The following is a 115,343-nucleotide window of genomic DNA, read 5'->3' as shown; positions in this document are numbered from 1 at the left end:
CACACTGTGAAAATCGTACAGCCCTTTTTTGTCTGAAACCCATTTGGCGGCCAGGATCGCACCCTCGGCAAATCCCTGCCTGCTTCGGACCCGGTGTTCCAGCAGGATCGTATCCGCCTCACTGTCGAAACCCACCTGGTGGTTGCCGGGAATGAATCCTGACCGTGTGCAGGCTACGGCAAGAGTGCGATTCGGGAAGTGCGCCGCCAGAATTGCCTGCAGCTTGAGCGCGGTTCCGGAGGGAGAATCCTTCTTGGCCTGATGATGCTGCTCGGCCAGAAACGGGTCGTATTGAGGAAGGGTGCCTATAAGCTGGGCCGCGCGCGCGACAATCTCGAAAAACAGGTTCATTCCGACCGAAAAATTCGAGCCATAGACCATGCCGATGCCGGCTTCCCGGATCAGACCCTCGACCTTTTCCAAATCGCTCAGCCATCCGGTAGTCCCGACCACCAGGTTGATTCCCAGGCGCGCCGCGGCTTCCACATTGGGCAAGACTGCGTCAGGTTGCGAAAAATCAATGGCGACATTCACTTTCTCCATGGCCGCCTTTGTGATTCCTCTTCCCCCCGCATTGTTGTGGATGTCCAGTCTGGGCCCGATTTCCCAGCCTTCCTGCCTGGCCAGCGTCTCCACGAGCTTACCCATCTTGCCGTAGCCGAGGAGCGCAATCTTCATACCGGCCTCCAGTTTAAAAAGCGGACAATGCAGCACGTCCTCTTTTGTTTACACAGAATCCTCCAGATATCCCTGGGCCTTGAGCAATTCGGCATTCAGGACAGATGCGCCTGCTGCCCCTCGGACGGTGTTATGTCCCAACAAGGTAAACTTGAAACCCAGAACCGGGCAAGGACGGATTCGGCCCACCACGGCGGCCATGCCGCACGCCAGGCCGGCATCAATCCGAGGTTGCGGGCGGTCCGGTGCGTCCATCACCAGAATGGGCCGTTCAGGCGCGCTGGGAAGGCCCAGCTGTTGCGGCAGGCTGGAGAAGCCGCGCAGCAGTTCCGCGATCTCCTCTGCCGAAGTCCTGGCCGCCAGCTTCACCGAAACAGACTCGGTGTGCCCATCCTCGACAGGGACCCGGTTGCACTGGGCGCTCACAAGGAAATCAGCAAGATCGACGGTCTTGCCGTTGAATCGCCCCAGGATCTTGCGCGTTTCGATCTCCATTTTCTCTTCTTCACCGCCGATATAGGGGATTACGTTGCCGAGGATGTCCAGGGCGGGAACGCCGGGGTAGCCGGCGCCGGAGATCGCCTGCATTGTCACCACCATCACCTGCTCGACGGTGAACGCCCGGTGGAGAGGGCCGAGAGCCAGCGCGAGAAACATGGTTGAGCAGTTCGAGTTGGTGACGATGTAGCCGTGCGACTTGCGGTTTTGACGTTGTTCCGGGATCAGCCCGAGATGCCCGGCGTTCACTTCGGGAATGATCAGCGGCACGTCCGGGTCGAGCCGGTGGTTTCTGGAGTTGCTCAGCACGACATAGCCGGCCTGAGCAAAGCTGTCCTCGATCGGACCGGCAATCCCGGCGTCCAGCCCGGAAAAAACGAGGCGACACTCGAGATCCGCAAGGCAGGGGCGCAGTTCGAGATGCCGCACGGCATCCGGAATCGGCGTCGATTGCTTCCAGGCCACCACTTCTTCATAGGGCCGTCCGGCCGAGCGCTCGGAGGCCGCTAACTCGGCAACCTCGAACCAGGGATGATTCTCCAGCAACCTGATGAACTTCTGGCCGACTGTTCCCGTGGCCCCAAGGACGCCCACCGGTATTCTTGCAGCCATCGCATTTCCTCACCACCCAATATCCAGATGGAATTCTCGCACACGCTCAGAGAGGCAACAAGGCCGTCCGAATTTTGATTCTGAACTCTTACCTGAATGCCGAATCGGGCCTTTCAATCCAAAATCGCAAAGGTCTATCCAAAAAAGAACAGGGACTATCGCCCTCGGAGGGCGGGTAGTCCCTGTTCCAAGCGCTGGAGCTGCTGGAAAACCTAAAAGGTTTTGTCCGGATGCAGAACTTTCGCTTTCGACAGAAGCTGATCCTTGGACTCGGTGTGATTCGGGTCCGCGACACAGGCATCCACGGGGCACACGGACACGCACTGCTTTTCGTCGTGAAAGCCCACGCACTCGGTGCACTTGTCAGCAACGATATAGTAGTACTCTTCGGAAAGGGCCGGATGCATCTGGCCGTTCAATTCGTACTCCTCACCGCCGGCGTAGATCGCTTTGTTGGGGCACTCGGGTTCGCAAGCGCCGCAGTTGATGCACTCCTCGTTAATGTTGTACGACATGTTCTTGGGTCCTCCGCAAATTGATTACGTTTCCTTGCTTCTATATGGGCACTCTCTCGGTGGCACTCTTGATTTCCGCCCGGCGATTCGGACAGACGAGCCTTAACCGCGATTGGTCCTGAAGATTCGCACGATAATTTAGTGGTTTCCCAGCCAAATGCAAGCGCGAAATATAATCTTAGACTATCCTGGCGGGAAATCAATCCCCGAGACGCACGCGGCCTGCGTTTTTCCCACGGCCGCTCTCCCCGGCAGCGGGACGGAGCAGCCAAACTCTGAACCCGGTGCACACGAATCTGTTTGCCCCCGGTCGCAGCAGCCGTTGAGTTTGCGAAGGCCCGGGGCCTAGCGACGCTGCCGGACTATGACATTGTGGAGTTCCTTGAAGCGCCAATTGACGGCGTGGAGAATGATCCCGAGAAATGCCAGGATCGAGGCCAGCAAGACCAGCCCCACCGCCAGGATCGCCAGGGGAAATCGCCTGACCTCGGTGTAGCCGCTCTGCACAAAACCATAGATCGGCGGAATGCCGGCCAGAATTCCCAGGGCTAAAACGAGAAGCCCGAGACCGCCGAAAAAGGTCAAGGGTTTGAAGTTACGAAAAAGACTGAAGAGCTTCCAAAGCACACGCAAACCGTCCGGCAGAGTGCGCAGTTTGGAAACACTCCCCTCGGGTCGGCCTCGGTACAGGATCGTGACTTCCATCAACTTCAGCCGGTAATAGAGCATTTGGACCGTCAGTTCGGTCTCGACTTCGAAGCCGGACGAATCCACGGGAATGCGCTGGACGACCTTGCGATTGAAAGCACGGTACCCGCTCATGATATCGGTCAAGTCGGCATGAAAGATCCTGTTGATCAGGTTGCATACCAGGCGGTTGCCGAACATGTGCAGAGGCCGGAAGCTCCCACCGGCGAACTGCGTGAGCCGGGCGCCGACTACCATGTCGGCTTTTCCGGATCGAACCGGGTTGAGGAGATCGTGGACGCTCTCGGCAGGATAGGTATCGTCCCCGTCTACCAGAACATAGAGATCCGCGTCTACGGTGTCGAGCATTGAGTCCACCACGTAACCTTTGCCCTGCCGCGCTTCCGAGATTACACGGGCCCCGTGCTCGCGCGCGACCTCAGCACTGCGATCGGTGCAGCAGTTGTCGAATACATAGATGGCCGCGCCAGGCAGCTGAGCGCGGAAGTCCTCGATGACCTTGCCGACAGTAATTTCCTCGTTGTAGCAGGGAATCAGGATCGCGAGTTCAGGCTTGTCTTTCACGGCAGCCGCAATACTACTTATTATCCCGCTTGATGCCAAGCCCAGAATGGGTCGCCGGCATCGGGTCCGTCCCCGTGCCGGACATTCTGTCGCGGAGCCTGGCCTCCGGCGGACGGTCATGTTTCGTTTGTCAGGTTAGTGGCTGATGGGCTATATTCCCCTCGCTCCGCAGAGTCGGATCAATAGGCTGGGCAAGTGTGACCGCGAGATGAAAACGAATCGATTTTTTTGTGGTGCGCGCAGGCTATTGCTGCTCGCGGAAGCCGATGCGCCAGAAGAAAAGCAAGCGACCGGCTCATACTGGCCCGTTTTGTTGCTCTCGATGGCCGCGTCGGCAGGTATCGCCGTCGCGCTCGGGCAGGACGCGAGCTGGGATGTTCTGAATTACCACTTTTACGGCGGCTATGCCTTTCTCCATAAGCCCCTCAATTACGATTTTGCCCCGGCCCAGGTGCAGAGTTTCTTCAACCCTCTTCAGCACGTCCTCAGCTACCTCATGCTCGAACATCTGCCCGGCAAGGTTGCGGTTGCGCTCCTGGGCGCCATCCAGGGGCTCAACTGTTATCTCGTGTTCCAGATCGCGCAGGTGCTGTTCCGGAGCTGGAAGAACCCGCTTCGATTGCTGCTCAGTCTGAGCTGTGCCGCGGCCGGGTTCTATGGCGCTGTCGGCATCGCCGAGCTCGGCACCACGTTCGGCGACAACCTGGGCAGCCTGTTGATCCTGGCCGGACTGCTCTTGATCATCCGCCATCTCATGCTGCGCAGGGCTTTGGCTCCGGTTTCGATCGTTCAGCTTGCAATCGCAGGCGTAAGCATCGGATTTGCGTTCGGGCTCAAGCTTACGGTTGCCACTTATGTCGCTGCCATCCTCAGCTCCTTGACCGCGTGCCTGCTCACCTCGCGACACCGCGTACGAATGCTGGCGGCCTTCGGCTGCGGCCTGGCCATCGGATTCATAGCCGCGTATGGAATTTGGGGGATCAGCCTCTATCGCGAATACGGGAATCCCGTTTTCCCTTACGCAAACGCCATCTTCCGGTCTCCCTATTATGATCTGGAAAATGTATCGGACACTCGTTTCCTGCCGCAGACCTGGCAGCAGACACTCCTCTATCCTTTTTATTTTGCCAGGAAGAACCACCTGGTCAGCGAAATGGACTTCCGCGATGTCAGGCTTGCCTTCTGCTATGTTGCGCTTGTCCTGCTGGCGGGAGCCGGCCTGTTTGGTTTATTCAGACGAGGCGGCAACACCATCAATCGGGACCTCCCCCGGCAGCGTTACGTGTGCCTGCTGTTTCTTGCCCTCGTCTTTGCCATTTCGTATGTGATCTGGGAGCATCTCTTCTCCATCTATCGCTACCTGATTGTCCTGGAGTTGCTCGCACCGACCTTCCTGGCACTTGTCCTGGCCCACTTCCTCCGGAGAAAGTCGCTGGTTTTTGTGTTTTCCCTGTTTCTGAACCTGATCCTCTGTAAGAGCATGATTCCCCCAGATTATGGGCGGCAGAAGTTCGACGACAACTTTCTGAAGGTCGAAATTCCGCCGTTCCATGCCCTGGACAAGTGCATTGTGTTGATGGCCGGAGAAGAAGCGACATCCTATATCGTGCCGCATTTCCCATCGGGCACACGCTTCGTGAGGGTTTCGTCCAACTTCCTTTTCGTGGGCCGGAACCCGAATCTTGGCGAGAAAATCCGCAAGATGCTGGCACAATACGATTCCGCGCGCACCCTGGTTTATGTCGCCAACGCCGGGGAAATGGATGTTGTGCGTAACGCGGTCTTCTATTACGGGGTGACACTTGACACAGAGTCATGCCGGGAAGTGCGCTCGCGAGCAGAAAATCGCGGCTATCTCTGCGGGGTAAGGTCCGTATACAAGCCCGACGCTGTGAAACCGATGCCCGGAGCCGGGACCGGGCCGGTGTTTCGGAAACTCGCTCATGTGGGATTAGAGGTCACCCCGTCGCGGGCAACCGCAGGCAAAGATACCATCCAGTTTCGCGTAGTCGGCCTGAAAGCCAGAGCAATAGACATGCTTTACACTATCGATGGCGAGTCGATGCCCCCTTTGAGAAACTGGCCCCTCGATGCCAGGAGGACTTCTCAAATCCCGGTTGACACAGCCACCAAAAAGGGATGGTATCACATCATAGGAATCCGCGATTCCGTTGCCCCGAACCCGGACAGCTGGATCGAAGTCAACGTGCGCGTGGTGATCAAATAATCGTCGTTCGGCGCCTTGTTGTCCCTCGCCAAAGCTTTTTCCAGAACGGCATTTTTGGCGGGGAGTGCTGCGCTCCGGGGCTGAGGGTTTCCACCACCTTCTGCAGCTTCGCCGCCCAAGCACTCCGGGTTTCAAACTCCCGTTCCAGGAAGACCAGGCGCATATATTCCCGAAGGAAAACCGGACACCAATCTCCAAGCCTGCGGATGTGCGCGATGTTCTCCGGATGCGGATAGGCCGGCTGTCCATCCGCGGGCGACAGGATTACCTCGTATTTGCGATCGCCGAGGAATTCCGCGTTGCGACCGATCGAGGTTGCCAGATGCGCAAGACTCTTGAGAGAGTAAATGCTGATGTGACCACGCCGCAGCGGATCAATGTAATCCCGCTCGGGATCATACTTGTCGAGATATTCGCGCGTGCTGGTGTTGATGAGTATCTTTCCTTGGGGTTTCAACAGCGCGCCGAGCAACGAAAGGATCCGCCCGGGATGCTCGAGATGCTCAAAAACTTCAATCGTGTATATCGCGTCGAAATGTCCCGGCGGGTACTTGCCCGACAACGTCTCTAGATCACAGCGGTGCAGGTAATCGGTTTCCACAAAATCGGCAGACAGATCGACGCCCACAGCGTTTAAACCCAGCTTCTCCCGCAGCAGTTGGACCGTGAGGCCCAGACCGCATCCGAAGTCCAGAATGTTCTCGACCCTGATCGTCGAGAGGTAAAGGAGTTCAAGCGCACGGATGAAGCTGTCTTCGCTTTCCCGCCGCAGGGCTTCGGCACGCTCCATCTCCCAGTATCCGTGGTCATAAAAACTCCGGTTCGAAGCGCCTGGGCGATCATGCTCCGGCCGGTGAAAGAGGAATTCGCACTGGCTGCATTGAAAATAGGGGCAGCCGTCTTTTGTGAGGGCAAGCGAAGAGCCCGACCGGCAGATTGGACACAGTATGGCGGTTGGCACTCTGTCGCCCCCTATGTTGGTTTTTCAGGACTCCGGATCCGGAAATCTATTGCCAATTCTCAATTACTTTCTAACATATAGTTGGCGTAGAGGTAACCATATTAGGACATTCCCATTAAGGCGGTGGCCGTTTTGGTTCCGGCGGCCAACGGGCGTGGTGGTGCGTGAGAGATCGTTTGCGTGAGAAACAGTTGCTGTTCCCGGACGGCGGTGTGCAGTCGTTTCGGGCAATCCCAATGGCTGAGATGATGCTCCTGGCTCTGCTCCTATCGGCCGAGCTGTGGATTTTCTCGGGTTCGTTTCACAAATTCTTCACTCACGACAGCCTTTTTTACATGACCCATATCGCGCACTCATGGGAACAGTTCCGGCCGTTCCTGCTCGCCCCTTCCGAGGAGATGTCGTATCGGCCCCTCAACCTGGCGGTCGTCGCCGTCCTCAGCCCGTTCCTCGGTAACAATCCGCACCCCTGGCATTGGGTCCCGATCTTCTTTCACCTGGCAAACACGCTGCTGTTTTACCTTCTGGCAAGAAGAATTCTGACGAATTCGACCGCCGTGCTTGCGGCCACGGGATTCTGGGGTCTCCATTCCGTTGCCGGCTGGATCACCTATGACATCACCTACCTTTCGGACTTCTTGCTCGCGTTTCTTCTCCTGCTCTCGATTGTCCTCGCAGTAGAGGGGAGCTTGCGCAAGTCCCGCCTGCTGGCCGCCGCTTCGTTGATCGTTTTCACCCTCTCCCTCTTGACCAAAGAGGCCGCAGTCACTTTCCCCTTGGCCATTTGGATCTCACTGGCTCTTGCACACCTGCGCACGTCGGAGGAGACCGCTACCCTGAAGCATGCGTTGAACGCCTTCAAGAAGGCCGTTCCGCTGATGTCATTTTTCATATTGATCACCATCGCCTTCGCTGCGCTGTTCGGATACTGGTTGATCACAGGGCGCACTTATGCGCAAGGCGCACAATCTGCCTATCACATCAACCTTCTTTCAAACCTGGTCGCCAAGACAAAATACCTCTATTGGGCTCTGAATTTCCCGGACGCTCTGAGCATTCCCAACGCCGCAAGAAACCGTGCGCTGGCACTCGGCGGGATGGGCTGCCTGTTGCTGCTATGGGGTCTGGATGTCCTGAGGCGTCGGGGAAGACTCGCAGTCATTGAAGGGGCTGGACTCCTTTGGTTTGCCGGATTGAATGTGCCGGCATTGCTTTTGTCGCACCGTCTCGCCAAATGGTATTTGTATCTGCCGCTGTTCGGCCTGGCCCTGGCATTTGGTGTTCTGGCCGGGAATTTGCGCTCCTTTGCCCCCGCCCGGCTTCAAAGGATCGCCGGTCTTTTTATCCCGGTGTTCCTGGTTGCGCCGATCTTGTTTTCATCCCGTGTTCAGACCATGAGTTACGTAGCCAAGTCGGATTCCGTATATCAATCCGACCTGCTGCAAGCCTGTCTGGCCGATTTTCAGGAAGCGCATCCTTCCCTGCCTCCTCGCGCCACCCTGTTTTTTCTGCCGGCCTTTGAAGAAGGAGTCTCCGACCTGCTCTCCGTTGCCCCGATCAGTCGCGGGGAGCTCTTCCAGATGTATTACCCGCACACGCAGATACAGGCGATGTTCGCCCATAAGGGCGACCGGCTGCCGCAGAACATCGGCGCTCGTTCCGACATGATCGTGCTCCAATATCTCGATCGTCACCTCTACGATGTAACCGGTTTCTTCACAAGCACCGGAAAGATGGTGCTCTATCTGCTGCCGACCTACGAAGGCCAGGTTGCTCCCCTCCTGAAGAAGGAGCCGGCCGGCGGAAGAATGCTCCAGCAGGAATACGTCCGGATGATGTTTGGAGATGAAGGGGCACGGCTGCCGGAAGATTACCCCGCACGGCGTGACATCTGGATCCTGCAGTACATGGCGGGACGCTTCACCGATGTAACGGACTACTACAAGGGGAGGCATACGGATCGTTCCCGGCGAGTGATTAAGGGACTCGAAGACATCCGCTCCAGTGTCGACCGGGCAGAGTACTACCCCAATTATGAACACTTCGGAACTCCGACCGGGGCTCCGGTCTTTTTCCCGACCCCGGAAAAGGAAATCCTTACCCAGATCGGAGGCTCGGAAGCAATCATTCCGCTTCATGGTATTCCCGGTGGTTCGCGACTGCGGTTCGATGTTTCGTGGATGTTCGAACAGGGAGACGGCGGGTGGGCCGAAGCCGCCTTACGCCTGGCGGGGAAAGAAACCGTCCTCTACCGTGAACATATGCAGCCCGATCCCAGGAGAAGAAGCTTGCTTTGGAAGGAAGTCCGCATCGATTTGCGGCGCTTCGAAGATCAGGAGGCGGATCTCGTCCTGAAATGTTACAACGACCGGGGAAAAAACACAGTTGCCGACTGGTTAAACTGGAGAGACATTGTCATTGAAAGCATAGGAAATCCCGGACAAAATCCTTGAAAACGCAAGATTCAGCCATGTCCTGACTTATGCTTGCCGGTAAGCCGCAACCGCTTCCTCCAATACCTCCAGCAGAGCGGATGTGTAGTTCGCCATATTAAACGTTCGCCTCGACCAGTCCTTTGCATTCTCCCCCATTTCACCTAAAAGAAGCCGATTACGATAGAGCGCTTCGATCTTCGCGCCCAGGTCCTCCCCATCACCAGGCTTATAGAGAAATCCGGTGACGCCATCCCGGATCAATTCGCTGGTGGCGGCGCCGTCGGCACCCACCACGGGTTTCCCCAGCTTCATGGCTTCTATCGTCACCCGTCCGAATGCCTCGCTTCTCGAACACACCAGGGCGACATGCGATCGGGCGAAGTGGACAGAAGGATTCTCCGTGAAAGCGACAAATTCAATCTGTTCCCCGACGCCAAGCTCTTTCGCCAGGCAGCGCAGAAAACGGCCGTAGTCCAGGTTCTCGTTCCCGACGAGAGAAAGGCGCACTTTGAGCCCTCTCTGCGCCAGCCAGGACACTGCCCTTACTGCATCCTCCTGCCGCTTCCCGGGGCAGATTCGCCCCACGAGGCTCAAACGGAAAGGATCCTTGCCTGCTTCCACCTGCTCCAGCGGCCCCGCGATCTCGGCCGCATAATAGATCAACCGAAGCTTGGATTCAGGGATGCGGGGTCGAAATTTGGCAAAAACAGCGCGGGAATTGACAATTACCCTGTTTGAGAGCCTGTTGATGCAGGAGAGACTCAGGAAATTGCCGAAATCGAACGCCAGCCCGTGATCCTCGAGGCCGAACTCGTGGATGTGCCAGACGTGAGGAATGCCGGCCCACCGTGCAGCGAAAGCCCCAATGGGAACTGCAAGAGTGTTCGTTATCACGACATCAGGTCGGAGCTGCCGGAGCAGGCGCGCGAGCCTGCGCGCTGCCGGCACGTTCCGGCAAAGCCGTCGGAAGGGCAGCCGGAAGCGCGCGTGCATCCACCAGCGGTAGGGGATGACTGTCACGGCTACATTCACGCTTTGCAGGCGCTCGGCAAGCCGTCCGGGCGCAGGCACAACGACACGAACTTCGTGGCCCTCTGCAGCCAGACCTCTGGCCCCCTCCCATAAGCAGAGTTCGGCCCCGGCACTCAGGCTCTCGCTGTGGGAAATCCAGACGACTCTCATGTATCCAGGTCCACCCGGCGATCTTGATCACCAAATCTCTGCCAAGCGATTCGTGCACGGCCATACTACGAACAGTCCGGTTAATTGGCAAGCAAGAGGGATCGTGCCGACTATGAGGATAAACGCCGATAATCGCTTGCGCGCGTCTGCAGTCATCCGCAGTCCCGTTTTTGAGGCTTGCCCCTTTCACGCCTGTTGTATACTGAGCCACCATTACTTGGGACTCAACAAACCGTGCGGAGCCGACATGAAACTCTCCGTTGTCGTACCGGTCTACAACGAGAAAAAAACCGTTCTGCAGATTTTGGACAGAATCCGGAGAGTGGATCTTCCCAAGGAGATCATCATCGTTGATGACTTCTCTACGGATGGCACGCGTGTGATTCTCCAGGGATTGCCCCCTTCTGATGATTTGAAGATCATCTTCCAACCTGAAAACCGGGGGAAGGGTGCGGCATTGCGCCGCGGATTTGAAGCGGTCTCGGGCGACATCGTCGTGATCCAGGATGCCGACCTCGAATATGATCCGGCCGAATATCACGCGTTAATTCAGCCGATCCTCGCGAATAAGGCGGATGTTGTCTATGGTTCCCGCTTCCTGAGCGGCCCCCACCGTGTGCTGTTATTCTGGCATTCGGTAGGAAACCGTTTCCTGACAACGCTATCCAACATGCTGACCGATCTGAACCTCACGGATATGGAAACCTGCTACAAAGTCTTTCGCGCAGATGTACTGCGCAAGTTGAGGTTTCGGGAAGACCGGTTTGGATTCGAGCCGGAATTCACCGCCAAGGTTGCCAGAAGCCGATGCAGGATTTATGAGGTCCCGATTTCCTACAGCGGCCGTGATTACTCGGAAGGCAAGAAGATCGGCTGGAAGGACGGAATCGCCGCCGTCTATTTCATCATCAAGTACCGATTCATGGATTGATTCGGCATGCCGGGATCATCAGGAGCGGAAGATCGAACGGGCTCTTTCGAACAGCACCTTGGGTGACCGCGCAGTATTCCTTTTCATCCGGAGACTACATTTTGAAAAACCGGCGCACGATTTGGATCGTGTACTGCAACTCCTCATCCGTGAGCTCCGGGTAAAGCGGGAGCGAGAAGATCTCGCGTGCGGCTTTCTCCGCGACGGGAAATTCCTGGCCCGCGAGCACAAACTGCTTCAGCGCAGGTTGCTGTGGAAGCGGGGCAGGATAGTGCACGAGCGTCTCTATCCCGTGGTCCATCAGGAAGCGGCGCAGGGTGTCACGCCGCGGAGTCCGCACTGGGTAGAGGTGGCGGTTGGGCAGGAAGCCCGCCGCCACGGGCAGGACGGTGAGATCCAGATCTGCAAACGCTTCATCGTAACGGGCCGCCCGCCGCCTCCGCACCTCGTTCCGCGTTTCTAATCCTTCCAGCTTGAGCCTGAGCACGGCAGCCTGCATTTCGTCCAGACGCGAGTTGTAGCCGAGCAGTTCATGGTGATAAGCGCGGCTCTGTCCGCCGTGCCTGAGTTTCTTGACCCGAGTTGAGACAGCTTCATCCGCTGTGACTACCATTCCCGCATCGCCCAGAGCCCCCAGGTTCTTGGTGGGATAGAAACTGAATCCGGCCGCCAGGCTCAGGGTACCAAGAGATGCCCCCTTCCATCGAGAGCCATGTGCCTGGCATGCATCCTCCACTATGGTCAGATGATATTTGCGCGCCAGTTCCGCGATCCCATGGAGGTCGCCGACGTGTCCGTACAAATGGACAGGAAGTATCGCCCGAGTACGCCCGCCGATCAACGGCTCGATCCGGCCTGGATCGATCTGAAGGGTGGCCGGATCAACATCCGCAAAACGAGGAACGGCCCCGGCCCGGCAGATCGCCAGGGCGCTGAAAGCCGCTGACAGAGCAGAGGTAATAACCTCGTCGTTTTTGCCGGGCTGAATGATCCCCGCGGCCTCGAGCGCGAGAGTGAGGGCGTCCGTGCCGGATGCGACCCCCACGGCGAAGGGAACCTTCAGGTACCGGGCAAACTCGGTTTCCAGCGCCTCCAACTCGGGGCCGAGTATGTACCGGCCGCTCTTCAAGACGCGCGCGATCGTCTGCTCTATCTCCGCGCGACAGCGCTCGGACTCACGCTTGAGTTCAAGGAAGGGGACAAGCATCATGCCTCATTGCGAAAGAAAGGGGCGTTCCGCTGATTTTCGGCAGGCGCGCATGGCGCAACGAATATGCGCATCTGTGCGCGATTCAACGGGGAAGGCCGGAATCCCGGATGACCGCTCCCAGATCCCGCAAGGGGTCACTGCGCAGGCGCTCGCGGCGCACCACGAGCTTCCACCAGGCGGTAAAGAGTTGAATGAAAACTCTGCGGAGATGCCTGAATCTGAAGAACTGGCTGCTCCCGGAAGAGCGGTGGTAATGATGCACAGGAACTTCGACGATCCGGCATCCTTCGTCCTGAAACCTCTTCACCATCTCGATGCAGATCACGCCGCTGTCGCATGTAAGTTGGGTGCGCGCCAGAAGACTCCGCCTGAACAACCGAAAGTCACAGTCCACGTCCCTGACGTTCAACCGGAACAACAATCGCATAAGATGACGATAAATCAGGCCGGCAAGGATTCGGTGTCTGGGATCGGATCGGGAGATTTTGTAACCATTGACCACATCCACACCATCGCGGAAGGCATTCAGGAGCTGCGGCAACTCTTCTACGTCGTACTGGCCATCTCCATCGGTGTAGAAAATCAGATCCTTGGAACAATTTGCGAAGCCTGTGATCAGGGCGGCACCGTAACCTCGGTTGACTCCGTGGTGGATCACCTTGAGGAACGGATATTCCCGTGCCAGGACGTGCAGCAAGTCTGCGGTCCCATCCATCGAGCCATCATCCACGACCACGATTTCGTAGTCGTCCGTCAGCTTCGGCAGCAGCCAGGCCATCGTATGAATGATTTTGCCGATGGAGCCTACGTCATTGCAGGCAGGAAAGAAGGCCGAGATGGAATGCGGCCGCTCGTTCATTTTTTAAACCCCGCTATTCAAGTTTCGTTTCAAGCTCGCATCATTTTTTAGCACATCCTCCGCCTAAAGGTAATTAAATTAATCTTAAGAAAGCCATGTCCGTTTTGAGAGCCGGACGCGACGGGGTGCAGCCTTGCCGCGGAAATGGTTCCCCTTTCGGCGCAGGGATTCTCTAAGGGTGATGAGTTCGCTCAGTTCTATCCCGGGCAACATAAAGCGGGAATCGTCCCGGGCAAGAGCTGGCACCTGGCGGATGCCGAAGCAAGGCGCTCACCGCTCGCAACCACGGAATCGCAAAAAATGGCTTCCCACGCCGGATGTTTGTTCAGTCGTCGGTCGTCATCATTGCCTGATCGCCAGATCGCTGCGCAGCACGAAGCTGAAGCGCTCTTCGGGCTGAAACTTCACTTCCTTGCCCTTGGTGGCCAGAACGGTTGCGGTACCGGCTCCGCCGCCGACGGCGGCCCCGATGGCCGCGCCTTTTCCCCCTCCGGCAATTGCGCCGATGATCGCGCCCAGACCTGCACCGATGCCGATTTTGGTGGCGTCCTGCTTTGTGGTTTTCTCGGCTTCGAAAGAGAGCGTGTTGGTCTGGATGGGATAGGATGCTTCACCGACAGTGATTTTGGTCAAGGTCATTGACAGAGCGGCGCGACCTTCCACGCGTCCGGACTGCTTCACTTCGATCAGTTTGCCTGCAACCGTGCTGCCTTTGGGCACGATTACCTTCCCATCAGCCTCCAGGTCCTGGTTGAGGGTCGCCTTGAATGTGTCGCCTGATTTATTCTCTGCGGAATTGATGGGGTCAACCAGGCTGATTTCGAATCGTGTGCCGGAAGGAATCACTATCGGCTTCGGCGGTGGTGGCGGCGGGACAACTGCTGCAGGCGCCTCACTGACCTGTTTGGGTGCCGCCGGCGCCGCGGCAGGGGGAATAGATTCCGGATTGGCGCCCACAGCAGGCGCTGCCTTCTTGGTTGCAGCACCACGCGTAGTTGAGCGCTGTCCGGCCGGGGGACGGGTAGCCGACTTTTCGGCTCCCGCCTGTGCCGCCGGGGCTTCCGGCTTAGGTGCAGGCTCTGCCGGCTGGATCTGCGTGGAAGGCTGTTGGGCAGCGGGCTGTTGCGCCGGCGCCGGATTTTGCGTTTGGGTTTCGTCTTTTTTTGCTCCACTGCAGGCGTAAAGAGTTACAAGCAACAGAATGGGCAGAAGAAATGCACCCCGTCGAAACATGGCATCCTCCTTGCGAGCTGATGTCGCAGCAAATGATATCCGCCAGGCTAAACTTTGTCCTCTCTAATATTATCCGACCATGCCTTCGATAGTTAGTGCCAGAATTCACAAATCATGACGAATCCAAACGCCCCGTTTCATGGCCGAGATTTTTAATTGCAACTGCCGGATGAAACACCTATCTTTGAACCACGTCATCGGCACACCGACATGCTTGATCCTGCAAAGGAGGAAGGACTATGACCCGCATCTCGCGCCGCACGTTTGTTGCCAATACCGCCGCTCTTGCAGGCGCCGGGCTGCTAGGGCAGCGACGGCCGCTCCCGCCGGACTCCGCGCCGGAAATCCCTCGCAGGCCATTCGGAAATACCGGAGTTGAGGTTACCATGGTGGGCCTCGGCGGCGGCAGCCGTTTTTTCATCCCCGTGCCGGATGATGAGCACGGCGCAGAGCTTGTGCGCCGGGCCATCGATCGCGGCATCCGATTCATCGAGACAGGTGCAAATTACGGTGACAAAAATGAGAGCGAGGTGCGCATCGGCATGGCCATGAAGACGCGCCGGTCTCAGGTCTTCCTGGAAACCAAGGTGGACGCGCGCGATTACGATGGAGCCATGCGCGAAATGGAGCGCAGCCTGAAGCTCCTGCAGACCGACAAGCTCGACCTGGTGCTGCACCACAACCTCAGCCGGGCGGCCGAGATCGACCGGCTGCTGGCGGAAAACGGCGCCGATCGCGCCATTCGCAAAATGGTCGATCAAAAGGCGGTCCGCTTCCGCGGCTTCTCATGTCATGCTCCGCAGTTGCTCCTGGACGGCATAAAAAGAATCGAGCCCCAGGCAATCCAGGTCATCGCGAACGCTACGCGTGTCCCTGATGTTGAGTCGGAGGTCCTGCCGCTGGCAAAGGCGCGCGGCATCGCCGTCGTCGTCATGAAATCCTGCGGCAAGGGCTATTTTCTGCCGCACAACTTTACCAAGCCGGACCGCATTGATCAGTACGGCCCGCCGGCAGGCGTTTTCGAGCGCACAGACCTGCCCACGGCGCGGGAGTACCTCCATTACGCGCTCACGCTGCCGGTGGCGACCGTGGTCATCGGCATCGACTCGCTCGAGACCCTCGATGCCGTGACCAGAGACATTTCCGGGTTCAAACCATTGACCGCGGCGACCATGGCGTCGATCGCCGACAGGGCGCAGGTTTTCAGGACGACCGGCTTCTGGATTCCAGGTCGCGGTTGAAAAGGGGGTGAAAGATGAGATTCGCATCGTGGCCTCTCTGCAGCCTTGTCATGGCAGCTTCCCTGTATGCAGCTCAGGACAAGCCGGTCGTGATTCAGGCCGATACCATGCTGGATGGCAAAGGCGGCGTGGTTCGTAACACCGGCATTCAAATCGAAGGCGCGCGCATTGTCAAAGTCGGGCCGGGTGCGCCCGCAGGCTCCACCATCTACGACCTGCGGGGCTTGACCGTGCTCCCCGGCTGGATCGACACCCACGTTCACCTCGACTGGCATTTCGGCCTCGACGGGCGGTATGCAACGAGGGATTCGGCTTCGCTGACAATGGCCTGCGAAGCGGAGAACGCATACGCTACCCTGATGGCCGGCTTCACTACCGTGCAATGCGTGGGCGCAAATATCGACAAGGACCTGCGCGACGTCATTGCGCGCGGTGTCCTGCCCGGGCCGAGGGTGTTGACCTCCCTGGCAGCATTGACCAGTCCCAATATGACTCCGGACCAGATCCGGGAATATGTCAAGAAGACCGCGGCCAATGGAGCCGACCTGATCAAGATCTTCGCCTCCAGGAGCATCCGTGACGGCGGTGGCCAGACCCTGAGCGCCGAGCAGATCCAGGCAGCCTGCGGAGAGGCCACCAGGCGGGGTCTGCGCACGTTGGTGCACGCGTATGGCGACGATGCCATCAAGGCCTCCGTCCTGGCGGGATGCACCAGCATCGAACACGGCACGCTCGTCAGCGAGGAGATGCTCAGGCTGATGGCGGAACATGGCACCTATTTCGACCCGAACATCGGCCTGGTCAAGCAGAACTACCTGGAGAACAGATCCCACTACCAGGGTATCGGCAACTACAACGATGAGGGCTTCGCAGCGATGGAGAAAGCCATTCCGGTCGACCTCGCCATGTTCAAGAAAGCGTTGGCCATCAAGGGTCTCAAAATCGTTTTCGGGACCGATGCTGTGGCCGGCGCGCACGGCCGCAATGTGGAGGAGCTGATCTACCGGGTCCAGAAGGGAGGCCAGGATCCGATGGCAGCGATCATCGCCATGACCTCGCTGGCGGCCCAATCGCTGAAAGATCGGCACGATCGCGCCGAACATGGAGGCTGATATCGTCGCCGTCGAAGGGAATCCGCTTCAGGACATCACCGCGCTGCGCCGGGTCGCATTCGTGATGAAAGGCGGCAGGATCTACAAAAACACGCGTCTTAAATAGCGGCGCGGCCAAAGCTCCTGCACGCCGACCAAGACCGAACGGTCAGCGCCGGTCAGCGTTTTCCCGCGTCCAAAACTGCATTTTGGTCGCACATTCACGAATAATCCGCGCTAGACGGTGAGGACCGAGCGGCCGGCCTTGCGCAGGTAAAGGATTTCTGCAATGAAGGCTGCAGTCAGCGCGATGACTGCCGTCTCCGCGCCGGGGGCGTGCATGAGAGCCGCTGCCGCCACGATAATTGCCGTCACTCCCAGATTGAGCCCCATTCCCCAATAGATCGTTTTGGTGGAGTGGGCCGCCATGAGCAGACCGCGCAGCCAGCTGTGGATCGAATTGATGAAGGGGAGCGCCAAGGCAAGCACGATGGCGGGAATCACAAAGCGTGACAGGTTCGCCGGGAGGCCGGCAACGTAGTAGATGTAGATCCTCGACAGCGGTGTTGCCACTACCAGCAGCATGGCTGCCGAGCATGCGATGCCGATCCTGCGGCAGAACGTCCACACCGCCCCCTTGAGGCGGCGCTCGGTAACCAGGGCGATGACCGCCTCCGGCAGTGCGAAGGTCGGGCTGCGGAACAGAAACACAATTCCCCACACAACGGGCCAGGCTGCAAGGTTCTCCTCGGGGTGCGGCATGCGCGCCAATCCGGCGCCAATCAGCGGCTGGGCAAGGAGGGTCAGCAGGGATGTCGCCGCCAGCGGCGCGTGGTAGCGCAGGACATCCCACATGCCGAAGACATCGGTGCTCCGCTCCGGCCCGCCCGCCAGGACCCGTTTTACAGTCGGCCGCACCACGCACGCAACGAACGTGGCCTCCGTCGACACGCCGGCCATGAGCGCGATGCTGCCCACGCAGGCGCCGGGTAAATGAGTGACCAGCGCGAGCAGGATGCCCGTCCCCGCCGACCCTGCAAGACGGGCGGCGGTCCCATATCCGATCGAGCGGGTTTGCCCGTGGCGGATCATGACGCCCTGGTAGAACCGGCGCACGCCGATGGCCGCAGTCCAGAGCGTCATGATCCTCATGCCTGGCTGTGCGGCGTCGGCGATGTCCGGCGGGATGCCCATGAGCGAGCGCACGACCAAGTCAAATACCGGAGTGAAGGCCACCAGTACTGCAGTCGCCGTGGCGAGTACGTTGATCCAGATCATGAAGCGACGGAGGGTGAGATAATTGCGGGCACTCGTGGAGAGCGCGGTGCTGGTGGCAAGCAGCATGATAACCGGGCTCTCGATCGCGATCTCCAGGCTCATGACTATGCCGAAAGCAGCGAGTTGTGTCTGCATGTCCGGCAGGCGGGCGATCGCTGCCTGAAGCACCGGCACCTCCGCACCCATCAGCAACCAGCTGGCAGCGAGCGGGACCCAGAACAGGAAGATCTGCCGCTGCGTTGATACCGACGCCGGTAAGGTCACAGCTCCTCCATTTCCGAACGCAAGACATTCTCACAAATCCCGGCCTTCTCCAAACAACTTTCTTGAGGTTTTCAAGTCTCGGAGTCTCCACCGGACATGAAAAAAAAAGGCCCTGACACGGATTATTCGTGAATGTGCAGCCAAGGTGCAGTTTAGGAGGCAGGAAAACGCCGACCGAAGCCGACCGATCGGTCCTGGTCGGCGTGGAGGAGCTTTTGCCGCGCCGCAGCGGCCAGGGATCCAGGCGGTCCGGCCTGCGTCTGCTCTTTTTGATTGCGCTGACCTGGTTTCAGGATGATCATTACAAGTTTATTTCCGCCGACGGCTTCGGCTGCAGTCGGCCTTGTTGGTAGAATTCAGGTATCCTAAAAACCTTTTTCGAAGCAGAGGAGACAAGACCGTGACGGCGAGTAATCTTAACAAGACCCCGTTAAACCAATGGCACCGCGATCATGGGGCGAAAATGGTGGATTTCGGCGGATGGGACATGCCGGTGCAATACGAAACCGGCATCATCCAGGAGCATATGGCCACGCGCAAGTTCGGCGGCTTGTTTGATGTCAGCCATATGGGCCGGTTCCGTTTCAAAGGCGCAGACCGGATCCCATTTCTGCAGCACGTCCTGTCCAACAACGCGGAGGCGCTCGAGCCGTGGCAGGCCCAGTACACACTGGTCCCGAATGAGAACGGAGGCCTGGTCGACGACGCGTATCTCTACCGTTTTGGTGAAGATGATTACCTGCTCGTGGTAAATGCATCCAATGCGGAAAAAGACTGGCACCATTTTCAGGAACAAGCCCGCAACTTTCCCGGCCTGGTGATGGAAAACCACAGCGAGAAACTGGCGATGATTGCCTTCCAGGGTCCACTCGCAGGGCTGATCCTGGAGGAGCTGATCGAAGGAGGCTCGCTGCCGAAGCCGTTCCGCAATGCACTGTCGCGGGCGGCGATCTCCGGCACGGAAATTCTTATCGGGCGCACGGGCTACACGGCAGAACCCATTTGCCTCGAGCTGTTCGTGCCCGCGGATCAGGCCGTGAAGATCTGGTCAAAGCTCTGTGCAGCAGGCAAGGACCGGGGCGTACTCCCCATCGGGCTCGGCGGCAGGGACACGCTTCGCCTTGAAGGCGGACTGCCGCTCTATGGCCATGAATTCGGCATCGACACGGAAGGCAAGGAAATACCGGCTTTCGCTTTTCCGCTCACCAGCATCGCCGTCAGCTTTTCCGACCGCAAAGGCAGTTTCATCGGCCGCGAGGCTTTGGCGCGCCAGTTCGAGGAAGTGAAAAGGCTCATGGAGGGCATCTATGAATCCTCCGATGTCCTTCCGCGCCGGATCCGGCCGGTGGCCATCGTGGACAAAGGCGTGGCGCGCCAGGGAGATCAGGTGTTCATGGGGGACAAAAAAGTGGGGATGATAACCAGCGGCACCGTAGCCCCCTACTGGAAATTCGAGGGCGAAGGTTCCACCATGAGGATCACCGACGAAACGGAGCGGCGGGCGGTGGCCATGGCTCTGATGGACGCAACCTTGATGCCCGAGCAGGAGGTCGAAGTGCTGGTCCGCGGGCGCCGCATGAAGGCCCGCATCGTCCAATGGCACGGAAGGTCGGAGGCACCGCCGTACTTTCGCCCGATTCCGGCGAGCTGGCACAAGCCGGAGCGCGCGCCGGCGGTGGGCGAAGGTCTCGAGAAGGCCCGGCGGCTGCTCCGAAAGGCGCTCGAGAACCACGAGTGGCGCCAGCGCCGCTGCATCAACCTGATTCCGTCCGAGATGACACCCTCCCCGCTCGTGCGCATGCTTCAGGTGTCGGACCCGGTAGGGCGCTACGCCGAGCACAGGGAATTCGCGGCTTTTCTTGACCAGGAAGTCTTCTACTATCAGGGCACAGATTTCATTGCCTGGGTTGAAGACCGGCTGATGGCCGAAATGGCGCAATTCTTGGGCTGCCCGCAGGTGGAGGCCCGCGCCATCAGCGGCCAGATGGCTAACATGACCGTGTTCAGCGCCATGGTGGATTACAGAAACCGGATCGACCGCCGCCGCGAGCCGGGGCGCATTCGCCTCGCCATGAACAATCACATCACCTACGGCGGGCATTTGAGCGCTCAACCGATGGGCGCGCTCCGCGACTACATTGCCAAGGACCCGGTCACCGAGCGCTTCGCCGTGATCAACTTCCCCGTGTGCGCGGACAATCCCTTCAAGATCGATGTGGCCGAAACGGCGAAGATCCTGGACCAGGTCAACCCGGAAATCATCATCTTCGGCAAGAGCATGGTAATCCATAAGGAACCCGTCGCTGAAATCAGGAAGCTGGTCAAGGACCGAAAAGAACCGCCGATCGTCATGTACGACATGGCGCATGTCCTTGGATTGATCGGGCCTCATTTCCAGGAACCGTTCAAGGAAGGCGCCGATGTCGTAACCGGCTCCACCCACAAGACGTTCTTCGGGTCGCAGCGCGGGGTGATCGGAATGAATGTCTCGGAGAACACCCCGGAGTTCGAGCTGTGGAATGCGGTCCGGCGGCGGGCGTTCCCGGGCATGACCAGCAATCATCATCTGGGCACGTTGCTGGGGCTCCTCATGGCGGCAATCGAAATGAACGCGTTCAAGAGTGAGTACCAGCCTCAGGTGATCGCCAATGCCAAGGCTCTGGCGTGTGCCCTCAAGGAACAGGGCCTCGATGTGGCCGGCGATCCGGCCATCCGCTATACCGACACCCACCAGGTCATCGTCAAAGTCGGCTACGCTCACGGGTGCGATGTAGCCCGGAACCTCGAGCGCAACAACATCATCGTAAACTACCAGGCTGTTCCGAGTGACGAAAGCTTCACGGCCAGCTCCGGACTTCGTCTGGGAGTTTCCGAGATGACCCGATTCGGAATGAAGGAGAAAGATTTCCGCGCGTTTGCAGCGCTCTTTGCAGACGCCGTCAGAGGCAAGAACGTAGCGGAGGAAGTGGCCAGGTTCCGGCAGGGCTTCCTGAAGATGCGCTACTGTTTCGACGGAAAGGATATGGAGCAGCAACGGACCAAGCTGCTGGCGACTTTCTAGCCTGATTTATTCGTGAAGCAGAACCGCACACCCGTGAAAAGCAGCAGAATTGGACGCGGGTAAACGGAGGCAGGAGCATTTGCCGTCCTGCTTGCCCGGAAAAAGCTCCTGCACGTCGACGAAGACCGAACGGTCGGCGCCGGTCAGTGTTTTTCCGCGTCCAAAACTGCATTTTGGTCGCACATTCATAAATATTCCGGACTAGAAAGCACGCTGAAGAAGGCAGATTGGAATCTGCGTCCGTCAGCGTGCGTCTGTGGTTTGCCGGCTAGAACAGGTCGCCGAGGGCAAAGTGGACCGAGCCGCGCGGGTCCACGAGGCGCAGCAGCGAGCCTTTGTTCTGAATGAGTTGGTTGAGCCGCAGGGGATTCCAGGAAAAAATCAGGCGCGCAGGCTGACGAATCACCGGAAGCTGCAGGCGGAACTCCCCGCCGACCGAAGCGCGCAGGACCCGGCTGGATTTGTCAATCAGGTTCGAACTCGTATCCGGATCCACATTTCTCTTCGACAGGCCGCTCCACCCGAGGTCCACAAAGGCAGCGGCGCTCAGCGGCCCCTGAATCGGGACGCGATACTCCATGGAGAATCCCAGGACGGTATCGGCGCCCACCGGGCTCGGGGAGACCTCCGTTCCGGTTGGCAGAGCCCAGGCGGTCATAGCGCCGCGCGCAAACCCGCGCACGATCTCATCGCCTGGATAGAAGCGCCGATCCAGCGTCAGGGGCACACCGTTTTGCGGACGCGTCATCGCGGCCTGGAAACGGAAGGCAAAGGAATTCCTTCCCTGCGTAATGGGATCGTTCACGTACTGGGAAAAACGGTAGGACTGCGCGGTCGAATCGACCGTCCGGAGCAGAGTAGTACCCGCCCAGGAATTCGTGAATGCGAATCGAGTGCCGCGCGCCGCGGGCCCTGTTCCCTTGGTTGAGTCGAAGACAAAGGTAGGCGAAAGTTCCGTTCTTCCCTGTACAATGTTTTGCGCAGCAGCACCGGCTGAAGCGTCTTGCGACAGCGAAAGCCGTTCGAACTGCGCTCCCAGACCGACCTGAACCTTTGAAGTTACCGGATAGGCACCGGACAAGGCCATGCCGGTGGAACGACGCCGGAGGACCTGAATCAGATCCGTAGCGTTCGGCACGACACTCGCCACGTTGAAATTGGTCAGCCGATGGAAGACCGACAGACCCAAGGTAAAAGGAAGGCCGAGAAAACGACTGCCGATGATGTCGAGCACCATGTTGGATTGCGCTGCGCCGCCGTCCAGCTGCAGGGAAAGCGATTCGCCCAGCCCCAGCAGATCGAATGCGCTGTATAGTATTCCCAGATACCCTCCCCCGATACCGCCGGTCCCGCCTGTCCCGTAAATCCCCTGCCGCTCCTTCTCCTTGATCTTGAATGTAACGTCCAGCTCGTCGGTTTTCTCGTTCATATCCAGGGCTACGTCAGCGCGCCTGACCTCCTGAATCATCCCGCTCCGGTTGAGACGCTTGATGCTCTGATCCAGCTTTGCCGAATCGAAGATCTCCCCTTCGCGCACCACCACTTCGCGGCGCAGAAATCTTTCCCGCAGTCGTGTGTTGCCGCTGAATTGGATTCTGCCGATCACGATCGGATCTCCCGCATAGATCCGGTACAGGGCGCCGACCGTGAGCTCCGCGTCGCCGATGTTTTGTTCGAGCATCACCTGTGCCAGCGCGTAGCCTTCGTGGCCCAGGGCATCCACAATCTTCTGGCGCGTCGCTTCGAGCAGCGACGAGTCATAGGGGCCGGGCACCTTGACGGCGGCGAGGATCTCAGCCACCTTTGCAGCAGCAGATTTCGCGCTCCCGTCGCTGCCGACCGACACCAGCCGGTAGCCCGGCCCCTCGACAATCGGGATCAAAAGCGCCAGTTTCTGTTTCGATCCGCCTATTTTCGGCAGAGGCACCAAATATCGCCGCGGGAAATCCCGGGCAACCATCTCCGGCGTGCCGATGCTTGCGGCGGCAAAACCTTGCGACTGGTAATAGCGACGGAGGCTGTCCAGATCCGCGTTGACGTCCTCGGCCACATACGCCCCCCGCAGCCAGGGCGCAAAAAATGGAGCGGGACGCGTGTACTGCAGCTGCTTCAGCAAATCGCCGGATGGGATGGATCGGTTACCACTGAAGCGGACTTCCCCGACATCCAGATTAGGGCCCGCATTGATGCTCAGCTTGAGCCGCGCGGTGCCTTCTCTCTCCTCCTCCGTAAGCACGCGCACCTGCGCAAACGGATACTTGTGCATCCGCAGGTAGCTGCGCACGAAATTCGCCGCCTTGTTCGCCGCTCCGGGACGAAAAGGCGTTGCGGGCTGCATCAAGAGCTTCTGCTGGCCCAGCAAACGCCGGATCTGTTCCTGTTCTCCCTCGCTCACACCTTCGATCACAAACTCTGAGACAAAAGGCTGCTCGCGCACCCGATAGATGACGTCGATTCCCCCTTCCCCAGCTTCCTGCGTCTGGATCTCAAGCGATTGAAATACTCCCAAGCCATAGAGAAAGTGCATATCTGCGCGGGTTCCGGCCTCGTCGTACAACTTGTCGGGGGCAGCAGAGACGTAGTGGAGAATCGTGGCCGCAGGGATGCGGACGTTGCCGCGGACTTGCACGCTGCGGATTGTCAACCGGGGCGAAGTCTGGGAAAATAGATGAGGAGCCGCCAGTAACAGGCAACTCAGGAAAAGAAAGCGTCGAATCATCACTGCCTGACCTATATCTTATACTCCGTCACTCTGCGCCAGTTCCAGTATATCTTCACCGTCTCCCATCTGCCAAAAAACGGCCCCGAACCATAACGGACGAATCCGTGCAAGAAACCGCAGGCAGCTCTCTCTCGCGGGCTCACTCTGATGCAGGTTGCGTGGTCACCTTTGCCTGCTGCTTTTTCTCCCAACTCCTGACTGCCCGTCACATTTTTATACTATAAACCCTGTGTTTTCAGTATGTTCATGGAATACATTGAGCTTGACTCCACCCCACAAGAGTGTTAGATTCCGCATGCACTTTTTCGCTCCTTTGGAAAGGTAAGCTTCAGGACAGGGTTCAGTGTTATTATCCGTGGAAAGCCGGTGAGGCCCGGGGTGTTCCGACGCCATTTTGCTGGAGAGTAACGAAGTCCTGAGTCGGCCCTGCAAGGGCTCATGCATTCAGTCACAGCGGAGGTTTACCCTATGTACCCCGAGGAAAACCTGTATACAAAAGATCACGAGTGGATTCACGTCCAGGGAGATGTGGGAATCGTAGGCATAACCGACTACGCCCAGCATGAATTGGGGGACGTGGTCTACGTGGATCTGCCGGAGGTGGGAGACACTTTTGAGGCTACAGAACCTTTTGGCTCCGTCGAATCGGTCAAGGCGGTCTCCGAGGTGTTCAGTCCCGTCAGCGGCGAGGTTCTCGAGGTCAATGCAAAACTGGAAGACAATCCGGAGCTTGTCAACGAGTCGCCCCATCAAAAGGCCTGGATGATCAAGATCCGAATCTCCAATCCGGAAGAACTCAAAGAGATGCTCAGCGCGGAGGAGTACGAAGAATACCTCCAGGAGTTGTCCGGCAGCTGAGCAGGCCGCGGTCGGAACAGGTTCAAAAACAGCGCCGCCGCCCCGCATGGTGGGGCGGCGGATCCATTTCCTCGTTTTCGCACTCCTTTAGTCTGGATCATTCATAAATGTGCGACCAAAAGCGGTTTTGGGCGCGGAAAAACGCTGACCCTCGCCGACCGTTCGGCCTTGGTCGGCGTGCGGTTCTGCTTCATAAATAATTCAGGTCAGCTATTTCTTCGCAGATTGTATCTTCGCTGGCGCCAAACCGCAGACCAGGTGACGATCGCCGTAGACATTGTCAACGCGACCCACCGCGGGCCAGAACTTGTTCTCGCGGGTCGCCGCGGCTGGATAGGCCGCCTCGAGGCGGGTATAGGGATGGGTCCACTCCTCAGCCAAGAGCGCTTTGGCAGTATGCGGCGCATTTTTCAGCAGGTTGTCCTTCGGATCCATCCTTCCCTGCTCGATCGCCTCGATCTCTTTACGGATGGCGATCATCGCCTCGCAGAACCGATCGAGTTCCTCTTTGGATTCGCTTTCTGTCGGCTCCACCATCATGGTGCCTGCGACCGGAAAGGAAACCGTGGGAGCGTGGAATCCATAGTCCATGAGACGCTTGGCGACGTCATCCACTTCGATGCCTGCGCTCTTCTTCAGCGGCCGCAGATCCAGGATGCATTCATGGGCGATCATCCCGTGTTTGCCCTTGTACACCAGGGGATAGTACGGGTCCAGCCGTCTCGCGATGTAGTTGGCGTTCAGGATGGCGTATCGGGTGGCTTCGGTGAGTCCGGCGGGCCCCATGAGCGCGATGTAGACCCACGATATCGGCAGGATGCTCGCGCTGCCGTAAGGGGCTGCTGAAACCGGCCCGATGCCTTTCTCCCCTCCCACCGGAATCACAGGATGGCGCGGAAGCAAAGGAGCCAGATGCGATGCGACCGCGATGGGCCCTACGCCCGGACCTCCGCCCCCATGGGGAATGGAGAAGGTCTTGTGAAGGTTCAGGTGACAGACGTCTGCGCCGATATCGCCGGGGCGGCACAAACCGACCTGGGCATTCATGTTGGCGCCATCCATATAAACCTGGCCTCCGTTCGCATGCACAATAGCGCAGATCTCCTTGATCGCTTCTTCGAACACGCCGTGGGTTGAAGGATAGGTGACCATCAACGCACCGAGGTCGCGCGCATGAAGCTCCGCTTTCGCCTTGAGGTCGGTCACATCGATATTGCCCAGTTCGTCACATTCGACCACAACCACTTTGAATCCGGCCATGATCGCGCTGGCGGGATTCGTGCCGTGAGCGGAATGGGGGATGAGGCACACATTGCGATGCCCGTCTCCCCGGCTGTCGAGGTACTTGCGGATCACGAGAAGACCGGTGAATTCCCCCTGGGCGCCGGAATTAGGTTGCAACGAAACGCCCGCGAAGCCTGTGATCTCAATCAGCGCCTGCTCCAGGTGCCGGAACAGGGCTTGATAGCCCGAGGTCTGATCCAACGGCGCGAAAGGATGGATCCGGTTGAACTCCGGCCAGCTCACGGGATACATTTCTGCGGTGCCGTTGAGCTTCATGGTGCAGGAGCCGAGCGGGATCATCGAGGCGGTGAGCGAGAGATCCCTCGCTTCGAGACGGCGCGTATAACGCAGCAGTTCTGTTTCGGAGTGATAGCGGTTGAACACCGGCTGTGTCAGATAGCTGCTCGTGCGGGCGAGGTGCGCCGGGTAAGAAGCTGTGACGGTCCCGGCCAGATCTTCAATCTCTGCTTCCTGCAGGCCCTGGCGCTCACCAAAAACAATGAGCAGGTCCTTGAGGTCTCCGGCGGTGACGGTCTCATCCAGACTGATTCCGACCGTGGTGTCGTTGATGATCCGCAGGTTGATCTTATGGGCGCGCGCGGCGTCAAGAATGCCGGCGAGACGCCCCTTTCCCAGCTTCACCCGAAGCGTGTCGAAGAAAAGTTCGGGCCCGACTGAATGGCCGAGCTGTGCAAGGCGTTTAGCCAGGACCGACGTGAGCAGGTGGATGCGCCCGGCGATCTTTCGGAGCCCGCAGGGGCCGTGGTAAATCGCGTACATGCTGGCCATGACTGCAAGTAACACCTGGGCTGTACAGATGTTGCTCGTCGCCTTTTCGCGCCGGATGTGCTGTTCGCGTGTCTGCAGCGCCAGTCGCAGGGCTTCGTTCCCATGCGGATCCTTGGACACCCCCACGATGCGGCCAGGCATGTAGCGCTTGTATTCATCCCGGGTAGACATGTACGCCGCGTGGGGACCGCCGTAGCCGAGGGGCACGCCGAAACGCTGGGAGGTGCCGACAGCCACATCCGCCCCGAATTCCCCCGGAGCCTTCAGGAGTGTGAGGCTCAGCAGATCGGCGGCCACCGCAACCAAGGCTCCGGCCCGGTGCGCCCGCTCGATGAAAGCGGAGTAATCGCAGATCGAGCCGTCAGTGGCTGGATACTGCACCAGTGCGCCGCAGACCGGATGCGCAAAATCGAAAGTCTCATGATCGCCGACCAGCACCTCGATCCCTTTCGCGTCGGCTCTGGTCCTGACCACCTCGATGATCTGCGGGTGGCACTGATCCGAGATGAAGAAACAGTTGCGTTCTTCCTTGCTCAAGGCGTAGCACATGTTCATGGCCTCGGCCGCGGCCGTCGCTTCATCGAGCAGGGACGCATTCGCAACCGGCAGGCCGGTCAGATCCGCAACCATGGTTTGAAAGTTAAGCAACGCTTCAAGCCGCCCTTGGGAAATTTCAGGCTGATAGGGAGTATACTGCGTGTACCACCCGGGGTTTTCGAAGATGTTGCGTTGAATCACCGGCGGGGTGATGCAGTCGTAATAACCCATGCCGATGTACGACCGAAACAACTTGTTCATGGAGGCCAGCTCGCGCAGCCCGCTCAAGGCTACATGCTCGCTGCGCGCCTCCTCGAGCCGCAGCGGCGCCTGGATGCGAATCGGCGCCGGGACGGTCTTGTCGATCAAAGCATCAAGCGTGGGAAAACCGAGGACCTCCAGCATGGACTGACAATCCTGTTCGCTCGGGCCTATGTGTCGATGAACAAAGCTGCCGGTATCGTCCAGGATTCCCCGGGCAGACAACGTCTTCTTATTAGTAGGGTTTTTGGAAGCCATAATCCATCCATTCCGTATGAAAGAAAAGCCGCGATCTCCAAACTCATGGGGGGTAACTATACAAATTTTTGGCACTTATTGCCAGCACAAGAGGGGCCGGCGATGAGACGCGAGGCGGGCGGCGCGGGAAAGTCGGGAGACCTTTTTCAGCAAGGAGTTGCACCTGCCGAACGACAAAGACCTCCATGACCCCCGAGGGACTTAGGGCAAATCCTCAAAGGTCTTGGAGGTCTTCAGGCTCGGCACAGACCCCGGTCCTGTTACTTGATGTACGGACAGTTCCCTTTCATGGGACAGTCACCTTGCATGCCCAAGGGCATGCCACTCTCGTCCCGGAGCTTCAGGCTTTTCGAGGTTGTCAGATTGTTGAGCTCCGCCGCGACATAGCTCCCCGCCGCGTTGGTGATGGGGTAGGCTTTTACCGACATGACGTCACCTGCCGATATCTGGAAACCTGCCTTCACCAAAGCATGGTATGGACAGGCTGCGATCGTCAGGTTCTTTCCACCCGAGGTCAGTACGAATGTCGGCATACCCTGGCCGGCGCCGAGATTGACGCTCAGCACCGCACCTTCGAGGACGGTGAGGGCACTGAGGTCGAGATTCGCTGCGCTGTAAGCGCAGGTGCCCGCCCCGTGCATTGCATGCATTCCGCGCATTCCCTGCATCGTGCCGTCGGCATTGTGTTGCATGCCCATCATTCTGCCGCCTTGCTGCATTCCCATGCGCCCGCCGGCGTGCGGCATGCCGCCGGCGTCTCTGAGGACAAGCGTGGAACCGTTTACGGTAATCTCGGTTGCCACATAGGCATTGGCCGTTTGGGGATCCTGGAATGCCTTGACCTGCGCTGTGTCTCCGGGCTTGATCTCAAACTTGTTGTTCGTCAACAGCCGATACGGGCCGAGCAGGACGGTAAAATCGCCTGCCGGGGTATGAAGCACGACCGAAGGCATCCCCCGGCCGGGGGCCATGTTGACGCTGGTTACCGTGCCCGCCAGCGTAACGACATTCTGGGCGGCAGCATGGGCCATGGGCGCTGTCGCCCCCTGATGTGGAATCCGGTTTTGAGCCAGGCCGGCAATGGCCAGCAATCCGGCAATCACGACGATCGATCCGACTGCGAACGTTTTGCTTCGCATAACGAACTTCCCTCCCTCAGATACACAAAAATCCCGATTGCGTCCGGCTCCCAATGGAGCCTGCTTCCACTCCCTGCCAAATCAGCAAAAGGAGCACTGTCTCTATCGCAAACCCCGTGCCACTGGACAGATAACAGAATTCGCGGCAGTCCGCGAAGGGAGGAAGTTTTTCGATGCCAACAATTAGGAGCACTGCGCGCGGAACGCCGCATTGGTATATTCTTCTTCACAAGGGCAGCACCAGGCGCAAATATTGCACGTATCGGGCTTGCAAGCTGCAGCCTTTGCACTCACTTCCTCGGCATTTCAGGCGCGGGCGTCCATGACCCGGATCATTTGAGGCACCCAGATGCGGGCATATTCGGGCGCGTGATCGATGCCTCAGGAGCTCCGGTCCTGTAAGACTCTTTCACTCTCGACTTCATGCCGGTTTATGCCGGCGCTCGGGCGCCACCTGATTTCCCGGCCGCTGGAAATTGGGCGTCCTATTTCCTTATTTCTCTTGTCTCGCGATAGGGGTGCAGCCCACCTGGCTGCTTTGATTTTCCTGCGTACAAATGGAATCCGCCGATCTAATCGTCTACACTATAAGAACAGAACATTGAGATCGGAATCTTCCCATGAGGTTTTTTCGTTTTAAAAAGGCATTGGGACTCATATTTGCCATCCTGGTTTCCGGAGTGTGGGTCTCGTTTTCGCAGACCGCACCGGGTACTGACCTGAACTCGGCGGTGCTTCTTCAATACCTCAATCAGACCATAGGCTGGTATCAGCAGCTCGACCTTCAGAGGCAACTGATGACTGATCCCGACGAGGGAATGGTCGTCAATGACAATCAGCAGATCGCAAACCAGGTAGTGTCGCTCGCCTTCGAGTTCGCCAGAGCCGAAGCGGAGTCGATCGAAAAAGAAGAGGCGTCGGGGCAGGCGGGGGGTCGGGACCAAGCCGCCCCATCGCGTTATCAAGCCCTGCGCCAAATGATGACCAACCTGGACCAGCAGGTTCGGGCAAACAAGAAGGAACTGGAATCGCTGCAACAGAAGCAGGCCAATGAAACCGGCCCGCGGCGGGAATCACTTCAGACCCGGATTGATGAAACCAAGAGCGAACTTGATCTTGCACAGGTGCGAAGCGACATGTTCCATACCATTGCCGAGTTTATCGGCGGATCGAGCACCAGCGGCTTTGGCGCCATCGGCCTTCGTGAGAAGATCGAAGCCCTGGCGAGGTCGGTGCCTGCAGCTCTGGCGAAGCCCGCCACAAAACAGGGGACCCCGGCGCCCGCCAATGAGCAGATCTATCCCGCTCCTGCATCCGGCATGCGGAAAGATGAACCGTCCGGTGTTTGGGGATTGACGTTAGACGTCATCGCCGTTTCCAAAAGAATGCGCACGATCCGTGACGCCATTCAGCTGACGGATTCTCTGAATCAGGACCTGAAAGGGCTGCGCACGCCCCTTGTGAACACGCTGAGAGAACTGTCGAAACGCGGCGATGAGCTCGCCGGTCAGGCCGACACCTCCGACCAGATCCTGCTTGTTCAGCAGAAAGCCATGCTTGACGCTATGACCGCGCAGTTCAAGCGCACGGCGGACTCTGTGTTGCCTTTGAGCAAACAAGGGATCCTGCTCGAGCTGTACAAAAAAAACCTGACAAACTGGCTGGGTTCGCTCGAGACCCGATATGCAACGGAGTTGAGGAACCTTCTCCTCAGGCTGGTGATGCTTGTGGTGGTGCTGACGATGATTATCGGAGGCGCAGAGCTGTGGCGGCGAGCGATATTCCGCTACGCGCGCGACCCGCGCCGCAGATACCAGTTCCTGTTGATGCGCAAAATTGTGTTCTGGTGTGTGATCGCCATCGTGCTCACTTTCTCGTTTGCGAACGAGCTCAGCTCGGTAGCGACCTTTGCCGGACTGATCACGGCCGGCGTTGCCGTGGCGCTCCAGAGTGTCATCCTTTCAATTGTGGCCTACTTCTTCCTGATCGGCAGATACGGCATCCGCGTAGGCGACCGCGTGCAGGTGGCTGGAATCACGGGCGAAGTAGTAGATATCGGACTCGTACGATTCCATTTGCTCGAACTGGTCAGCGGTTTAGAGAAAACGGCGAGCGGCCGAGTCGTCGCATTCTCGAATTCGATCGTTTTTCAATCGAATGCCGGTTTTTTCAAGCAGATCCCCGGTACGAACTTCGTCTGGCACGAGGTCACCCTGACGGTGGCCCCCGACAGCGATTACCACCTTGCGGAAGAACGGTCGCGCGAAGTCGTTGAAGCCATTTTTAAAGAGTACCGGGACGAGATGGAAAAGCAGTACCACCACTTCCAAAAGACCCTGGCAGCCGCGCCGGCCGGGGCCCTGCAACCGACGAGCCGGCTGCGTCCGGCAACGTCCGGCCTCGAAGTGGTCATCCGATACCCGGTGGATATGATGATTGCGTCCGAAATCGATGACCGTGTGACCCGCGAGTTGCTCAGCATGATTGATCGCGAGCCAAAACTGAAACTGGCCGGTTCAGGCAAGCCCCCACTCCGCCTGAAGACCGACACCTCCGGCTAAGGTGCCACGTCTGCAATATTCCAATTCCTGCGGGGGGCAGGGAAAAGACGTGCGTCACGCCCAGAAGGTCTTGCAGGCGATGCGAGCAGCATCCTGGCTGCCACCACATCGTTTGAGTGGCGGGAGCTTGTCGTCGTGCCTGGAGCCATTCGAAGGCTGCAAGTGCCTTTGTATCCGCCCATACGCACACAGCCACTCGTTGACTGTGGCGAGCGGTTCGGCGTACCTTTGATTGGAATCTCAGGAGAAAGGCATGGGCAATGAGGAAATCTTCTTGCGCACTCGGGATTTGCCTTTATTTGAGTTTTGGTCTGGCTCTTACTGCAATGGCGCAAAATCCCTATGAAAAATATCTCACGGGAGCCGATATCGAAAAGGTCACCGGGATGAAGGGGATCAACCTGATTCCGCGCGGATCCGTCGCCGCGGCGGCTGGAGATCTCAATTTTGCAGATGCTTCAGGCGAACTGATTCTGATGGTCCAGTTCACAGATGCAAAGAATTTCGGCGGTCTGAAAAACAAGTACGCAAAGGGTGCCGTCAGCGGCGTCGGCGGTGAGGCGGTCCGGGGTGCTGCACTGCCCGGAATGCCGGATAACTTGCTGGCATTCACAAAAGGGACCCATTGTGTTGTCCTGACCGCATTCGGGGACTTTATTAAAAAGACGGTCTACCTGACGGTTGACCAGCTTACGGCTCTGGGCAGATTGATTGCCTCCCGTCTTTGAGTTTTGAGGATGGGCATTTGTGAAAAAGGGGCAGCGTCATCGACCGCGTTGTAAACACCGCGAAGGGCGTAAGGAGGTTCATGAGCACGTGAGTGGCCGTGGTCTTGCCGGCGCCGTCAGGCCCCGGAAGGGCATACAGGCTGCCGTGCGGAACCAGGAGATTCAGGTCGTGCAGCGCCTCGAGCCTTCCGTTGACAGGTTCTCTCCTGATAACAGGGTGGCGTCCCTGCTTTACTGAGAAGGAGAAAGCTAATGGACAATTCCCGCAGGGAGTTTCTGGGACGCACTGCTGTCGGGCTCGTGGGCGTTGCTGCGGCCACCTCGGTGATGTCCTGCAACAAGCCCGCTAAGGAAACCGGCCAGGTGCCGGGTGTGTTGCCGGCCGGCTCGCCTCCGGTTTTTGGGGCTGCTCCGCCCGCCGGCCCGGAAGTCGGCCCGGCCACCATCGCAGAGGCCGAGAAACTGGTGCAGGTTCAATACACCGCGAGCGAACGGGCGCAGGCCGCAGGCAACTGGCGTGTGTCCATGGCGCCTCTCTACGAACGGCGTACCGGACCGCGCAAGGTCGCGCTGGAACCAGCGCTCTCGCCGGCCACCCGATGGGATCCGGTGCTGCCCGGTGTCAGCGCCGGTCCGACGCGCGACCGGTTCGTCCGAAGCCGGACTGCGGACGGTCCGCTGCCGGCGCGCGACGAGGACATCGCATTCGCGCCGGTGACGGTGCTGGCGCGCTGGATCGAGTCGCGGACTCTCTCCTCTGAGCGGCTGACGAGCATTTATCTCGCGCGACTGGAGCGCTTCGACCCGAAGCTCCGCTGTGCGATCACCGTGATCCGCGATCAAGCGCTTGCGCAGGCACGGCGCGCGGATGCCGAGATCGCGGCCGGCAAATACCGCGGCCCGCTGCACGGCATCCCCTGGGGAGCCAAGGACCTGCTCGACACGGCCGGCATCGCAACCACTTACGGCGCCGAGCCGTTTCGTAATCGTCTCCCCGACGCCGACGCCGCGGTGGTTGCCCGGCTGCACGAGGCGGGAGCAGTGCTGATCGCGAAATTGAGTCTCGGCGCGCTCGCGCTGAATGACGTCTGGTTCGGCGGGCAGACCATGAATCCCTGGTTGCTGGAAGAGGGTTCGTCGGGAAGCAGCGCCGGCCCGGGAGCTGCCACGGCGGCGGCCTGCGTCGGTTTCGCCGTCGGCAGCGAGACGGGCGGCAGCATCGTCGCCCCTGCGATGCGTTGCGGCGTGGTCGGCCTCCGGCCCACATTCGGCCGCGTGCCGCGCACCGGCGCGATGACGCTCTGCTGGTCTCTCGACAAGCTGGGACCGATGGCGCGCGGCGTCGAGGACACGCTGCTGGTCCTGGCGGCAATCACCGGCCCCGATGCGGGCGATATGTCAAGCGTATCCAGCAGGCTCGACTTTGATGCGTCCGCGGGGGTCGAAGGGTTGCGCGTAGGTTACATCCCGGGCTGGATGACGAGTCCGCCCGCCACAGACGTGGATCGCGCCGCGCTTGAAACGGCAAGACGCCTCGGGATGGTGCCGGTTGAAGTCTCGCTCCCCGACTGGGCGTACGGCTCCCTCAACGTTATTCTCTTTGCCGAAGCGGCGGCCGCCTTCGAGGAGCTGACGCTCTCTCATGGCATCGACACGCTCAAAATGCAGGTGCCCGATGCCTGGCCCAACACATTCCGCCAGTCGCGCTTTCTGTCCGCAGTCGACTTCGTCCAGGCGGACCGGCTGCGGCGCAAAGTGGCACAGGAGATGGCGCGTGTTTTTGCGCACGTCGATTTGCTCCTGGTCCCCTCTCTGCGCGACGAAATTCTCACTATTACCAATTTCAGCGGCCACCCGTCGCTGACGCTGCGCGCGGGATTTGTCGAGGTGGACAAAGCGCGCAGCGACTGGGCACCGGATCCGGCCCATCCCCTCACGACGTTTGCGTCGAAGCGACGTGTACCGCATGGCGTTTCCTTGATTGGGCGCCTGTTCGACGAGGGCACGCTCGGCCGTGCCGGCATCGCCCTCGAGCGCGCTTTCGGCGTCGCCGGCGAGCGCCCTCCAGGATTCGCATGAACCGTTTGCATTTGGGCAATCAGCGATTCCTATCGCACCCGAGCACACAAGATAATAGATGCCACATGCAGAGAACTCTTCCCTAAGAACCCCCGGGCGGTATTCTTAATAGAGGCTCGGGTAGCAGGCACAATAGAGACTGAACCTGTACCCCGGCAAGAAAGGGTCTTCGTTTGGGTAGGACCGCCATGTTTGCTGTATCCAGACCCCTAGAACCGGAGGTACACCATGAAGTCCAGAATCCTGCCAGCAATCGCCTTCGTGGCGTTCTTTATGGGACAGAGCGCCTACGGGCAATTTCAAGCCTACCTCGCGCAAGTTGTCAACGGGAATTTCGGCAACGTCAGCTTTGCAACCACATTCATCTGCTTCAACGACACAAACGCCACTGTGACGGCAATTCTGACGCTGACGGATAACAACGGCAATCCCTTGTCTGTGACGATGACGGGACTTGGAACCGGCAGTCAGTTCAGCATCACCCTGGGTCCCGGGGCCACGGATTTTCTCCAGACCGATGGGCGGGGAAGCGGAGCCGTGGGCGCCGCAACCGTAACGGCAACGACCCCCATTGGAGTCTCTGCGGTCTTTACGGTCAATGACGCCAATGGAAACTTTATGACCGAAGCGGGCGTGGGCAGCTCGGCTCTCCTGACTGATTTCGTGCTGCCTGTGGACTCCACAGGATCCTTTCTCACCGGGTTCGCGCTCTACAGCCCCGCCGGAAATGCGTCGATCACACTGACTTTGATCAATCCCGACGGCAGCCAGGCCGGCACTGCGCCCCTGTCATTGGGCAACGGCGCCCACACGGCAGGATTCGTGGCGGCAGCGGGACAGTTTTTCCCCACGATGACCAACTTCCGCGGCACCCTGCGTGTCCAGAGCAGTTCGCCCATCGCTGCGCTTGTTCTGAGGCAATATCAGACTTCCTCCAAACTCACCTATACCTCGTTGCCGGTGGTAACACATTCTTCGGGCAAGCTCGCACTCGACCTTGCGCAGGTGGCGAATGGATCCTTCGGCAGCATCAGCTTCAAGACCTCTTTCCTGATCTTCAGCATCTCCTCGGCTCCAGCTCACGTATCCCTCGCCCTGACGCAGGACAACGGCTCGCCGTTCACCGTGAACATTCCAGGCAGCGGTCCCGGAACCGGCACAGGCAGCAATTTCAGCTTTACGCTGGCTCCAGGCGCCTCTGTGTTTCTCCAGACGGATGGGCTGGGCGCGGGAACCGCAGGGGCGGCAACCATTACCTCCGATGTACCCTTGGGGGCATCCGCGATCTTCACGGTATTTGACTCGCAGGGACAATTCGAAACCGAGGCAGGTGTAGGTGATTCACCCTCACTGACTTCGATGACACTTCCCGTCGACATCACCGGCACCTCAGACACCGGGGTGGCATTTTTCAATCCGGGAAGCGCGTCCGCGACACTGACGCTCAAGTTGCTGGATGCCAACGGAACGATCAGGGGTACGAAAACGGAGCCGCCGTTGGGTTCCAACAATCATTTGTCGCTGTTTGTCGATCAGCTGTTCCCCGGCACCGCCAATTTCAGGGGATCGTTGGCAATTACCGCCAGCAGCGCTGTTGCCGCTATGACGTTGCGACAGGATTCGCCGAGCGCGTCTTTGCTTACTTACACTACTCTGCCAACCGCAGCCGGTGCGGCCACAGGACAAGCGGCAACTCCGGTGCTGCTTTCGAAGACGGAGACCGCAATTTCGGCTACCGCCAACCTGATCATGAACGAAACGCTTCCCGCGGGATTTAAGCTCTCGGGCACGATCAGCGGGACCGGCACCGCCGTCTTTGTGGTAGCCAGCGCCGGCGGTAACACCTTTTTTTCAAGCTCCCTTGTCCAGCAAAATACCCAGTACCTGATCGTGGTCCCGTCCGGGTTGTACAATCTCACAGTGAGCTTCCAGCCTGCCGGTCTCCCGCCGGGCGTCTTTGTACAGATGACCTATGCGGACCCCAATCCCGTGCAGGTATCCGGCGACACAGTCAGAAACATCACTCTGCCTGCGGTGACGCTTTTTAACGTGTCGGGCAGCCTCCTGGGTTTGAGCACCCTGCCTCCCAGCATCTCTACAGTTGTCGTATTCACCTCCAGTGATGACACGGTGCAGGGATTGTTCGCGCCGGATGCGAATGGCAATTTCCAGGGAATGCTGCCGACGGGCAATTATGTGGCTTCCCTCTCCAGATCGGGCCTTCAGTTTTCCGCGCTCCAGACGGAACAGATGGCGATCTATAACCTTGGTTCTCTGGTGATGGGAAACGGACCCGCCAGCGGCACATTTATGATACCCAACATGGCGACGCTTTCAGGAACAATCAACACCGGCGGTCTTCCAAGCGTTCTATTCACTTCACTCTCTGCCATGGACACATCTGCGCCTCTGCCCACGCAGGCGGGGCTCCTGGGATTTCCCGCGACGAGTAGCATGGGCGTGGACACTTCAGGCCAGTATCAGGCGGTGCTGGCGCAAAACCGCAGCTATAGCATCAACGCTGCAATTGGTTTCACACTGGGATCGAGCAATGGCGGGAGTTCGATTAGTTTTCCGGTGCCCCCCAATTCCACAAACCTGAGCGGCAATGCCACTCTCAATCTGAGTGTTCCCGCCCTTCCGGCGACGGTGACCATTTCAGGTCAGGTCACAGATGCATCGGGCAATGGTGTCGCCAACACAGCGGTTTTCGCAATTTCGCAGTCGATCGCGGGGGCGCCGAATCTCAGTTTCACGGCGAGCACAAGAACGGATACCAACGGCCATTACAGCATGGTGGTGTACAGCGGCACCAATTATCAGATCACCTACACGCCGCCTCGTCCCACATCCTGAGGCGAGCGAGCGAAACGCCGAATTTGCCGGGATCGAACCGAAAGGTTATGTCGAGTTCTCCCGACGCCATGTGCATGTCGAGGAGCACGAGGCTTCGAGGGCCGCCGGCGGCGGCCGGTGCAGAGCGGATTGGAGCTGGACAAGCTGATGGTGAGTTGGGCGAACTTCGAAGTTCTGCAGTCCGCCCCGCCGCGGCTGTGCCTTAAACGCAAAAGACAGTAAAAAATCGCGAATAAGAGCCTGCTGGGATCCTTCCTGGGGAGTATCCTTTGCGGGTATTTGCTTTGCTTGGTCCCGGCGCGATTTCTCCCCGAAGCCTTCCTGGACTGATTCACAGAATGGCCGCTTGTCCCTTGCAATGCCGGACAAGGTGTCATATAAGAGCATCCGCTGATGAGTTCCAGAAAGCGCAAAACCTCACAGTCCGTTGGCCTCCCGATCAAGAAGCGTAAATCGCCGGAGCGGCAACCCGCCCGCCCAATCCGTGACTGGGCCTTGTGGCTCTTGCTGCCGGCATTGCTCCTCGCGACGCTTCTGGCCTACCATCCTGCATGGTACGGAGGCTTGCTCTGGGATGACAACGCTCATATCACTCTTCCCGGATTGCGTTCGGCGCAGGGATTATGGCGCATCTGGTTCGACCCGGGCGCAACTCAGCAGTACTATCCCGCAGTTCATTCAGCTTTTTGGGTTCTGTACCAACTCTGCGGTGACCACACCCTTTGGTACCATCTGGTCAATATTTTCCTCCATGCGCTGTCGGCGTTTCTGGTAGCCCTGATATTACGCCGGTTGGCAATTCCAGGGGCCTGCCTGGCGGCCATGATCTTTGCCTTGCATCCCGTATGTGTGGAGTCCGTTGCCTGGATCGCGGAGCTGAAAAACACGCTCTCGGGCGCTTTTTATCTGGGTGCCGCGCTGGCGTATTCCCACTTCGACTCCAGGCGGCAGAGGCGGTTCTATCTGCTGGCTCTGGCTCTTTTCATTCCGGCATTGCTGAGCAAATCCGTGACCGCCACACTGCCGGCGGTATTGCTGGTGATCCTCTGGTGGCACCGCGGGATGTTGAGCTGGCGTCGTGACATCATTCCGCTCCTCCCATTTTTCGCGGTCGGTGCCTGTGGAGGCCTGTTCACCGTCTGGGTCGAGCGCACACAGATCGGCGCTCAGGGCGCAAGCTTCGATTTCACTCTTATCGAGAGGTGTCTGATCGCCGGGCGTGCAATCTGGTTTTATATCGCCAAGCTGTGCTGGCCTGCGAATCTGGTCTTCATATACCCGCGGTGGCAGGTCAGCCAGAGTGTGTGGTGGCAGTATCTCTATCCGCTCGGGGTGCTGGCTCTTTTTACCGGACTTTGGCTGATCCGGAAGCGTACCCGGACGCCACTTGCGACGATGCTCATTTTTTGCGGAACACTTTTCCCTGCGCTTGGCTTCTTCAACGTGTATCCGTTTGTTTTTTCGTTTGTCGCGGATCACTTTCAATACCTGGCGAGCATAGCACCGATCGCCCTCTTCTCCGCCGCCGCGACGAACCTCATCAAGCGGTGGAAAATCCGGACGATGCCGACGGCGTCGGCATTAATTCTGGGAGGAGTGCTGGCCTTCCTGACCTGGAATCAATGCAGGCAGTACGTCGATGCCGAGACACTGTATCGCACCACGATCGCACGCAACCCTTCGTGCTGGCTGGCCCACAACAATCTGGGTTCCTTGAAGCTGGGCGGCTCCAGGGCTGAGGTGCAGGAGGGACTGGCGCATTTTCAGGAAGCCCTGAAATTGAAACCCGACTACGCAGGGGCGCGCATGAACCTGGGTACGGCTTTAAGGACAATGGGACACTATGCGGAAGCGATCGCTCAATATAACGAGGCTCTCAGGCTGAATCCAAACATCCCGGAAGCACACACCAACCTGGGCGTGGCTTTGCGCGCTGTGGGCCGTCTGAACGAGGCGATAGTTCAATACAAGGAAGGCTTGAGGCTCAAGTCTGATTTCCCCGAATCTCATCTTCTTCTGGCGGAGGCCTTGCAGGAATCGGGATCTCTCGAGGAGGCGCTGACACACATCCATGAAGCGCTGAGGATTGATCCCAAATATCCCCAAGCCCACAACACCCTGGCCAATACCATGTTCAGGATGGGCCACTTGGAAGAAGCTATGAGTCAATATAGGCAGGCCTTATCATTTAAGCCGGACTACCCCGAGGCCCATACGAACCTGGGCATCGCATTGCAGGCAGCAGGACTCCTCCAGGATGCTGTAACGCAACACAACGAGGCCTTGCGACTCCGTCCGGATTTTTCAGAGGCGCACTTTAACCTGGGTAAAGCCCTGCAGGCGCTGGGCCGTGTTGATGAAGCCATGGCGCAATATCGGGAGGCAATACGGCGCGATCCAACCTATGCAGAAGCCTACAATGCGTTGGGAACTGCTCTGCAAATTCAGGGCCGGCCCGAGGAAGCATTGAAGCAATATGAGGAGAGTCTTCGGGTTAATCCCAAATCAGCCGAGGCTTACGACAATTTCGGCCTGGCTTTGCTGCAGATGCGACGTACTACGGAGGCAATGAGCTATTTCGAGGAAGCTCTCCGGCTGAAGCCCGACTTCGCCGCCGCTCATTATGACCTGGGCAACGCGTTGCACTCGATGGGTCGGCTCGATGAGGCAATAGCGCATTACCGGGAAGCACTCAAAACCAGACCGGGCATCGCTGCAATCCACAATACTCTGGGCATTGCTCTCGCCGCTACGGGCCGGCTTGATGAGGCCGTGACGGAGTTCAAAGAGGCCCTGAGACTCAAGCCGGACTACGTCGAGGCCGGCGCAAACCTGGCCAAGGCAACGGCAGCGCGAGCCGGAGGCCGCAGCAATTCACCCGGCAGGTAAGAAGGGAATCCGGGCGGCCCCCGCAGCCGTGCTCCGAGCTCAGAACGCATCCTTGTGGCCGCAGCCGTCAGGCTGCACTGATTCTGTCAAATTCCTCACTCCTTGCCGGCCAGGCCATATTCCTTCAGGCGGTATTGCAGGGTGCGGAGGCTTACGCCCAGCTCGCGCGCGCTGCTGCGACGGTCGCCCTGGTTGCGGGCCAGCGCTTCGAGAATCTCGACTTTTTCAATCTCGGCGAGGGTCATGGGGCGTGCTCCACTGATTTTCCGCTCGAATTGAAGCGACAGGTCCTCCGGGAGGATGGTATCGCCTTTTGCCACAATCAGGGATCGTTCCAGAGCGTTCTGGAGTTCGCGCACATTGCCCGGCCAATCGTAGCGATACAATATCCTCCGTGCTTCAGAGCTCAAGGCTTGAAAGCGGTGGCCCATGCGCGCCGAGATTTTCCGCGCCAGGAAATCCGCCAAAGGCAGGATGTCTGCCCGTCTGTCCCGCAGCGGCAGGATGGGGATGGGGAATACATTGAGCCGGTAATAGAGGTCTTCGCGGAACGACTTTTCCTCCAGTGCGCGGGCGAGATCTTTATTGGTAGCTGCGATGACTCTCACGTCGACCATTATGGTCCGTGTGCCGCCCAAGCGCTCAAATTGCTGTTCCTGCAGCACGCGCAGGAGCTTGGCCTGCAAATTGACGCTCATTTCAGCGACTTCGTCCAGGAAGAGCGTCCCGCCATGGGCAAGTTCGAACCGGCCTCTCCGCACCTGAACCGCCCCGGTGAATGCTCCCTTTTCATGCCCGAAGAGTTCCGACTCCAGCAGAGTCTCGGCTAGTGCGGCACAGTTCACTGCGACGAACGGCTCCTCGCTGCGCGGGCTGCGCCGGTGAATGAAGCGCGCGACCACCTCCTTCCCGGTTCCGGATTCCCCCGTGAGCAGCACGGTCGTCGACTGTTGCGCTACCTGCGCCGCCAGAGTGAGCACGCGTTTCATGGCCTCACTATCGGCAACGATATCGGGTGGATATTGAGCCTCGGTTTCGGCACGGAGCAGGAGGCTCTGATCCCTCAACATCCGCTGGCGCAGAGTGCGGGCGACCACCAGCCTCAGTTCGTCCGGGCTCTCGAGCGGCTTGGTCAGGTACTCCTGTGCCCCCAGTTTCATGGCCTCGACGGCAGTCGCAATCGAGCCATAGGCCGTGAGCACGATGACAGGGACCTCCGGCATGCGCTCGCGCAGCCACCTTACCAGCTCGAGGCCGCTCATGTCCGGCATGCGTTCATCGGTGACGACCAGGTCGAAACTGCGCGCAGAGAGCAGCTGCGTCGCCTCTTTGCCGTTGCCAGCCGCCACCACCAGGTACTCCTTTTGCAGCGAAGCCGTCAGCAGCTGTCGTTGTGCGGGTTCGTCATCCACCACCAGGATCGAGTTCTTCATTTGTCTTCCGGCCCACTCTGGCTGCGCCTGCCAGGCGGTGCTGTGGCCTCTTGGATTTGGTATTGATCCCTGTATGGCATCCTCTCACACGGATGCCCGCAACGGCAGCCGGAGAGTGCATCTGGCTCCGCCTTCAGGCCGGTTCGCCAGGTCCAGAGTTCCGCCCAGGCGCACCGCAATCTGCCGTGAGATCGGAAGCCCAAGCCCGGTCCCTTTGGTCTTGGTAGTGGCAAAGGGCTGGAACAATTCCTCCGGCTCCCGATCGCCAAGGCCAGGGCCCGAGTCATCGATCTCGGCAATCAACTCCTGTGCGTCCCGCCTCGTTCGCACAGTGATGTGCCCGCCGGCAGGCGTCGTTTCCATCGCGTTGAGCAAAATGTTGAGCAGAATCTGCCTGAGGCCGCTCTCATCCGACTCGAGAATCATGGCATCGGTTCCGGCGGCAATGTCGAGCGTGACCCCGGCCGCTTCAAGTTTCGATTGCAGCGCCACCGTGAGGTCTGACAAGAGATGCGCGAAGTCGAAGCGGCTGATCTGGGGGTCCCGAGGCCGGGCGAAAGTGAGAAGATCGGTGACCAACTGCTCCAGCCGCTCCGCTTCGCGGACGACCGTTTTCATGAGCGATTGAGTTTTGTGGTCGCTGGGCAAGTCCTCCTGTGCGAGTTGTGTCAGTCCCTTCATCGCTCCGAGCGGATTGCGAATCTCATGAGCCAGCGTCGCCGCCATCGCGCCCAGCGCCGTCAGGTGCCGTTCGGACCCCTCGCGCGCTTTCAGCAGCAGGAACCGGTTGAGGGTGCGCAGAAAGTAGCGGGCGAGCGCAAGCAGGGTCACAATGGCGACACAGTTGATCGCAAGATGGGTCACCGCCTGCCACCGGATAAAACCGACGGAGGAGGAGTACATCCCAATGCGGAGCCGTGCCGGTGCCGCACGATGCGCCATTCCCGGCCCCATTCCCGGCCCCATGCCCATGCCCCGGCCCCGCCCCGCCCCCCCGCGCGGAATAGGTAGCGCCGCTTCAAAGATGTAGACTTCGGTCCCCAGCGAGCGCACAAAGCCGGGCGAACTGGAGAAGATAGGTGCGAAGCGGTCTCCTTCGCTCGCAAGCACCTGTCCCGCCTCATCGAGGAGGGCGAGAAAAGCTACCGATGAGCCATCGGCCCTGGCAATCTCGGCGAACAGCCTCTGCCAGGAACTCGGATTGGCCCGCTCCGGCCCCCGCATCTGGCCATCGAGAGCAGCCGCGATTTCAGCAGCACCGTTGTGCAGATACTGCACCCGAAGGCGGGACAGCCGAACGAAGTCCCAGCCCGCGCTGACCGCGAGGCCGACACATACTGCGGCGACGACAACAACAAAAGCACCGGTCGGAAAAGCACTTAACCTTCGCGGCCCATGATCGGACACCTTTTCCATTCTCCGCCCCGCATCAGCCGATCCGATTCTATAGGAAGCACGATTTGAACCAACATGATACCTCATGTGATCGTGAGATTCACCCGCGACAGGCCCCTCGCTGTCATTCGAGTCGGGTAAATTGAAAGGCAAAAGATTAACGCAGAGGATGCACAGGGGAGTAGAGAGCGCAGCGAGTGCGGGGATGACGAGGCAGAGGTTGCCCCGTATCCTTGCGTTAAGCTGTTGTCTTATCGATTGGGGCGGCCGTCGGCACCATGGATCCAGCGGAACACGCGATCCTCGCGCTCTTCGTCCCGGCGCCTGCGCCCGCGCAACTCGTCCAGGTTCCGGCTCATGATCTGGCAGACCTCATCCATGAGGCGGTGTTTGCCGCCCCTGTCATAGTGCGTTACATCGATGGGACGGTCGATCTTGATGCGGATGATCACGCCCGGGTTGACTTGCAGGGTTTTCGGCATGATCACCCGGTGGCTTCCTTCCAACGCAACCGGAACCAGAGGCACGCCGGCTCGCAACGCCAGGGCGAATGCGCCGCTGTGAAACCCGCCGAGGTAGCCGTTGCGGCTTCTAGTCCCCTCAGGAAAGGCAATCGCGTTGACTCCGCCTTGAATGACCTTCGCGGCTGCAAGGATGCTCCTGGCGGCTTCGCGCGGATTATCACGGTCGATGGGGATGCAGCCTGACCGGCGCATGTGCCAGCCCATGAACGGAACCCGGAAGAGAGATCTTTTTGCCACCCAGCGAAACTGGATCGGAAGATGCGCCGCGAGGGAGAGGATGTCATGCAGCCCGCTGTGGTTGGCGACGAGCAGCTGGGGGCGTGCGCTATCGAGGTGATCGAGGCCTTCGATCTCGACCCGGGCTCGGCTCAGCCAGAGGTTATCTCGCGACCAGCGCTGCATGCAGAAATGCTGGAGCCGGCCGCTGCCGGACACCAGACTGCCTAAAATCGAAACTGTCGCCCAGAATGCCGTACTCAGGCCACAGCCGGTCCAGCACCAGATTGTGAAGATCTTCGCTCTGAGACGTTCCATCGCCAGTGTCTATATGCCGAATCCCTCGGGCAAGTCAACCGAACTCCGGACACCTGGAAGATTTCATTCTTCACGCGCACCTACCATAGACTGCCGGTGAATCCGGTAAACGAGGGCTTCGGGACCTGAGACTCGGCTCGGCCGGGATTCCGGCTTTTCCTCTTGTCCCGAACCGGAGAATGTCCTATAAATCAGGCCTCGACCACGCTAAGGATCACTCATCGAACAGGATATCGTTGACCTGCGGGGAGCGGCCAAGACTATGTTCATAAAATATCTCCTGGTGGCACTTTCGATCATTTCCGGCCTGTACGTGATCGCCTGGCTGCTGATTGCCCGCAGCCGTCGCAAACAGGAGCGCCAGGCCGGCTCGGCTCCGGAGAGGCCCGTGCCGAATCCCCTCCAGATTCTGATCGGATTCGTCGCGAATTTCCTCGATACGCTGGGCATCGGATCCTTTGCTACCACAACATCCATGTTCAAGCTCGGGCGCCTGGTGCCGGACGAGCAGGTGCCCGGCACGCTGAATGTCGGTCACGCGCTGCCCACCATCACGGAAGCCTTCATCTACATGACGATCGTACAGGTCAGCGTCTCCACCCTGCTTATCATGATAGTAGCCGCCGTGCTGGGTTCATGGATCGGCGCCGGCATCGTCGCGCGTTGGCCGCGGCGCAACATCCAGATCTCGATGGGCCTTGCTCTCCTGGCAGTGGCGGGAATAATGGCCTTGAGGCAGGCGAAACTCATTGACGCGCTGGGCAGCGGCACAAGCCTGGGGCTGGACGGATACCTGCTCTGGTTGGGGGCCTTCGGCAACTTCATGCTGGGGGCGCTGATGACCATAGGAATCGGCCTGTATGCCCCATGCATGGCGCTGGTCTATATGCTCGGCATGCAGCCGCTGGCTGCGTACCCCATCATGATGGGGAGTTGCGCCTTTCTAATGCCGGTGGGCAGTGTTCAGTTCATCCGCAATAACCGCTACAGCCTGCGCGCCGCCCTTGGGCTGACCCTGGGCGGCATTCCCGGCGTCCTGCTTGCGGCGTTTCTTGTGAAGACGCTTCCGCTCGAGTACGTGATTTGGCTCGTGGTGGGGGTGGTCGTCTATACTGCGACCAGGATGCTGCACTCCGCGCGGGTCGAGAGGATGAACGCACTCCCGGCCACGGCAAGGACTTAACCGGCGGCCGCGAAACTAAAGAGGACGTTCCGTCTTTCCATGCAAGCCCGGCCGGCAATCCGGCGAGTAGCGGGAAAGCGGGATGCCCCCTTTCCCCTCAGTCGGTTTCCTGTTTTTCCAGCACGGCAGGACTAATCGTCAGCGCTCGAGCTTGAATCCCACCTTGAGGGTGACCTGGAACTCGTCCACCTTGCCGTCTTTGATGTGACCGCGCATTTCCACGACCTCGAACCAATCCATGTGCCGCACCGTCTTCGCCGCCTCAGCAACCCCTGCTTTGACCGCTTCGGCAAAACTGACCGGCGACGTCCCAACCACTTCGCTGAGCTTGTATGTTCCCGGCATTCGCAGTTCCTCCATGATGTCACTCTTAAACTCTGCCATGGATTGCGCATAATTCACGAAAAATCTTTCATGGGTTTATGCCGGCGCACGTCATTCCAGATCCATCATTGCCCCGCTGCCGAGGGAAAGATTTCCCGTCAGTCGAAAACGGAATCTGGCAGGCATGACACCATCAGCGCCGGGAGCGGCAGAAGACGGAGCGCACGGGCGCGGGCATCGTCGAATCCTTCCCCTTGATCGACTTCCAGATGATTTCGTTGAATTCGATGTCGGGTGCGGAGTCGGCGTCTTTGAAATTCATCTCCATGGAGCGCTTCGCCCCGGGGGCGTCGGGCGGGTTTGTTTCCGTCAACGAAACCCTGGCTGCACGCGCATTATAGGGTGTCGGATCCGCCTCGGTCCCGAACGAGGTGAACATGGGGGTTGCCGCCGCATCATACTGGCTCATGGGCGGAAGGCCGAGGATGAGCTCGATCGTTCGCAGCATGCTGGTGCTGGAATACATGGTGCTGTCGACCGTTTTGCGTTTGACATATGGGCTGATCGCGAATGCAACGGTGCGGTGCGAATCGACGTGATCCGGCCCGTTCTGAGCATCGTCCTCGATCACAAGGATGGCGGTGGAAGACCAGAACCTGGAGTGCGACACCCCCTCGACCAGCCGGCCCAGTGCGCGGTCGTTCTGCGCCACAAAAGCGCGCGGAGTGAGTGAACCCGCCCGTGTTCCCTGGGTATGATCGTTTCCGAGGCGCACGACTTGAAAGCGCGGCATCGCTCCTTCGGATTCAAAGCGCTTGAGTTCGTCCAGGAACCGTTGGGCGCGATCGAGATCGCTGTACGCCAGGTCAAAGCCGCGATATTGGGGATCGATGTGCCCTTCGAGTGCCCCGGGACGGGCGACTGAGATACCCCTGGGCCCGGCACCGTTCACCACCCATTCGCCATAGCTGCGATATGAGATCCCGCCACGCTTGCAGGCATCCCAGATATAGCCGGCACTTGGGGCTGCGATAGGCGTGCCTCCTTCGTAGTCATAGGTTCTGCGCCGGCTGGAGTACTGGGACGGCCAGGTTTTTTCTACATAGTCGGTCGCATAGGCGCCCATTGACCAGTTGTGCCCGTCGGCGCTGACCTCGGCATCGGCGTAGAAGTTATCCAACAGCACGAACTCCCGGGCCAGGGCGTGGTGGTTGGGCGTCACCTCTTCACCGAAGAGAGTCAGGCTGCTGTCCCCGTTCCCCTCGGCGATGTCGCCAAACACCTGATCATAAGTGCGGTTCTCCTTGATGATGTAAATGACATGCCGGATCGGAGACGTGGCGCCGACGCGCGCCGGAACTGCGCTCGCGCCCTGCGCCGGCACCGACAGGCGTTTCTTTTCCGAGTATGGCGTGTTCTTATAGACCTGCGCCGTATAACGTCGCAGGCTTGCTCCATCCGGTATCGGGACGACCGAAACCGAACCCATCATCAGTTGCCCGATATATTGCGTGTCGGCGGTCCTCTCTTGCGTCGGCTGCGGCCCTTTGGGATTGGGGAAGGATCGGCTCCCCTTCCCGTTAGCCACATACAGTGTTTTGCCGTCTGGGCTTACAGCCAGCGCCGTGGGATACCACCCGGCCGGAATGAAGCCGAGCACCCGGCTCTCGCCGCGGCTGGCGATGTTGATCACGGCCACGTCATTGTTGTCGGCATTGGCTGCGTACAGCCGGGTTCCATCGGGGCTGACCGCCAGTGCGTTGGTCGTGCTGCCCGCCGGGCTATCCGGATAGAGGGCCACCGAAATTCGTTCCTGAACCTTGTGGGTTTCGAGGTCGATCGCTGATATGGTGTTGCTGTTGGCATTGGCGACAAACAGCCGCCGGCTGTCGGCCGAGAAGGCCAGGGCATTGGGATGATCATCGGTGGGGATGCGGGCCGTGACCCGCATGGATGCCGTGTCAACGACTGCGACCTGTGCAGCGCCCCACACGCTCACGTAAACTGTCCTGCCGTCAGGAGCAACGGTGCAGGTGTAAGGATGATTGCCGACCTCCGCTCTCCACAACACCGTCCCGGTCTGCAGATCAACGGCCGCGACATCGTTGCTCAGATTGTTGGCGACATAGAGCCGGCTGCCCGCGACGCAGAGTCCCCCGGGATAGACGTCGGCCTTCCGACCGCCGACAGTGATCGCAGGGATTGAGGCGATCCGCCCACTCGTGAACGAAAAACGCAGGATCGTGTTGCTCATGCCGCCGCCGGCATAAACCGTAGTGCCATCGCGGCTCACCGCCAGGCCGAGCCAGGCCATCTCAACCCGTGCCCGGCTGACGATCTTTTTCGAGTCGAGGTTGATCACGTCCACGGATTGGGTACTGTAGCCATTGTTGGCAACGAGCAGATGTTTCCCGTCCGGGTGCAGGAGCAACGCCAGAGGCAGATCTCCCACGTCTATCTGTTCCCCTGCCGGCGTGAGGGACCAGCCGTTGGGCAACAGAAAACCCGACTCAGCCGATCCACCCGGAAGCTTTCTCGGCAGATTCTTCTTTTGGTATGCGTCACCGGAGAGCTGGAAGACCAGGGTGACGATCAGGGACAGATAAGCAACTCGTCTCACAAAGCTCTCCCCCAAGTCTGTCATTCGTGTCGGCAGCCGCGAGAGGACTATTGTAAGCGAGAAGAAGGCACGAGTCAGCAGTCAGAATAAAATGGATGCAGCGCAGGTATTCGTTTGACGGCCGCCCTCCCCCGCTGACTTCTGATCCCCGGCTTCTGACTCCCTCAGGGAGTCTTGGTCTGCGCGGCCGGCTGGGCCCGGAGGAAAACTGTGGGCTGGAAGGTCCACCATCCCAGCGGCCATCTGTTGAGGATCTCCCGGCCGCCGATCCGGTCCCGACCGACCACAAGCTCGTCTTTCATTTCATCGATCAGGCGCCTGTTCTCGGGCAGGATGAGGTACTCCGACTCCCCCAGAGATTTCGGAGGCAGGGAGGCGTCGCCGCGGTACTCCGGCGTGAGGTACCGTTCATCCCAAGCCTGCCCGTTTACATAAAGCGTGCCTCTGGCCAACTCCACAGTATCCCCCGGAAGGCCGACGATGCGGCCCAGGGCGTAGTTGCGTGTGTCCCACATCAAACCGGAATGGGACCCGACGACGAGCTCGCCTCCACGCTGGTTGTCCTGAGGCTGCTTCGGTTCATACAGGAACGCTACGAGCTCAAAACGCTCGGGCGCTCTCAGGCGATAAGCCAATCGATCGACATGAATCGAGAACTTGCTTTTCGAGGAGATGTTCGAAGTCGGATCTGAGGCAAAGAAGCGAAGCATCCGGCTGGAAAGGATCGGTTTCACATAAACCAAGTCCAAATAAGGCTGCGCCACGATCCGGTAGAAGCCGATCGCCGGCACGAACATCAGCACGGATCCCAGGATGAAAGCAGCAACAATCTTGATGTCGCGCATCGGGTAAATCGTGCGCAGGGCGAGGACGACGAGAATCAGATTCCAAATGAACAAGGCGATGAGGAGTCCCACCATGATACTCACGCCCACAACTCTGAGATCCCGCATGAGGTAACCGATCTCCTGCGGAATCATCAGAAAAACCGCGGATCCAAGCAAGATCGCCAGGATAGCCGGAACGCCGGTGTAACCAAAAACCACCGTCAGGTCGGAGAAGGCTCCCGGGGTGACTCCAGCCTGTCGCCTCCCTTGGAACATGCGGGCGGAAACATGAATCAGATACAACTTCAGAAATACAGTCGCGACTGCCGCGAAAAGTGGTGGGATAAAGGAGTAGCCCGGGAACGGATCCCGGGCGAAGTAGATGCCGCCCACGAAGTTAAACGCGAAGTAGGTAGGAACGAGGAGGAGAGCCACAGAGCCCCAGCTGGCGCCACGCTCCTTGATCACTGCCATGCGGCGGGCTGGCGAGGTAACAACCAGGCGGATATCACTGAGAAACTCTCCGAAGCTCAATTTCCCGTCATGGCCCATGGCTCCCTTCGCTCCTAGAAAACCTGCTTCAGAATTTCGAAAACGTCACTTGCTCCTGGGAGAATCCGATCCAGGCGAAATGTGGTGATGGTCCGTTCCATGGCGAACGCCACCGCTACCGCAATGTAGCCCAGAGTCGGCAGCGGATTTTCCAGCGCGTAATTCCAGGCAGTCATGAAGCTCTTTTGGAGAGATGAGATGATTCCCCTGCTTTTGCCATGGCCCAGATCTTCGCGGTAATGTGCCAGCAAAATCGCCTTTTGGGCCTGCCATGCCTCTTGCGGGATCTCCGGGACCGACCAGGCCTGAATTCGTCCTACCAGATAGGCGTACTCCTTGAAGACAGCGCCGCATTCATCGCATTCGGGCAGGTGGCCGGCGATTTCCTTCCCGGCTTCAGGAGTTTCTTCCTGCAGGAAATGCATGAGCAATTCTTCTTCGGTATAGTGACGTGCTCCGGGCCGTTTCATCCGGAACCTCCGGCTTTCCGAACCGCGCGCCGCACCGAATGGGTGGCGCGGAACAGAGATGTCTTTACAGTACCAAGGCTGCAATCTTCCATCTCGGCAATCTCTTCGAGCTTCAGATCCTGAAAATAGCGGAGCAGGAAGACTTTCTTTTGGAGTTCCGGCAAATCATCGACGCAACGGCGGATTTGCGCGACGCTCTCTTTCTTTTCCAGCGCGCCCAGTGGGGTGAGTATAGCATCGCCGATCGGATGCTCCGGCAACGCCTCCCGATCGGATGCCTCGGCCGGCTGAGATTCCTTACGGCGGCGCCGGCTGCGCCAGCAGTCAATGGCATGATTGGCCGCCATGCGATAGAGCCACGTGGAGAATCTGGCCCTGCGCGGGTTCCAGTCGGAGAGCGATCTGTATAGCTTTATGAATACCTCCTGGGTCGCATCCTGAGCCTCTGCCGCGTCCAGAATGATTCTATACACGGTGGAGTGAATCCTCTGACGATAACGGTCGTAGAGTTGGGAGAAGGCTGCTTCCTCCCCGCTGAGCGTTTTCGCGACCAGATCTTCGTCGGATTGTGGGCTCACCATTGCGTCCAGAACTCCGAGAGATTCCGGTCCGAACCCCGGTACAGTATTTCCTACGTGCTCTAGCATCAGATGGTTGACAGGATTGTGCCATCGACCGGCCTGCCGGTCGAAACCTAACCTATCCGGCCCTTCTTTTCAATATCATGATCATACGACTGTCGGGGGCGTCAAGACCGGCTGCCACAACCCAGAGACCATAAGGCTATGTTAATACATTGTTTATGACAGCCATGGAAGGTTTGAGACCTGGAGTCATCGAGTCCTTCAGTTCCGTGGCGATTCCCATTTGCATGATTGCCTCGCCTGCGGTTAGGATTGTTGCATGGAATTAGTGCCCAAATCAGAGGTTGCGGATCGGTTGGTCAGGCTGCAGCGTAGAATGCTGGATGTTTCCCTGGATGCGGTCTTCGTATTCCAGAACGTAGATCTGTTCTATTTTGCCGGCACTCTCCAGTCCGGATTGCTTTGCGCGCCGGCTTCGGGCGAGCCGCTCTACCTGGTTCAGAAGAGCATAAGCCGTGCCCGTATTGAATCGCCTTGGGAGCGACTTCTCCCTTTCCCAGGATTCAAGAAACTCCCCGAGTGGCTGGCGAGCGAAGGAATAGGAGGACTACGCCGGATCGGCATCGAAGCCGATGTCCTGCCTACCAACTATTACCTCCGATTGCGGGAATTATTTCCCCACTCGGAGTTTATCGATGCATCGGAGACCATCCGCCGCATCAGGATGATCAAGTCAGGCTACGAGCTGGACCAGATGCGGCACGCCGCACAGATGCTCCGCACCGCTTTCGATCGACTGCCGCAGTGGATGCAGCCCGGTGTGACGGAACTGGAAGTCATGGCACAGCTGGAGGGCTTCCTTCGCAGCCTGGGGCATCAGGGCATTGTGCGCATGCGAGGATTTAATAACCAGATCGGCTATGGGACGGTGTCGAGCGGTGCCAGCGCCGCTTATCCGACGCCTTTCCCCGGTCCGGTTGGATCTGTCGGTCTTTACCCGGCCGCACCGGGCGGCGGCAGCGATCACAGGCTGGCGGCGGGGGAAACCCTGGTGGTGGACATCGTGGGCGGATATGGAGGTTATCTGGCTGATAAGACAAGGACTTTCGCGCTGGGAAAGCCGCCGCAAGAGATGGCCGATGCCCACCGTTTCGTGCTCGATTTGAACAGGGAGATCGAGTCATGGCTCAAGCCGGGAATCCTGTGCTCCGAACTTTATCGGCGCACTCTCGAACGCGCAAGAGAGAGCCCTTATGCACCGGGATTCATGGGACTCGGGGACGGTCAGGTTCGTTTTATCGGGCACGGAGTCGGCTTGGAACTCGATGAGCTGCCCGTTCTGGCCGGCGGCTTCGATATCCCACTGGAACCAGGGATGACGATCGCCATCGAGCCCAAGATCTTCTTCCCGGAGCGCGGCGGCGTGGGCATTGAAAACACTTATCTGCTGACCGAATCCGGTTTTGAGAACCTCACTGCTTATCCTGAGGAAATTATTTTGATCTGAAAGTAGACCACGGGATACACGGCGCGGAATATCCGCAACCTTAAGCCTCAATGCAGAGGGCAGAGGCCGCAGAGGATTTTCGCTTCTGCATGACTTTTCTCCGCGCCCTCTGCGCCCTCTGCGTTGATCTTTTGCTTTTCTTGCCTAAGTGGCCAGGATCTGTAGGTAAGCAGTACGAAACACACAAGAACCGGCCGTGCGTGCCGGCATTCCGGCCATCGCGCGGGTTCGGTTTTTAGGAGAGCGCTTATGGAAGAGTTCAGGATGCGGGTAATTGGGTACATACGCAGTCCATATCAGGACGCCTCACAAATTCCGAGGGGTTTGGGGGCCAGGCACACGGCAGAAGGAGTGGTCGAGCTGCTTCCCGAGTTCGAAGCGGGTCTGGAAGACATCGAAGGCTTCTCCCACCTCATTCTGGTCTGGGCGTTTCACCGGTCTGAAGGATACGACCTGGTCTTTACCCCACCATCCGATGACAGGCCTCACGGCGTCTTCTCCACGCGTTCGCCGCGGCGACCGAACCCGATCGGACTGACGGCGGTGGAGTTGCTGCGCCGGGAAGGAAGTCTCCTTTGCGTCCGTGGCGTCGATATGCTGGACAGGACCCCGGTTCTAGACATCAAACCCTACACCTCGAGCATCCCGGAGGAGCATTTGCGCCGCGGCTGGCTCAACGAGGCGGAGAAACGCGCCAAGGGATAGACGAGACGCGCAGGAGGAATCGAGAAGGAGTCAGGAGCCAGCTTCACAGCTTTCGGGCAGGTTCGCGGTTTTGGCCGTCATTTCGGCGTGGCACGCGCCTTGGTTGCATTGAAGGCGGGGATTCACTATGATCTAGCGTTTCCTGGTCCGCCGCGAAAGGAGGGATAGGAGCATTCGCAGCAAGGCCCGATCCAAGTCCGCTGCTTCCCGACAACTGAAACCCGGCCGGCGATCGCGCGTCGGGGCAGGTCCGCTTCAGCTCAGCCTCGTTGATATTCGTGAAGCGGGCCCCGATTCCCTGCCGGAGAAGGTCGTTGCCCTGGCTGCCGCTTCGCCCGCTGTGGAAGCTGCCGATACAGGAGCGACACCTGCTCCCGAGGCGCTTGCAGCGACGGTATCTCGAGAGCGCAGCTCCGGGCGCCGCGAGACAGCCGAGAGCATGGCTGCACGCCAGCGCGAGATCTCGGTATCGGAGTTCTTCACCAAGAACCGCCACCTGCTGGGATTCGACAATCCTCAGAAAGCGCTCCTGACTGCCATCAAGGAGGCTGTCGACAATTCACTTGACGCCTGCGAAGAAGCCGGCATTCTCCCAACCCTGAAGATTGAAATCCTGCAGCTGGCGGAAGATCGCTTTCGCATCGCAGTTGAAGACAACGGCCCGGGGATCGTCAAGGCTCAGATCCCCAGGATTTTCGGCAAGCTGCTCTACGGCTCGAAGTTTCACACCCTGAAGCAGGCCCGGGGCCAGCAGGGGATCGGAATCTCGGCAGCCGGAATGTACGGCCTGCTCACCACGGGCAAATCGGTGGTTGTGATCTCGCGCACGGGGCCGGGCAAGCCCGCACACTATTACGAAATCCAGATCGACACGCGCAAGAATGCTCCCCAGATCATCATCGACTCGGTGAGGGAATGGGAACCGCCGCACGGCACAAGAGTCGAGATTGAGCTCGTCGGGACCTACAAGAAGGGCCGGCATTCGGTGGATGACTATATCCGCCAGACTGCCATAGCCAACCCCCACTGCGAGATCTTCTACTCATTTCCCGGCGGCGATGCGGTCCAGCACTTTCCGCGGGCTTCCGAAACACTCCCGCCCGAGCCCAGGGAAATCAGGCCCCATCCCTACGGCGTGGAGCTGGGCGCGCTGATCAAGATGCTCAAGGAGACGCGCGCGCGCAATCTTGCAGGAGCGCTCCAGCACGATTTCTCCCGTGTGAGTTCCCGGGTGGCTCTGGAGATCTGCCAGGCAGCGCAGCTCCGCCCGACCGCCAACCCGCATTCGATCGCCGTCACCGAGGCCGAGCGCCTGTACAAGGCCATCAACGGCGTCAAAATAATGAGCCCGCCGACCAGCTGCCTGTCTCCGATAGGTGAGGAGCAGATACTGTCGGGGATGCAGAAAGAAATCGCGGCATCGTTTTTCACGGCAATCACCCGCACCCCGTCCGTCTATCGCGGCAATCCCTTCCAGATCGAAGTGGGAATGGCCTACGGCGGCGAGTTGCCCGCGGACGATCTTATCGACTTGTTGCGCTTTGCCAACCGCGTGCCGCTTCAGTACCAGCAGTCGGCCTGCGCTGTCACCAAGGCGGTGCTGAGCATCGACTGGCGAAACTACGGCTTGTCGATGGCGAAAGGCGCGCTGCCGGCGGGTCCGATGGTGCTCTTCGTCCACATCGCTTCCGTCTGGGTGCCCTTCACCTCGGAGAGCAAAGAAGCCATCGCCGGCTATCCCGAAATCACGAAGGAACTCCGGCTGGCGCTCCAGGATTGCGGGCGCAGACTGGGCGTGCACATCCGGGCGCACCGGCGCGAGGTGGAAGAGGAAAAGAAAAAATCCTACATCGAGCGTTATATCCCGCACATCGGCATTGCGCTGCGCGAGATCCTGGGACTGCCGGAAAAAGTGGAGGCCGAACTGGTGACGACGCTGCGCGAAGTCCTGGAGCGCAGCCGGACGACGAAATGATTCGGACCTCCGGCCTTCGACCCGGAGAGATATGACTCACGCGGAGGTCGGATTTCGGAGGTCTGAAGTCTGTAAAGGAGTGGATTCATGCCCAAAAAAACGACGCCGGCATCCAAGTCGCCCAGTGCCGCGAACAAGCAGGTGTTAGGCGCCATCAAGAGTTCGGCGCTGGATATCGAAAAAAAAATACTGGCTCGCAAGAAGCCGACCATGAAGTTTCCCGTGCGGTCATTGAGCAATGTCAAGTACCACCCTGACAGGGGATTTTTCGAGATCGCAGGTCAGAAGAAGGAGCGTACCCTGACCGTCAATACCGTCAAGACCTTCGCCCAGACGCTGCGCATGATCGCGCTCTCGAAAGATCTGGTGGAGAACGACGACATCGCGACCAAGCGGGAGGCGTATTACGTTTCCAAGAACTGGGAGGACGCGCGCTTCAGCGAGCAGCCGGAGTCCGACACCGTGATGGATGATGTGGAGGCCTACTTTTCGGTCAACCGTGAACAGCTGGGTTTCATCCCGGAAGAAAAGGGGGGTGACGTCGCGGGCCGCCTGGTCGTTCTCGACCGTGACCGTGACACGGGCAGAGTTCTGCGCATCGACTGCACCAAATTCGGCACCGGCGCCTACAGCATTCCGATCACCGTCGAGCATCTCCAGTTCGAGACCAACGCCCGCTTCATCCTGGTCATAGAAACGGCGGGGATGTTTCAACGCCTGGTCAAGCACAACTACTGGAAGAGGGCGAACTGCATTTTGATCAGCATGGGCGGAGTCCCAACCCGGGCGTGCCGGCGATTCATCCGCAGGCTCGCGGATTTTCAGAAAATCCCGGTGTACGTCTTTGTCGATGGCGACCCTTATGGGATCACAAATATCTATCGGACACTCAAAGTGGGATCGGGAAATGCCGCCCACCTGAACGAGTTCTTTTGCGTTCCCCAGGCCGCATTTCTCGGGATCACGCCGCAGGACATCATCGACTACAAGCTGCCGACCCACCCGCTCAAGGATGTCGACATCAAACGCGCCCGTGATGCGCTCAAAAATGATCCGTTCATCCGGCATCACAAGACTTGGGTCACGGCGCTGGAGCAGCTCCTGCGCATGGGGGTGCGTGCCGAGCAGCAGGCTCTGGCTAAGCATGGTTTGAACTATGTCATCGACAACTATCTCCCGGAGAAGTTGCGCCACCCTGAAAGGTTTCTCCCGTGAAGCCTTCGCAAGGTGCAAGCTTGATGTCTAACTGTGCGCTCCAGCGGGCGACGCTTTGCGTTGCCGCTGAGCGCGGGTTAGAACTTCAAACCGAGATGTCAGAGTCAATAAACCGGCCGTTGTGTATCGCGATCTCAAGTATCAGGTAGACCCGACTGCCGGTTTCGGCACCGATGCGCACACCCTCTTTCCTGGGGACCTCCCGCCTCAACTCGGTGTCCCCAGGTCTTGAAGAGGATGTTGCAGGCAGATTGTCAGGTGGGACTTGTTGCAGAATGCTTTTTGCAAATGCCAGGATATTCCGAATGCCAGTCTGTTGAAAACTAGGCAAAACCCTAAATGTTAGGGGGATTTTCCCTAGCGGCCTCGGAGAAAGCCTGCTTTCCGGAATCTGCTCAATCCGCCTCGACAATCGCTCCACCGTTCATCATTCCCGTCGCGGCTATTGCGCCACTCTGGATTGCATACTGATTGTTCGTCCAGGACCCACCTTCCATGAGAAACCGGTGATCGCTCACCCTGGTTTCCGCGATCGCCCTTTCCACGCTCTCCGGGGTGGGATGGGCGCCCACACGCTTCCAGATGGCATGCTGGTGAATCGGCTTAACAGGCTCAAAATCCCCTTCAGAGAATCCCTCTGCCGTGAGCAGTTCAAGGTATTCGGTCCCATTGAGGCCGACCACGCCCTCCAGGCCGATTTCGTACCAGACGCGTTGGTAGTTAGCGGGAAACTCATTCATCATCACCCCCCCGTTCTCACCGTCGCTGACTTGATCTTCCCATCCGGCAATGTCGGGCAGACCATCGATGATTTCGGGGATTGGATTGAAAGACACGGTAGATACTCCAGAATCTTGTTTGTCAAATCTTGCCTGAAGGTGCGGGGTAGTCGCGACGATACACCGCATAATCCAGTTTCGGGAAGATATTGTCGCGAGACTCGAGCTCGGCCAGCCAGCCTTCCTCTATCGCGGGGGTGCCGAGCTTGATCATCTCGTAAAGCCGATGAAACTTGAGCAAGTGCTCCTTGGTGCGGTGCACAGCGTAGGGGACAACGGTGTTGCGGGTCATGATGAAGGCCCAATCGCTTGACTGCGCCAGAAGCAGTTCGCGTGCGGCCTGATTGAGGGCGCGCCGCATGGTGGCCTCCGCTGCCGGATGCGCCTCGGCCACTTCCTCCATTCGGTCCGCCGCCGCATGCAGGTGCGGGTAGATCCAGTCATTCGAACCGTTGAGCCAGACGTTGCTGAAGCCCTGATAACCCCAGCTCGACGCATTCGGCGTGGCTACCTGATTCATGGGGTACTCGGCCAGGTACTCGGAAGGCTGGGTCAACCGGACGGATTCCCGGTCTTCTGCGATCTTGCGGAAAAGGACGTTGAGCCAGTCGGGCCCCTCAAACCACCAGTGTCCGAACAACTCGGCGTCATATGGCGCCACCACGATCGGTTTGCGTCCCATCCGGCCGTGCAGAAATTCCACCTGCCGGCGCCGCTTGAAAAGGAAGTCCTCCGCGTGGAGGGCCGCTTTCTCCTGCGCCTTTCGAGGAACGTAGGGCTCTTTGTTGTCGGTGGGTCCGGTCACGCGGTAATATTTGATGCCGGTGTTGACCCGAATGCCGTCCTTGTGGATGTAGGGTGCCACGTAGCTCAACTCCAGATCATAGCCGATATCCCGATAAAACTCGCGGTAGTCGTAATCCCCCGGGTACCCCTCGATCGAGCTCCACACCTGCTTTGCGGACTCCTGGTCGCGCCCGAAGGCAGCGGTGCCGCTCGAGCAGTATACCGGCGCGTACACGCCCCAATTTGGGCGCCCCTCGGCGTTGTGAATGGCATGAGCATCAACGAAGAAGTAGCGGAGTCCGGCCTCTCTCAGAATCTGGTCCAGGCCCGGATAGAATCCACACTCGGGCAGCCAGATGCCCGGGGGCCGGCGCCCAAACGTCTCCCGGTAATGTTGCGACGCAATCAGGATTTGTGCCCGCACCGTCATTGGATTTACGCGCAGGAGGGGCAAATATCCGTGCGTCGCTGCCGAGGTGATGATCTCGAGCCTGCCCAGGTCCTGCAGACGCCGAAAAACGCCGACGAGATCCATCCTCCAGCGCCTGGAATAGCAGTCGCGCGCCTTGCGGAATCTGGCGCAATACATCAGGGCCGTGTCGTGAAAGTCAGGCAGGTGCCTCGTGCGCTTCACTTCCCGCTCGGCCAATTCACACAACAAGTCCAGGTGCCGCGCGTAGCGGCAGCGCAAGAGGTCATCGTTGAGCATCGATACCAGCGACGGAGTCAGCGATAGCGTGAGCCGGTATTCGATGCTGTCTTCCACGAGGGTTTCGAGCACCCAGAGCAGCGGGATATAGGTCTCGGTAATCGCTTCGTAAAGCCAGTCCTCTTCGAGAAAGTCCTCATGCTCGGGATGGCGCACGAACGGTAGATGGGCATGCAGGACGAGGGCAAGATACCCAAGACTCATGGACCTCTCCATCCCGAACAGACAAACTGAAGAATTGTACGCGCCCCTCTGCTTCCTGTTCAATCATCCCAGTGTGGAAGCGGAACAGTTGATAACAACCGCCGGGCAACTTATGATTTCACGGGATCTCGTCGTTGGGGTGTCCTGGCCGGCAGAGAGGGCTGCTGTCGTTGCTCCGAGCGGTTGATCCCGAGTCCGAAGCTGCTGCCTGCTGAAAGAGGTTCCTGCGGCGCCGGGATCAGACAGGATCGAGGGGGGCATGCGGGGCCAACGCCGGGCATCTCTGTGGCACCCGCGGCAGCAGGCGGCGCAGACGCCACCGGCGCTTCCGGAGGAGGATCCCGCCTACCCTCAACCTGCGATTGCGCTGGAACATCAATGGGCGCTGGTTCCGACACTTCCTCAACCTGTTCGAAAATGCCCTCAACCTTCAACCAGCGGGGCTTGCTCTCAGGCGAAGGGCCGGCAGAGGGAACGCGAATCGGGTTGGAGCGGCAGAGGGGAACGAAGCGGCCTCGGGCGGTGCGCAGGCCGAGGTCGGCAATATAGGATTTACCGCCGGACCAGAGGTTGACGTACCAACTGCCGGCCTTCAAGTTGACAAGCACATCAAACGGGTCATGCCCACCCTCCGGCCGGGATTCGACGCCGGTAATGTCGAAAAAACGCAGGATCCATTGGCCGGAAGCCTCATCCGTTCCCCGGCGATGAAAAACAGCGCGGCGATGCGCCGGCGTCACTTCCCAATACGCATAAACCCAATAGGGCTCGATCTCCATCAGAGTCAGGCGCGTCCGCCCATAATTCGCGGGAAGTTCGGTTACTTCCGACGTCCGGGCAGAGGCCAGCGCCGCGATGAGCTGAATTTTTGCCATGCGGCTGTACCTGGGGATGCGGGCTCTCTTTGCCAGAGCGACGAGTTGTTTGCGGGTCATGCTTCGCAGTTGGACGCTTTCCATGCGCTTTCAGTGCACTCGCCCGGTACCTGTTGCTGTTAATACCCGGCCCTCACCGGCCCGTCTACTCAGTTCCCGATAACTCCAGGATAATACAATTTTGGATTTTGGATTGGGGATTTTGGATTGAAAGTGGCGCCGCACGGGGCTTCGGGCCATGCGCTTCCATCCCGTTTAGCACAAAAGCCGGAGGCCGGATGCCGGAAGCGCAACGTCTACGACTGGTAACAGCTCAGCGTCAGATCGGCAATCTTGTCCCAGGTGAAGGTGGTCTCCGCGGCTGCCCGGCCGTTCCGCCCCATCCATCGGGCCCATTCAAAATGGTACCAGACGCCGTCAATCCGGTGGACGCTGTTCCCGCCATAGCCGAGCCTTGCAAAAATGTGAACGTCATGTCCTTGCCGCTGGAGCGCGGCGGCCAACTCAGTGACATGCGCGGCGATGCCCCCCACCGCGATTGAATGAAGGGATTCCCACGAAAACATGCGGAAGCGGTCAAGCGTTCCTAATGCATTGAGCCACCATGTCTTTCGTCACGAGCGGGCTTTGGAGAGACTGTCGAGCGAAATGATTTGTCGATTTTTATGGCGAGAGGCCTCTGGCCACCGGAGAAGATTCTCCCGTCCCGCCCTCAACCCGAAGCTTTTCCCCTGGATCCGTCTGGACATAAGACCAACTGCAGCTGTTTTCAGGGCCGAATCTCGTGTTCGACTCCGCCGGGGCTGATTGGCAATCGTCCGAGTTTTTTCCAATATTTTCCGAGGCGGGCCGCGCGTTTCGGCAGACGCACCTTCAGGGACAGGTCTCTTTGACGATTGACGGCAATCACCGGATCCACGATTTCACCGCAGATCACGCACACCAGAGCCTTGAGTCGTTCGAATCCCTTGCTGTCCCGCAATTCCATCCGATACATCAGGCCGTTACAACGATGACAGTTCATGATGCCTCCCATTTCCCTCCCCACTCTGCCGGGGCTCTGCTCGGGGGCCAAACCGCCTCAACTCGGTTTGCCCCCATGACCAGAGGTTGGTGTTGCGGAATTGGTAAAGGTGGGACACCTTGCGGAATTTCATGGTGAAAACGAGTGTAGTCAGTCGGTGCACGGCAGAACACTAGGCAAATCCCTGGTAGATCCGGGAATTTTCCTTAGCCGCAGAGCGAAGCCTGGCGATCGAACAGGAGCCGGGAGCTTTTGGGCCAGTAAGCTCATGGAAACATGTATAATCTAGTTTTCCTGATTCAACGGCCCGAGCGGCTGTAGAGACGAGGTGTGGATGCCGGGAGACCGCGTTTTCGCCGCAATGTCGCTGCTGATATCCTTGAGTCTGGGTGCAGGGGGGTGCGTCAATTCGAAAGGCTCCAAAATGCAGGATACCCGGGTGCCGGTGGTTGCCAGCATTTTGCCTCTGGCGGACTTCGCGCGGCAGGTGGGCGGCGAGCGTGTTCAAGTAGAGGTGCTGGTGCCCGCCGGAGCAAGCCCGCACACCTACGATCTCACTCCGGCACAGTTGAAGGCGGTGACGCGCGCCCGCGTTCTCGTGCTGAACGGGGTCGGGCTGGAGTTCTGGGCGGGCAAGGTCATCTCGGCCGCCGACAATCCCCATCTGACGGTCGTTACGGTCAGCGAGGGCTTGAAGATACTTTCCGGCGACGCCGACGAGCCGGGCGGAAATCCGCACACGTGGCTCAGTCCGGTGGACGCGATGCGCCAGGCAGAGAAGATTCGCGAGGCACTGGTGACTGCCGACCCGGCAGGAGCGGAAATCTATCGTGCCAACGCCGACAGGTTCCAGCGCGAGTTGCGCAGGCTTGACGAGGAAATCCGCACAGCCGTGGCCGGATTTTCCAGCCGGCGATTCATAGCTTTTCACGCCGCCTGGTCCTATTTCGCCGCTGATTATGGCCTGGAAGAAACGGCCGTCATCGAACGCAGCCCTGGGCAGGAACCGTCCCCGGCGGAAATCGCCGCCATTGTCCGGAAGGCCAGGGAGATCAAGGCCAGGGTGATCTTCGCAGAACCTCAGTTTTCCACCAAGGCGGCGGAAGTGATTGCCGAAGAATCCGGAGCGCGCGTGTTGCTCTTGAATCCACTCGGGCGGCCGCCCGACTATAGATATCTCGATCTCATGCGCTACAACTTGAGTCAGATCAGCATGGCTTTGCGCTAGCCGTCAGCGGGGAAGGAAGCGAGAGCGATGAACCCAACCAATCCGATCATTGAGCTGGACCATGTCAATGTCGCGTTCCAGGATCTCCTGGCGCTCGACGACGTGAGCCTCACTGTGCCTGCCGGCAGCTTTCTGGCCATCATAGGCCCGAACGGCGCGGGCAAAACCACCCTGCTGCAGGTTATTCTCGGCCTGGTTCACCCGGTGAGCGGGAGGGTCCGGGTGTTCGGGAAGAGCCCGGCAGCTCTCGAAGGCGAACGGCGCCGGATCGGCTATGTGCCGCAGATCATGTCTGTAGACTTGAACTTCCCGGTAAACGTGGGGGAAGTCGTACTCATGGGCCGGTATGGCCGCATGGGCCTGTTCCGCCGCCCTTCCGCAAGGGACCGTGCCGCCGCGATGGAAGCCATGAATCGCGTGGGAATCGCCGACCTGGCCGATCGTCCCATCAGGCGCCTCTCAGGCGGGCAGAGGCAGCGCGCTTTCCTGGCGCGCGCCCTTGCCAACGAGCCGGATCTGCTGCTGCTGGACGAACCGACGACGGGCGTGGATGTGGCGTCGAGCGAAGGCCTCTATGAGCTTCTGAAGGCGCTGCACGCCGGCGGCATTACCATGCTGGTCGTTTCCCATGATGTCGGCGTAGTCGCTTCCTATGTGGAAGGCGTCGTCTGCATCAACCGGCGTCTGGTCGCACACGGGCGCCCCGCTGAAGTGCTGGGCTCGGACGAACTCTCGACCATGTACGGGTGCGACGCGATGTTTTTCCATCACGGGCGTGTGCCTCATCTGGTAGTGGAAAAAGAACGATGATGGAGTTACTCGGCTACCATTACATGCAGCGCGCTCTGTTTGCCGGCACTCTGATCGGCATCGTGTGCGCCATCATCGGCACTTACGTCGTTCTGAAGGGGCTTTCGTTCATCGGGGCGGGGATCGCACATGCCAGCTTCGGAGGCGTGGCCTTGGGGTTCTTCCTCAAGCTCAATCCGGTTCTGACCGCCGTGATTTTCTGCCTGGGGACGGCTTGGGGTATCGGCCTGGTGGCGCGCAAGGGCCGGGTCAAGGAGGACACGGCAGTGGGGATCTTTTTCGCCTCGACGATGGCACTCGGAATTCTCCTGATCGGGCTCATGCACGGATACAACGTCGACCTGTTCGGCTACCTTTTCGGAAGTATCCTGGCTGTCAGCCGGGACGATGTCTGGATCATTCTGGGATTGAGCGGGGTCGTCCTGGGCCTGGTGCTGCTCTTTTTCAAGGAACTGCTGTTCGTGACTTTCGATGCGGAAATGGCGGCTGTGACGGGAGTGCCGGCCGCCAGGATCTACTTCTTGCTGATCAGCCTGATCGCGCTTACCGTGGTGCTGTCGATCAAGGTGGTGGGGATCGTGCTGGTTTCGGCGCTCATGGTGACCCCCGCGGCCGCCGCCTACCAGCTTACGGAGAATTTCCGGCGCATGATGGTCTTGGCGATCGCCATCGGCGTGGGGAGCACACTGGGGGGACTGCTGCTTTCCGATAAGCTCAACACTGCCTCCGGCGCAACGATCGTTCTGCTCGCCACGCTGATCTTCTTTGTCGCTGCGCTCGTCTCCCCGCGACGCTGGCGGCGGCATTACGTCATCCAGGAAGACACATCGTCCCTGCCGGCAGCCCAAACCGGCTCCGACCGCAAAAGGACATCACCTCTGGGCAAACAAGTCTGATTTCTGCTGCAGGCTTCGCAGCCCCGAAACACACGAAATATTTTTTGTCTTTTTCGCGGTTTTCTATGGCAGGAGTTTCCTTTCCTTCGCGGCCCTTTCGAGTTCATCCTGGAATCTGGGATGGGCGATGCTGATCAGCGCCTCGGCCCTCTCCCGCAGGTTTTTGCCGAAGAGATTCGCAACCCCGTATTCGGTGACCACATAGTGCACGTCTGCGCGGCTCGTAACCACACCCGCGCCCTGCTTGAGGAAGGGAGCAATGCGCGACATTTCCCCACCCTTGGCTGTGGCAGGAAGCGCGATGATGGGCCGGCCGCCCTTGGAACGTGCAGCCCCGCGGATGAAATCCACCTGTCCGCCGAATCCGGAATAGATGTAGGGCCCAACCGAATCCGAGCACACCTGTCCGGTAAGGTCGATCTCGATGGCAGAGTTGATCGCCACCATGTTGTCATTCTGGCTGATGATGAAAGGATCGTTGACATGCTCGACGGGGTGAGACTCGATGAGCGGGTTGTTGTTCAGGAAACTGTACAATTCTTCGCTTCCGAGCGCAAAGGTGATGACCACCTTGCCTTGATGGAGCGTCTTCTGATTCCCGGTCACCACGCCGCGCTGGATGGCGCGCATGGCGCGATCGGAAATCATCTCCGTGTGGACGCCCAATTCCAGATTGCCGTCCATGGACTCGTACACCGCATCGGGTATCCCGCCGATTCCCATTTGGACCGTCGAGGCCGGCCGGATGAGGGGGATAATGTGCCCGGCGATGGCCTTCTCGACGTCGGAGGACGGCTTGACTTGCAAGGTCGGCAGCGGTTCAGTGTGCTCGACGATGGCGTTGACCCGGTTTATATGGATGAACGAGTCGCCCAGGATCCGGGGCATCTTCTCGTTCACCTGAACGATCACGGTTTTGGCCATCTGGCAGGCGGCTTTCGAAGCCAGAGTCTCCACGCCCAGGCTCATGAAGCCATGTTCGTCCGGGGGCGAAGTCTGCACCATGGTTACGTCCAGGGGCACGATGCCGTCGCGGAAGAGGCGTGGAATCTGGTGCAGAAAGATCGGCAGGTAGTCGGCCCTCCCATCATTCACCGCCTCGCGGTCGGCAGGTCCCACGAAGAGCGAATTGTGCCGGAAATGCCCCTTCATGTTTTCGGCCGACAGCGGGTCTTGCCCGAGCAGCAGAACGTGATTGAGTTGCACGTCCTGAAGTTCTTCGCGGCGCTCCGCCAGCGCCCGCACCAGAGCTTTGGGAATGGCCGCATTCCCTCCATAGTAAACCCGGTGGCCGCACTTGATCATTTGGACGGCATCTGCCGGGCTCTTCAACTTGGATTTGTAGTCGTCCAACCAGTTCATGAGAATCCACCTGTCAGCATATGATTTCTGTTAGATAAGGACTGTATTTGACGGACTGGGCGATGCTCTTCTCAGTGCTTCAAAACAGCTCGAGCAGCGGCGTGGTTTTGATGCCCAGGGTAGAACCTGCCCCTTCGTTCACCATCTTGCCCTTGTACATGTACACGCCCGCAGCCAGTCCGGGATCATCCCGCAGCACGCTCTCGAGCCCTTTTTCGGAGAGTTCAATTATGTATGGAATCGCCGCATTCGCAAGCGCACGCGAGGCGGTGCGGGCGATGTTGGCGGTCATGTTGGGAACACAGTAATGCACCACGCTGTGGGTGACGAACGTGGGACGATCCAGTGTCGTCGGCCGGCTGGTTTCCACGCAACCGCCCTGATCGATGGAGGCGTCGATGATCACGCTGCCGGGCTTCATCGCCTTGACCATCTCCTCGGTGACCACAAAAGGCGCACGCGCCCCGGGAATGAGCACGGCCCCAATCACGACATCGGCGATCGAGGTGTACTTCTCCAGACGGTCTAGCCCTCCCATCACCGTGACCGCCAGCCCTCCAAGCTCCCGGTTCAGAGCCCGCAGTTTGGCCAGGTCGGCATCGAGGATGATCACATGCGCCCCGCTGGCCAGCGCCTGGCGCGCTGCGGTGCTCCCGACCGTGCCCGCTCCCAGGACGAGGACCGTGGCCGGCGGCACGCCGGTAACGTTGCCGATAAGGACGCCGCGGCCGCCCACCTCATTCTGCAGGAAGTGTGCCGCGATGTGGACCGCCATCTGTCCCGCCATTTCGCTGAAAGGGACCAGAACCGGAAGATCGCCGTCGGCATCACGGATGATTTCATAGCCGATCAGGGTAGCCTTAAGATCCATCAGCCGCGACGCCATCTCCCGCGTGGCGACCGCCAGATGCAGGAATCCGCAAACGATCGCTCCCGTTTTCAGCAGGTCCAGTTCCTGGGGTGTGAGTACGCTGACCCGGCAGATGAGGTCGGCACGCTTGTAGACTTCCATGGCGTCATAGACGATCTGGGCACCTACCTTTTGATATTCCCGATCCGAAAAATGGGCTGTCAGTCCGGCTTCCTTCTCGACCAGAACCGTCTGGCCCTGCTGGATCAAGCGGGCCACGGCCAGGGGAGTGAGCCCAACACGGTGCTCGTGGCGGTGCGTTTCTCTGGGCACACCAATAATCATGTCCTGCCTCCTGGATCCTGTTAACGACAAAGTGCAATCGGTTTCGTGCGAGGAGAATCGCGGCCCGGACGCTCAGGTACAGCAGGTGCGAACACCGCGGCGCCGCCGACTCCCCTGGCCGGTTCCTCCTACCCTTTCAACTGGTTCGCAACTTTCTGAGTCGCCTCTTTGATGGCGGCCTCATCTCCCAGGTAACGGCTCCGAATGGGAGTGAGATCGTCGTTCAACTCGTAGACGAGCGGGATCCCGGTGGGAATGTTGAGATCCACGATCGCCTCATCAGAAACGCCGTCGAGATGCTTGACGAGCGCGCGCAGGCTGTTGCCATGCGCCGCAATCAATGTGCGGTCGCCCCGGCGGACGGCCGGCGCAATCGTCTCTTCCCAATAGGGCAGAAAACGGGTCACTGTGTCCTCGAGGCATTCCGTGAGCGGGAGTTGGTCCGGCGTCAGGCCGGCATAGCGCCGGTCTCTGCCCGGAAAACGCTCGTCGTCAGGAGTCAGGGCGGGAGGCCGCACGTGGTAACTTCGGCGCCAGAGCTTGGTCTGCGCCTCCCCATGCCGGGCTGCAACTTGGGCCTTGTTGAGACCCTGAAGCGCTCCGTAATGGCGCTCGTTCAGGCGCCAACTGCGGTAGACCGGGATCCACATCAGGTCCATCTCCTCGAGCACGATCCAGAGCGTCTTGACGGCACGCTTGAGCACCGAGGTATAGGCCACGTCGAAGGTAAATCCCTCACGAGTCAGCACACGACCAGCCTCGAGCGCTTCCTCCATTCCTTTTTCACTGAGGCCGACATCTGTCCATCCGGTAAACCGATTCTCCCGGTTCCAGGTGCTCTCGCCGTGCCTGAGCAGTACAATCGTTTTCATCTCCGGGTCTCCTTTTATCCTCAATCATGCCAATAGTATCACAACCGCGAAGAACCGGCCTCCCGGCCATTTCCCTGGGACCAACGGAAGCTTCACGGTCGTCGACCCAAAGAAGGACGCACCATTCCATGCGACGATGGGCAAAGATCCGAGAGCAACGTGCCAAGAACTACTCGGTTTCGCCGGCAATGCCGTGCTTGAGCGCGTACTTGGTCAGTTCGGCCGTGCCGTGCAGCCCAAGCTTCTGCATAATTGCCGACTTGTGGAACTCTACGGTTTTGATGGAGATCTTCATGATTTCGGCGATCTCTTTGTTGGCACACCCCTCGGCAACCAGCTGCAGCACCTCGCGCTGGCGCGAAGTCAGATTTTCGGCAGAGCCCGGGCGCGCAGCCGGGTGCGGTCTCCGGGGCTGATCCAGAAGAGTGCATAGCACGTCTTTGGCAACAAGGGGAGTCACGTAGAATCGCCCCTTTACCACTTCCCGGATGGCAAACACGAGTTCCGAAGCCGCCGAGCTCTTCAGCAGGTATCCGGAAGCGCCGGCGCGGAACGCTTCGGTAACGTAGACTTTTTCCGAGTGCATGGTCAGGAAAACAATCTGTACATCCGGCAGCATCTTCTTCAGTTGGCGGGCCGCCTCCAAGCCATTCAGCAGGGGCATCGAAATGTCCAAAAGTACTACATCGGGCATCAGCTTGCCGGCGGCAGCCAACAGGGCGCGGCCATCCTTAACCATTCCGACCAGTTCAAACTCCGGCGCGAGGAGCTTCTTCAATCCCTCCAGCACCAAAGTGTGGTCGTCAGCCAGCAGGATGCTGGTGCGTGTCATTGCCTGACCTCCGCAAGCGGCAGCCGGACTACGACCTGCGTCCCCTGCCCCGGCCTGGAGTGAAGATGCAAGGTCCCGTTCACCAGGCGCGCACGCTCCTTCATCCCGACTATGCCGAGGCCTCCGCGCCCGGCTCTCAGAATCTCGGGATTGAAGCCGACGCCCCAATCTCTGACGGAGAGGCTGAGATCTCGCGCCGATCCCGTAAGGCTCACCGAGATGCGCTGGGTGCGCGCGTGTCTGGCGGCGTTGCGCAGACTCTCCTGCATCACCCGATAAAGGCAGGAAGCAGTGTCCTGGGACAGTGTCTGAGGCAAGCTCTTCAGCGTCAAGCGCACTCCGATTCCCGAAGTGAGACTGCAGGCCAAACTGCAGCTTCATCCGCCTTTTCTGGTTGTTTTATCAGGCAGTATAACACTGCTCACGAAAAACCGGGACCTTTCATGCGGACATGGATTGTGGTGACGCGATTTGTCGGAGGGACAAAACAACAAGGGAACGTCTGGGACATCCCCTTCTAGCCGGGTATCGAGCGGCAGCGCTTAATTGCCTTTGATGACCAGGTAACGAACGGCGACCCTCACCTCGGGTTTCAGCCGGCTCGAAGTCTTGATCACGATATTGCCGACGTGCATGCCGTCCTCTCCGTTCGATTTCTGGACCGCGATCACTTTGTATTTTTTGCCGTCGCTGCCCGGTACCGGCTCGAGCTTCACGGTAATGTTCTCGTCCGTGGATGCCGCGCTCAAAAGCTTGACTGCCCTGTCGGGTGCGATTTCGACCAGGAGTTCCTTGGTGACCTCCCGCCCGCGCGGGTTGCTGCCGAAATAAATGGAGGGATCGGAAACGGCGATTTCAGGCGCTACCGTGATGTTGATGGTCAAGACAGTCTGCGGCTGCTTGGGATCATTGCTGATTACCGTCACGGTCTTGCTCAAGGCTACGGTCTCGGCCGCTGTCTTGCTCAGCGCGGCGAGCCCTTCCGTCGCGATCTTGATCTCAATTTGCCCGCTCTGTCCGGGAGCGAGTTTGCGCGGCACCGCTCCGGCGGATGTGCACCCGCATGAGGGCTCCACGCTCAGTATCTCGAGCGTTGCATCCCCCTTGTTCGCAAACTTGAAGACCTGATTGATGGCTTCACCGTCGATTACTTTGCCCACTTCCCTGGTAGTGCTGTCGAATTCTATGATGGGGCTCTTCTGCCGGGCTGCAAGCGGCAAGAGTCCGGGCGCCCCAAGGGCAAGAAAAATGATGGGCAACAATCGTTTCATGTGCAGCTCCGAGACAAATCGGTTCCCCTGAAATCGTGTGCATTATACCTGCCCGTCCGAAGCGATTCAATTTGTGTGATCCGCCCGATTCACCGCTATGGAAACGGGCCGCGAATCGCGCGCAGCGGCATGGCCGCAACCAAGAGAGTCCAGGATTTCCCGGGTCGTGGCGGCGGGATCGGCTTGATCCTCCTGCAAGAACGGGTCTATAGTTCGCTTCCTCGTCAGTTATGCGAGGAGATCGACGGCATGATGGCGGAAGGATTGATCAAAGCGGTTATCCTGGCACGCGGACTGGGCACGCGCATGCGCCGGCTCGATGGGGAAGCACGGCAACTCGATCCCCTCCAAGCCCGCATGGCCGATACCGGCCTCAAAGCGATGATCCCCGTGGACCGACCCTTTCTGGATTACGTGCTCAGCGGCCTTGCCGATGCCGGCTATCGGGAGGTGTGTCTTGTCATCGGTCCCGAGCACGACGTCGTGCGCGAGTATTACACCCGCGTCTGCGTCCCGAAGCGCCTCCAGGTCAGCTTTGCCATCCAGGAGCGGCCCCTTGGAACGGCCGACGCCCTGGCCGCCGCGGAAGCATTCACCATGGGCGAACGCTTTCTGATGCTCAACTCCGATAACTATTATCCCATCGACGCTTGCCGCGAACTCCGCGTGCTGGGCCAGCCTGCCATTGCCGCATTCGAGCGCCAGACTCTGGCGCAGGACGGCAACGTCAGCGCCGACCGCATACGGCAGTTTGCCGTGGTGACGACCAATCCCGATGGAACGCTTCAACGCATCGTCGAGAAACCGGATGAATCGACGCTGCAGATGCTGGGATCGGGCATATACGTAAGCATGAACTGCTGGTGTTTCGGTCCGCGGATCTTTCGCGCCTGCGCGTCCATAGAGCCCTCGCCGCGCGGCGAACTCGAGCTGACGGATGCCGTCCAATTCTCCATCAGCAAGCTCAATGAACGCTTCCGTGTGCTGACCTTCCGCGCGGCGGTGCTCGATCTGTCAAGCCGCTCCGACATCGGCGTCGTGGCGGACAGGCTCAGGGGAATCGAGGTGAACCTATGAACCGCTATGCGGAGTTCCTCCTGGCTGCCGGGATGAGCACTGCGGAGGCGGTTCCCAAGGGGCTGCTGTTCGAACGTGCCGACCGGGCACTCCCGGCGCGGCGCGCCGGAAACGATACCGTGCGGGCATTCTTCGTGCCCGGCCGCGTCGAGGTTCTCGGCAAACATACGGACTATGCGGGCGGCCGCAGCTTGCTGTGCGCGGTGGAACGCGGCTTTTGCCTGATCGCCCGGCCGCGCCAGGATGCGCGAATCAACGTTATCAATGCCAGATCGCGGGCGCAGTGCGCATTGGCTTTAGATCCGGAACTGCAGCCCGCGGACCGGCGGTGGTGCAACTATCCAAGCACGGCAGTACGGCGCCTGGCGCGCAATTTTCCATTGGCCCGGCATGGTGCGGATATCGCCTTCATCAGCGATCTCCCGGCAGCGTCGGGTATGAGCAGTTCAAGCGCTTTCATTGTGGCGATTTTTCTGGCCCTCGCCGACATCAACGCCCTGGCGGAGTCTGACGCGTATCGGCGTGAGGTCCGGACCCCGGAAGACCTTGCCGGCTATCTCGGCACGGTAGAAAACGGGGAAAGCTTCGGCACACTCACAGGGGACCGGGGCGTCGGGACCTTCGGCGGCAGCGAAGACCACACCGCGATTATCTGCAGCCGCGCGGGAGAGCTGAGGCAGTACAGCTTCTGCCCGATCCGGCACGAGCGCACGGTGGCGCTGCCGGATGGATTCATCCTCACTATCGGCGTCAGCGGCGTCACCGCGATTAAGACCGGACCTGCCCGGGCCAAATACAACCACGCGTCGCTGGCCGCTCGGAAAATCCTGGAGATCTGGCAGGCCGCAACCGGCCGCAGCGATCCGACCATCGCTGCCGCAGCAGCTCACTCCCCGGATGCTCCGGACCGGATCCGCCAGATCCTGCGCGTTTCCAAGGATGAGAATTTCCCGGCCCGCCTCCTCTGCGATCGGTTCGAGCAATTCCTCGAGGAGAGCACGGCGATCGTCCCGGCATCAGTCGACGCACTTGCCACCGGAAACCTGTCCGGTTTCGGTGCACTGGTGGACCGTTCGCAAGCGAGGGCCGAAAAACTCCTGGGCAACCAGGTTCCGGAAACGGTCGCCCTTGCGCGGTCGGCGCGCGCGCTCGGCGCTGCCGCCGCCTCCGCATTCGGTGCCGGCTTCGGCGGCAGCGTATGGGCCCTGGTCCGGGCTGACGATGCGGCGGAATTCGAACGCCGCTGGGCTTCCTGTTACCGGGGACAATTCCCCACCGCCGCACTCGCACGCTTCTTCAGCACACAACCGGGCCCCGCTGCCCTCCGCCTGGAACTCAAGTGACAGGATACTGCCACCGAAACTCCAGCAGGAAATGGGGAAATGCGGTATCCCGTCACCGAATCTGCACAGAGGTCTCAAGAGATTCTAATAAACGAAGGGGGGTGCCGTCGTTTTCTGCGAGGTCGCCGAACATGATGTACGTACTTTCGCTCCTGACCGTCGTCGCTGTCGGTTTTCTCTCTCTCCGCGGTTCTCACTCAAAGGAAATTCGGCTTGTGCTGTCGACGATCATCCATCGGCCCGCAAGCCTTGTCTTTGAGGTCATCGGCACCGTTGAACGAGCCCCGGTCTGGAGCCGGCAACCTGCCTGGTTACCCGGCCCCTTGCGTATTTCGATCATGTCGCGTTGGGGTGATCACACTCCCACTCATCAGCGTGCCGCCGGCGGCACGCTGAAAGGCCCGGAAGAGATCTGGATCCGGCACATGCCGGACCACGAATTCGCCTATCGGAGCGTCCGCCGCCGCGATCTGAGTTACGAGTCCACCTTCCGCCTTTCACCGGATGACGGGAAGTGCAGGCTTACGTGGGAGATCCGTTGTCGGGTTTATCGATTACCAGACATTGTAGGCCGGGCGGCGATCGCAGCAGCCGCACGCGAAAGCATGGCGAACTCGCTCGACTACATCCGACGCCTGGTCCTCAGTGGCCCGGAATCCGTCAGGGCCGACACCAGGATTTATGAAGCCCGCAGAGGTCACATCCCGGCGGCCTGACACCCTCGAACTATGGCCGTTGAGAGCACGTCTGCCGCCAAAGCGCCTATGACACTGACATTGACGGGATTGCATTCGATCTGGTGCTTCCCCGTGGCCAGGGCGAAGATCGTGTCGCCGTCGAAAAGCGTGTGTGAGGGATGAATGCACCGAGCCAGGGCATCGTGAGCCATCTGCGCAATCCGGGTGCAGCTTGCCTTTTCGAGGGTGGCATTCGTAGCCACCACACCGATCACGGTGTTACCGCCGATCGGAAGTTCAGGGCGGCATCCGCGGCGCAACTGCGCCATACAATCGAAGAAGCCGTTGCCGTCGCTCTTCCTTGCTCCGGCCAGGATCTTGCCCAAGGCCGGATCGCGCACGTCGCCGAGGGAATTGACCGCCACGAGTGCGCCCACGCGCAGTCCGTCAGCCCGGCGCCAAGCCCAGGAACCCAAGCCTCCCCTCATTGCGCGTTCCAAGCCGAATAACTTGCCCACCGTGCAGCCGGCGCCGGCCCCGACACTACCCTCCGCGACCGGCGCAGAGTCTGCAGCTCGAGCCGCCTCATACCCGGCCCGCGCATCCGGGCGGATTTGGGGATCGCCGGCGTTCAAATCAAACAGGATAGCCCCGCAGACAATTGGGACGATTGCCTTCCCCACCCGATAACCGAGCCCTTTTTCTTCCAGGAACTTGACGACTCCTGTGCCGACATCGAGCCCAAAGGCGCTGCCTCCCGACAAAAACACCGCATTAATCCCGGCCACGGAGTTTTCCGCTCTCAACAGGTCGGTTTCGCGCGTTCCCGGCGCTCCGCCCCGAACGTCCACACCAGCAGTTATGGGAAACTCCGATGTGATCACGGTGCAGCCGGTGGGACGCTCCGCGAGCGTAAAATGGCCCACGAGAATCCCTGCCACATCCGTCAGCGAAGGCCTGCGTGATTCAGCGATTTCGCCTGACGATTGCATGTTGGTATCCTCCCTTATCCATCAAGCCTTTTCGGGACAGAACGGCACAAGCATGATATAAGCTTCACTCTGAGCCATCAAGCTCGGCCCTTGCGGGCGCAACGGAGCGGCATTCATGGGCAGTTTTGACCTCAGCGATCCGGGATTCTGGGCAGCACTGCTGGTGGGGCTGGCATCGATAGGCTGCTTCCTTTACTGGCTTATTACCGGTGCCAGAAAACACCGTTAGAGCCTCGGTGCAGACAGCGATTTATCTGGGATCATGCGGATCCGGGGCGATTCGAATCAGGCAAATCGATGCCTCACACCAAATTTCTTTGATACAATCGTCCTTCGCAAGGAGGTTATCCATGTTAAAGGAAGGAAGCAAAGCACCGATGTTCTCGCTCCCGGACGACCATGGCAACCGCGTAAGCCTGAGCGATTTTGCCGGCAAGAAGACCGTGGTCATGTTCTTCTTCCCGAAAGCTGACACTCCCGGGTGAACCCGGGAAGCGTCCGGGTTCCGGGACGCTATGGACCAGTTCGCCAAACACGGCGCAGCCATCCTCGGCATCAGCGCGGATAATGTCGCCCAGCAGGCGCAGTTCCGCGACAAATACAGCCTGAATATGCCGCTGCTGGCGGACCCTGATAAAAAAACGATCTCCGCCTACGGCGTCTACAAAGAAAAGAACATGTACGGGAAGACCGTCATGGGAATCGAGCGCACAACCTTCATCATCGGGAAAGATGGAATCATCAAAAAGATCTTTCCCAGGGTGAAAGTAGACGGACACACCGAGGAAGTCCTGAAGGCATTGGCAAGCCTGTAGCGCGCATCCTTCAGGTAGGGAAGATAGTTGACAACCTGTATGGAGGGGGCTTCGGCCATCCCGTGCGCGAGCATGAGAGGCTGTAGCCGGGTCCCGAAAGACGTCTGACTCAGAAACGGCCACATGCAACAGTATCTGAACCTTCTCAGTGATGTCCTGCGCGACGGGGCCAGGAAAAGCGACCGGACTGGAACCGGGACGCTCAGCGTCTTCGGGCGGCAGATGCGCTTCGATCTCAACCTGGGATTCCCGATTACTACCACAAAGCGGCTCTTTCTTAAGGGAGTCATCTACGAGCTGCTATGGTTCCTTCAGGGGAGCACCAACATCGAGTACCTTACGGACCACGGGGTCCACATCTGGGATGAATGGGCAGACGCGGACGGAAACCTGGGACCGGTTTACGGTGCACAATGGAGGCACTGGAACGCTTCCGGCGGCAGGTCGATCGACCAGATCGCCGGTCTGATTGACCTTCTCAAAACCAAGCCGGACAGCCGCCGCCTCGTCGTCAGCGCATGGAATGTCGGTGATCTTGATGCCATGCGGCTGCCGCCGTGCCACTGCCTGTTCCAGTTCTACGTCGCCAACCGGAAGCTTTCCTGCCAGCTTTACCAGCGGAGCGCCGACCTGTTATTGGGGGTGCCCTTTAACATTGCCTCATACTCACTCCTTACCATGATGATCGCGCATGTAACCGGGCTGGAGCTGGGAGAGTTTGTCCATACTTTTGGAGACGCGCACATATACCTGAACCATGTCGAACAGGTCGAAACGCAGCTCTCCCGGCGGCCGAAGCCGCTGCCGAAAATGCTCCTGAACGAGAAGGTAACCTCTGTTTTTGATTTCAAGTACGAGGATTTTACACTGGTCGGCTATGATCCCTATCCCGCCATTCCGGCTCCCATCGCCGTGTGATCCGGCATCCGGCTTCCGGCATCCGAGCAAAAGGGCACAGACCGGGGCGCTGGCGGTCCAGGGAGGAGACCTCGACGCTGAGGGCTCAGATCCCACTCAAATCTGGAAAGCTTTGGCCGGAGGCAGGATGGCGGAGACCGGAGGTCTGTTCAGGGCGAGTGCGATTTCCTCCAGCACTCCGGGATCGGATTCAGCCGCTCGGGCTTCCTCGAGCGCGGCTATGGCATCGGCAATTCCAGTCTGGCCGAGCGCCCAGGCGGCATGCCCGCGCACAAGTGCACTGGGATCGCGCAGGGCATGCACCAGTGCAGGCACGGCCTCGGGTCGGAGCGAGTTACCCAGAGCTACCACTACATTCCTGACGAAGCCGTCGCGCTTGGCCCTGCGAATGGGGCTATTCTTGAAGCGAGCGTCAAATTCTTCCGTCGTGACGGCAGCCAGAGGTGCCAGCTCGGGCAAGAAACTGCCGGGGCGCGGCCAGAAGGCCTGTTCTGGGCTGGAAACGGCGAATCGGTTCCAGGGGCACACTTCCTGGCAGTCGTCACAGCCGAAGATGCGGTTGCCGATAAGCGGGCGCAGATCCCGCGGGATGGCACCTTTCAGTTCGATTGTCAGGTAGGAAATACAGAGCCGGGCATCGACAACGTAGGGGGCCACGATGGCACTGGTCGGACAGGCACCGAGACAACGAGTGCATTTGCCGCAGTAATCCATCCCTTTGGCGTCAAATTCCAGCTCAAAGTCGAGCAGAATCACACCGATGAAGAACCACGAGCCCTGCTCCCGCGTAATCAAATTGCTGTGCTTGCCCATCCAGCCGAGTGCCGACTGGGCGCCCCAGGCCTTTTCCATCACCGGACCCGTGTCGGCATAGAATATCCCGCGCGCGTCCGGTTCCTGGCGCTGTATGAAATCCAGGAGTGCGCTCAGCCTGTCGGTCATCAGACGATGATAATCATCACCCCAGGCGTACCTGCTTATCTTCCCCATGAGCGGATCCTCTGGGATGGCTACGCCGGCGTGATAGTTTATGCCTAGGATCAGGATGGAGCGGACGTCGTCCAGCACGAGAGACGGGTCCCTGCGTTTGTCGGCCTGGCGCTCAAGATAAGCCATCTCTCCCTGCCGCCCCTGGGCCAGCCAGTCGTCCAGGTGTTGCCTCCAGGGGAGCGGTCGGGCGGCAACCACGCCCAGCTTGAAGAAGCCCAGGCGTCGGGCTTCCGTCCTTATGCGCGTGGTAAGAGACAATTCGTCGGTCAAGAAACACCCCTATGGTGCATAAGCATACAACAACACCTCACGCGCCGACGGCCCTTTGATTTTGGGGAGTCGCAAAACGTCGAGGTGCGCGTTACAATTTGCCGATCGATAGGAGCAGCATGTCGGAGCAGGAGAAGGTTCGGGAGATTTCGGCGAGGCTCTATGCGGGCGGCCGGCTGAGCCTCGAGGACGGATTGAGTCTCTATCATCATGCCGATCTCGCCGAACTCGCAGAAATGGCCGATTGGATGCGCTGGCGCAAGCATCCGCAGCCGATCGTGACTTATATCGTCGGTCGTAACATTAACTATACGAACGTCTGCTGGGTGCGCTGCGCCTTCTGTGCCTTCTATCGTCCGCCGGGTTCCGAGGACGGCTACGTCCTGTCGCGTGAGGAGATTTTCGACAAGATCCGGGAGATGGTGGATGCAGGCGGTATCGAGATTCTCATGCAGGGGGGTCTGAATCCCAAACTCAAGATCGATTATTTCGAAGACCTCTTCCGTTCGATCAAGCAGAACTTCAAGGTGCATATCCACAGCCTCTCGCCAACGGAGATCCTTTATATTGCGCACCTGTCGCGCCTGACCATCCAGGAGACCATCTCCCGGTTGCGCGTGGCCGGTCTCGACACCATTCCGGGCGCCGGAGGAGAGATCCTGGTCGATGAGGTCAGGGAGCGGATCGCACCTCATAAGGAAAGCACCGACGAGTGGCTCGGGGTGATGCGCACGGCGCATGCGCTGGGGATGAGAACGACCGCAACCATGATGTATGGCTCCGTGGAGCGCATCCAGCACCGGTTGGAACATCTGATGCGCGTGCGCGAGCTGCAGGACGAGACAGGAGGATTCACCGCTTTCATTCCCTGGAACTATCAACCCGGGGGGACCGCGCTCGGCGGGACGAAAACCGACAGCATCGAATACCTGAAGATGGTCGCGCTCTGCCGTATCTTGCTCGATAATATCGACAATATCCAGGCCTCCTGGGTCACGCAGGGGGCAGGCATTGCACAGGTTTCTCTGCACTATGGCGTCAACGATTTCGGCAGCACCATGTTCGAAGAAAACGTCGTCAAGGCTGCCGGCACGACCTTCTTCATGGATGAAGGCGAAGTGAGACGCCAGATCCGCTCTGCAGGCTTCGAGCCACACCCCCGCAACACTTACTACCAATTGCTCGATTGATCCCGCCTACGTTTTTGGCGGGGATTGAACTGCCCACCATAAGCTGGAGTCGGGAGCCAGGAGTCAGAAGCCAGAATAAGAACGACATGGTTCCGATAGGATGGAACTGAATGGACGGCCAGCCAGGCGCACCATGACGGTGACCCCGCACTCGTTTTTCTCCCGACTTCTGGCTCCTGACTCCCTGTCTGCTCATGACTTGAGCAACAATTGGGCGCGCGGTATTTTTGGAGGATGGTAATGGGCCGCAGAGTTACCGGCAGCCGTCAACGAGGTGAATCGATGTATGCTTGAACTTCTGTGGCTGATTCCCATCCTGCCATTTGCGAGTTTTTTCATTCTCGCCCTTTTCGGCCGGCGTTTTTCGCAAACAGGCGTGGCGATCATCGGAGCGGGTTTCGCGGGTGTCTCCGCCTTGCTGACAATCCTGATCGCATTCGCCTTTATCTCCACGCCACCGCCGGGATACGTCTATTCCCAAAGCCTTTGGGAGTGGATTTCCGTCGCTGGTTTCAGTGCCGGCATCTCTTTTTACCTCGACCCGCTGTCGCTGATTTTTGCGTCAGTGATCACATTTGTCGGTTTCTTCATCCTGCTGTATTCGATCGAGTTCATGTCGGATGAGGAAGGTTACAGCCGCTTCTTCGCATACATGAATCTCTTCGTCGGTTCCATGCTTTGCCTGGTGCTGGCCGACAACCTGCTCTTCCTGTACCTTGGCTGGGAGGGTGTGGGGCTGTGCAGCTATCTGCTGATCGGCTTCTGGTACAAGGATCCCGTCAACGGGTACGCCGCGCGCAAGGCGTTTGTCGTTACGCGCATCGGCGATACAGCCATGGCTGTCGGGCTTTTCCTGCTTTTTCACAACCTGGGCACGCTGAACATTCACGAGTTGCTTCAGCAAGCGGTGCAGCGGTGGGCGACGGGTTCCTCGCTGGCGCTGGCTGCCTCCCTGCTTCTGTTGGGCGGCGCGATAGGGAAATCGGCGCAACTCCCTCTCCAGACCTGGCTCCCCGACGCGATGGCAGGACCAACCCCCGTCAGCGCCTTGATCCATGCGGCGACGATGGTGACAGCCGGCGTTTATCTCATCGCGCGCACTCACGCGCTATTTGAACTCTCCCCGGTAGCCCTGACCATCGTGGCAACCATCGGCGCGCTGACGCTGCTGATCTCGAGTTTCAGCGGCATCACACAGGTCGACATCAAACGGGTGCTGGCGTACTCGACCATCAGCCAGATCGGTTACATGTTTCTCGCCCTTGGCGTGGGCGCCTGGTCCGCCGGCGTGTTTCACTTCATGACCCACGCGTTCTTCAAGGCGCTCTTATTTCTGGGCGCCGGAGTGGTCATCCTGTCTCAGCACCATGAGCACAACATGTTCAAGATGGGGGGACTGCGTGAGCGACTTCCTCTGACCTTCTGGACTTTTCTCCTCGGCTCGGGGTCCCTGGCAGCATTCCCCCTGATCACGGCAGGCTTCTACAGCAAGGACTCGATCATCTGGTATGCGTGGTCGGGCGCCGGGGGCGGAGCCTGGCTTTACCTGGCAGCCCTCGTCGGGGCCTTGCTGACCGCGCTATACACGTTCCGCATGGTGTTCGTCACTTTCTTCGGACCAGCCCGGACACAGATCAGCCACAAGCCCGGCTTGCTTCTTCAGCTTCCTCTGGTAATCCTGGCCGCGCTCTCGGTCATCGGCGGGTTTGTGGAGCTGCCTGAAACCCTGGGCCATTTCACGCCGTTCGCTGATTTTCTTGGTCATGCTCTGCCAGCTGCCCAGATTCGCCCGGAGGCGGCAGGCCAGGAAGGTCTCTTCGAAATTGTCTCGATCGCAGTGTCGCTCTCCGGAATTTGTCTGGCCTATCTCCTCTTCCTGCGCCGCCGCAAGGTCACAGAACGCTTCACACAGACCGCGCCGGGCGGAGCGATGCACAGTTTTTTCTTCGCCGGCTGGGGCTTCGACTGGCTCTATGAAAAAATCCTGGTCCAGCCCTACCTCTGGATTTGCCGGATCAACCGCAACGACTTCATCGACCTCTTCTACGGCGCAATCGCATGGTGCGCACGCCTTGGCCACGCCGGTTTGAGCGCCACCGAAACGGGGCAGGTGCGGCTTTATGCGGCGGTGATCGGAGTGGGAGCGGTCATTGCGATCGCTCTGGCGGTGTTCCTATGATAGGCCCATCGATACTTCCGTGGATCATCGTCATCTTCTTCCTGGGTGGCCTGGTCGCGTGGGTCTCGGGACGGCTCGGATCGATGTGGCCGCGCTGGGTTGCCCTCGCGGTGCTGGTCGGACACATGGGATTGCTCATCGCCCTGTGGATCCAGCACGTTCATCAGATCGAGTTGACCGACGCCGGCCCGTGGCTGCTTCTTTTCAGGGTTCCCTGGATTCCCCAGCTCGGCATCAGCTTCCATCTCGGAATGGACGGCATTACCCTCCTGCTTATCGCCCTCTCCAACCTGCTGGGAATCGTGGCGGTGCTTGCCTCCTGGAAATCGATCCGGAAAGGTGTCGGTTTCTTCCATTTCAACCTGCTTTTTTGCGTTTCGGCTTTTGCCGCCATCTTCATGGCTCTGGACCTGTTTCTCTTTTACTTTTCATGGGAAATCATGCTGGTACCCCTATACCTGCTGATCGCGATCTGGGGCCACGAAGCGCGGCGCATCTATGCTGCGGTCAAGTTCTTCATCTTCACGCAGGTCAGCGGGCTGCTGATGCTGGTTTCGATCCTTGGGCTCTACTTCATTCACGGCCGTGCCACCGGCGTCTACACTTTTGACTACATAGAGTTGATCGGCACCCCGATGCCCGCAGGCACCTCCTTTCTGCTGATGCTGGGATTCTTTGCCGCTTTCGCTGTAAAGCTGCCGGCGGTGCCGCTTCATACCTGGCTGCCGGATGCGCACACCGAAGGCCCCACCGCGGCGAGCGTGATCCTCGCCGGGCTGGTATTGAAAGTGGGCGCCTATGGATTCCTGCGCTTCCTGATCCCGCTGTTCCCGAAGGCCGCTTTTGAATTTGCCCCTGTCGCTATGCTTCTCGGCATCATCAGTATCATCTACGGAGCCAGCCTGTCTTTTGGGCAAAGGGACCTGAAGCGACTGGTGGCCTATTCGAGCATCAGCCATATGGGCTTCGTGATTCTGGGCATCTTCGCCTGGAACCAACTGTCGCTGCAGGGAGCGCTGACGATCATGCTCGCGCACGGCATCAGTACGGGGGCGCTGTTTGTTCTGGTCGGCGATGTCGACGAGCGCATCCACACGCGCGACATGGAGCGCATGGGAGGCCTGTGGTCCCGCCTGCCGCGCATGGGAGGAGCGGCGATGGTCCTGGCACTGGCTTCGCTTGGGCTGCCCGGCATGGGAAATTTCGTGGGCGAATTCCTGGTGTTGTTGGGAACCTACCGGGTCAGCATCCCGCTGGCCGCAACGGCAACGGTGGGCTTCGTCGTTGCCACCCTATACTCGCTCCGGATCATCCAGCGGGTCTTCCATGGTGCGCCGGCGCGAGACACAGAACACTGGACCCTTTACGACATGACGGCACGCGAAGGCGTCGTGATGGTCCTGATGATCGGAATCCTCCTTTGGCTGGGGCTTTACCCGCGGACCGAGTTGAGCACGGCAAGGCGCGCCCTGGAGGACCTGCAAAGACTCACCGGCGGGTCCCGCCTGTCGTCCTCATACCGTGATACTAATCCCGGTCCTCCTGCCTTGATCCGGGGAAGCTCCTAGATCCTCTGGGGCCAGCCCAAAGAGGAACCGGGAAGTTCGACTGCCAGGTTAGGCGAAATCGAGGGCGGCGGCGCGAGCCTGCGTGCCGGGAATTACCGCGGATCGCACTCAAATCTCAGCCGGGGACAGTAGTACCCCGCAGTTCATTTTGAGTTCGACCGGTTGCCTGACATCGAGAAGGTGAGGTGTATGTGTGTCCGCCCCGAGGGTGGTTCCCACGGGAAAATCCGGGGGTGCCGCTTCCATTTCGTAGTCGGAATCCATAGTGACCACCTTTATCCTCCCAGCGCAGCCCGGGAGACCGGGGACTTGTTCGCGGTCGGCAGGCCTGACAATTGCCTGTAGAGCGTCAAACAGGAGGGGCAGAAGGTATGGGAAAAAACAAGATCCTGTTCATTGAGTCCATATTGGTGCAGATATGCTCTGAGGTTGTGCCAGGTGCCATCAACCGCGATATCGTCCCGTGCCTCTCCGCACACACAACAGACGCAAATCAATTGGATTCCTTGACACTGCCGAAGAGCCTGTCCCATGACGACCTCCTGCCTCAGCCGATCGTGATGCGCACGCTGTGCGCACTCGCTCCTTTGTAAGGCCCCAGGTCATGAAAAGAAAACTAGGTAGATCCCTGGTTTATGGAGGGAAAATCCCTGGGAGATTCACCGGATGTCAGTAAGGCACACCAGGCAGACGCTTTCGTGAATCAGAAGTCGAAGCGATAGCCGAGGATGAATTTGGCGATCAGGTGATCCGTACTGCGGGTCATGCCCGCGCCGAAACCGAAGTTGATTTCCCATTGGGGAGCGATGTCGAGGTCGATCACGGAGAAGATCTGCTGTTGCTGATCTTTGAGCGGATCGAAATTGCCGACCGGGCCCAGCGCGCCGTAATATTCGAGGCCGGCAGCGATTTTTTTTGAGACCTGGTAACCGACCTTGAAGTTTGGCGAAAATTCGAAACCCCGGCTGGAACTCTCCCCTTGGAAGGACTTGTCAAAAGCAGGATTAAACGAGAGGTACAAGGGGCCGATCTGCCTATCAATTATCGGGCGCAGTTCCCACGTCCAGGTGTCGGGAGAGAATTGCCGGCGTTGCCATCCGATCTCGTTCGAGATGCTTACGCCCACAGGCCAGTGCCATCTTTCCGGCATTCGGAGCCGTGGCCGGATGTGACTGCCCACTAAATCCCAGCCATCACCGGAACGGGCGGAAGTGAAAATGTAGAAACCGGTTTCGAACCACGATTTAAAGCCATGAGTTATCTCGATCGTTTCGTGCAACGCGTGCTGGGTTGGGCGAGTACCGTCGGCAGGATTTTTGATACCCGAAAAGGCGAAATTGGTGTGGAACTCCAGCATGGTATGGTGCGGTTTGACTGTCTCCGCGCCATAGACTTGAATCTCGTAATTGCCCTGCCCTGCGGCTGGAACGGCCGCCGCGATCACCGCAGCGAGTGCAAGGACAACAATCCAAAACGGAGCATGTTTCAAGAAAGTCCTTTCTTACTCGGCGTTGGGCACCTGGCAAATCCCGCAGGAGTCGTTCATCCTGTTTGCCGAACGGAATTGCGGCAGCGCCCGTGGCAGAAACCGTCGGCACAAATGGATTGACGTCCAGCAGCCGCACTGCGATGCGTGCGGCCATCCGGGCTTCCGTCAAAAGCCCTGTGACAAGGCCTGAACGATCCGGACCAAAGCAACCAGTCTCTGATTCTCGGGGATGGTACGAACGTAGGACATTGCCTTTTCGTAATCGTATAGCGCCAGTTCTGCAACGAGTGAGGCTTCGAGCTGAGTCGAAGTGCTGCCGATGGAGGTGAAATTGCCGCCACCCATATGAACCACGACGGGGGTTACCTTCTGGCTTTTTTCCTCCGTACCCAGCCGGCTCAGCAGGCGAAATCCCTCCTGCACCAGATCCGCGCTCGCTTTGCCCTCGATCCTGCGATACGCGAGCATGAGGTTTTGCAGGGAAACCGCGCGATTTCTCGGCGGTTCGATCTGCTTGACCAGCTGCGTGGCGGCATCGAGCGCCATGGAGGCCAGATCCGGATCCTGCATGCGGGCCTGGGTGGCCACGCCGATCAGAACATTCATATCCTCAGGAGTTTTTGCTGCCTCGGAGAGTTTTTGCCTGACGAAGGCGGGATTCGTTTTCGACTGTCCGCGCAGGTTCTGATACAAGAGAGCGGTCGGGCCCGGAGAGCCGGGGATGCCTCCGCCGCCTATGGAGCGGCCGTCGAGCGAATAGGTAAGATTGTAGGCAACCTTAGGCTTGCTTGTCACGACCGTCTTGATGAAATCGACGCTATCCAACTTCGGTTTCAGTCCCGGGAGCACGCTCAGAGTGGTCAGCGCCAAGTCGGGTCCCCCCATCAGGTTGCGGCCCAAGTCCACGATAACCGCTTCCGACCAGGTAAGCGCTACGGAACGATCCCCGACCGCCAGAACCCCTCCGGACGAGGCATTTCCCTGTTTGTCCAGCGCCGGCAGCAACAAATTCAACGCCCGGACATAGCGGTCAGCATCGATGCGGGACAGTTGGTTGAGGAAGCTCGAGTAGCTCCTGATCGTCTGCGCATCAGGCTCCTCTTTGGCAAAGTCTGCCATCGTCTGGTCTGCAAGCTTCAGGGCCTCTTCCTTTTGGCCTCCGAGGCTCATCTTCAGGATTATGCGGCCATTGGTCACATACTCCATCCCGCTTGGGCCTCGTCCCCGGCTCGGGGCTGGTTCCCTGGCCAGATTGACAGCCTGTTGCGGATGTTCACGGGCCAGATCGGGCGCGATCAGCCTCTTGAGACGGGCTGAGGCCTGTTCGTACCATTGCCGGGCAGGTTCGCCGAATGATGCCGGCGGCTCCGGCCACTGATGGATGAGGTCCGCGATCCGTCCGGGATCGACGGACGCATAGGAAGACAGCAGCGCCTGAACAGACACAGTGCAGCGCTGGTAGGTCGGCAAATCGGAAGCCGTCTGAGCTTGAGCGCGCAGTCGGGAATAAAGCGTATCAAAGACACCTGGCGCCTTCCCGGGATCCAGGCGAACCCAGCCTTGCAGCAGCTCGGCGATTATAGATGGATCGGGACTGTACTGGGCGAGGCTCGTCGCTTCCGACAGCGCCTGGTGTGCGTTCTTTATCTGCTCGGCGCTGGGGCGCGGCTGCGGTGGGGGACGCAGCACACCCTGCCCGAGCAGTGAAGGAACCAACACGCAAGCAATACAAATGCATATGAAGGGACAACGGGCACATCGCATCATCTGCCTCCCCAAATGGTCATGCCATTGAGCCGGCGCTCGGGGCGCCGCGTTGATCTCATCCGTCAGCAGTTCTTTGCAGGACCTGTGATTATCAGCTTTATAGGCTGTTCAACCTGCAGGCACAAGGAGAAAGTGAGGACAAATGAGGTCTTTATCGGGGGAAGGATCGAAATCGACTGGTTTCAGTCAGGCTGCAGCGGCCTACAAGGTATAATCGCCGGCATGCGAATATACTTCTCCGGGGCGATCTCCGGCGGTCGTGAATACCTTGCCGTGTATCAACGCATCGTTGCCCTTCTCCAGGATCGCGGACACACAGTTCCGACCCTGCATGTTGCCGATTCCAATGTGCTGGAAAGTGAGAGCCGCGTTTCCGCTCGCGACGTCTACGAGCGCGATGTCGCCTGGATCCGGGAATCTGACGCCGTGATCGCCGAAGTATCAACCCCGTCGCTCGGCGTGGGCTATGAGGTGCGATATGCGCTCGAACGGCACATTCCGGTCCTCTGCCTATATCGCGAAGGCTTGGCAATCTCAAAGATGATCACAGGCAACTCTTCGCCGCACATCACCATTGCCGCCTACCGACAGCTCGAAGAGATCGATCAACACATCCACGTATTTCTAACGGAAAAGGCCGTTCCCCCAAAATCCAGGATCTGAAAAAAGCAGATTCCCATCACCCAAATCTGGAGATCGATATGGCTCTATTCAACCTATCTCGGTGGTAGCACGAGGATCTGGAAAACCACCGATGGCGGTGCTACCTGGAGATGGATTGACAGTCTTCCAGATCCTGACTGTACGGGGGCACTTTCCCTGGTCGTTGACCCCACCAATAAAGGTGTGCAGTTCCCAGGATGTACATGCGGTTCGTCAGCGCTGTCTGCGGCAGGGCCTTTGGGGCGGGAACTGGAAGGCGTGGTGTGCCAGGTCGACGCGCGCCCCGGCGAATCTCACTCCTTCGCGTTCCAGCAGGCGGCGCTGCAACAGCCCTGCCTGGTCCGGCAGCAGAATCGTGCCGCGGCTCCCGAGCACTCGATGCCAGGGAATCCCTCGAACATCCGCGTCCCGCAGCGCCCAGGCGACCTGCCGTGCAGTTCCCGGATGACCCGCAGCACGAGCCACTTCCCCGTAGGTCGCAACTTCGCCTCGAGGGATGCGGCAAACTACCTTCCGTATGTCGTCGTAATAGCCCATGACAAATGCAGGGTGGTTAAGCTGGAAAAGCAACACCGGGAGCCTGTAAATCTGACCCCCACTTGATGAACGCGCGCAGAGGCACAGGCATCCAATAGCATATACCTCGTTTCATAGGAACCAACACGTTTTCGACCTGAATGCGGCAGCATGATACAGCAATCCCCACAGAGCGACTGCGGGGAACCTCATTTGCGGAAGCGAAATGCATCTGTAAATGATCGTTTCAGAGACGCAAACTCTCAAAGCCCTTGAAAATGGCGCAGGACATCTCTAACATCCGGCCTTGGCTGGGAGTGTGACTGAAACTATGAATTCCGGATCTTCTTCCTCCGATGCCGTCCATGCAACAGCGCCGGGCGGAATCACCGTGAGAGTGAAATTTCTGGTCCATTTCCCGGCTCTTTTCGGCGCGAAAGAAAAACTGGTCCGACTCCCTCCAGGAAGTACCCTGGGCCAGTTGCTGCGCTCCCTGGGCAACACTCCTGCCCGCCGACGGGAACTTCTCACCGGCGAGGAACTCAATGCGCAGGTGGTGGTCATGAAAAACGGTACCCCCGCTCAAGCCCTGAATGGATTGGCAACTGAGTTGGCCGACGGAGACGCAATCGCCATCTTCCCCTTTCTGGCAGGCGGCTGAAAGGCGAGAGAGAACCGACAATCATGGCCGATTTCCCGATATCCGGTTATCACGGCAAAGTACTGAGCATCGATCTGTCCTCAGGCAGGGCACAGGTGTTGCCACTCGATCCCGAGATGGTTACGGATTACCTCGGCGGCCGCGGGCTGGCCACGCGAATTTTCTGCAACCGCGTCGAGCCGGCGGCCGATGCTCTGGGACCTGACAATGCAGTTGTGATCGCCGCTTCACCACTCATCGGCTCGAACGCCCCGACGGCCGGCCGCGGGCACATGGTTTTCAAATCACCCCTGACGGGAATCATCGGCACTTCGAATTCGGGAGGGAGTTGGGCCGCGGGGTTGAAAGGAGCCGGCTACGATGCCCTGGTAATCGAGGGGGCAGCGCGCGCGCCCGTGCTCATCGACATCCAACCGGAGCGCGTCGAGATCCGGCCGGCCACGCATCTCTGGGGCAGGAACATCCACGAAACCACCGATGCCCTGAGTGACAGCAGCGAGCCGGGCAATCCCTGGCGTGTGCTGTGCATCGGCCCGGCAGGGGAGAATCTCGTCCGCCTGGCGGCCGTGGCCAACGATCGTAACCGCGTCTATGGTCGCTGCGGTCCGGGAGCCGTTTGGGGCAGCAAGAAACTCAAAGCCATCCGCATCCGCGGCAACACGAAAGCCGGCACGGCCGATCAGGGCAGGTATCAATCGGGGCGCGACCAGGCCGTCTACCTGATGAAACAAGCGCCCGTCACCAAGAGGCTGTTGCGCGAATTCGGCACTGCCGGACTCATCGAGCTGATCAACCTCATCAGCATGCTGCCGCACCGGAATTTCCAGGACTGCCTCCATATCGAGGAAAGCGTGGAGAACATTTCCGGTGAGACCCTGGCCAAGACCTTTCTCCAAAAAGCCGGCGGGTGTTTCCTCTGCCCCATCGGTTGCCAGCGGCACACTCGGGTCGAAAATGCCAATGGACAGGAGGAGAGCGGTGAAGGTCCGGAGTATGAGACCACGGTACTGATGGGCCCGGTCTGCGATATCTACGATCTTGCCGCCATCACTCGAGCCAATTACCGGTGCAACGAGTACGGCATCGACACCATCAGCTACGGCGGAACCCTGGCCTGCGCCATGGAGCTTTATGAACGGGGCCATATTCCGGCTGCCGACACGTGCGACGTGGACCTCTCCTTCGGCAGCTGCTTCACTCTGGAGAATCTTGTCCGCAAGATCGCCCTGCGGCAGGGTATCGGCGACCGGTTAGCGGAGGGCTCCTGGCGGCTGGCTGCCGCCTACGGGCATCCGGAATACTCCATGACCGTCAAGAAACTGGAAATCCCCGGCTACGATCCACGCGCCTCTTACCCGCAGGCTCTCGGCTATATGACCTCACCTACCGGCGCCTGCCACCTGCGGGGAGGATACGCGGTTTCTCTCGCTTTCTTCGGGGGCACCAGGGAGATTCCCCGCTTCAGCCTGCTGCAGTCACCCATCGCCATCCGGAACATGCAGAATCTTGGCATTCTCCAGGACAGCCTGGGCATATGCCGTTTTACCGGCTTTGCCTTCTCCACGGATCCCTGGGCAAGAATGGTCAGCGGAATTACCGGCCGCGATTTTTCCGCCACACGCTTCGAAGAGATCGCCAACCGCATTGCGGCCCTGGAACGATTGTTCAACCTGGCGGCCGGCGTCACCGCCGAGGATGATCTTCTTCCCGCTCGCTTCAGCGAGATCCCCATTCGGGTGGGGGACTGCGAACGGCGCATCAGCAGTGCCGACATGGAACACATGCGGGGAGATTATTACAGGGTCCGCGGTTGGGATGACCAGGGAAGACCAACGCGCGAATCTCTCGACCACTTGCGGATCCGGGAGGGAAACCATTGAGCGGTCCCAGCCAAAAATGGCAAGCCAGCAGCGATCTCCTCCGCCTTTTCCGGGTCATCGGCAGCGCCTCGCTTGCTTACGACATCCAGGACAGCCATTCCGGCAACATGGCAGTACGCCACATCAATGAACGGGGCGAGGACGAGATCGTGATCACCGCTTCCGGTTCGCAGAAAGGGGATCTCGACCGAACCCAGCTCTGTTTCCTCTCGGCCACCGAAACCGATTACGGTTACTACAAGGCCTCCTCCGAAACGGATATTCACGCCCGGATCCTCGCCCTGCCTGGCGTCCGAGCTTCCTTTCATGCCCATGTCAAAGAACTGACGATCGTCACTCTGGACGATGCGCCCAAACCGGGCCGGCCTGCCGCCTTTCAGCCCGTGGACCCGCTCGGCTATTACCATCTGGGCAGCCACATCCCCGTCGATTGGTTCGCAGTCCCCAGCGGCTCGCCCGAAATGGCCAGGATTATCCCGGAGCGGCTCGCAGATCGCCCCCTGACCATCATATTCGGCCACGGCGCGATCGCCAAAGGCACGACTCTCCAGGAGACGTTTTTCCGGTTGTGTGTCGGCAATACTGCGGGGGCCGTGGTCAGGAACATGGAGAGATGGCGCGTGGATGTGGAGGCCCTGCGCAGGCGGATCGCCGCGGACTCGAACGCATGCTTCACCTACCCTCCGCCTGCCTATACCACCGGAGACGATACCCGCTGCGACTTCCCCGAAGAGGAAGAGATCCGTCGCGAATTCATCAAGGCCGGGCACAGGATTTTCGAGTCACGGCTTTCTGCTTTCCACACAGGATCCATGTCGGTGCGCGGAGTAGACACGGTCCTATATGCTCCCAAGGCCTCGATGCCGCGGGACATCGGCGGCCCGCTTCTACGCCTGCCGCTGCGGCCTGACGGCGGGGACGATGTGGAATTGAAAACGCACAAAGCGATCTATGACACGAGCGACTTCCAGACGATCATGCATTGCCATGTGCCTGAGGCTGAAGCCGCAGCGCATTTCATCTATCCCGGCGAAACCGAGCCGGCTGACCGTATCATTCCCTTCGATGCGGAGGGGAGTTTCCTTTATCTGGTTATTCCGATTCTGCCCGCGCACTTCGATTGGGACAAATTCATCCGGATGTTGCACGACTACAAGATCGTCGTAGTGCGGGGCGGCGGTGTGTGGGCAGTCGGCGGCCAGTCTCTGTCGGAAGTGCTCCATCATCCTTCCACGCTCCGTGAAATCTGCATCTATCGCCTCGGTGCCTTCGAGCGAGGGCTTGACCTCCGAAGAATGGAACCAGCCAAAGCCAAGCGCTGGTAGATCCCGACATTCTACGGCTCAGGCGCGCGGGATGAGAGCGCATGAGATCGCGCGGCAGGCATCGGTCAGTTCGCCTGCCAGGGTCTCGGCCCTCGCCATGCCCATGAGGAAAACGGACGCGGAAATGCTCAGCGCCGCCGCGATCCGGCCGCCCGGCCCGGCGATCGGTGCGCCGATACAACGCCCGTCCAATTCGTTCTCCTCGTTGTCCAGGGCAAAGCCCTGCCTGCGCGCCTGCTCCGGTTCGGCGGCAAGTGCCTGCCTGCTGACCAGAGTTCTTGGGGTCAGCCGAGGCAATCCCTGGATGCGGACGAGGCGCTGCACCTCCTTCTTCGGAAGGCCGCTGAGCAGGACCTTTCCCAGGGCTGTGGAAAGGCGAGATGCAGCGCATCTTCTCCGTTTCCTTGAAAATGAGAAGAGAGATCGCTTACTTGGAGGCGCCGGCTGTGGAGAGCAGGTCCACCTCGATGCTTGCCATGAGGAACGCGCCGATACCTTTCAGATCGTTCGCGACGACCGGCTCACTCATGTAGTATTCGAAGGTTCCGTCCCGCTTCTGCGGACCGCCGAGACCCCCGACACTGCAGATCTGCGTGAGGCTGATGCTGCCGTCCTCGCCGGGTTTGACCAGGTGATTGACCAGCCCCTCGTAGCCTTTTCGCGCCCTCGCAGCATACTCGCCGCCCAGGTAGCCTTTGCGAACTCCTTTCGCAAAGGCATAAACGAACATGGACGAGGCGGAAGCTTCCAGATAATTCCCATCGCGTCCGCCCTGATCCACGACCTGGTACCATAGTCCTGTCTCTTTGTCCTGGTAGTTCGCCAAAGCCCTGGACAAACGTGCGAGGATCGCAATCAACGCCCGCCGGCGAGGATGTTTCTCGGGAAGGAAATCGAGCACGTCGACGATCCCCATCGCGTACCAGCCCATGGCCCGGCCCCAGAAACACTTCGAGCAGCCTGTCTTCGGATCCGCCCACTCCTGCGCATGACTTTCATCCCACCCGTGATAGAGCAGGCCGGTCCGGCCGTCACGCGCGTGGTTTTCCATCCAGATGACCTGGTTGGCAACCTCGTCGAAGCCGGCAGGCATGTTGAAGATCCGGGCATATTGAGCCATAAAGGGGGAGGCCATGTAGATCCCGTCGAGCCACATCTGGAAGGGGTAAATCTGCTTATGCCAGAAGCCGCCTTCGCGCGTGCGCGGCTGGGTCTCGAGTTGCTTCATCAGCATGGAGGCCGCCTTCCGGTACTTGTCTTCCCTGGTTCTCTGATAGAGCGAAAGCAGCAACTTGCCGCAGTTGATGTTGTCCAGGGTGTATTCCTCCAGTTTGTAGCTCGTGATCGAACCGTCGGGATTCACGAAGGAGTCCACGACGGCCTTCAAGTAGTCGTAGTACTTGCCGTCGCCCGTCCGGCTCCAGACTGCCTCCAGACCTTTCAGGAATACTCCGGTCTCGTAGGCCCATTTGGCCTTGGGATCCTTGCCGAATGACAAGGAGTCGCCCCGGCGCTTCATCTCGGAAGCGGCCATTTTTTCCGCCCAGCCAACTGCATCCGTGGCAGTGGCTGCGCGGGCAGCGTCCATTAGGAGACAAATCACGAGAAGGGGCAGCACCTGTGAGCATCTGCGAAGCATAGTTTCACTCCTCTACATGCATGACGGCCTATTCGTGCCTCTGAAGCGGATCCCGATGGTCATTCCCACAGAGGACAACCTCAGGACGGAGAGGGCAGCCCCGGCAGCGTTGAGCGGGTGCATCCTGTCCGGGAAAGCGCGCCACGGCACAGCCGCAACCATGGGTCGAAGCAGCCTCCAGAAACCAGCGCGGCATAGGGAGTTAGCGGGGCGGAAACTCTCCCGCCCCGCGGTTTTCGCCATGGGTGGTCGGCCGCCTTGCAGGCGACCTCGGCTCATGTTTCCTGCCACTGCAACGTGGCGTTATTTGTCCCTGACATCTACCCTGGTGGCCAGCAACTTGTTCGGCTTGTCTGCCTTTCCCAGGCAGATTATGCGTCGGCCTTCTTTTACCTCTGAGAAAGTCGCCGGCTTATTGCGATACGTGAACTGGGTGGATTTGTCGTATACAATCTGCCACACAAAATTCGTAGCCCCTACCTGCCTGATCGTGATGGTAGAGGTGTCCTTGTCGATCGACTGGACAATCCCATCAAGCCGATCCTGCTTGGTCTTGGCATCCTGCTTGATCTGGCTGCTCAGGAGGGGAACGAAGAAAAACAGACAAATCACCGCCAGCGCCACCACACAAGAAATGCTACTACGTTTCATAGGGCCTCCTTGACATGGTTGTGACATGATTTGCGCTATCAGATGCTAATGCAAGAAACCAGAAAAGTAAAATCTGAGATCTGTTTTCCTGGGACCTGCGATTCAGACACTTGGCAAAACAACTCGATCACAAAGAACAGGGCGCGGCATAGCCGCATCCAAAAAAATCCCAGCGATGAGTTCGCAGAAACCACAGAGCATCGATGGATCTTGAAATCTGTTCCACGCTTCGCTCATCGAGATCTCTGCATCGAGAAGTTGAGATTCCCGCGCAAGGGGTGCTGTCAGCGCAAGAACGCCGAGGCGCTCCATAATATGGGTGCCTGGCCGTGAAGATCGCCGGAGATGCGCGGTCGCGTCAAATAGTACTCGAGGTCGTTCAGTTTGCTGGTCCCTATGCAAACGTTGGCCACATTGGCATCTTGGTCCAGGTTTTTCACCAAACCGAGCCAGGCTGCACGCGCCGCTGTGCCATAGATCTTGGGATCAAGCCAGCCATATTTGACTCCAGTAACCATGGCGAAAGTGAACATGCCGGTGCCGGAGGTTTCGGACCAGGCTTCCGGTCGGTCGATGAGCTGGCGCCACAGGCCGTCCTCGCCCTGATACTTCAGCAGTGATTCCATCATCTTCCGGTAGCCCGCCATGATCCGGGCCCGCCGCGGGTGGTCGGCAGGGAGCGAGCGCAACAGCTCGGCCATCCCCGCGGCGACCCAGCCATTGCCGCGGCCCCAGTAAAACGGGGTATCGAGGGCGTGATAAAACAACCCATTCGGCTGTTGAAGCTTGTCGAGGTAAGCGGTCATAGTGAGCGCAGCCCGGTCGATGTATCGCGAGTCGCCGGTTGCCCGGTAGGCCTGCACCTGCACGGCCGTAATCATGTACATGTCGTCAATCCAGTACCTGGCCTCGCGGGTGATGCCATCCGGTGTGGGATCCTCCCACTGTCGGTCGGCAAATCCCTTACCCAAATCCAGGTATTTCTTCTCCTTGGTCTGGATGTAAGCCTCCAGGGGGACTATGCCGAAGACCCGAAAGTCCACGTGTGCGCTCTGCGAGATCATGTTCGAGTCGGGTGGCATCATGAGCTGATCCAACTTCTTGATGAGCCTCTCCTGCAGATCCCTGTCTTTGGTCAGGTGCGCGACGGTGAGGGCGCCGTACCAAGCGCAAACCTCGGGATAAATCACACCCGCGCCCGCCTTGGTCGGATCCGATTGAGCCCGAAACGGCCGCACGATGAGGTTCTCGGCAACGCGCTTGCCGATCACCTGCGGCGATGCACCGTCGGGCCATTTGCCGAATTCCCGCTGTCGCACCGCGTTCGCAGCGCCGATTCCCGGGATCACCACGGCCAGGATCAGCAGAAGCATAATTGCTGGGTAACGGGCATGCATCCTCAATCCCTCCTGCATCCATTGTTCCGCCGATAGCCCGCCTTCATCCATGGGACAGCCGGCATCGCAGCCGGCCGCTGTTTGACGGCGCTGATGCGGTAGAACTGTACGGAACTGTCGTTGATCTCGATCCGGAAGCCTCTGAGCAGCCTGAGCATTTCCGCGCCCGCAAGAATGACAGGACCATATCCATGGGCGGCAAAAACGCTGGTCGGCCGGTAGTAGTAGAATGCCGGATCGAAGGCCATCGCGGTGCCTACGCATGTGCCTTCGACCTGGCCCTGCGCATTCACTTTCGTCGAGACGGCATTCCAGGCGAGCATCGCCATGGGTCCATAGGCGGACGGATCGATCCATCCCTTATTGATGGCATGGGCAATGCAATAGGCATAGATCGCAGTGGCCGAAGTTTCCAGATAGGAGTCGCTCCGATCGAGCAGTTGATGCCAGAAACCGCTGCCGGATTGGCATTCGGCGAGACCCCGAATGTGAGCCCGCAGAAGATCGAGTATGCGAGAGCGGGATGGATGATCTTCGGGCAGCACGTCGAGCAGATCAACGGTGGCCATGATTGCCCAGCCGTTGGCACGAGCCCAATGAAACTCAGGGTGCACGCCCATCCCCTGCACCCACCCGTGCATATAGAGTCCCCGGTTTGCGTTGAACATGCGCTGCGAGAACTGAAGGACCTGTTTTGCGGCGTCGTCGAAATATCGGCGCTCGCCGGTGAGTTTTCCCATTTCCGCCAGCGCGGGAACGCTCATATAGAGATCATCGAGCCAGAGTGTGTCGGGCTGGGGACGGCTGCGCGCCAGCGTCCCGTCCGCCAAACGAAGCTGTTTGCCGCTTATGTAACGGATGTAATTGTCGATCAGGGGACGCACGTCCATTGGAACTCCGGCCCGAGAAGCCCTGATCATTGCGGCACAAATGGAGCCGGAATCATCCAGCGCACGCGGGTCCAAAACCGACCGCAAGGGATTGTCCTCGCGGGGAGCGCGCCCATAGAGCGCCCGAAAAGAGGGGGCGATATCTGCAACGAACTTGATGCGCCTGGTGGCGTATCCCGTAAACCTGGGATCGCCAGTGGCATCTCCGGCCGCAAGCATCGCTGAATAAACCACTCCCCATTCGTAACTGATGAGGCGAAATGTTCCCGGTTCGAGAATCGAATTCGTGTCGATCCGGGCGTAGGTCGTGATCTCTTCCTTGGTCTGCCGATCGATGATTCGCGTCGGGGTGGACGCTTCCAGATAACTGCGCACCCGGTTCAGGATCGCTGCGATCTCTTCCCCCTTAACGGGACCATAGGGAACCGGATACCTGGGAGTGAGCAGATGCAGGGGGGTATTTGCGTCGTTTTGTCCCGCGGCGGCCGTTTGCGCCCGGGCGGGGCCCGCCATAACGGTCAAAAGGAGGAAGGCAACAAACAACACATTGATCGTGTGTTTCATTTCGTTCCCCTTCTATGGGTGTGGCCAGGCTGCCGCGATGCCTCCAGCGGGCATCAGGATGGGTCCCTCGGCCCCGGAATCAGGCGGATCGGGCCAAGCAAGCCTGAGGGCACCGGTTGGATCTTGTCCATGTCTTGCGGCTCGAAGCGCACACCATAGCGCAAATTGAGCAGGCGATAGTCCGGCAAAGATCGTCCGGCCATGTAGTTGATAGCCGTGTTGGCCACGAGAATTCTGATCTGGTTTTTTCCACGCGTCAACAATCCGCTCACGTCCACAGCATAGGGCGGGCACCAGATCGAGCCGGCGCGCCGGTCATTTACATATACCACCGCCGCCTCGCGGACCGGGCCGTCGAACCATGCCTGCATCCCGCTCGACCTGCCCGGAATCTCGGGAACCGGCTGCCCTTCGCCGAAGTCCAACCTTACTTTGAGGCCGGTTTGAATCATGCTGTCCGGAACGGCGATCTCTCTTTCATATACGGCGGTCCCGGAAAAGTAGCGGGTCGCCTCGTCCTCGATCCACGATTGCAAATGCTCCATCGTGGTGGACTGCTTGCCAGGCCCGAACGAAACACGCCAGCCGTCGCTAAGATCCAGCGGCGGGATCAGAGGAATCGTCTTGGGCTGCTGCGGAAGAACGCGCTTTGAGAAAACCAGGATTCGTGAACCATACGGTTCCAAACTCATCGAAACCGTCATCCTTCCCTCGGGCTCCGCTGTTGTCTCGGCAGTCGAGAGGCTTCCGGAAAGCGGATCCCACCATTCGGCTTTCATGCCGGCGACCGGGAATGCCGCCTTCACGCTTTGGCGCGAGTTGGAGCTGTTTGCCAGAAAGTAGATTTCGACGTCCTTTGTCTTTCGGTGAACGAACCCGATCTCGGGCAGCGCTGGAGAGAGATCGATGTCCGGGCGCAACAGCGCCCGGAGTGTACTCCCGAGTTGATGTTTTTCATCCTCTACGAAGCGCGAGCGAGCCGATGGAGTCTCAAACAGGCGTTGCGAGATTTCACGGATTTGAGCATTCTCTGCCTGGGTTTCTCTAAATCCCGGAGCCAGAGCGGGCTTGCGGCGGGATGCGATCAATATTCCACCGGAGCGGACATATTCATCCAGCGTTTTCAGAGTCTCCAGCGGGATTCGTTCCACATTGGGAAGAATTACAACCCGGTATCGGTTGGCGCCCAACGCCAGGACACTTTTTTCGATTCGGCCCATCTGCTTCAACGCTTCGTCGTCGAAGAAGTCGAGGTTGAATCCCGCATCGAGCACCGCGGGAATGGCATCCGGGCCAACGCGCTCACGCAGAGCATCGATCATGTTGGCGCGTCCGGGCGTGAAGACGGCCCACGCGTCGCAATCCGGAAGATAGAAGGCGACGTCATTTGAGGGTTGCCCTTGCCTGAGCAGGTAGCTTATCCGCTGCAAATATCGCGTCACATCGGGCATCACGATCCACCACGGGTTATTCTCGTTGAACACGCCCGCGGCGTAGAACCGCCATCCGGGATACTCCACTCCTTCAGCAGTGTACGGCCAGCCGTGTCCGACCAGCTGATTGATCCCTTGCAGAAAGTGGAGGTTGGCTTCGGCCTTCATATCCAGCGGTGTGGCGCGAAAGACCGGCGAGTGCAGCCAGGTCCAGGTCTCCGACGAGGTCACGGCACGCCCATAGAGATGGCTTGCCGAAGCGGCCCAGCGCGACGCGCGCAGACTCTTCCACTGGGAGCCTTCGCCTTCAGACAGGTCGGCGAGGGCATTGCTCGAGATGACAGCAGGAGGAATTCCGTAGCACTGCACGCGGAAGAGGGTGTGGTTTCGCCGGGCCCAATCGTGCACAGACACCATGAAGCGTTCATTGAACAATTCTGTCAGGGTCCTGCCCCAGTCCTGGCGGATAGCGGCGCTCTCCGATCCCAGATCCATGACCAGGGCCGGAAGATGCGGCTTCAAGTCGTAACCGCGACGTTTGTGGAACTCTTCCAGAAAGTCGCCCGTCCAATCGCTCTCATACACTTCCAGGCTGTCACAGAAGACAGCGTGCGGGGGTTGCGCACGGAATGCCTGCATCAGGCGGTCTCCGACATTGCGCAAATAGCCTTCGACGGCGGCGCGGTCATAGTGATTCAGGACAAATCCATCCGCGCCCACGGCCGGCCTTTTGACCATCATGCCGCTGCGGCTTGAAATGAAGAAGAGCACTTCGTTTGGCCCCTGGAGACCGGCTGGAAGTCGAACGGCACCGTCTCTGATATCGGTAATCTCGCGGATGCTGTCGCCGACCACGGATTGGCCTTGTGATCGGCAGACGAAAACAGCCATCAGCTTTTCGCCGGCCCCGACAGCCGGCACCGGCATCCTTCGTGAATTTTCGGGCACCCGGGCCCTCACAACGCGCAGTTTGCCTGCGGCATCGCTGATCGGGACCTGTGCACCGCCATACGGCCAGCCGCTGCCGAGCGTCAGATCCATGCGCAGCCCAAGTTCGCGCGCTTTTTCGGAGGTGAAACGGAGAGCGTCGATGAACTCGTCGGAGAGGAATGGGAGATTTTTGATCCCTGAGGCCGCATCATCCAAAGCGACGGGGTAGACCGGTTGCACTTCGAAGCCGCCGATGCCGCCTTCTTTCATGAGCCGCATTTCCCGCTCCAGTTCGGTCCTGGCCACCGCGGGCCCAAACCACCACCAGCGCATCATGACACGGCAATCATCCGGCGGATTCTGAAAGCGTTTCTGAAGTTCCAGGATGTCCGGGTCTGCAGTGGCCAAACCCTGGAGCTGCCCGTTGCTCCGCCGATCGTTTCCGGACACCGAAAAGGAGATTGACGACAGAAGGGTGCAGAGGACGGCAACCGATGCAATTTGCTTTGTGAGCTTCATCGAGATCACCCCAAGAATAATTTCCGGAACAGTCGCCTCATTTTCAAGGCGCCGGTGCCAGTTTCTCCCATCGAACAGTCCAGGAACCGTCCGAAGGAAAGCCAGGAGCATGGGTCTGCGGCGCTCCCTGCCATCCCGCCGACATCATTGCCACGGCATAAAGCAAGCCGCCGTTGCCCGGAAGATAACATGGCAGGTTTTCCCGCTGCCAGTTGTGTCCATTGGGCAGAAAGCGGTTCTTGCCGGTCGGCATCAGCAACGCGTCGACTGCCAGTTTCTGCTCGCCGCACCGCGCTGCAGTCATTGCCGTAAGTGGATAGTCCCATCCCCAGGTCTTGTCCCATTGCCACTCGTTCATTACCTTGATCAACGTTCGGCGCATGGTCACGCGGTTAACACCGTCGCCGGGCAACATGCCGAACGCGCCAAGCATGGACGGGTGGTCGGAATTTCGTTCCGTATATGTCTGCGGGCAATTCTCGTGAGCGAGATAGACACCGCCCCGCACCGGAAGCTGCGACAGATTAGAAATGATTTCATCCCAGACCGGATCAGGTTTTATTCCAAGCCGCCGGCGCCAGCGCTGTGCGAGCTTCAGTCCATAGCGCCAATATGACAACTCAAAGGTGGGATTCCAGGTCTCGGCAGCCGGATGGTTTTCCTGTGCCGGTATGACAGGCGGGCCCAGAAAGTAGCGTCGTGTCTTTGCATCTAAGGAAGCGAAAGAAGCCATGAACGTCGCTGTTTCAAAGACAATTGGGCGATAGCGCTCGAGCGTTTCGCGATTGCCGTGGGCGCGGTAGCAGAGTTCGGCGAAAAATATCGGATGAGGCTGCTGCCAGATCAACAATGGGCCGATGGGTGAAGGACTGTCTTTCCCTTCCGGGCCCACCATCTTGGGCCACCTGGCGCCGGCGTAGCCCTGTAGCTGCGCCGTGTCGCGAGCGGAAGGCAGAGTCGAGAGATACCAGCCAAGGCTCTTCTCCAGCAGGCGGATCCGGTTCCACAAAGCGAAGTGGGCGGCGTGCCACCAGTGCATCTCCAGGTGAAACTTCCCATACCAGCTGTTGACCGTCAGCCCGGTTTCCTGAGGCGGCATGGATCCGGCGCACTGGATCGCTGTGAGGTATTGCGAGAGCACAATGCGCCGCTCGAGCTCCGGCGCCCGGCGGTCACGGCTGTCGGCCAGTTCGACGGCGCCGCCATCGGTCCAGAGGCGCTCCCAGTGCCTCGAACTGTCGACAAAAGCAGACGATGTGCTCGGCAGCGACTTGTCGGGAGGGCGCGAGGCAAACGCTGCGACGAATTCGAAGCGCGAATTCTGTCTTGCAGGAGTCAGAATGAACTGATGCTCTGCTTCAGGCGTCCATGTGGCCTGCCCGCTCCAGCTGATCGCCACGAAATACTCGTCGGCATCCAAAAATCTGTGGAGTTCCGCACGGCCCGGCGCTTGATTTGTCATCAGAGTTCGATGCCTGTCAGGCAGTCTCCAATCGGCAGCTTGCATGCTGGGCGAGCCGTAGGGAAAACTGAACCGGACGGCGAGCCGCTCCGCTGCGATCAGCGGGGATTCGATAGCCACAGACAGGAGATCCCGGTCAGGGTGCACGGCAGACTTGACAGTTACCGGTTTTCCTTCAATCGTGAAATGGCTCGTCAAGATGCCGGCCCAGAGGTCCAGCTTCTGTTCGATGTCTGTGAGATCCTGCGGCTGAAGCTCCCTCCCCCCAGGCAGGGATAGCCGCAGGCCGATCCGGCCGAGGTGGAGCCGATGGGGATTTTCGCGAAGCCAGTCGTAGAGCCCGCTTTGCCCGTCGCCGCTTGTCGGATATCCGACTTTGCGGCCATGAGTATCGTATGGGGTGAGGCGGAAATGTTCCAGATCGAGCCCCGGAGGAAGAGGCGAGGTGTGCCATCCCCACTGCGACATCGTGCACAGCGGCGTTGAATTCTCGTATGATTGCGGGAATGTCTGTAGCCCGGTGATGTCCGCAGTGAAAGCGAATTCCCCGTTGCCGAGGGACAACGGGGAGAGCGGATCAAGTTCTTGCAGTATCGGATTATGACGCCTGACTAAACTCGCGCGGTCCATCAAGCTTACAGCCCATGGCCTGTTCTTGATGAGAGCGCCCGACACCAAGAGGGTTTTGAGGAAATTGCGCCGCTGGATTTTCATCCCCTCGTCCCTGTCCTGGTTGCAGCCGGCCGGCTTGAACTTCCAAGAAGTGCTGCTGATTACGTTTTTCGGTATCACTATACACCTGTTGAGTGGCTACGGATCGAAATCCTCCTCCGCGGACGCCTGTGGATCGGTCTCGTCGCATAGCCCAATGGCGGATCGTCATGTGTTTGGCTGCAGACCTGGGATGCTATCTACCCAATTACTATTTCTCTATATGAAACACCTCCTGCAGCTCGATCGCAACCGGACTGTTGTCGGGATTTGAAGGCATGATTTCCTTCATATGAGCCCACCACCTGCGGCAGACTTCTGTCCGTGTCACGGTCTTCCATTTCTCCTCGTCCTCAATTTCTACGTAGGCAAACAGCTGGTGCGTTTCGGGATGGAGGAATATGGAGTAGCTCAATACTCCATGCTGCTTTAGCACATCCGCGAGCTCCGGCCAGATGGGGTTGTGGCGCCTGCGATATTCCGTTGCATGTTTGGGAGTTACACTCATTACAAAACCCTTGCGGATCAAGACGTTGCTCCTTTGAATCGTTTGCATGGGCGGGGAAGGAGAAGCTTCAGGAAAGGAGAGAAGCAGGGGCGCGCGGTAGCGCGCCCCTGCGGCGAAGCGAGTTGACTAGAAGATGAACTTCAGTCCGAGCTGGAATCGGCGCGCGTAATTCCCCATATTCTTTCCCACCGTGGAACCGAAAGCAGTGGATGTGGGGTTTACGGTTGCGGTGACCGTGCCGTTGTTCAGCAACGGATGGTTCATGGCATTCAATGCCTCGATCTTGAATTGAATACTCTTCCCTTCCGTGAGCTTCGTGTTCTTGATGAGCGAGAAATCCCAGTTGCTAAAATTCTGATAGCGAACTCCGGAGAATCTCAGCGGCATCGTCCGCACATGATGGTCCGGCTGTGCGGTGGAGGCGGTCACGAAATTGGCGGTATTGAACCAGCGGGTAACCGTACGCTGGTCCGAGGGAAGTGCCATGGTTGTGGGATCGCCATTGAAGAAGAAATCCGTACCGAATTGGATGGGCACGCCGCTCTGATATGTGTAAATCGGAGAAAGCTGCCAGCCGCCGATAATGCGCGACAGGACGGCATTACTTGTCACCTGGAACGGCTTGCCCGGCCCGAACGGGAATTCCAAGAGGGCACTTAGCGACAACCGGCTCGGTGTGTCAAGATCGGATATCATCTCAGTGGGTCTGGGATCGTCCTGATTCAGGAGCTCCGTGGCCTGCATGGATTTAGAACGGGTGTAGTTCAAAACCACAGAGTACCCTTTGGAGAATCTCTTTTCTACCTTCAGTTCCGCCCCATGGTACCAGGAATACCCTTCGTTCGTGGTTGTGGATACGGTGCCGAAAGCGGGGAATGGGCGCATCAGCCGCTCGCGCGCAATAGTTTTTCCCGTGAACGTGCTGGTCGCACCCGCCGGCCACGCGAGTCCATAAAACGGATTCGTGAAATTAAACGTCAGGTAGTTGATGACAGTCGCATCACGGGTCGAGAGTGTGCTCAGATATTTCTGCGGCGTCACATTCAGGTCTCTCGTGAGCTCGATATGGGTGCCGCGGTTGCCGATATATGCCGCTTCGACCACCACACCCCCGGGCAGCTCCCGCTGGATGCCGAACTGCCAGCGCTGCATGTACGACACCTGTGGTTTCGGATTAAAGAACGCGATCCCCTGGCCCTGGATTGAATAATTGAGATTCTGTCCAAGGTAGGTCTGGGCGCCTGATGCCGCCCCCACCGGCTCCAGGATCCCACTGGGGAATGGATTGGACAGCGTGCCAATAAAGTTGATGTTATCGGTGGTGGGAACAAAATTCGTATCTCTCTGAAACCCGGTTTGGATCACGTCGCCGCGCCGTTCACCCAGGAACCCGAAGAAGATCCCATATCCGGAGCGGATGACGGTCTTGGGAGTCAGCTGATAGGCAATCCCAAACCGCGGCATGAGGTTTTTCTTCGGGGTTTCATAAGCGCCTCTCGGCTGGCCGCCGACTCCGGCAAACATCAGTCCGCCCTGCACTTTGAACTGGCTTACCGGGATTTCGGTCACGGGATTCAAGGCGTAGTTGGCCACAGCCTGAGCGCTGATAGGCTGGAGTGCGTTGTAGTCAAAGCTGGTCGCGGTGCGATTATATCGCTCCGTCAAGGAGCCCTCGAACTCCCAGCGCAAGCCAAAGTTCAGGGTCAGCTTCGGAAGGACCTTCCAATCATCCTGTACAAAGAAACCCCAGGAGGTTGACTGCTCGGCGTAGCTGGCGGCCCGCCTGACAAAGCTGGCATTGGTCGGCAACCCAAGAAGCAAGGCTGCGACGGACTGACCAAAACTGCTGGGTGCCGCGGTTGAATTATCCAATGGCCCCTTGGTGTAGGTTGTATCAAAGGTAAACGAACCCGTCTGGTTGTGACCCGTGAAGCCGTCGGTTTCGCGATATGCGCGGAACTCCATGCCGACCTTGAGGAAGTGCCTCCCCTGGGCTTTCGAGAGGGTTATGGGGAGCGAATAGATCTCGACCGGCCTGAACTCGCAACCGACGGGGCCCGTGGCCTGGTAGCCGGTCATCGAGACTGCCGGGAAGCGACGTATGTCCTTCGGAATCGAATCGTTGTACGAAGCCGGAAATCCCAAACTGGTCAGATCAAATCCAGTTTCGGAATTAGTTTTGTCTGCCCGAATGAACCTGCTGTAGCCGAACTTCACATTCAACACGGTGGTCGGACCGAAGGTGTACACGTCGTCGATGACGCCGTTTTTGGCCAAGAACTGGAAAGCGTCGCCCGTGAGCAAGTAATTGGAGAGGTAGTTATCGTAAAGGCTGTTTCTCGTATAGGCGCTGGCGCGGAGAAAGATCCGGTGTCGATCGTTTATGTTGTGATCCACCTTGACCGTCCAGTTGTAGTACTTGGCTGCTTCGACCAGGCCCGGATCCTGGTTATTGCCCAGGCCCGTGGCATCCACGGGGGTGAAGCGCGGATCCGGATAATAGGAGAGGATTTTCAAAGCAATCGGATTGAGCAAACCCGGGTCAATGATGTTGCCTGGGAATGGATCCGCCTGGATTCGGCCGCCGGCTATCGATCTCCGGGTGAACGGATTGTAAATCTGGTACTGCGGGCCGATGGCCAGCAGTTCCGAGAAATCGCCCTTCTTCATCTTGGCGCTCGGCACGGTGCCATTGGTCACGTCGTTGCGCGGACGGTTGTCGTGAATTCCTTCATATCCGAACATGAAGAATGTCTTGTTCCTGCCGTCGTAGAGGTGCGGGATATAGACGGGACCGCCCGCCGATCCGCCCCACCGTTTTTCGGTAAAAGTCGCAATCTTTTGATTGAGGCGGTTGGCGTAGAAGTCGTTGGCAGCCCATCCCCAGCCTGCCGGCGGCAGGCCTGCGAAATAGGCCGTGCCGTGCAGCGCGTTGGTGCCCGACTTAATGCTGATGTTGGTGACGCCGCCTTCGGTCTGGCCGAAGCTCGCATCGAAGGTCGATGTCTGAACTTTGAATTCCTGGATGATGTCACCCGGCGGCGGGTAAGTTGCGGTTACCTCGTTGGCATTCGCCGTGGCCGTGCTCGCGATGCCGTCAATCGTGAGGTCGCTGCGGTTCGCGCGGGTACCGGCGATTGAATAGCCGACGATGTGCGTCGGCTCGTAGGGGCGGTCCAACCTTGGATCGCGGGTGAAGCCGACGCCCGCCGCAATCCCGATCAGCTGGTATGGGTTCCCGTGCGCGAGCGGCAACTCGGTGGCGCGGCGCGCATCGATCACCTGCCCCAGGGAAGCCGTCGTGCTTTCCAGGAGCGGTGTCTCGCCCATTACCGTGATCGTATCTGCCAACTGGCCGACGGTCAGCTGGATGTTCACCTCGAGCCGGTCGGCGATGCGAACTTCGATATTGTCGCGCTCGTACTTCTTGAAGCCTTGAACCTGGACCTCAATCCGATACAGGCCTGGAGTCAAAAATGTTGCCTGGTAGTATCCTTGCTCATTAGTTGCCAGTGCGGTCTTGGTGCCCATGGCTTTGTTAAGGACTTCCACAGTCGCCCGGGGAATCACGGCGCCGCTTTGATCGGTAACTCTGCCCATAATGCTGCCGCGAGTTTCCTGAGCCAGCAGCAGGCCTGTCGGGAGCGAGCCCAATACCAATACAAAAACAAGCCAAAAGAGAAATCTGTGTTTATGGGATTGCCTCATATGCTTGCTCCTGGTTAGCGCTTTGGTCCGTTTTATAACTGCGCATTTGCTGCAAAGCAAATACAGCTTTAGAACCTGACTCATCCGTGGCCGCCGCGGGCGTTCTCGAAAGCAGGCCGCACGACCTGTGGGTCAGGCCAGCACATCCATTGGAATCGCATTCATGTCGGAGAACTCTCTGTTCTCGCCGCCCATCGCCCAGATGAACGAATAGCGTGAGGTGCCGGCGCCGAGGTGGATCGACCAGCTGGGTGAAACCACAGCCTGGCGGTTGCGTACCAGTAAGTGCCTGGTTTCTTGAGGTACCCCGAAACAATGAACGACGATGGCATCTTCCGGCAAGTCGAAGTAGAAGTAGATCTCGGATCTGCGCGGGTGCGTATGAGCCGGCATGGTATTCCAGACACTGCCCTCTTCAAGAGTGGTCAGCCCCATCGTCAGTTGTGATGTTTCCACCTCAGGCGGGCAGATATACTTGCGGATCGTCCGGCAGTTTGCGTTGGCCGCCGATCCGAGCGACGATCTTTCGGCCTCGCCCTCACAAATCCGCCTGGTCCGATAGGCAGCGTGGGCAGGGTAGCTGACAAAATAGAACAGCGCCGGTTTGCGCCCGTCCTCGCTTTCGAAGCGGATTTCCCGGCTGCCGCTGCCTATATAGATGGCGTCCCGTGGCGCCAGGCAAAAGGCAGTTCCATCAACGCGCACAACGCCGGAGCCCCCGATGTTGAAGACCCCGAGTTCCCTTCGCTGTGCAAAAAACTCGGACCTGTGTTCCGGCGGCGCTACCAGCAGAAGCGGTCCCGAACCAGGGACGGCACCGCCCACGGTAGCGCGATCCACCTCTGAGTGGTATAAGATGATTCGATTCTGCTCGAAAAAGCGCGGGAGCAGGAAACTGCTGCGCATCCCCGCCGTATCCATCCTGGCCAATCCTTCGGGATTGGGCGGATGGGGCAGGTGCACGCTCTCCTGCAGTTTCAAGGCTCCTTCGGCCCGGGACGAAAGCGGCGCTGCATTCTCACTCAACGGCGACACCACTGCTCCCCGCGGCCGAGTATCCATGTCAGGATTCCTTCTCACCATGTGAAACCATGTTACTCACATTATGGTTGCCACACTAATCCCGTCATTCACTGATGTCAAGAAAAATAATCGCATTACAAAACAGGGCGTTTAACAATGTGAAACGCGGCCGCCGCTGGAGCTATCGACGGAGGCAGCGGGCGCAGCGAGGGGTGCGCCTGGCCGCGTTCATTTTCGGGTGGTTCCTTGCTGTCCCCGCCTGTCGAACCATGCCTTTACCTGCGCATCCAGCGCCTTCAGGTCAGGCTTGCTTCGGGCCAGTGCCAGAGAATCGCGGTATTCCTGATTCAGATCGCCCAGCGCCGTGCGGGAGCCCACCTGGATGAACATTTGGTGATTCCCACGGGAGATGGCAAGATCCTACGCCACCTGGAGACAATTGTGCAAGCCAGCGTGTTTTCCTGTTGCATCTTTCTCCCCGGTTCTGGCACTCTCACGGCTGCCATCCATCTGCTCTGAAACATGAAGAGAGAATCGAGGAATTCGCTGGGCCCACCTGGGAGATGGCTTCCATGGCGAACTTCACGAAAGCCGTCAAGCAGTCGTACAGACAGGCGCGGGAGCGTTACGCCCGGTTGGGGGTAGACACGGACCGCGCGCTCCAGGTTCTGGCGACGATACCTGTCTCGATTCATTGCTGGCAAGGTGACGACGTCGGCGGTTTCGAACATCACGGCAATGAACCTGGAGGAGGGCTCGCCGTCACGGGCAACTACCCCGGTAAGGCGCGCAACCCCGATGAACTCCGCTGCGACCTGGACATGGCCCTCTCGCTGATCCCGGGGCGGCACAGGCTCAATCTCCATGCCTGTTACGCCGAAACCGGGGGGAAGCGAGTGGATCGCAATGCCCTCGAACCGCGGCATTTCCGCTCCTGGATGGATTGGGCAAAGTCGAGACAGATGGGCATGGACTTCAATCCGACTTACTTCGCCCATCCCAAAGCCGCAGCCGGCTACACGCTGACCCATCAGGACAAGGCCGTCCGGCAGTTCTGGGTCGAGCATGGGATCCGGTGTCGCGAAATCGGCGCAGCCATCGGCAAAGCGCTGGGCACGCCCTGCATAACCAACTTCTGGATTCCGGACGGCTATAAGGACACCCCCGTTGACCGGAAGGCGCCGCGCGAGCGGCTGGCTGAGTCATTGGATGCGATCTTTGCCGAGCCAATCAGCCCGCGATTCAATCGGGATGCCATCGAGCCCAAGCTTTTCGGCATCGGCTCGGAGAGCTATGTCGCCGGCTCGCATGAGTTCTACCTGGGGTACGCGGTCCGCCACAGGAAGTTGCTTTGCCTGGATTCCGGTCACTACCATCCTACCGAAGCGATTTCCGACAAGATCTCCTCCGTCCTCATCTTCCTGGATGAAATCCTGCTGCACGTCAGCCGCGGAGTGCGCTGGGATAGCGACCACGTGGTGACACTGACGGACGAGCTTCAGGCGATCGCGCTGGAACTGGTCCGCGGCGGTTATCTTCGCCGGGTGCATATCGGGCTCGACTACTTCGATGCCAGCATCAACCGTGTAGCCGCCTGGGTGATCGGAACCCGCAGCATGGTCAAGGGCCTGCTGAACGCCCTCCTGGAGCCCACAGAACAACTTCGCCGGCTTGAAATCGACCAGGATTTCACGGCGCGCCTCGCGCTCCTTGAGGAAGTAAAAACTCTGCCTTTCGGTGCCGTCTGGGATTTCTACTGCCTTGCGGCCAATGTTCCCGTGTGTGACGCCTGGCTGTCCGATGTCAGACGCTACGAGGCCGATGTCCTTGCCAGGCGCTGAGTCCGGTTGTTGGAGTGGAATGCCATGCCTGATAACCATCACGAACCCGTTGAAGAATTCGAACGTGAACCGGTGCCGGAATCGGCGCGGCTCGGCATCGGAAGCTTCGTAGGGCAATACGGGGGAGAACACATCGCCGGCACCGAACTGATGCTGGGTCCGCTTTTTCTGGCTTCCGGCGCGAGTGCATTCGACCTCATTGTGGGTTTACTGCTGGGCAATCTGCTCGCCGTCCTGAGCTGGACCTTCATCACCGCTCCGATCGCAACCCGCGCCCGGTTGACCCTTTATTACCAGCTGGAGAAGATCTGCGGCCGGAAGCTTGTCACGCTTTACAATCTGGCCAACGGCGTCATGTTCTGCTTCCTGGCCGGGGCGATGGTCACCGTCTCCGCGACGGCAGCAGGCGTATGGTTCAAGATCAGGATGCCGGGCTTGACTGACCTATATCCCAATAGCCTTGGCTGGATCATCAGTGCTTCTGTGGTTGGGCTGTGCATCGCCCTCGTGGCAGCTTATGGATACAAGTTCGTGGCCCGGTTCGCGAACATCGCAGTACCCTGGATGATACTTGTTTTTGTCGCCTTTGGGGTGATCGGCTTGCGGCAACTGGGCGTTACATCGCTGCGCGACTTCTGGAGCGCGGCACAGACAGTCATCTGGAAAGGGGGCAATCCTCTGCCGGGCCAGGTGAAGTTCACTTTTTGGCATATCACATTCTTTGCCTGGTTCTGCAACATGGCAATGCACATCGGCATGGCAGACCTGTCGGTCTTCCGTTATGCAAAAAAATCCTGGTACGGGATCGCGTCCGCGTCCGGGATGTTCCTTGGCCATTTCATGGCTTGGCTGTCTGCCTCCATTCTGTATGCCGTTCAGCTCAAGGAGAACCCGGCGAACATCGACGTGCTGCCCGGCCCCATGGCATACAAGGCGTGCGGCATTGCCGGAATAATCTGCGTAATCATGGCCGGCTGGACCACGGCAAATCCGACGATTTATCGGGCTGGGCTTGCTTTCCAGTCCATTGTTCCGAAGGCGTCCATATTCAGGGTGACACTGATCACGGGCGTACTTGCCACCATCGCCGGCCTGTTTCCGGCGGTTGCCATGAAGCTGCTGGGCTTCGTGGCCCTTTACGGCATGATACTGATGCCTATGGGCGCAGTTGTCTTCCTGGATTTCTGGGTCTTTAAAAGACTCGGATTGCAGAGCAATTATGCCGAAGTGTCGGGCACACATTTCAACTGGGCGGCCGGTTCCACCTGGCTCTTTACCCTGGGCGTGTGCACATGGCTGGTGCTGCGTGGGGGAGTGCAGATCTTCTTCGTCAGCCTGCCCGGTTGGTTTGTCGCTGCTTTCCTGTACATAGTTTTCAGCAAAATCTATCAGCGGAAGCTTTCTCCCGCGCCCATCCCGTGAAGAGGCACAAACCATGAAAAAGCTGTGTCAATTCGTTTCCGTGCTGGCTCTAGTGACAACGATCCTGCCTCCCGTGCTGTTCTTCGCGGACAGGTTTTCCCTTTCTCAGACCAAGACCTGGATGCTCGTGTCTGCAGCCGCATGGTACCTGAGCGCTCCGCTATGGATGCAGATCAAGCCCAACCAGTGAGAAGCTCCCGACGTTTCTGCGCGTGCATCCGCAGGTCGACTTTCAGAGTCTGACGGCGACCCAGAGGCCGTCGCCGATCGGGACAATGAGGCTTTGCAGCCCGGCTTCATGGGCCATGATCTCGTTGAAGGCGCGGATGGCATCGACCTCCTCGCGCTCCGGATTATTCTCGAACAGCTCACCGAACGCAAAGGCGTTATCCGCCATGATGAGCCCGCCGGCGCGCACGAGGCGCAACCCATGGCGAAGATAGAGCGGGTAGCCCGGCTTGTCGGCGTCGATGAAAATGGCGTCGGCCGAACCTGCTTTGAACTTGGGAAGAACGTCTTTGCCTGCACCCCGGTAGATCTTGATTTTCTCGGCAACATCCGCTTTGCCCACCCAGCGTTCCGCAAAGTCCGCATGCTTCCCCGAGATCTCGATGGTGTGCACATGCCCGCCCGCAGGCAGCGCGCGCGCCATCCAGATCGCAGAGTAACCCGCCAGCGTCCCAACCTCGATGACTTCCCGTGCCCCGATCAGGCGCAACAGAATCTGCATCAGGCTGCCTTGTTCTGATGCAATCCAGATCGGAGGAAGCCCCGCCGCGATCGCCTCACGCTTCAGGGTGCGTAGAAAATCATCCTCCGCTACCGTGTGCTCCGCAATATAACGAGCATAGTCTTCCGACATGAGCTATCGACCTTGGTCGTGAGTCATGAGTGATGAGTGAAAGACAACCGTCCGAAGTGATTAAGTCAGTACTCATCACTGTTCTTTGAGTGGTTCGAACCGGGCTGTAAAGTGACGCAAAAACGGGGTCTGATAGGTAATCCGGTAGCCCGGAAGCGAACCTTTTCGTGCAAAAACGTCCAGGATGATCTCGACCACGTAATCGATGTGGCTCTGGGTATAAACCCGGCGAGGTATGGCGAGACGGACAAGCTCCATGGCCGCGGGAATCTCCTGGCCTGTCTCGGCATCGCGCCGGCCGAACATCACCGACCCGATCTCCACGGATCGGATGCCGCCGGCGCGGTAAAGTTCGCAGCAGAGAGCCTGCCCCGGATAACGGCAAGGGGGGATGTGGGGAAGCATCCCTTTGGCATCAATATAAATCGCATGCCCTCCGGGGGGTTGAACAATGGGAACACCCCGTTCGGCAATGTGGGTGCCGAGGTAGCTTGTCGAGACGATCCTGTAATTGAGATAGTCCTCATGCATGATCTCCCTGAGGCCGACGGAGATCGCGTCCAGGTCCCGCCCCGCCAGCCCCCCGTAGGTGGGGAAACCCTCAGTGAGGATCAGCAACTCCTTCTCCTGCTCGGCGAGTTTGGCGTTGTTGGTACAGAGAAATCCGCCGATGTTGGCCATGCCATCTTTTTTCGCCGACATGGTGCACCCGTCGGCATAGGAGAATATCTCGCGCACGATCTCGGGAATGGGCTTGGACTCGTAACCGGGCTCGCGCAGCTTGATAAAGTAGGCGTTTTCGGCGAAGCGGCAGGCATCAATATAAAGGGGGATACCATGGCTGCGGGCGAGCTCACTCACCTCGCGGATGTTGCGCATCGAGACCGGCTGGCCTCCGCCCGAGTTGTTCGTGATCGTAAGCATCACGAGGGGAATTTTCTCTCTGCCGTACTCCCGGATGACCCCCTTCAGGGCCTCCAGGTCCATATTCCCCTTGAACGGATGGATCAGCGCCGGTTCCCTGCCTTCAGGAATGACGAGATCCACTGCTCTTGCTCCCCGGTACTCGATATTCGCACGCGTGGTGTCAAAATGGGTATTGCTGGGCACGATATCGCCTGGATTGCAGGTCAGACTGAAAAGGATGCGCTCGGCGGCACGCCCCTGGTGCGTAGGAATGATATATGTGAAACCGAAGATGTCCCGCACCGTTTCCTCGAAGTGATACCAGGAGCGACTCCCCGCGTAGGCTTCGTCGCCGTCCATCATGGCCGCCCATTGCCTGGAGCTCATGGCAGCGGTTCCGCTGTCGGTCAGCAAATCGATGAGGACATCCTCGGCAGGAATGAGGAACAGGTTGTAGCCCGCCCGGCGCAGCATCGCCTCGCGCTCCTCGCGAGTCGTCATGCGGATACTCTCGATCACCTTGATCTTGAACGGCTCGATGATTGTCTTCATACTCGCTCCTTATTGTGCGGCACGGGGGATCAGGAAAGCTCGCTCATTTTATCAGGAGTCAGACAAATCCACTAAGCACTGTGGTGCACAAGTACGGCCACGTATTTTTGGGACGCGGATGCAAGACCCGGATCACCAGCCCGCCGAAGATTACAGAATTCTGAGGATGTGCCGGCAGGGCGCTTTCCCATTGTTTTCAGGGGCCTGTAACCGTAAGATCGTTCTCGCCGGAACGTCCGGAGGGAGAGCGTGATAGGCAAGACCATCTCTCATTACAGAATCGTCGAGAAGCTGGGAGGCGGCGGCATGGGCGTCGTCTACCGGGCCGAAGACATCAGGCTCGGGCGAACCGTCGCATGCAAGTTTCTGCCCAAAGAGCTTGCGGGAGACGAGCAGGCGCTGAAGCGCTTTCAGCGCGAGGCTCTCGCCGTGTCGGCCTTGAATCACCCGCACATCTGCACGCTCTACGACATCTGTGATGAGGGGGGCTATCCCTTCATGGTCATGGAGCTCCTCGAGGGCCGTTCGCTCGATCACATCATCGCGGGAGAACCGCTGGGCGTCGACTCCATCCTCGAGATCGGGATTCAGATCGCCGACGCCCTGAACGCCGCTCACGCCAAAGGGATCGTCCATCGGGATATCAAGCCGGCCAATATCTTCGTGACCGCCCAGGGACAGGTCAAGGTTTTGGATTTCGGCCTCGCCAAGGTAGGCATGCCCGATCAACATCGCACAGGGGCGGCACCGGAACGCACGCCACAGCCTGAAGAAGCGCTTTTGACCACACCCGGAATGCCGGTCGGGACCGCAGCCTATATGTCTCCGGAACAAGTGCGCGGGGAGGAGACCGACGCGCGCAGTGATCTCTTCTCGCTGGGCGTCGTGCTCTACGAAATGGCAGCGGGGCGTCCACCGTTCGAGGGTCCGACGTGCGGCGTCATCTTCGAGGCGATTCTGAATCGTACCCCGATCGCCCCACGTGTCTGGAATCCGGCCCTGCCTCCCGCATTGGAGGGGGTGATCCAGAAGGCGTTGGAAAAAGCGCTCGAGGCACGTTATCAGAGTGCGGCCGGCCTGCGCTCCGATCTCAGAAACCTGAAGCTCGAGAGGGACTCCGGAATCTTCACCGCGAGTGTGGCAGCAGCGCCCAAGCGTGCGGATGTCCCGCGCACGCACGCCGGGGACCCGTCGGTCGGGCAATCCGAGGTCGGGCTGGCGGCACCGCGCAAGCCGCGGCGCGCCCTGCGCGTAGCCTTCTGGACGGGGGCGGCCGTGCTCGCGGCGACGGCCGGATACCTGCTGTTTACTGTCAACACCAACTACTTCCCGTGCATCGTAATCAAGGAGTTCCGGGTCGATCCCGAACTGCTGAGTCCCGGCCTGGTCGAATTTGCCGTTAAGAGGACCCTCTCCCAGTTTGAGGAGATTTCGGTCTACGATCAGCGCGAGTTCGAGCAGGTGCTGAGGCTGGAGAAAGCCGCGCTCAAGGGGCAGCCCGAGAAACGCGGCAGCCCTGGAGTCGTGCAGAAGTTTTTGACCCGGTCCGAGTCGGTTCGCGATCCTGCTCTTTCGGTGTCGGGCGAGATCCGCCAATCCATGGGAGCGATTGAGCTGCGAGTGAACCTCACGAACCGCGGCCGGTCCGAATCTTTCACCAACCGCTATCGGGGTGTCGACCCGCTGATCACCAAGGGAGTAGATGACCTGGTCGGGCAAATCCTGAAATCCTATGACGCCCGGTTGGAAGCCGGGATAGAGGCTAACCCGCAAAACTACCGGCCGGCCGTGCTGCTGCTCTCACACATGCTCGACGCCCTGCGCCACTATTGGAAAGGGGCGCTGGCATGGGACCATCTCGATCCGGCATCGGCGGAGAATGAGTTCCGCGCAGCGCTCGGGATCGATCCTACCTTTGCCCTGGCGCGCCTGGGCCTTGCCGAGGTGCGAGTGTTCCAGAATCAGTGGAATACGGCTCAGTGGGAAATCCAGGCTGCCCGCGAGCAGTCCGGCTCCCTGACGGACCTGGATCGGCTGCGCATCGACGCCCTGCTCGCTCGGGTTTCCGGCAAAATCTTCGAGGAGCGCGCGGAGCTGGAAAAGCTCGTCGGCCGCCAGCCGCACCGGGTGGAATACAGATACGAGCTGGCGGAATCCTACTTCCACACTGCCGACGTCGAGGAGGCAATCAACAAGTACTTGGAGGCGCTGGCTCTCGATGACACCTACTTCAAGGCCTATAACCATTTGGGATTGTGCTATTCGTGGAAAGGGGACCATGCGCGCGCACTCCAGGCTTTGACCCAATATCTCAAGATCGATCCCGGCATCAATGCCTACGACAGTCTCGGCGATGTCTATATGATGGCAGGTAACTACGACAAGGCCGAGGAAATGAAGAATAAGGCCGCGAAGGAAGCGGAGAAGATCGGATCAAGCCTGTACTACGTCAAGCGCACCCTGGTCTTCCTGGACATCCTGCGCGGCCGCAACCGCGCTGCGCAGAAAAAGCTCGATGTGCTGCTGAGCCAGAATTTCGCCGACCCGGTGGAAAGGGCCCGCTTCCTCGCCGTCCAGTCGTTCTTCCGCTATCGCATGGGCGAACTGGCTCCCGCACTGCAGGCCTGTGAACAGGGGCTTCTGCTGCTCGACGACGGATTGAGCAGCGACCCGCCGAACGACGAACTCGTGTGGCTCAAGGGGCTGATCGAGCTTGCGCGCAGGAACATGCCTGGCGCCCAGGCGGCGCTGGCCCGCCTGCGCCGGATGCTGGATGCCAGTTCCATCAACGATCGGAACTTCAAGCCCATCTACAAGCACTACCTGCATCTCCTTGCCAGTGTCAGGTCCGACGAAGGGAAGCGGGATGAGGCTCTCCAAGCCATCAGCGATCTGGAGTATGTGAAGGAGAAACTCGGCTACTGGAGCACGCCCTACGATTATGCGTTCATGATGGACAGCGTCGGCCAGATTTACGAAAAGCTGAGTTCCCCACAAAATGCCGAACAATCCTACCGGAACGCGCTCTCCTACAACCCCCAATTCGCGCTCACGCACTTTCATCTGGCCCGGCTGCTGCTCAGAATCGGGAGAAAGGTGGAAGCACGGGATGAGCTCAGGCTGTTTCGCACCCAATGGGCCACGGCCGATGAAGGAGCGCCCGAAATCGTAGCGGCCACGCAGTTGATGAATACCCTGTTACATGCGGATTGACGATCGAAAACACCATGGATTGCCGGCGCGGATCGTTATTCGGCCTTGATTCCCTTCACCCAGAGGTAATAGCAGGGGACACCCAAAGCTATGGTGATCAGTGCCACCGTTGACGCGAAGGGCCGGTTGGTAAAAGCAACGATCATGAGCCCCAGGCTGCTGATCAAGTAGAACACGGGAACTACCGGATATCCCCACACTCTTGCGGCCGATGTATCTCCGATGCCTTTCTTTCGCGCCAGGAAAAGGCCCACGACCGCCAGCCAGGGGAACACACCCAGGGCGAAGCCGACGTAATACATGATCTGCTCGAGAGTCCCGGTGACCACCATGAAAATGGCGATCAGTCCCTGTATCAGAATGGAAATGCCGGGCACGCCATAGCGCGGATGCACCTTGGCAGCCAGCGGCAGGAAGAGCCGATCCTGGGCCATCGCGTAATAGACACGCGGCCCGAGGATGATATAGGCGCTCAAGGAGGAAAGGAGTGCCAGGCCCACGAGCAGCCCCAAAATGTTGCCCGCCCAACTCCCGAAGGCCCTGACGGAGGCTTCCTTAACGACTTCTTCCATGCCCTTCAGCTCCTGATAGGGCACCGACTGCAGAATAAAGAGGTTGACCGCAAGGTACAGAACAATCACGATCCCCGTGCCGACCAGCAGAGAAAGGGGCAAGGATCGCCGCGGCTCCTTCAGCTCGCCGGCGATGTAGGCACTGGCGTTCCATCCGCTGTAGGCGAACATCACCAGCATCATCGCCGTCCCGAATGCGATTCCGCCGGGCGGGTCGCCGTTGCTGAGAGTCAACGCCGGCCCATGCGACCACACCATGATCAATCCAAAAGAGGCGAGGCCGAGGACGATGGCGATTTTGAGGCTCGTCAGCACATTCTGAACGGCTGATCCGAAGCGAACACCGAGATAGTGCACACCCGTGAGCGCCAGGATGATGAGGATGGCGCTCCCCTTTTTGATGAGCGACAATTCCGCGTCCGACAGCGCAGGCAGCCGACTTTGGGCCCCGCTGAAAACATACGCCGAGAAACCGAGGGCGGAAGCGGCGATGGGCGCAGAAAAACCGGCTAGAAAGCTGGTCCAGCCGGTCAGAAATCCCAGCGCCGGGTGGTACAACTTTTTGAGATAGACATATTCGCCCCCCTCTTCGGGCATCCGCGTTGCCAACTCGGCATAACAAAGAGCGCCCGAAAGAGCGATGAATCCGCCGAAGATCCAGCAGCCCAGGACCCATCCGGCTCCGGGGACCTGTGCGGCCACGATCCCCGAGGTGGTGAAAATGCCGGCACCGATCATGTTGGCCACAACGATGCTGGTGGCGGTAAACGGACCGATCTTCCTGGCCACCTGACCCGAGAAAGCCGCACCCTTATTCACTGAAATCATCGCGTCTCCTAAATCTCAACGTGAACAGTAAGGCCTGCCACTGCCATTCATCCCCGCTCTTGCCGGTACCGGGATTCTCCCACTGCGTTCGGGCGGGGTCTATAATATGTAGTGAGTGGGTAAAAGGAAAGGAAGATGCGTATGGTTTCAAGGAAGCAGAAAGCGATCTGTCTGGCAACGGGAGGTACCGCG

General features: G+C 59.1%; 90 protein-coding genes and 1 pseudogene (2 of these 91 cut by a window edge). 39 read left to right on the top strand and 52 right to left on the bottom strand.

Annotated elements, in window-relative coordinates:
• The 4 genes from LAP85_07250 to LAP85_07235 form a co-directional block, all read right to left on the bottom strand.
• Window positions 1–678, bottom strand: partial view of a dihydrodipicolinate reductase gene (locus tag LAP85_07250; protein MBZ5496184.1) — the 5' portion only. It extends 24 nt beyond the left edge of the window; 678 of the gene's 702 nt are visible here — the first part of the coding sequence; its start codon is at window positions 676–678; the stop codon falls past the left edge of the window.
• Window positions 679–726: 48 nt separating this feature from the next.
• Window positions 727–1,788 carry an aspartate-semialdehyde dehydrogenase gene (gene asd / locus LAP85_07245; GenBank protein MBZ5496183.1) on the bottom strand — a complete coding sequence of 354 codons (1,062 nt, stop codon included), beginning with the start codon at window positions 1,786–1,788 and terminating at the stop codon, window positions 727–729.
• A gap of 212 nt (window positions 1,789–2,000) precedes the next feature.
• On the bottom strand, window positions 2,001–2,303 hold the full coding sequence (locus LAP85_07240; GenBank protein MBZ5496182.1) for a 4Fe-4S dicluster domain-containing protein: 303 nt from the start codon (window positions 2,301–2,303) through the stop codon (window positions 2,001–2,003).
• A 345-nt stretch (window positions 2,304–2,648) separates the two neighbouring features.
• Window positions 2,649–3,695 carry a glycosyltransferase gene (locus LAP85_07235; GenBank protein ID MBZ5496181.1) on the bottom strand — a complete coding sequence of 349 codons (1,047 nt, stop codon included), beginning with the start codon at window positions 3,693–3,695 and terminating at the stop codon, window positions 2,649–2,651.
• Between the two features lie 88 nt (window positions 3,696–3,783).
• Here LAP85_07235 and LAP85_07230 point away from each other — a divergent pair, with 88 nt between their 5' ends.
• A complete protein-coding gene (locus LAP85_07230; protein MBZ5496180.1) occupies window positions 3,784–5,802 on the top strand; it encodes a hypothetical protein in 2,019 nt (672 codons plus the stop codon).
• On the opposite strand, the gene LAP85_07225 is transcribed toward LAP85_07230, so the two are convergent.
• Complete coding sequence (locus LAP85_07225) at window positions 5,795–6,592, bottom strand: class I SAM-dependent methyltransferase (GenBank protein ID MBZ5496179.1); 798 nt, start codon at window positions 6,590–6,592, stop codon at window positions 5,795–5,797. The genes LAP85_07230 and LAP85_07225 overlap by 8 nt on opposite strands.
• Before the next feature lie 347 nt (window positions 6,593–6,939).
• On the opposite strand from LAP85_07225, the gene LAP85_07220 reads away from it, so the two are divergent.
• Window positions 6,940–9,216: a hypothetical protein gene (locus tag LAP85_07220; protein ID MBZ5496178.1), complete on the top strand. Its 2,277-nt coding sequence runs from the start codon at window positions 6,940–6,942 to the stop codon at window positions 9,214–9,216.
• Window positions 9,217–9,243: 27 nt separating this feature from the next.
• Here the strand turns inward: LAP85_07220 and LAP85_07215 are convergent, their stop codons facing one another.
• A complete protein-coding gene (locus tag LAP85_07215) occupies window positions 9,244–10,380 on the bottom strand; it encodes a glycosyltransferase family 4 protein (protein MBZ5496177.1) in 1,137 nt (378 codons plus the stop codon).
• A gap of 247 nt (window positions 10,381–10,627) precedes the next feature.
• Between LAP85_07215 and LAP85_07210 the strand changes: the two genes are divergently transcribed.
• Window positions 10,628–11,311: a glycosyltransferase family 2 protein gene (locus tag LAP85_07210; GenBank protein MBZ5496176.1), complete on the top strand. Its 684-nt coding sequence runs from the start codon at window positions 10,628–10,630 to the stop codon at window positions 11,309–11,311.
• Between the two features lie 94 nt (window positions 11,312–11,405).
• On the opposite strand, the gene LAP85_07205 is transcribed toward LAP85_07210, so the two are convergent.
• The 3 genes from LAP85_07205 to LAP85_07195 form a co-directional block, all read right to left on the bottom strand.
• Window positions 11,406–12,521, bottom strand: a complete 1,116-nt coding sequence (locus tag LAP85_07205) for a DegT/DnrJ/EryC1/StrS family aminotransferase (protein ID MBZ5496175.1) — start codon at window positions 12,519–12,521, stop codon at window positions 11,406–11,408.
• 82 nt (window positions 12,522–12,603) lie between these two features.
• Window positions 12,604–13,380: a glycosyltransferase family 2 protein gene (locus LAP85_07200; protein ID MBZ5496174.1), complete on the bottom strand. Its 777-nt coding sequence runs from the start codon at window positions 13,378–13,380 to the stop codon at window positions 12,604–12,606.
• Between the two features lie 342 nt (window positions 13,381–13,722).
• Window positions 13,723–14,613: a hypothetical protein gene (locus tag LAP85_07195; GenBank protein MBZ5496173.1), complete on the bottom strand. Its 891-nt coding sequence runs from the start codon at window positions 14,611–14,613 to the stop codon at window positions 13,723–13,725.
• Window positions 14,614–14,852: 239 nt separating this feature from the next.
• Here LAP85_07195 and LAP85_07190 point away from each other — a divergent pair, with 239 nt between their 5' ends.
• Window positions 14,853–15,854 carry an aldo/keto reductase gene (locus LAP85_07190; protein MBZ5496172.1) on the top strand — a complete coding sequence of 334 codons (1,002 nt, stop codon included), beginning with the start codon at window positions 14,853–14,855 and terminating at the stop codon, window positions 15,852–15,854.
• Between the two features lie 14 nt (window positions 15,855–15,868).
• Window positions 15,869–16,966 carry an amidohydrolase family protein gene (locus tag LAP85_07185; GenBank protein MBZ5496171.1) on the top strand — a complete coding sequence of 366 codons (1,098 nt, stop codon included), beginning with the start codon at window positions 15,869–15,871 and terminating at the stop codon, window positions 16,964–16,966.
• A gap of 216 nt (window positions 16,967–17,182) precedes the next feature.
• Here the strand turns inward: LAP85_07185 and LAP85_07180 are convergent, their stop codons facing one another.
• Window positions 17,183–18,487 carry a hypothetical protein gene (locus LAP85_07180; protein MBZ5496170.1) on the bottom strand — a complete coding sequence of 435 codons (1,305 nt, stop codon included), beginning with the start codon at window positions 18,485–18,487 and terminating at the stop codon, window positions 17,183–17,185.
• 409 nt (window positions 18,488–18,896) lie between these two features.
• Here LAP85_07180 and gcvT point away from each other — a divergent pair.
• A pseudogene (gene gcvT / locus LAP85_07175) lies at window positions 18,897–21,548 on the top strand (glycine cleavage system aminomethyltransferase GcvT).
• 268 nt (window positions 21,549–21,816) lie between these two features.
• On the opposite strand, the gene LAP85_07170 reads toward gcvT, so the two are convergent.
• Complete coding sequence (locus LAP85_07170) at window positions 21,817–24,267, bottom strand: BamA/TamA family outer membrane protein (GenBank protein ID MBZ5496169.1); 2,451 nt, start codon at window positions 24,265–24,267, stop codon at window positions 21,817–21,819.
• 471 nt (window positions 24,268–24,738) lie between these two features.
• Between LAP85_07170 and gcvH the strand changes: the two genes are divergently transcribed.
• Window positions 24,739–25,128: a glycine cleavage system protein GcvH gene (gene gcvH / locus LAP85_07165; protein MBZ5496168.1), complete on the top strand. Its 390-nt coding sequence runs from the start codon at window positions 24,739–24,741 to the stop codon at window positions 25,126–25,128.
• 210 nt (window positions 25,129–25,338) lie between these two features.
• Here gcvH and gcvP read toward each other — a convergent pair whose 3' ends face one another.
• Together gcvP and LAP85_07155 are read right to left on the bottom strand one after the other, a co-directional pair.
• On the bottom strand, window positions 25,339–28,257 hold the full coding sequence (gcvP, locus tag LAP85_07160; GenBank protein MBZ5496167.1) for an aminomethyl-transferring glycine dehydrogenase: 2,919 nt from the start codon (window positions 28,255–28,257) through the stop codon (window positions 25,339–25,341).
• Window positions 28,258–28,517: 260 nt separating this feature from the next.
• Window positions 28,518–29,396, bottom strand: coding sequence for a hypothetical protein (locus LAP85_07155; GenBank protein MBZ5496166.1), 879 nt, complete (start codon window positions 29,394–29,396; stop codon window positions 28,518–28,520).
• 620 nt (window positions 29,397–30,016) lie between these two features.
• Between LAP85_07155 and LAP85_07150 the strand changes: the two genes are divergently transcribed.
• The 6 genes from LAP85_07150 to LAP85_07125 all read left to right on the top strand — a co-directional run bounded on the left by LAP85_07150 (window position 30,017) and on the right by LAP85_07125 (window position 40,509).
• On the top strand, window positions 30,017–31,957 hold the full coding sequence (locus LAP85_07150; protein MBZ5496165.1) for a mechanosensitive ion channel family protein: 1,941 nt from the start codon (window positions 30,017–30,019) through the stop codon (window positions 31,955–31,957).
• A gap of 260 nt (window positions 31,958–32,217) precedes the next feature.
• Window positions 32,218–32,685 carry a hypothetical protein gene (locus tag LAP85_07145; GenBank protein MBZ5496164.1) on the top strand — a complete coding sequence of 156 codons (468 nt, stop codon included), beginning with the start codon at window positions 32,218–32,220 and terminating at the stop codon, window positions 32,683–32,685.
• 88 nt (window positions 32,686–32,773) lie between these two features.
• The gene (locus LAP85_07140; GenBank protein ID MBZ5496163.1) at window positions 32,774–32,923 is read left to right on the top strand and encodes a hypothetical protein; all 150 of its coding nucleotides are present in this window, start codon (window positions 32,774–32,776) and stop codon (window positions 32,921–32,923) included.
• A gap of 14 nt (window positions 32,924–32,937) precedes the next feature.
• Window positions 32,938–34,764, top strand: a complete 1,827-nt coding sequence (locus LAP85_07135) for an amidase (protein ID MBZ5496162.1) — start codon at window positions 32,938–32,940, stop codon at window positions 34,762–34,764.
• Between the two features lie 228 nt (window positions 34,765–34,992).
• A complete protein-coding gene (locus LAP85_07130; protein MBZ5496161.1) occupies window positions 34,993–37,620 on the top strand; it encodes a carboxypeptidase-like regulatory domain-containing protein in 2,628 nt (875 codons plus the stop codon).
• Window positions 37,621–38,013: 393 nt separating this feature from the next.
• Window positions 38,014–40,509, top strand: a complete 2,496-nt coding sequence (locus LAP85_07125) for a tetratricopeptide repeat protein (GenBank protein MBZ5496160.1) — start codon at window positions 38,014–38,016, stop codon at window positions 40,507–40,509.
• Between the two features lie 95 nt (window positions 40,510–40,604).
• On the opposite strand, the gene LAP85_07120 is transcribed toward LAP85_07125, so the two are convergent.
• The 3 genes from LAP85_07120 to LAP85_07110 all read right to left on the bottom strand — a co-directional run bounded on the left by LAP85_07120 (window position 40,605) and on the right by LAP85_07110 (window position 44,395).
• The gene (locus LAP85_07120; protein MBZ5496159.1) at window positions 40,605–41,942 is read right to left on the bottom strand and encodes a sigma-54 dependent transcriptional regulator; all 1,338 of its coding nucleotides are present in this window, start codon (window positions 41,940–41,942) and stop codon (window positions 40,605–40,607) included.
• Window positions 41,943–42,026: 84 nt separating this feature from the next.
• A complete protein-coding gene (locus LAP85_07115) occupies window positions 42,027–43,358 on the bottom strand; it encodes a hypothetical protein (protein MBZ5496158.1) in 1,332 nt (443 codons plus the stop codon).
• A gap of 230 nt (window positions 43,359–43,588) precedes the next feature.
• Window positions 43,589–44,395: a 1-acyl-sn-glycerol-3-phosphate acyltransferase gene (locus LAP85_07110; GenBank protein ID MBZ5496157.1), complete on the bottom strand. Its 807-nt coding sequence runs from the start codon at window positions 44,393–44,395 to the stop codon at window positions 43,589–43,591.
• A gap of 262 nt (window positions 44,396–44,657) precedes the next feature.
• Between LAP85_07110 and LAP85_07105 the strand changes: the two genes are divergently transcribed.
• On the top strand, window positions 44,658–45,578 hold the full coding sequence (locus LAP85_07105) for a sulfite exporter TauE/SafE family protein (GenBank protein MBZ5496156.1): 921 nt from the start codon (window positions 44,658–44,660) through the stop codon (window positions 45,576–45,578).
• A 138-nt stretch (window positions 45,579–45,716) separates the two neighbouring features.
• Here LAP85_07105 and LAP85_07100 read toward each other — a convergent pair whose 3' ends face one another.
• From LAP85_07100 to LAP85_07080, 5 genes are all read right to left on the bottom strand, one after another.
• Window positions 45,717–45,923 (bottom strand): dodecin family protein, encoded by a 207-nt coding sequence (locus tag LAP85_07100; GenBank protein MBZ5496155.1) that lies wholly within the window; start codon window positions 45,921–45,923, stop codon window positions 45,717–45,719.
• Window positions 45,924–46,095: 172 nt separating this feature from the next.
• Entirely contained in the window at window positions 46,096–48,522 is a 2,427-nt protein-coding gene (locus tag LAP85_07095; protein ID MBZ5496154.1) for a bifunctional YncE family protein/alkaline phosphatase family protein, read from the bottom strand.
• A 164-nt stretch (window positions 48,523–48,686) separates the two neighbouring features.
• The gene (locus LAP85_07090) at window positions 48,687–49,901 is read right to left on the bottom strand and encodes a S26 family signal peptidase (protein MBZ5496153.1); all 1,215 of its coding nucleotides are present in this window, start codon (window positions 49,899–49,901) and stop codon (window positions 48,687–48,689) included.
• A gap of 14 nt (window positions 49,902–49,915) precedes the next feature.
• Window positions 49,916–50,371: a hypothetical protein gene (locus LAP85_07085; GenBank protein ID MBZ5496152.1), complete on the bottom strand. Its 456-nt coding sequence runs from the start codon at window positions 50,369–50,371 to the stop codon at window positions 49,916–49,918.
• A complete protein-coding gene (locus tag LAP85_07080; protein ID MBZ5496151.1) occupies window positions 50,368–50,952 on the bottom strand; it encodes an RNA polymerase sigma factor in 585 nt (194 codons plus the stop codon). Before LAP85_07080 ends, LAP85_07085 begins: the two co-directional genes overlap by 4 nt.
• A 322-nt stretch (window positions 50,953–51,274) precedes the next feature.
• Between LAP85_07080 and LAP85_07075 the strand changes: the two genes are divergently transcribed.
• The 4 genes from LAP85_07075 to LAP85_07060 all read left to right on the top strand — a co-directional run bounded on the left by LAP85_07075 (window position 51,275) and on the right by LAP85_07060 (window position 56,357).
• Complete coding sequence (locus LAP85_07075; GenBank protein MBZ5496150.1) at window positions 51,275–52,462, top strand: Xaa-Pro peptidase family protein; 1,188 nt, start codon at window positions 51,275–51,277, stop codon at window positions 52,460–52,462.
• 264 nt (window positions 52,463–52,726) lie between these two features.
• Window positions 52,727–53,167, top strand: a complete 441-nt coding sequence (gene tsaA, locus LAP85_07070; protein ID MBZ5496149.1) for a tRNA (N6-threonylcarbamoyladenosine(37)-N6)-methyltransferase TrmO — start codon at window positions 52,727–52,729, stop codon at window positions 53,165–53,167.
• 439 nt (window positions 53,168–53,606) lie between these two features.
• On the top strand, window positions 53,607–55,142 hold the full coding sequence (locus LAP85_07065) for a DNA topoisomerase VI subunit B (protein MBZ5496148.1): 1,536 nt from the start codon (window positions 53,607–53,609) through the stop codon (window positions 55,140–55,142).
• Window positions 55,143–55,229: 87 nt separating this feature from the next.
• Entirely contained in the window at window positions 55,230–56,357 is a 1,128-nt protein-coding gene (locus LAP85_07060; protein ID MBZ5496147.1) for a DNA topoisomerase IV subunit A, read from the top strand.
• 395 nt (window positions 56,358–56,752) lie between these two features.
• On the opposite strand, the gene LAP85_07055 is transcribed toward LAP85_07060, so the two are convergent.
• The 5 genes from LAP85_07055 to LAP85_07035 all read right to left on the bottom strand — a co-directional run bounded on the left by LAP85_07055 (window position 56,753) and on the right by LAP85_07035 (window position 60,734).
• Window positions 56,753–57,193 carry a hypothetical protein gene (locus LAP85_07055; GenBank protein MBZ5496146.1) on the bottom strand — a complete coding sequence of 147 codons (441 nt, stop codon included), beginning with the start codon at window positions 57,191–57,193 and terminating at the stop codon, window positions 56,753–56,755.
• A gap of 25 nt (window positions 57,194–57,218) precedes the next feature.
• Window positions 57,219–58,835, bottom strand: a complete 1,617-nt coding sequence (locus LAP85_07050; GenBank protein ID MBZ5496145.1) for a DUF1957 domain-containing protein — start codon at window positions 58,833–58,835, stop codon at window positions 57,219–57,221.
• Window positions 58,836–58,945: 110 nt separating this feature from the next.
• Entirely contained in the window at window positions 58,946–59,794 is an 849-nt protein-coding gene (locus LAP85_07045; protein ID MBZ5496144.1) for a DUF4912 domain-containing protein, read from the bottom strand.
• 212 nt (window positions 59,795–60,006) lie between these two features.
• Window positions 60,007–60,276, bottom strand: a complete 270-nt coding sequence (locus LAP85_07040; GenBank protein ID MBZ5496143.1) for a glycosyltransferase — start codon at window positions 60,274–60,276, stop codon at window positions 60,007–60,009.
• Between the two features lie 203 nt (window positions 60,277–60,479).
• Window positions 60,480–60,734, bottom strand: a complete 255-nt coding sequence (locus tag LAP85_07035) for a hypothetical protein (GenBank protein MBZ5496142.1) — start codon at window positions 60,732–60,734, stop codon at window positions 60,480–60,482.
• Between the two features lie 334 nt (window positions 60,735–61,068).
• On the opposite strand from LAP85_07035, the gene LAP85_07030 reads away from it, so the two are divergent.
• From LAP85_07030 to LAP85_07020, 3 genes are read left to right on the top strand one after another with little or no spacing between them, the layout of a single operon-like run.
• The gene (locus LAP85_07030) at window positions 61,069–61,962 is read left to right on the top strand and encodes a metal ABC transporter substrate-binding protein (GenBank protein ID MBZ5496141.1); all 894 of its coding nucleotides are present in this window, start codon (window positions 61,069–61,071) and stop codon (window positions 61,960–61,962) included.
• A gap of 27 nt (window positions 61,963–61,989) precedes the next feature.
• On the top strand, window positions 61,990–62,772 hold the full coding sequence (locus tag LAP85_07025; protein MBZ5496140.1) for a metal ABC transporter ATP-binding protein: 783 nt from the start codon (window positions 61,990–61,992) through the stop codon (window positions 62,770–62,772).
• Window positions 62,769–63,668: a metal ABC transporter permease gene (locus tag LAP85_07020; protein ID MBZ5496139.1), complete on the top strand. Its 900-nt coding sequence runs from the start codon at window positions 62,769–62,771 to the stop codon at window positions 63,666–63,668. Before LAP85_07025 ends, LAP85_07020 begins: the two co-directional genes overlap by 4 nt.
• Window positions 63,669–63,731: 63 nt before the next feature.
• Here the strand turns inward: LAP85_07020 and LAP85_07015 are convergent, their stop codons facing one another.
• The 6 genes from LAP85_07015 to LAP85_06990 all read right to left on the bottom strand — a co-directional run bounded on the left by LAP85_07015 (window position 63,732) and on the right by LAP85_06990 (window position 69,200).
• Window positions 63,732–65,030, bottom strand: coding sequence for a 4-hydroxybutyrate CoA-transferase (locus LAP85_07015; protein MBZ5496138.1), 1,299 nt, complete (start codon window positions 65,028–65,030; stop codon window positions 63,732–63,734).
• A 79-nt stretch (window positions 65,031–65,109) separates the two neighbouring features.
• Window positions 65,110–66,225: an alanine dehydrogenase gene (locus LAP85_07010; protein ID MBZ5496137.1), complete on the bottom strand. Its 1,116-nt coding sequence runs from the start codon at window positions 66,223–66,225 to the stop codon at window positions 65,110–65,112.
• 128 nt (window positions 66,226–66,353) lie between these two features.
• A complete protein-coding gene (gene gpmA, locus LAP85_07005; GenBank protein ID MBZ5496136.1) occupies window positions 66,354–67,097 on the bottom strand; it encodes a 2,3-diphosphoglycerate-dependent phosphoglycerate mutase in 744 nt (247 codons plus the stop codon).
• A 169-nt stretch (window positions 67,098–67,266) separates the two neighbouring features.
• Entirely contained in the window at window positions 67,267–67,929 is a 663-nt protein-coding gene (locus LAP85_07000; protein MBZ5496135.1) for a response regulator transcription factor, read from the bottom strand.
• Window positions 67,926–68,261 (bottom strand): hypothetical protein, encoded by a 336-nt coding sequence (locus tag LAP85_06995; GenBank protein ID MBZ5496134.1) that lies wholly within the window; start codon window positions 68,259–68,261, stop codon window positions 67,926–67,928. Before LAP85_06995 ends, LAP85_07000 begins: the two co-directional genes overlap by 4 nt.
• Window positions 68,262–68,471: 210 nt before the next feature.
• Window positions 68,472–69,200, bottom strand: a complete 729-nt coding sequence (locus LAP85_06990; protein ID MBZ5496133.1) for a DUF1573 domain-containing protein — start codon at window positions 69,198–69,200, stop codon at window positions 68,472–68,474.
• 249 nt (window positions 69,201–69,449) lie between these two features.
• On the opposite strand from LAP85_06990, the gene LAP85_06985 reads away from it, so the two are divergent.
• The 3 genes from LAP85_06985 to LAP85_06975 all read left to right on the top strand — a co-directional run bounded on the left by LAP85_06985 (window position 69,450) and on the right by LAP85_06975 (window position 72,336).
• Window positions 69,450–70,277, top strand: coding sequence for a nucleotidyltransferase family protein (locus tag LAP85_06985; GenBank protein ID MBZ5496132.1), 828 nt, complete (start codon window positions 69,450–69,452; stop codon window positions 70,275–70,277).
• Between the two features lie 119 nt (window positions 70,278–70,396).
• The gene (locus tag LAP85_06980; GenBank protein ID MBZ5496131.1) at window positions 70,397–71,620 is read left to right on the top strand and encodes a galactokinase; all 1,224 of its coding nucleotides are present in this window, start codon (window positions 70,397–70,399) and stop codon (window positions 71,618–71,620) included.
• Between the two features lie 131 nt (window positions 71,621–71,751).
• Window positions 71,752–72,336, top strand: a complete 585-nt coding sequence (locus LAP85_06975; protein ID MBZ5496130.1) for an SRPBCC family protein — start codon at window positions 71,752–71,754, stop codon at window positions 72,334–72,336.
• Here LAP85_06975 and LAP85_06970 read toward each other — a convergent pair.
• A complete protein-coding gene (locus LAP85_06970) occupies window positions 72,318–73,289 on the bottom strand; it encodes a P1 family peptidase (protein MBZ5496129.1) in 972 nt (323 codons plus the stop codon). The genes LAP85_06975 and LAP85_06970 overlap by 19 nt on opposite strands.
• A gap of 350 nt (window positions 73,290–73,639) precedes the next feature.
• Between LAP85_06970 and bcp the strand changes: the two genes are divergently transcribed.
• Complete coding sequence (gene bcp / locus LAP85_06965; protein ID MBZ5496128.1) at window positions 73,640–74,104, top strand: thioredoxin-dependent thiol peroxidase; 465 nt, start codon at window positions 73,640–73,642, stop codon at window positions 74,102–74,104.
• Window positions 74,105–74,227: 123 nt separating this feature from the next.
• The gene (locus LAP85_06960) at window positions 74,228–75,022 is read left to right on the top strand and encodes a thymidylate synthase (protein ID MBZ5496127.1); all 795 of its coding nucleotides are present in this window, start codon (window positions 74,228–74,230) and stop codon (window positions 75,020–75,022) included.
• Between the two features lie 96 nt (window positions 75,023–75,118).
• Here LAP85_06960 and queG read toward each other — a convergent pair whose 3' ends face one another.
• The gene (gene queG / locus LAP85_06955; GenBank protein MBZ5496126.1) at window positions 75,119–76,252 is read right to left on the bottom strand and encodes a tRNA epoxyqueuosine(34) reductase QueG; all 1,134 of its coding nucleotides are present in this window, start codon (window positions 76,250–76,252) and stop codon (window positions 75,119–75,121) included.
• Between the two features lie 149 nt (window positions 76,253–76,401).
• Here queG and mqnC point away from each other — a divergent pair, with 149 nt between their 5' ends.
• The 3 genes from mqnC to LAP85_06940 all read left to right on the top strand — a co-directional run bounded on the left by mqnC (window position 76,402) and on the right by LAP85_06940 (window position 81,219).
• Window positions 76,402–77,472 carry a dehypoxanthine futalosine cyclase gene (mqnC, locus tag LAP85_06950; GenBank protein ID MBZ5496125.1) on the top strand — a complete coding sequence of 357 codons (1,071 nt, stop codon included), beginning with the start codon at window positions 76,402–76,404 and terminating at the stop codon, window positions 77,470–77,472.
• Between the two features lie 286 nt (window positions 77,473–77,758).
• Window positions 77,759–79,651: an NADH-quinone oxidoreductase subunit L gene (gene nuoL / locus LAP85_06945; protein MBZ5496124.1), complete on the top strand. Its 1,893-nt coding sequence runs from the start codon at window positions 77,759–77,761 to the stop codon at window positions 79,649–79,651.
• A complete protein-coding gene (locus LAP85_06940) occupies window positions 79,648–81,219 on the top strand; it encodes an NADH-quinone oxidoreductase subunit M (protein ID MBZ5496123.1) in 1,572 nt (523 codons plus the stop codon). Before nuoL ends, LAP85_06940 begins: the two co-directional genes overlap by 4 nt.
• Before the next feature lie 108 nt (window positions 81,220–81,327).
• Here LAP85_06940 and LAP85_06935 read toward each other — a convergent pair whose 3' ends face one another.
• Window positions 81,328–81,483: a hypothetical protein gene (locus tag LAP85_06935; GenBank protein ID MBZ5496122.1), complete on the bottom strand. Its 156-nt coding sequence runs from the start codon at window positions 81,481–81,483 to the stop codon at window positions 81,328–81,330.
• Between the two features lie 107 nt (window positions 81,484–81,590).
• Here LAP85_06935 and LAP85_06930 point away from each other — a divergent pair, with 107 nt between their 5' ends.
• The gene (locus LAP85_06930; protein MBZ5496121.1) at window positions 81,591–81,812 is read left to right on the top strand and encodes a hypothetical protein; all 222 of its coding nucleotides are present in this window, start codon (window positions 81,591–81,593) and stop codon (window positions 81,810–81,812) included.
• A gap of 110 nt (window positions 81,813–81,922) precedes the next feature.
• On the opposite strand, the gene LAP85_06925 is transcribed toward LAP85_06930, so the two are convergent.
• Both LAP85_06925 and LAP85_06920 read right to left on the bottom strand, forming a co-directional pair.
• Window positions 81,923–82,687 (bottom strand): hypothetical protein, encoded by a 765-nt coding sequence (locus LAP85_06925; GenBank protein ID MBZ5496120.1) that lies wholly within the window; start codon window positions 82,685–82,687, stop codon window positions 81,923–81,925.
• A 186-nt stretch (window positions 82,688–82,873) separates the two neighbouring features.
• Window positions 82,874–84,427 (bottom strand): hypothetical protein, encoded by a 1,554-nt coding sequence (locus LAP85_06920; protein ID MBZ5496119.1) that lies wholly within the window; start codon window positions 84,425–84,427, stop codon window positions 82,874–82,876.
• A 180-nt stretch (window positions 84,428–84,607) separates the two neighbouring features.
• Between LAP85_06920 and LAP85_06915 the strand changes: the two genes are divergently transcribed.
• Window positions 84,608–85,138, top strand: coding sequence for a nucleoside 2-deoxyribosyltransferase (locus LAP85_06915; protein MBZ5496118.1), 531 nt, complete (start codon window positions 84,608–84,610; stop codon window positions 85,136–85,138).
• 213 nt (window positions 85,139–85,351) lie between these two features.
• Here the strand turns inward: LAP85_06915 and LAP85_06910 are convergent, their stop codons facing one another.
• Window positions 85,352–85,675 (bottom strand): MGMT family protein, encoded by a 324-nt coding sequence (locus LAP85_06910; protein ID MBZ5496117.1) that lies wholly within the window; start codon window positions 85,673–85,675, stop codon window positions 85,352–85,354.
• 370 nt (window positions 85,676–86,045) lie between these two features.
• On the opposite strand from LAP85_06910, the gene LAP85_06905 reads away from it, so the two are divergent.
• The 3 genes from LAP85_06905 to LAP85_06895 are packed head-to-tail and all read left to right on the top strand — an operon-like array spanning window position 86,046 to window position 89,520.
• On the top strand, window positions 86,046–86,315 hold the full coding sequence (locus LAP85_06905; GenBank protein MBZ5496116.1) for a MoaD/ThiS family protein: 270 nt from the start codon (window positions 86,046–86,048) through the stop codon (window positions 86,313–86,315).
• 23 nt (window positions 86,316–86,338) lie between these two features.
• Window positions 86,339–88,195, top strand: coding sequence for an aldehyde ferredoxin oxidoreductase family protein (locus LAP85_06900; GenBank protein MBZ5496115.1), 1,857 nt, complete (start codon window positions 86,339–86,341; stop codon window positions 88,193–88,195).
• Complete coding sequence (locus tag LAP85_06895; GenBank protein MBZ5496114.1) at window positions 88,192–89,520, top strand: class II aldolase/adducin family protein; 1,329 nt, start codon at window positions 88,192–88,194, stop codon at window positions 89,518–89,520. Before LAP85_06900 ends, LAP85_06895 begins: the two co-directional genes overlap by 4 nt.
• Window positions 89,521–89,538: 18 nt before the next feature.
• Here LAP85_06895 and LAP85_06890 read toward each other — a convergent pair whose 3' ends face one another.
• From LAP85_06890 to LAP85_06840, 11 genes are all read right to left on the bottom strand, one after another.
• Window positions 89,539–89,883: a hypothetical protein gene (locus LAP85_06890; GenBank protein MBZ5496113.1), complete on the bottom strand. Its 345-nt coding sequence runs from the start codon at window positions 89,881–89,883 to the stop codon at window positions 89,539–89,541.
• Window positions 89,884–89,947: 64 nt separating this feature from the next.
• Window positions 89,948–91,159, bottom strand: coding sequence for a glycoside hydrolase family 88 protein (locus LAP85_06885; protein MBZ5496112.1), 1,212 nt, complete (start codon window positions 91,157–91,159; stop codon window positions 89,948–89,950).
• A gap of 303 nt (window positions 91,160–91,462) precedes the next feature.
• Entirely contained in the window at window positions 91,463–91,810 is a 348-nt protein-coding gene (locus LAP85_06880; GenBank protein MBZ5496111.1) for a hypothetical protein, read from the bottom strand.
• A 284-nt stretch (window positions 91,811–92,094) separates the two neighbouring features.
• Complete coding sequence (locus tag LAP85_06875) at window positions 92,095–93,183, bottom strand: glycoside hydrolase family 88 protein (GenBank protein MBZ5496110.1); 1,089 nt, start codon at window positions 93,181–93,183, stop codon at window positions 92,095–92,097.
• Window positions 93,184–93,209: 26 nt separating this feature from the next.
• Window positions 93,210–94,661 (bottom strand): glycoside hydrolase family 88 protein, encoded by a 1,452-nt coding sequence (locus LAP85_06870; protein MBZ5496109.1) that lies wholly within the window; start codon window positions 94,659–94,661, stop codon window positions 93,210–93,212.
• A gap of 53 nt (window positions 94,662–94,714) precedes the next feature.
• Window positions 94,715–97,543 carry a glycoside hydrolase gene (locus LAP85_06865; protein MBZ5496108.1) on the bottom strand — a complete coding sequence of 943 codons (2,829 nt, stop codon included), beginning with the start codon at window positions 97,541–97,543 and terminating at the stop codon, window positions 94,715–94,717.
• A gap of 43 nt (window positions 97,544–97,586) precedes the next feature.
• Complete coding sequence (locus tag LAP85_06860) at window positions 97,587–99,635, bottom strand: glycoside hydrolase family 65 (GenBank protein MBZ5496107.1); 2,049 nt, start codon at window positions 99,633–99,635, stop codon at window positions 97,587–97,589.
• A 292-nt stretch (window positions 99,636–99,927) separates the two neighbouring features.
• On the bottom strand, window positions 99,928–100,245 hold the full coding sequence (gene rhaM, locus LAP85_06855) for an L-rhamnose mutarotase (GenBank protein ID MBZ5496106.1): 318 nt from the start codon (window positions 100,243–100,245) through the stop codon (window positions 99,928–99,930).
• Between the two features lie 105 nt (window positions 100,246–100,350).
• Complete coding sequence (locus tag LAP85_06850; GenBank protein MBZ5496105.1) at window positions 100,351–103,932, bottom strand: TonB-dependent receptor; 3,582 nt, start codon at window positions 103,930–103,932, stop codon at window positions 100,351–100,353.
• 132 nt (window positions 103,933–104,064) lie between these two features.
• Window positions 104,065–104,994, bottom strand: coding sequence for a 5-dehydro-4-deoxy-D-glucuronate isomerase (gene kduI, locus LAP85_06845; protein MBZ5496104.1), 930 nt, complete (start codon window positions 104,992–104,994; stop codon window positions 104,065–104,067).
• Window positions 104,995–105,183: 189 nt separating this feature from the next.
• The gene (locus LAP85_06840) at window positions 105,184–105,345 is read right to left on the bottom strand and encodes a hypothetical protein (protein MBZ5496103.1); all 162 of its coding nucleotides are present in this window, start codon (window positions 105,343–105,345) and stop codon (window positions 105,184–105,186) included.
• A gap of 182 nt (window positions 105,346–105,527) precedes the next feature.
• Here LAP85_06840 and LAP85_06835 point away from each other — a divergent pair, with 182 nt between their 5' ends.
• The 3 genes from LAP85_06835 to LAP85_06825 are packed head-to-tail and all read left to right on the top strand — an operon-like array spanning window position 105,528 to window position 108,408.
• Window positions 105,528–106,796, top strand: a complete 1,269-nt coding sequence (locus LAP85_06835; protein MBZ5496102.1) for an L-rhamnose isomerase — start codon at window positions 105,528–105,530, stop codon at window positions 106,794–106,796.
• A gap of 24 nt (window positions 106,797–106,820) precedes the next feature.
• The gene (locus tag LAP85_06830; protein ID MBZ5496101.1) at window positions 106,821–108,218 is read left to right on the top strand and encodes a hypothetical protein; all 1,398 of its coding nucleotides are present in this window, start codon (window positions 106,821–106,823) and stop codon (window positions 108,216–108,218) included.
• Between the two features lie 13 nt (window positions 108,219–108,231).
• A complete protein-coding gene (locus tag LAP85_06825; GenBank protein MBZ5496100.1) occupies window positions 108,232–108,408 on the top strand; it encodes a hypothetical protein in 177 nt (58 codons plus the stop codon).
• Between the two features lie 42 nt (window positions 108,409–108,450).
• On the opposite strand, the gene LAP85_06820 is transcribed toward LAP85_06825, so the two are convergent.
• On the bottom strand, window positions 108,451–109,080 hold the full coding sequence (locus LAP85_06820; protein ID MBZ5496099.1) for an O-methyltransferase: 630 nt from the start codon (window positions 109,078–109,080) through the stop codon (window positions 108,451–108,453).
• A 75-nt stretch (window positions 109,081–109,155) separates the two neighbouring features.
• Window positions 109,156–110,538: a tryptophanase gene (locus tag LAP85_06815; protein MBZ5496098.1), complete on the bottom strand. Its 1,383-nt coding sequence runs from the start codon at window positions 110,536–110,538 to the stop codon at window positions 109,156–109,158.
• A 249-nt stretch (window positions 110,539–110,787) separates the two neighbouring features.
• On the opposite strand from LAP85_06815, the gene LAP85_06810 reads away from it, so the two are divergent.
• Window positions 110,788–113,751, top strand: coding sequence for a protein kinase (locus tag LAP85_06810; protein MBZ5496097.1), 2,964 nt, complete (start codon window positions 110,788–110,790; stop codon window positions 113,749–113,751).
• A 35-nt stretch (window positions 113,752–113,786) separates the two neighbouring features.
• On the opposite strand, the gene LAP85_06805 is transcribed toward LAP85_06810, so the two are convergent.
• The gene (locus tag LAP85_06805; protein MBZ5496096.1) at window positions 113,787–115,151 is read right to left on the bottom strand and encodes an amino acid permease; all 1,365 of its coding nucleotides are present in this window, start codon (window positions 115,149–115,151) and stop codon (window positions 113,787–113,789) included.
• 141 nt (window positions 115,152–115,292) lie between these two features.
• On the opposite strand from LAP85_06805, the gene LAP85_06800 reads away from it, so the two are divergent.
• A protein-coding gene (locus LAP85_06800; GenBank protein MBZ5496095.1) for a hypothetical protein crosses the window boundary here: on the top strand, window positions 115,293–115,343 show its 5' portion. The gene runs 357 nt beyond the window's last position; the window shows 51 of its 408 coding nt (coding positions 1–51); the start codon lies at window positions 115,293–115,295; its stop codon lies beyond the right edge, outside the window.

This window comes from Terriglobia bacterium, assembly GCA_020072565.1.
In the GTDB taxonomy this organism is placed as follows: Bacteria; Acidobacteriota; UBA6911; order UBA6911; family UBA6911; genus JAFNAG01.
Note: the sequence above shows the minus strand (reverse complement) of the source record. Positions and strands in the feature narration are given on the sequence as shown.

Bases quoted from the DNA above. Each gene is read 5' to 3' on its own strand.
- asd (MBZ5496183.1), bottom strand. From the start codon at position 1,788: ATGGCTGCAAGAATACCGGTGGGCGTCCTTGGGGCCACGGGAACAGTC.
- LAP85_07240 (MBZ5496182.1), bottom strand. From the start codon at position 2,303: ATGTCGTACAACATTAACGAGGAGTGCATCAACTGCGGCGCTTGCGAA.
- LAP85_07235 (MBZ5496181.1), bottom strand. From the start codon at position 3,695: ATGACCGTCCGCCGGAGGCCAGGCTCCGCGACAGAATGTCCGGCACGG.
- LAP85_07230 (MBZ5496180.1), top strand. From the start codon at position 3,784: ATGAAAACGAATCGATTTTTTTGTGGTGCGCGCAGGCTATTGCTGCTC.
- LAP85_07225 (MBZ5496179.1), bottom strand. From the start codon at position 6,592: ATGGAGCGTGCCGAAGCCCTGCGGCGGGAAAGCGAAGACAGCTTCATC.
- LAP85_07215 (MBZ5496177.1), bottom strand. From the start codon at position 10,380: ATGAGAGTCGTCTGGATTTCCCACAGCGAGAGCCTGAGTGCCGGGGCC.
- LAP85_07210 (MBZ5496176.1), top strand. From the start codon at position 10,628: ATGAAACTCTCCGTTGTCGTACCGGTCTACAACGAGAAAAAAACCGTT.
- LAP85_07205 (MBZ5496175.1), bottom strand. From the start codon at position 12,521: ATGATGCTTGTCCCCTTCCTTGAACTCAAGCGTGAGTCCGAGCGCTGT.
- LAP85_07200 (MBZ5496174.1), bottom strand. From the start codon at position 13,380: ATGAACGAGCGGCCGCATTCCATCTCGGCCTTCTTTCCTGCCTGCAAT.
- LAP85_07195 (MBZ5496173.1), bottom strand. From the start codon at position 14,613: ATGTTTCGACGGGGTGCATTTCTTCTGCCCATTCTGTTGCTTGTAACT.
- LAP85_07190 (MBZ5496172.1), top strand. From the start codon at position 14,853: ATGACCCGCATCTCGCGCCGCACGTTTGTTGCCAATACCGCCGCTCTT.
- LAP85_07185 (MBZ5496171.1), top strand. From the start codon at position 15,869: ATGAGATTCGCATCGTGGCCTCTCTGCAGCCTTGTCATGGCAGCTTCC.
- LAP85_07170 (MBZ5496169.1), bottom strand. From the start codon at position 24,267: ATGATTCGACGCTTTCTTTTCCTGAGTTGCCTGTTACTGGCGGCTCCT.
- gcvH (MBZ5496168.1), top strand. From the start codon at position 24,739: ATGTACCCCGAGGAAAACCTGTATACAAAAGATCACGAGTGGATTCAC.
- gcvP (MBZ5496167.1), bottom strand. From the start codon at position 28,257: ATGGCTTCCAAAAACCCTACTAATAAGAAGACGTTGTCTGCCCGGGGA.
- LAP85_07155 (MBZ5496166.1), bottom strand. From the start codon at position 29,396: ATGCGAAGCAAAACGTTCGCAGTCGGATCGATCGTCGTGATTGCCGGA.
- LAP85_07150 (MBZ5496165.1), top strand. From the start codon at position 30,017: ATGAGGTTTTTTCGTTTTAAAAAGGCATTGGGACTCATATTTGCCATC.
- LAP85_07145 (MBZ5496164.1), top strand. From the start codon at position 32,218: ATGAGGAAATCTTCTTGCGCACTCGGGATTTGCCTTTATTTGAGTTTT.
- LAP85_07135 (MBZ5496162.1), top strand. From the start codon at position 32,938: ATGGACAATTCCCGCAGGGAGTTTCTGGGACGCACTGCTGTCGGGCTC.
- LAP85_07130 (MBZ5496161.1), top strand. From the start codon at position 34,993: ATGAAGTCCAGAATCCTGCCAGCAATCGCCTTCGTGGCGTTCTTTATG.
- LAP85_07125 (MBZ5496160.1), top strand. From the start codon at position 38,014: ATGAGTTCCAGAAAGCGCAAAACCTCACAGTCCGTTGGCCTCCCGATC.
- LAP85_07120 (MBZ5496159.1), bottom strand. From the start codon at position 41,942: ATGAAGAACTCGATCCTGGTGGTGGATGACGAACCCGCACAACGACAG.
- LAP85_07115 (MBZ5496158.1), bottom strand. From the start codon at position 43,358: ATGGAAAAGGTGTCCGATCATGGGCCGCGAAGGTTAAGTGCTTTTCCG.
- LAP85_07110 (MBZ5496157.1), bottom strand. From the start codon at position 44,395: ATGGAACGTCTCAGAGCGAAGATCTTCACAATCTGGTGCTGGACCGGC.
- LAP85_07105 (MBZ5496156.1), top strand. From the start codon at position 44,658: ATGTTCATAAAATATCTCCTGGTGGCACTTTCGATCATTTCCGGCCTG.
- LAP85_07100 (MBZ5496155.1), bottom strand. From the start codon at position 45,923: ATGCCGGGAACATACAAGCTCAGCGAAGTGGTTGGGACGTCGCCGGTC.
- LAP85_07090 (MBZ5496153.1), bottom strand. From the start codon at position 49,901: ATGGGCCATGACGGGAAATTGAGCTTCGGAGAGTTTCTCAGTGATATC.
- LAP85_07085 (MBZ5496152.1), bottom strand. From the start codon at position 50,371: ATGAAACGGCCCGGAGCACGTCACTATACCGAAGAAGAATTGCTCATG.
- LAP85_07080 (MBZ5496151.1), bottom strand. From the start codon at position 50,952: ATGGTGAGCCCACAATCCGACGAAGATCTGGTCGCGAAAACGCTCAGC.
- LAP85_07075 (MBZ5496150.1), top strand. From the start codon at position 51,275: ATGGAATTAGTGCCCAAATCAGAGGTTGCGGATCGGTTGGTCAGGCTG.
- tsaA (MBZ5496149.1), top strand. From the start codon at position 52,727: ATGCGGGTAATTGGGTACATACGCAGTCCATATCAGGACGCCTCACAA.
- LAP85_07065 (MBZ5496148.1), top strand. From the start codon at position 53,607: ATGGCTGCACGCCAGCGCGAGATCTCGGTATCGGAGTTCTTCACCAAG.
- LAP85_07060 (MBZ5496147.1), top strand. From the start codon at position 55,230: ATGCCCAAAAAAACGACGCCGGCATCCAAGTCGCCCAGTGCCGCGAAC.
- LAP85_07050 (MBZ5496145.1), bottom strand. From the start codon at position 58,835: ATGAGTCTTGGGTATCTTGCCCTCGTCCTGCATGCCCATCTACCGTTC.
- LAP85_07045 (MBZ5496144.1), bottom strand. From the start codon at position 59,794: ATGGAAAGCGTCCAACTGCGAAGCATGACCCGCAAACAACTCGTCGCT.
- LAP85_07040 (MBZ5496143.1), bottom strand. From the start codon at position 60,276: ATGTTTTCGTGGGAATCCCTTCATTCAATCGCGGTGGGGGGCATCGCC.
- LAP85_07035 (MBZ5496142.1), bottom strand. From the start codon at position 60,734: ATGAACTGTCATCGTTGTAACGGCCTGATGTATCGGATGGAATTGCGG.
- LAP85_07030 (MBZ5496141.1), top strand. From the start codon at position 61,069: ATGCCGGGAGACCGCGTTTTCGCCGCAATGTCGCTGCTGATATCCTTG.
- LAP85_07025 (MBZ5496140.1), top strand. From the start codon at position 61,990: ATGAACCCAACCAATCCGATCATTGAGCTGGACCATGTCAATGTCGCG.
- LAP85_07020 (MBZ5496139.1), top strand. From the start codon at position 62,769: ATGATGGAGTTACTCGGCTACCATTACATGCAGCGCGCTCTGTTTGCC.
- LAP85_07015 (MBZ5496138.1), bottom strand. From the start codon at position 65,030: ATGAACTGGTTGGACGACTACAAATCCAAGTTGAAGAGCCCGGCAGAT.
- LAP85_07010 (MBZ5496137.1), bottom strand. From the start codon at position 66,225: ATGATTATTGGTGTGCCCAGAGAAACGCACCGCCACGAGCACCGTGTT.
- gpmA (MBZ5496136.1), bottom strand. From the start codon at position 67,097: ATGAAAACGATTGTACTGCTCAGGCACGGCGAGAGCACCTGGAACCGG.
- LAP85_07000 (MBZ5496135.1), bottom strand. From the start codon at position 67,929: ATGACACGCACCAGCATCCTGCTGGCTGACGACCACACTTTGGTGCTG.
- LAP85_06990 (MBZ5496133.1), bottom strand. From the start codon at position 69,200: ATGAAACGATTGTTGCCCATCATTTTTCTTGCCCTTGGGGCGCCCGGA.
- LAP85_06985 (MBZ5496132.1), top strand. From the start codon at position 69,450: ATGATGGCGGAAGGATTGATCAAAGCGGTTATCCTGGCACGCGGACTG.
- LAP85_06975 (MBZ5496130.1), top strand. From the start codon at position 71,752: ATGATGTACGTACTTTCGCTCCTGACCGTCGTCGCTGTCGGTTTTCTC.
- LAP85_06970 (MBZ5496129.1), bottom strand. From the start codon at position 73,289: ATGCAATCGTCAGGCGAAATCGCTGAATCACGCAGGCCTTCGCTGACG.
- LAP85_06960 (MBZ5496127.1), top strand. From the start codon at position 74,228: ATGCAACAGTATCTGAACCTTCTCAGTGATGTCCTGCGCGACGGGGCC.
- mqnC (MBZ5496125.1), top strand. From the start codon at position 76,402: ATGTCGGAGCAGGAGAAGGTTCGGGAGATTTCGGCGAGGCTCTATGCG.
- nuoL (MBZ5496124.1), top strand. From the start codon at position 77,759: ATGCTTGAACTTCTGTGGCTGATTCCCATCCTGCCATTTGCGAGTTTT.
- LAP85_06940 (MBZ5496123.1), top strand. From the start codon at position 79,648: ATGATAGGCCCATCGATACTTCCGTGGATCATCGTCATCTTCTTCCTG.
- LAP85_06935 (MBZ5496122.1), bottom strand. From the start codon at position 81,483: ATGGATTCCGACTACGAAATGGAAGCGGCACCCCCGGATTTTCCCGTG.
- LAP85_06930 (MBZ5496121.1), top strand. From the start codon at position 81,591: ATGGGAAAAAACAAGATCCTGTTCATTGAGTCCATATTGGTGCAGATA.
- LAP85_06910 (MBZ5496117.1), bottom strand. From the start codon at position 85,675: ATGGGCTATTACGACGACATACGGAAGGTAGTTTGCCGCATCCCTCGA.
- LAP85_06900 (MBZ5496115.1), top strand. From the start codon at position 86,339: ATGGCCGATTTCCCGATATCCGGTTATCACGGCAAAGTACTGAGCATC.
- LAP85_06885 (MBZ5496112.1), bottom strand. From the start codon at position 91,159: ATGCTTCGCAGATGCTCACAGGTGCTGCCCCTTCTCGTGATTTGTCTC.
- LAP85_06880 (MBZ5496111.1), bottom strand. From the start codon at position 91,810: ATGAAACGTAGTAGCATTTCTTGTGTGGTGGCGCTGGCGGTGATTTGT.
- LAP85_06875 (MBZ5496110.1), bottom strand. From the start codon at position 93,183: ATGCTTCTGCTGATCCTGGCCGTGGTGATCCCGGGAATCGGCGCTGCG.
- LAP85_06870 (MBZ5496109.1), bottom strand. From the start codon at position 94,661: ATGAAACACACGATCAATGTGTTGTTTGTTGCCTTCCTCCTTTTGACC.
- LAP85_06865 (MBZ5496108.1), bottom strand. From the start codon at position 97,543: ATGAAGCTCACAAAGCAAATTGCATCGGTTGCCGTCCTCTGCACCCTT.
- LAP85_06860 (MBZ5496107.1), bottom strand. From the start codon at position 99,635: ATGGACCGCGCGAGTTTAGTCAGGCGTCATAATCCGATACTGCAAGAA.
- LAP85_06850 (MBZ5496105.1), bottom strand. From the start codon at position 103,932: ATGAGGCAATCCCATAAACACAGATTTCTCTTTTGGCTTGTTTTTGTA.
- kduI (MBZ5496104.1), bottom strand. From the start codon at position 104,994: ATGGATACTCGGCCGCGGGGAGCAGTGGTGTCGCCGTTGAGTGAGAAT.
- LAP85_06840 (MBZ5496103.1), bottom strand. From the start codon at position 105,345: ATGTTCATCCAGGTGGGCTCCCGCACGGCGCTGGGCGATCTGAATCAG.
- LAP85_06835 (MBZ5496102.1), top strand. From the start codon at position 105,528: ATGGCGAACTTCACGAAAGCCGTCAAGCAGTCGTACAGACAGGCGCGG.
- LAP85_06830 (MBZ5496101.1), top strand. From the start codon at position 106,821: ATGCCTGATAACCATCACGAACCCGTTGAAGAATTCGAACGTGAACCG.
- LAP85_06825 (MBZ5496100.1), top strand. From the start codon at position 108,232: ATGAAAAAGCTGTGTCAATTCGTTTCCGTGCTGGCTCTAGTGACAACG.
- LAP85_06820 (MBZ5496099.1), bottom strand. From the start codon at position 109,080: ATGTCGGAAGACTATGCTCGTTATATTGCGGAGCACACGGTAGCGGAG.
- LAP85_06815 (MBZ5496098.1), bottom strand. From the start codon at position 110,538: ATGAAGACAATCATCGAGCCGTTCAAGATCAAGGTGATCGAGAGTATC.
- LAP85_06805 (MBZ5496096.1), bottom strand. From the start codon at position 115,151: ATGATTTCAGTGAATAAGGGTGCGGCTTTCTCGGGTCAGGTGGCCAGG.